Source organism: Treponema sp. C6A8, from assembly GCF_000619925.1.
Taxonomy (GTDB): Bacteria; Spirochaetota; Spirochaetia; order Treponematales; family Treponemataceae; genus Treponema_D.
Map to the genome: position 1 here is coordinate 115,344 of NZ_KK211042.1, position 80,955 is coordinate 196,298.

At 42.7% G+C, this 80,955-nt stretch carries 60 protein-coding genes, 1 other RNA gene and 1 riboswitch (1 of these 62 cut by a window edge); of the genes, 23 read left to right on the forward strand and 38 right to left on the reverse strand.

Translation table 11 applies throughout. The annotated features are described in order from the left end of the window. Nucleotides 1-2,892 carry the 5' portion of a 2-hydroxyacyl-CoA dehydratase gene (locus tag T530_RS0112475; protein WP_027729297.1) on the reverse strand. The gene continues 1,626 nt to the left of window position 1, outside the view, so only the first 2,892 of its 4,518 coding nucleotides appear in the window; it begins with the start codon at nt 2,890-2,892; its stop codon lies beyond the left edge, outside the window. Nucleotides 2,893-2,960: 68 nt separating this feature from the next. Here T530_RS0112475 and T530_RS0112480 point away from each other — a divergent pair, with 68 nt between their 5' ends. After that, a complete protein-coding gene (locus tag T530_RS0112480; protein WP_027729298.1) occupies nt 2,961-3,362 on the forward strand; it encodes an N-acetyltransferase in 402 nt (133 codons plus the stop codon). A gap of 68 nt (nt 3,363-3,430) precedes the next feature. Here the strand turns inward: T530_RS0112480 and T530_RS0112485 are convergent, their stop codons facing one another. Beyond that, nucleotides 3,431-4,054 (reverse strand): YitT family protein, encoded by a 624-nt coding sequence (locus tag T530_RS0112485; RefSeq protein ID WP_156011654.1) that lies wholly within the window; start codon nt 4,052-4,054, stop codon nt 3,431-3,433. 156 nt (nt 4,055-4,210) lie between these two features. Here T530_RS0112485 and ffs point away from each other — a divergent pair. Further along, nucleotides 4,211-4,309, forward strand: an RNA gene (ffs, locus tag T530_RS15055) — signal recognition particle sRNA small type. A gap of 310 nt (nt 4,310-4,619) precedes the next feature. Here ffs and gdhA read toward each other — a convergent pair. Then, nucleotides 4,620-5,978 (reverse strand): NADP-specific glutamate dehydrogenase, encoded by a 1,359-nt coding sequence (gene gdhA, locus T530_RS0112490; RefSeq protein WP_027729300.1) that lies wholly within the window; start codon nt 5,976-5,978, stop codon nt 4,620-4,622. A 220-nt stretch (nt 5,979-6,198) separates the two neighbouring features. Here gdhA and T530_RS0112495 point away from each other — a divergent pair, with 220 nt between their 5' ends. Further along, entirely contained in the window at nt 6,199-8,412 is a 2,214-nt protein-coding gene (locus tag T530_RS0112495) for a SpoIIE family protein phosphatase (RefSeq protein ID WP_156011656.1), read from the forward strand. A gap of 10 nt (nt 8,413-8,422) precedes the next feature. On the opposite strand, the gene T530_RS0112500 is transcribed toward T530_RS0112495, so the two are convergent. Together T530_RS0112500 and T530_RS0112505 are read right to left on the reverse strand one after the other, a co-directional pair. Then, nucleotides 8,423-9,631, reverse strand: a complete 1,209-nt coding sequence (locus T530_RS0112500; protein ID WP_027729302.1) for a maltose ABC transporter substrate-binding protein — start codon at nt 9,629-9,631, stop codon at nt 8,423-8,425. 29 nt (nt 9,632-9,660) lie between these two features. Next, a complete protein-coding gene (locus T530_RS0112505) occupies nt 9,661-11,742 on the reverse strand; it encodes a methyl-accepting chemotaxis protein (RefSeq protein ID WP_027729303.1) in 2,082 nt (693 codons plus the stop codon). A 166-nt stretch (nt 11,743-11,908) separates the two neighbouring features. On the opposite strand from T530_RS0112505, the gene T530_RS0112510 reads away from it, so the two are divergent. From T530_RS0112510 to T530_RS0112530, 5 genes are all read left to right on the forward strand, one after another. Next, the gene (locus T530_RS0112510; protein ID WP_027729304.1) at nt 11,909-12,931 is read left to right on the forward strand and encodes a LacI family DNA-binding transcriptional regulator; all 1,023 of its coding nucleotides are present in this window, start codon (nt 11,909-11,911) and stop codon (nt 12,929-12,931) included. 38 nt (nt 12,932-12,969) lie between these two features. Beyond that, entirely contained in the window at nt 12,970-14,571 is a 1,602-nt protein-coding gene (locus tag T530_RS0112515) for a xylulokinase (RefSeq protein WP_027729305.1), read from the forward strand. A gap of 227 nt (nt 14,572-14,798) precedes the next feature. After that, on the forward strand, nt 14,799-16,307 hold the full coding sequence (araA, locus tag T530_RS0112520; RefSeq protein WP_027729306.1) for an L-arabinose isomerase: 1,509 nt from the start codon (nt 14,799-14,801) through the stop codon (nt 16,305-16,307). A gap of 9 nt (nt 16,308-16,316) precedes the next feature. Next, complete coding sequence (gene araD, locus T530_RS0112525) at nt 16,317-17,042, forward strand: L-ribulose-5-phosphate 4-epimerase AraD (protein WP_027729307.1); 726 nt, start codon at nt 16,317-16,319, stop codon at nt 17,040-17,042. A 216-nt stretch (nt 17,043-17,258) separates the two neighbouring features. Further along, complete coding sequence (locus T530_RS0112530) at nt 17,259-18,248, forward strand: aldo/keto reductase (RefSeq protein WP_027729308.1); 990 nt, start codon at nt 17,259-17,261, stop codon at nt 18,246-18,248. A 163-nt stretch (nt 18,249-18,411) separates the two neighbouring features. Here T530_RS0112530 and T530_RS0112535 read toward each other — a convergent pair whose 3' ends face one another. Both T530_RS0112535 and T530_RS0112540 read right to left on the reverse strand, forming a co-directional pair. Continuing rightward, nucleotides 18,412-19,272 carry a DUF5718 family protein gene (locus T530_RS0112535; protein WP_027729309.1) on the reverse strand — a complete coding sequence of 287 codons (861 nt, stop codon included), beginning with the start codon at nt 19,270-19,272 and terminating at the stop codon, nt 18,412-18,414. Then, nucleotides 19,272-19,649 (reverse strand): hypothetical protein, encoded by a 378-nt coding sequence (locus T530_RS0112540; protein WP_038074723.1) that lies wholly within the window; start codon nt 19,647-19,649, stop codon nt 19,272-19,274. The genes T530_RS0112535 and T530_RS0112540 overlap by 1 nt, the downstream gene beginning before the upstream one ends. Before the next feature lie 129 nt (nt 19,650-19,778). Next, nucleotides 19,779-19,886, forward strand: a riboswitch (TPP riboswitch). Between the two features lie 50 nt (nt 19,887-19,936). On the opposite strand from T530_RS0112540, the gene T530_RS0112545 reads away from it, so the two are divergent. The 4 genes from T530_RS0112545 to T530_RS0112560 are packed head-to-tail and all read left to right on the forward strand — an operon-like array spanning nt 19,937 to nt 22,756. Continuing rightward, on the forward strand, nt 19,937-20,236 hold the full coding sequence (locus tag T530_RS0112545) for a thiamine-binding protein (RefSeq protein WP_027729311.1): 300 nt from the start codon (nt 19,937-19,939) through the stop codon (nt 20,234-20,236). Then, nucleotides 20,226-20,972, forward strand: coding sequence for an ABC transporter permease (locus T530_RS0112550; RefSeq protein WP_027729312.1), 747 nt, complete (start codon nt 20,226-20,228; stop codon nt 20,970-20,972). The genes T530_RS0112545 and T530_RS0112550 overlap by 11 nt, the downstream gene beginning before the upstream one ends. Continuing rightward, nucleotides 20,959-21,942, forward strand: coding sequence for an ABC transporter substrate-binding protein (locus tag T530_RS0112555; RefSeq protein ID WP_027729313.1), 984 nt, complete (start codon nt 20,959-20,961; stop codon nt 21,940-21,942). Before T530_RS0112550 ends, T530_RS0112555 begins: the two co-directional genes overlap by 14 nt. A gap of 58 nt (nt 21,943-22,000) precedes the next feature. Beyond that, nucleotides 22,001-22,756 (forward strand): ABC transporter ATP-binding protein, encoded by a 756-nt coding sequence (locus tag T530_RS0112560; RefSeq protein ID WP_027729314.1) that lies wholly within the window; start codon nt 22,001-22,003, stop codon nt 22,754-22,756. A 13-nt stretch (nt 22,757-22,769) separates the two neighbouring features. Here the strand turns inward: T530_RS0112560 and T530_RS0112565 are convergent, their stop codons facing one another. From T530_RS0112565 to fabF, 5 genes are all read right to left on the reverse strand, one after another. Then, nucleotides 22,770-24,164 (reverse strand): dihydroorotase, encoded by a 1,395-nt coding sequence (locus T530_RS0112565; RefSeq protein ID WP_027729315.1) that lies wholly within the window; start codon nt 24,162-24,164, stop codon nt 22,770-22,772. A gap of 206 nt (nt 24,165-24,370) precedes the next feature. Next, nucleotides 24,371-24,802, reverse strand: coding sequence for an aspartate carbamoyltransferase regulatory subunit (locus T530_RS0112570; RefSeq protein ID WP_027729316.1), 432 nt, complete (start codon nt 24,800-24,802; stop codon nt 24,371-24,373). A 19-nt stretch (nt 24,803-24,821) separates the two neighbouring features. Next, nucleotides 24,822-25,745, reverse strand: coding sequence for an aspartate carbamoyltransferase (pyrB, locus tag T530_RS0112575; protein WP_027729317.1), 924 nt, complete (start codon nt 25,743-25,745; stop codon nt 24,822-24,824). A gap of 258 nt (nt 25,746-26,003) precedes the next feature. Next, the gene (fabV, locus tag T530_RS0112580; protein ID WP_027729318.1) at nt 26,004-27,260 is read right to left on the reverse strand and encodes an enoyl-ACP reductase FabV; all 1,257 of its coding nucleotides are present in this window, start codon (nt 27,258-27,260) and stop codon (nt 26,004-26,006) included. Nucleotides 27,261-27,448: 188 nt separating this feature from the next. Next, the gene (gene fabF / locus T530_RS0112585; protein ID WP_027729319.1) at nt 27,449-28,705 is read right to left on the reverse strand and encodes a beta-ketoacyl-ACP synthase II; all 1,257 of its coding nucleotides are present in this window, start codon (nt 28,703-28,705) and stop codon (nt 27,449-27,451) included. Between the two features lie 154 nt (nt 28,706-28,859). On the opposite strand from fabF, the gene T530_RS0112590 reads away from it, so the two are divergent. Both T530_RS0112590 and T530_RS0112595 read left to right on the forward strand, forming a co-directional pair. Next, the gene (locus tag T530_RS0112590; protein WP_027729320.1) at nt 28,860-29,441 is read left to right on the forward strand and encodes an O-methyltransferase; all 582 of its coding nucleotides are present in this window, start codon (nt 28,860-28,862) and stop codon (nt 29,439-29,441) included. A 44-nt stretch (nt 29,442-29,485) separates the two neighbouring features. Then, nucleotides 29,486-30,166 carry a lysoplasmalogenase family protein gene (locus T530_RS0112595; protein ID WP_027729321.1) on the forward strand — a complete coding sequence of 227 codons (681 nt, stop codon included), beginning with the start codon at nt 29,486-29,488 and terminating at the stop codon, nt 30,164-30,166. 147 nt (nt 30,167-30,313) lie between these two features. Here T530_RS0112595 and T530_RS14405 read toward each other — a convergent pair whose 3' ends face one another. Together T530_RS14405 and T530_RS0112605 are read right to left on the reverse strand one after the other, a co-directional pair. Continuing rightward, nucleotides 30,314-31,246 carry an RluA family pseudouridine synthase gene (locus T530_RS14405; protein WP_081773745.1) on the reverse strand — a complete coding sequence of 311 codons (933 nt, stop codon included), beginning with the start codon at nt 31,244-31,246 and terminating at the stop codon, nt 30,314-30,316. A gap of 4 nt (nt 31,247-31,250) precedes the next feature. Next, a complete protein-coding gene (locus tag T530_RS0112605; RefSeq protein ID WP_027729322.1) occupies nt 31,251-32,708 on the reverse strand; it encodes a PLP-dependent aminotransferase family protein in 1,458 nt (485 codons plus the stop codon). Between the two features lie 109 nt (nt 32,709-32,817). Between T530_RS0112605 and T530_RS0112610 the strand changes: the two genes are divergently transcribed. Further along, on the forward strand, nt 32,818-33,963 hold the full coding sequence (locus T530_RS0112610) for a PucR family transcriptional regulator (protein WP_038074726.1): 1,146 nt from the start codon (nt 32,818-32,820) through the stop codon (nt 33,961-33,963). A gap of 94 nt (nt 33,964-34,057) precedes the next feature. Here the strand turns inward: T530_RS0112610 and T530_RS0112615 are convergent, their stop codons facing one another. The 9 genes from T530_RS0112615 to T530_RS0112655 all read right to left on the reverse strand — a co-directional run bounded on the left by T530_RS0112615 (nt 34,058) and on the right by T530_RS0112655 (nt 44,518). Further along, the gene (locus tag T530_RS0112615; protein ID WP_027729324.1) at nt 34,058-35,287 is read right to left on the reverse strand and encodes a Zn-dependent hydrolase; all 1,230 of its coding nucleotides are present in this window, start codon (nt 35,285-35,287) and stop codon (nt 34,058-34,060) included. A 14-nt stretch (nt 35,288-35,301) separates the two neighbouring features. Beyond that, nucleotides 35,302-36,852 carry an NAD-dependent dihydropyrimidine dehydrogenase subunit PreA gene (gene preA / locus T530_RS14410; RefSeq protein WP_051537988.1) on the reverse strand — a complete coding sequence of 517 codons (1,551 nt, stop codon included), beginning with the start codon at nt 36,850-36,852 and terminating at the stop codon, nt 35,302-35,304. 35 nt (nt 36,853-36,887) lie between these two features. After that, on the reverse strand, nt 36,888-38,258 hold the full coding sequence (gene hydA / locus T530_RS0112625) for a dihydropyrimidinase (protein ID WP_027729325.1): 1,371 nt from the start codon (nt 38,256-38,258) through the stop codon (nt 36,888-36,890). A gap of 70 nt (nt 38,259-38,328) precedes the next feature. After that, nucleotides 38,329-39,417, reverse strand: coding sequence for an ABC transporter substrate-binding protein (locus T530_RS0112630; protein ID WP_197018285.1), 1,089 nt, complete (start codon nt 39,415-39,417; stop codon nt 38,329-38,331). Between the two features lie 25 nt (nt 39,418-39,442). Beyond that, nucleotides 39,443-40,252 carry an ABC transporter permease gene (locus T530_RS0112635; RefSeq protein WP_027729327.1) on the reverse strand — a complete coding sequence of 270 codons (810 nt, stop codon included), beginning with the start codon at nt 40,250-40,252 and terminating at the stop codon, nt 39,443-39,445. Nucleotides 40,253-40,267: 15 nt separating this feature from the next. Continuing rightward, nucleotides 40,268-41,083 (reverse strand): ABC transporter permease, encoded by an 816-nt coding sequence (locus tag T530_RS0112640; protein ID WP_027729328.1) that lies wholly within the window; start codon nt 41,081-41,083, stop codon nt 40,268-40,270. Nucleotides 41,084-41,086: 3 nt separating this feature from the next. Then, nucleotides 41,087-41,902 (reverse strand): ABC transporter ATP-binding protein, encoded by an 816-nt coding sequence (locus tag T530_RS0112645; RefSeq protein ID WP_051537989.1) that lies wholly within the window; start codon nt 41,900-41,902, stop codon nt 41,087-41,089. Nucleotides 41,903-42,075: 173 nt separating this feature from the next. Continuing rightward, nucleotides 42,076-43,200 carry an iron-containing alcohol dehydrogenase gene (locus T530_RS0112650; protein ID WP_027729330.1) on the reverse strand — a complete coding sequence of 375 codons (1,125 nt, stop codon included), beginning with the start codon at nt 43,198-43,200 and terminating at the stop codon, nt 42,076-42,078. Further along, nucleotides 43,190-44,518, reverse strand: coding sequence for an aminotransferase class III-fold pyridoxal phosphate-dependent enzyme (locus tag T530_RS0112655; RefSeq protein WP_027729331.1), 1,329 nt, complete (start codon nt 44,516-44,518; stop codon nt 43,190-43,192). Before T530_RS0112655 ends, T530_RS0112650 begins: the two co-directional genes overlap by 11 nt. A gap of 299 nt (nt 44,519-44,817) precedes the next feature. On the opposite strand from T530_RS0112655, the gene T530_RS0112660 reads away from it, so the two are divergent. Further along, on the forward strand, nt 44,818-45,660 hold the full coding sequence (locus T530_RS0112660; RefSeq protein WP_027729332.1) for a pyridoxamine kinase: 843 nt from the start codon (nt 44,818-44,820) through the stop codon (nt 45,658-45,660). Nucleotides 45,661-45,735: 75 nt separating this feature from the next. Continuing rightward, a complete protein-coding gene (locus T530_RS0112665; RefSeq protein WP_027729333.1) occupies nt 45,736-46,458 on the forward strand; it encodes a DUF4469 domain-containing protein in 723 nt (240 codons plus the stop codon). Between the two features lie 211 nt (nt 46,459-46,669). Here T530_RS0112665 and T530_RS0112670 read toward each other — a convergent pair whose 3' ends face one another. From T530_RS0112670 to T530_RS14925, 8 genes are all read right to left on the reverse strand, one after another. Then, nucleotides 46,670-46,948, reverse strand: a complete 279-nt coding sequence (locus T530_RS0112670; protein WP_027729334.1) for a DUF4160 domain-containing protein — start codon at nt 46,946-46,948, stop codon at nt 46,670-46,672. Then, nucleotides 46,941-47,186 (reverse strand): hypothetical protein, encoded by a 246-nt coding sequence (locus T530_RS0112675; RefSeq protein WP_027729335.1) that lies wholly within the window; start codon nt 47,184-47,186, stop codon nt 46,941-46,943. The genes T530_RS0112670 and T530_RS0112675 overlap by 8 nt, the downstream gene beginning before the upstream one ends. Next, nucleotides 47,179-47,727 (reverse strand): hypothetical protein, encoded by a 549-nt coding sequence (locus T530_RS14920; RefSeq protein WP_027729336.1) that lies wholly within the window; start codon nt 47,725-47,727, stop codon nt 47,179-47,181. Before T530_RS14920 ends, T530_RS0112675 begins: the two co-directional genes overlap by 8 nt. A gap of 84 nt (nt 47,728-47,811) precedes the next feature. Beyond that, nucleotides 47,812-47,934, reverse strand: a complete 123-nt coding sequence (locus T530_RS15340; RefSeq protein WP_256380945.1) for a hypothetical protein — start codon at nt 47,932-47,934, stop codon at nt 47,812-47,814. 91 nt (nt 47,935-48,025) lie between these two features. Then, complete coding sequence (locus T530_RS0112685; protein ID WP_027729337.1) at nt 48,026-48,460, reverse strand: type II toxin-antitoxin system VapC family toxin; 435 nt, start codon at nt 48,458-48,460, stop codon at nt 48,026-48,028. 29 nt (nt 48,461-48,489) lie between these two features. Further along, on the reverse strand, nt 48,490-48,756 hold the full coding sequence (locus tag T530_RS15060) for a type II toxin-antitoxin system Phd/YefM family antitoxin (protein WP_081773747.1): 267 nt from the start codon (nt 48,754-48,756) through the stop codon (nt 48,490-48,492). A 171-nt stretch (nt 48,757-48,927) separates the two neighbouring features. Continuing rightward, nucleotides 48,928-49,569 (reverse strand): hypothetical protein, encoded by a 642-nt coding sequence (locus T530_RS0112695; protein ID WP_027729338.1) that lies wholly within the window; start codon nt 49,567-49,569, stop codon nt 48,928-48,930. A gap of 107 nt (nt 49,570-49,676) precedes the next feature. Then, nucleotides 49,677-51,875, reverse strand: coding sequence for a chitobiase/beta-hexosaminidase C-terminal domain-containing protein (locus tag T530_RS14925; RefSeq protein WP_051537990.1), 2,199 nt, complete (start codon nt 51,873-51,875; stop codon nt 49,677-49,679). A 666-nt stretch (nt 51,876-52,541) separates the two neighbouring features. On the opposite strand from T530_RS14925, the gene leuS reads away from it, so the two are divergent. Continuing rightward, nucleotides 52,542-55,094 (forward strand): leucine--tRNA ligase, encoded by a 2,553-nt coding sequence (leuS, locus tag T530_RS0112705; RefSeq protein WP_027729339.1) that lies wholly within the window; start codon nt 52,542-52,544, stop codon nt 55,092-55,094. Here leuS and T530_RS15065 read toward each other — a convergent pair whose 3' ends face one another. After that, nucleotides 55,095-58,235, reverse strand: coding sequence for an exo-beta-N-acetylmuramidase NamZ domain-containing protein (locus T530_RS15065; RefSeq protein WP_156011658.1), 3,141 nt, complete (start codon nt 58,233-58,235; stop codon nt 55,095-55,097). 69 nt (nt 58,236-58,304) lie between these two features. Between T530_RS15065 and T530_RS0112720 the strand changes: the two genes are divergently transcribed. Next, nucleotides 58,305-59,921, forward strand: a complete 1,617-nt coding sequence (locus T530_RS0112720) for a bifunctional UDP-sugar hydrolase/5'-nucleotidase (protein ID WP_027729340.1) — start codon at nt 58,305-58,307, stop codon at nt 59,919-59,921. Nucleotides 59,922-59,999: 78 nt separating this feature from the next. Here the strand turns inward: T530_RS0112720 and T530_RS0112725 are convergent, their stop codons facing one another. The 6 genes from T530_RS0112725 to T530_RS0112750 all read right to left on the reverse strand — a co-directional run bounded on the left by T530_RS0112725 (nt 60,000) and on the right by T530_RS0112750 (nt 68,510). After that, nucleotides 60,000-60,326 (reverse strand): STAS domain-containing protein, encoded by a 327-nt coding sequence (locus tag T530_RS0112725; RefSeq protein WP_027729341.1) that lies wholly within the window; start codon nt 60,324-60,326, stop codon nt 60,000-60,002. Nucleotides 60,327-60,341: 15 nt separating this feature from the next. Beyond that, on the reverse strand, nt 60,342-62,987 hold the full coding sequence (locus T530_RS14930) for a PP2C family protein-serine/threonine phosphatase (protein ID WP_051537991.1): 2,646 nt from the start codon (nt 62,985-62,987) through the stop codon (nt 60,342-60,344). Nucleotide 62,988: 1 nt separating this feature from the next. Beyond that, a complete protein-coding gene (locus T530_RS0112735; protein ID WP_027729342.1) occupies nt 62,989-64,383 on the reverse strand; it encodes a PP2C family protein-serine/threonine phosphatase in 1,395 nt (464 codons plus the stop codon). Between the two features lie 145 nt (nt 64,384-64,528). Then, nucleotides 64,529-65,668: a molecular chaperone DnaJ gene (dnaJ, locus tag T530_RS0112740; RefSeq protein WP_027729343.1), complete on the reverse strand. Its 1,140-nt coding sequence runs from the start codon at nt 65,666-65,668 to the stop codon at nt 64,529-64,531. Nucleotides 65,669-65,815: 147 nt separating this feature from the next. Continuing rightward, complete coding sequence (gene dnaK, locus T530_RS0112745) at nt 65,816-67,780, reverse strand: molecular chaperone DnaK (RefSeq protein ID WP_027729344.1); 1,965 nt, start codon at nt 67,778-67,780, stop codon at nt 65,816-65,818. 118 nt (nt 67,781-67,898) lie between these two features. After that, nucleotides 67,899-68,510, reverse strand: a complete 612-nt coding sequence (locus T530_RS0112750) for a nucleotide exchange factor GrpE (RefSeq protein WP_027729345.1) — start codon at nt 68,508-68,510, stop codon at nt 67,899-67,901. A 168-nt stretch (nt 68,511-68,678) separates the two neighbouring features. On the opposite strand from T530_RS0112750, the gene T530_RS0112755 reads away from it, so the two are divergent. Genes T530_RS0112755 through T530_RS0112770 form a run of 4 tightly spaced genes read left to right on the forward strand, consistent with a single transcriptional unit; the run spans nt 68,679 to nt 80,651 of the window. Then, nucleotides 68,679-70,829, forward strand: coding sequence for an adenylate/guanylate cyclase domain-containing protein (locus tag T530_RS0112755; protein WP_027729346.1), 2,151 nt, complete (start codon nt 68,679-68,681; stop codon nt 70,827-70,829). Then, nucleotides 70,795-73,605 (forward strand): FecR domain-containing protein, encoded by a 2,811-nt coding sequence (locus tag T530_RS0112760; protein WP_027729347.1) that lies wholly within the window; start codon nt 70,795-70,797, stop codon nt 73,603-73,605. Before T530_RS0112755 ends, T530_RS0112760 begins: the two co-directional genes overlap by 35 nt. Then, nucleotides 73,595-74,902 (forward strand): hypothetical protein, encoded by a 1,308-nt coding sequence (locus T530_RS15220; protein WP_027729348.1) that lies wholly within the window; start codon nt 73,595-73,597, stop codon nt 74,900-74,902. The genes T530_RS0112760 and T530_RS15220 overlap by 11 nt, the downstream gene beginning before the upstream one ends. A 10-nt stretch (nt 74,903-74,912) precedes the next feature. Further along, nucleotides 74,913-80,651, forward strand: coding sequence for a leucine-rich repeat protein (locus tag T530_RS0112770; protein ID WP_027729349.1), 5,739 nt, complete (start codon nt 74,913-74,915; stop codon nt 80,649-80,651). Nucleotides 80,652-80,955: the final 304 nt, after the last annotated feature.

The window sequence follows — 80,955 nt, forward strand, 5'->3', positions numbered from 1 at the left end:
ATGGTAAACCCACTGGTCAATAATGCGAAGCGGGCGTTCAATCTTTCCAAGGTGAGCTACAGAGTCTTCGGTAAGAACTGCAAGGCCAAGTCCGTTAATCAGTTCAGGAATTCCGTGGTTGATTTCCGGATCAAGATGATAAGGACGTCCCGAAAGTACAATACCGCTTCCGCCCTTTGTAATGATTTCTTCAAGGGCATCTTCACCGGCCTTGCGGACGTCAGCGCGGAATTTTTCCTGCTCTGCCCAGGCTTTTTCTACAGCATCATAAATTGCTTCGCGGGTAAGTTTCGGGAACTTAGGAAGCATTTCTTCACAAAGACGCTCCTGCAGGCGAGGTTTGTCGTAAATCGGAAGGAATGGATCCATATATAAAATAGAATCATCCTGGCGGAGTGCGTCTACGTTGTTGCGCAAAACTTCAGGATAGCTTGTTACAATCGGACAGTTATAGTGGTTTCCTGCCCCGGAATCTTCCTTAAGCTCATAAGGCGCACAAGGATAGAAAATAAACTTAATTCCCTGCTGCAAAAGGCTCTCTACGTGACCATGGCTGATTTTTCCAGGGTAACATACAGATTCAGAAGGGATAGTTTCAATTCCTTTTTCGTAAACCTTGCGGCTTGAACGCTGGCTCAAACGAACACGGAAGCCCAGTTCATTAAAGAAGGTAAACCACAAAGGATAGTTTTCATACATATTGAGGACGCGAGGAATACCTACATCGCCCATAGGAGCGTCTTCTGCCTTGCGTGGAACATAGCTGAAAAGACGCTTATATTTCCAGTCAAAAAGATTTGGAAGCGGACCCGCATCATCATCAAGCGATTTATTTTTATCACTTGCGGCAAGAACCTGAACGCCTTCAATTTCAGCACCCTTTTCGCAGCGGTTACCAGTAATGAAGGTTCGGGTAGCAGATTCAGTTTTGAAGGTATTAATTGTCAAAAGACAGTTGTTCTGACATTTTCCGCAGCGGCGGAGTTCCAGATCAACATGGAAGCTTTCCAAATCAGACAAAGTTGCAATATTAGAATGAACCTCGTGAACTGTATCTTCAGGCTCTCCAGGCTGAGGGGCAGTCAAATCGCGCCACTGGTCGTAGGCAATAAGAGCCGAACCGTAGGCACCCATCAAACCTGCAACATCAGGACGAAAAACATTTACGCCAGAAATATTTTCAAAGGCACGCAGAACGGCATCATTATTGAAGGTACCACCCTGAACTACAACCTTTGTTCCAATATCACTGGCCTTGCGCAGTTTAATTACCTTAAACAAGGCATTTTTGATTACAGAATAAGAAAGACCTGCCGAAATATCAGCAACAGAAGAACCTTCCTTCTGAGCCTGCTTTACGCGGCTGTTCATAAATACAGTACAGCGTGAGCCAAGGTCTACCGGCTTTTCTGCCATCAAAGCAATCTTACTGAAGTCCTTTACATCCATACCCATTGTGCGGGCAAAGTTATCAAGGAAGGAACCGCAGCCAGAAGAACAGGCCTCGTTCAGCTGAATGGAAGTAATGGCACCGTCTTTCATGCGGAGACACTTCATATCCTGACCGCCGATGTCCAGAAGGAACTCTACGCCAGGAACAAAGAAGTCAGCAGCGCGGAAGTGAGTGATTGTTTCAACCTCACCCGCATCAACATTAAAGGCCGACTGGAAAAGAACTTCGCCGTAGCCGGTAGAAACCGCACGACCAATATAAGCGTCAGCCGGCAGCTGGGCATACAATTCCTTCAAAACCTTAACGGCAAGCTCGACAGGATTTCCCTGATTGTGGGCATAAAAATCCCAGAGGATTGCCCCTTCCTGGTCAATCAAAACAGCCTTAGTAGTTGTAGAACCCGCATCAAGACCAAGGAAAACAGGCCCCTTTACAGATTTCAAATCCCCGCGCTTAGCCTTTTCCTGAGCATGGCGTTTTTTAAACTCTTCAAGCTCTGCTTCGTTCTTAAAAAGAGGTGGCAGACGCTGAACCTCGCTGAGCTCAGCACCAACAAGATTTTTCAGGCTCTCACGGAATTCTTTAATTGTCGGAAAGTGGAAGTTTTCAGCAGAATCGCCGGTAAACTTGCGCTCAGCACTAAAAGCAGAACCGCTGGCAACAAAAAGCTGCGAATCTTCCGGCACAATAATTTCATCTTCCTTAAGCTTAAGGGTTTCAATAAAGCGGTAGCGCAGCTGATCCATAAAGTGAAGAGGGCCTCCCAAAAAGGCAACGTGACCGCGAATCGGCTTACCGCAGGCAAGACCAGAAATTGTCTGGTTTACAACCGCCTGATAAATAGAAGCCGCAATATCTTCCTTGCGGGCACCTTCGTTAATCAAAGGCTGAATATCAGTTTTAGCAAATACACCACAGCGGGCCGCAATCGGATAAATCTGCTTAGCGTTTTTAGAAAGCTCGTTCAAACCGTTTGCATCAGTTTCCAGCAAAGCCGCCATCTGATCGATAAATGCACCCGTACCACCCGCACAGGTACCGTTCATTCGCTGCTCAACGCCGCCTTTAAAATATGTAATCTTAGCGTCTTCACCGCCTAGCTCGATTACAACATCAGTCTGAGGAATAATCTTCTTAACAGCAGTCGTAGCCGCAATAACTTCCTGAATAAAAGGAATGTTAAGCCAGTGGGAAACAGAAAGACCGCCGGAACCAGTAACCTTTACAGTAAGAGTCTGCTTGTCACCAGCAGGAAATTTCTTTTCTATATCGTCTAATGCCTGATTTACAACCTTAATAATTGTGCTTCGAATGTCTGCACGATGACGCTGATAGTCGCCATAGATGAGCTTATCATCGTGGTCAAGAATCGCTACTTTTACCGTAGTAGAACCGACATCAATACCCATACGCAATGGGATAATTTCTTCATTTGCCATAGTTTTCTATTTTAACGGTAAAAAGAAAAGGTTGCAACGGTGATTTTTTGCCTATAAAATAGAAGATAATGAATTTGAGTTATCGTATTCTTGACTGTGACATTTTTGAATCTTACATGGCTCTGGAAGGCTGGGATAACTTTCCCCTGCTTCAGTCCTACACTACTCAGGGCGAATTCCCCTTCCTGCTCAAAGACAATAAATATATGATTTTCGATTACACGCCATCTGGCGGTTTTTTGAAGGCAGTCTGCATCTATAAAATGATAGGAGACACCCTCATAATCGACTTTTTTGAAGTTAATAAAAATTACCGCCACCAGGGTTTAGGAACCCGCGCCATGGAACGCCTTATGCTTGAAACCGGCGCCAAAAAGGTCGTTCTTGAAGCAAAAGACACAAACGCGGCTATTTTCTGGAAATCACTTGGAATGAAGCGCGTCGACGAACAAACCTTCACCTTTGATTAAAGATGAAAGCTTATTGAAAAAGAATGAAGAACGCCTGACGGCTCCGGGGGGATCAGGCAGTCAGTCACTTACTCATCAAATCTTAAAACGTGAGCTCTCATCCACTTACCTACAATAGTTACGGCAGGGCCAATTGAAAGCGCCAGAATTATCGAACCAAGGAGAGAGCCCTGCATTCCCTTTGGATTAGAAAGGCTTGCGCAGACACCAATTGTAATTGCAAGCATATCATAACAGATGCGGATAATGAAAAACGGCACTTTAGAAATCCAGCCTGAAATAATCATAGGAATTGCGTCGTAAGGAGCAACACCAAGCTGGGCATTCATATAAGTTGCGGCAGTTACGACAAAAAAGAAAATCGCAAAGGCAAAAATTATAATGCGCCAGTTCATACTTTCAGCAAGCTGAAGAAAATCGTGCAGCCCTGCTCTTTTCCAGATTGCACAGAAAAAGTCAGCAATATAACCGATACAAATCCAGTTGAAAAAAGTTCCGAATCCGATAAGGTTTCTTGCAAAAATCAAACTTAGAATAAACATGACTGCATTGGCAATTACCTGCAGGTTTCCCAGGGTCAAACCGAATCTGCTTGCAACGTTGCGGTTCATAAAGCTGCAAGGGTCAGTTCCGAAATTTACTTCTATTAATAAAGAAAGAAATAAGCCCATTCCCAGAATTGAAATAATCATAATAGGAAATTTCACTGCAAAATGGGGTACAAAAAATTGTTTTTTCAGATTATTTAAGAGCATAGTTTCCTCAATAGTTCAAATGAATAAAGTTACAATAGCATATTTACTAAAAGATTAAAATCATTTAATATTCAGAAACGAGCCCTTTGATGAGTTCAGGTGCTATGCAAATCATCGCTGGAAAACCCCGCCAGAGGAGGAATCCAGCAACGGTATTCAGATGATGGTTGTGCCGTAGATTACCTGAACTCTTCAAAGGGCTTTTTATTTATTGCAGGACAATTTTACAAATATAAGCAAATGCTTTCGCGGAGGTCCGTAATTTGCACCGCTGCTTTGCGCTCGCCGCAAGCTGCGCTTGCTCTGTAGGCAAACTCCGCGTTGTATCCCCTTCATCGCGCAAAAACCTACGCAAATCACGAACCTGACGATAATAGAAAATGCGTTAAAAAAGGCAGTCCAGTGGACTGCCTTTTAGCATTTACTTACTAATGTCTCGCCCAGTTATACTGGGCGGTAACCCGAAAGGGTGGCAGGTGCGATCAGGCACCATAAATATAAATTAAACCAATCCCTGAGCTACCATTGCATTTGCCACCTTAACAAAACCTGCTATATTGGCTCCCGCAACATAATTTACCCAGTTGCCTTCTTTTGCACCGAATTTAACTGCTGTGTCGTAAGCGTTGTTGTGGATGTTAATCATGATGTCATGGAGTTTTTCATCAACTTCTTTTGCAGACCATGAAAGGCGCTCGCTGTTCTGAGACATTTCGAGACCAGATGTTGCAACACCACCGGCGTTAGAAGCTTTTCCTGGAGCATAAAGAATCTTAGCAGCAAGGAATTTGTTTACAGCGTCGATGTTAGAAGGCATGTTAGCACCTTCAGCAACAAGTTTTACGCCGTTATCAAGAAGCTTCTGTGCATCTTCGCCAAGAAGTTCGTTCTGTGTAGCACATGGGAATGCACAGTCACATTTAACTTCCCAAACTTTTTTGCCTTCAAAGTATTTAGCAGATGGGAACTGTTTAGCATATTCAGCAATGCGGCCGCGGCGAACTGTCTTGAGCTCTTTAACCCAGTCAAGTTTTTCCTGAGTAATACCGTCTGCATCGTAAATGTATCCGTTTGAGTCAGAAAGTGTAACAACTTTTGCACCAAGCTGAATAAGTTTTTCTGCAGCGTATTCTGCAACGTTACCTGAACCAGAAACAACACAAACCTTACCCTTGAAGTCGTCTCCAACTTTCTTGAGCATTTCCTGAGCAAAGTAGATAAGACCATAACCAGTAGCTTCTGTACGAATCAAAGAACCACCGAATGTAAGACCTTTACCTGTCAAAACTCCAGTATATTCATCGCGGATTCTCTTGTACTGTCCGAAGAGATATCCGATTTCGCGTCCGCCAACGTTTTTATCACCGGCTGGAACGTCTGTATCAGCTCCAATGTGGCGATAGAGTTCTGTCATAAATGACTGGCAGAAGCGCATAACTTCTTTGTCTGATTTTCCGTGAGGATCGAAGTCAGAACCACCTTTACCACCACCCATTGGGAGAGTTGTAAGAGAGTTTTTAAGAACCTGTTCAAAACCAAGGAACTTCAAAACTGAAAGGTTAACTTCTTTAGAGAAACGAAGACCTCCTTTGTAAGGACCAATTGCAGAGTTGAACTGAACACGGAAACCACGGTTTACATGATAGTTACCTGCATCATCCATCCAAGGTACTCTGAACTGAATTACGCGCTCTGGCTCAACAAGGCGTTCAAGAATTGCGTTTGGCTCAAGTTCTGGCATTTTTTCTACAACTGGATCAAGAGTTGTAAGAACTTCTTCTACAGCCTGCAAAAATTCAGGTTCGTTGGCATTCTTTGCTTTTACTTCTTCCCATACACGGTTTACGTAAGCATTTTTCATTTCGTTTTACTCCTCGGCAAATGTAAAAAGGGATGCATTCAGCAACAGCATTCTGCATATTTATACATTCCCGAATAATAAATATACCAAAATCAACTTTTTTTATAAAGTAATCAAGCAGAAAATTTTTAATAAAATTAAATATTTTTAGTAAGAATAAAGTGTTATATTTCAGCAGATTTATTTACCATTATAGAAATAACTGTGTTATAATTATATTGTGAATTTTAAATCACAGAAATTAAAAATACAGAAAATATCTCTCTTCCTCATTTTGAGCCTCTTTTTCACTTCATGCGGCCCGAAAATTCCCGGCGCAGAAAAAAAAATTGAAGTAGGAGACACTTTCTATTACTGGGAATCTACCGCTGAATCAAATCCCGGTGATGTAATGAAAAATCTTGATAAATTCAAAAAACTTGAAGATAAAACCGTCAATAATTTGCGTAATGTTCTTGGAAAAGGTGAACATTATGTCTGGGTAAAATTTGATTTTACAATTCCTGACTATTTCAGGGGTCAGCCTTTGATGCTCGTCATTCCACACATGAAGGTTGCAGAACAGCTCTGGCTCAACGGAATTTTTATTTCTCAGGCAGGAAACTTTCCTCCAAGAACCCAGTCTACATTATTTAAATCACACTTTTTCAGTTTCCCTATAAACCTTCTGAATAATGAACCGGGGGCAAAAAACACCGTTTTAATTAAGATTTTCTGTATGGGAAAAAGCGGAATTTCGAGTCATTCCTTTATTCTTCCGCCTCAATATGCCTTCGCCATGCAGGAAATCATTAATTTCCACCATACCCGAATTTACATGTTCCTGGTGGGAACCCTGATTTTTACCTTTGTTCTTTACATCTGCCTTTTCTTCAGTCTTCCAAAGTTCAAGGAATTCCGTGATTTTGCCCTGATGAACCTTTTTACAATTTTCTTCCTGATTCCTTTCTTTGCGACAGAGCTTCCTATTTATAACAGCGGAATAATTCCATTCCTTCTCTTTACAAAATTTACCTATTGTATTCCGGCCTTTTTCACAATTGCATTCGCTACTCATTTTGCCTTTAACTTTATGCATACTAAGCAGCCACTCTGGGTAAAAATCACACGAAGTTCTATCCTGCTGCTTCAGGTAATAATAACACTTGCGATGAAAACCTACGACGGCCTTGTTGACATGATGCCTGTCCTCTTCTCCCTGCTGATTGCTCAGGGTATGTTTGCCGTAGTTCTTGTTATCATAAACTTCAAAAAAAAGGAAAAACGCAAGCTTTCAATTTTATTTTCTCTGGGCTTCATACCTCTCGTCCTTACAGTGGCCCTGGATATTACAAGACGTCTTCATGACCACACTCAGACTTATACTTTCATATCCCTTTTCGGATGGCTTTTCTCCATCATCGCCTTTATCATCGTCCTCAGTGTCCGCTTCGCTAAAACCTACGCAAGCAACGAAAGACTTACAAATCATCTGCAGGATGAAGTTGAAAAACAGACCCGCGAAATTAAGAGTGCCAACAACGAGCTTTCGGTTTTGAATGAACAGCTTGAAAGGGAAAAATTGATTGCCGATATGGACTTGCAGATGGCGTCAATCGTTCAGCAGAGATTCTTCCCTCGTCCTAACAAGCATTTCCGCGGCTGGGAAATTTCTGTTTACTACTCGCCTCAGTCAAAAGTTTCGGGCGACCTTTACGACTACTACAATTACAATGAAATTCTGAACGGACTTTCCCTTTTTGATGTTTCGGGACATGGTATTTCTGCCAGCCTTATTACAATGCTTTCAAAGAGCATTATTTCCCACACCTTCCAGAAGGGCTACCGTAACAAGGAAAGCATGGAAGCAATTCTTTCGCGAATTAACAACACAATCCTTTATGAAAAGGGAAATATTGAAAATTACATGACGGGAATTCTCTGCCGCTTTGGGCCGCCGTCAAAAGACGGACGCTGCCATGTAGAAATTGGAAACGCAGGTCACCCTTACCCGCTTTTATACAGCGCCGGCAATGATGCAGTTACTCCAATCAGGGGAACTGACGGTAAAAAACATTACGGAGCTATCGGTATGAAGGGAATTGCCGTTGCTTTTGGAACTGCCGATTTTGAAATGGCGGAAGGTGACATTCTTATGTGCTACACCGACGGTCTTACAGAATCAACAGACAGAAAGCTGGATCAGTATGGAACTGACAGGATAAAGCGCGTCATTGCAGAAAACAATTCAAAATCTGCGGCTGAAATTCTAAGAAGAATTACAGAAGACTTCTACTATTTTACGGAAAACAAGCCGGTTGAAGATGACATTACAATCATCATTGCAAAGAGAACAAATCCAGATAACTACGTACCTGACGAAGAGCGCGAAGAAGAGGAAGTCCTGATCGAACCTGAAGAAGAGCTCGAAGAACTCCTCCCTTCTGAAAATTAGTTTCTAAAAATTAACCGCGAATCTTATTATTCAAGGCGTCTAACTCTGTCTGAACATCAGAGCCTTCCCAGATTGCCCGCAGAGCCGCTTCTGTTTCTGTCCAGAATTTACCCATTGCAGGAATTGACGGCATAGGAAAGGCATAGTCAAGCTGCTCAAGGAAGCCCGGCATATAAGGACTGCTGACCTTTGTATTTATGGCAGGCATCGCGCCTGTGAGGCTAAATCTTAACTGCTGCATTTCCGGAGTCAGCATAAAGGCTGCAAAATCTGCGGCTTCTTTTGGATGGCGTGATGCAGAAGTTACAAACATACCGCGGGTTCCGCTGAAGGATGCCGCAGGCTTACTTTCTCCAGGCAAAGCCGGGATGCAGGCAACGCCAAAATCAATTCCGGCTTTTTCAAAAGTATTTACGTTCCAAAGACCTGTAATATGCATTGCGGCATTTCCAGAAGAAAACATACCGTCGCAGGCAGAAGTACTGAGTTCAGCATTCTGAAGACCAAGGCTGGAACGCAAAGACTGGTAAAACTTAAGGCCTTTTACAGACGCCGGAGTATTCATATTCGGATTATTTGATTCAGTTCCGCTGTCACCATAAAGGCGGTTTCCGTTTGAAGTTGTAAAAAGAATTGAATAATATCCGTTTGTAACGTCCATTACAAAACCATACTGGCCCGGATGACTTGCATTAAACTTTTTTACCCAGGTCACAAGCTCTTCCCAGGTTTTAGGAACTTCACGCTCGCTGATAAGATGCTTATTATAGAAGAGAGCGTAAGTTTCAGCGCTGGCAGGATAACCGTACATGGTTCCGTTATAAGTAAGCGCCTTTGAACAGGCACCCAATACCTGTTTTGAAATATCCTTTGGATTTTCTGTAGGAAGGATAAGTTTCTGTGTAACAAGCTTTCCAAGATTATCATGAGGAGCTGCAATAATATCTGCCGCAACTCCGTTAGGAGAATCCTTTGTAAGTGCGTCAACTGTATTGTGAAGCTCAACGTTTATAAAATCTACAATTATATTCGGATGAAGTTCGGTATAAGCCTTTCCAGCCTGCTTTATAAATTCATCAATTCCGTTTTTTGATTCCCAGACGCGGATATGAATTTCCTTTTCGTTTTCTACAACCACTCCCGACTTCTGCTTTGAACAACCAGAAAAAGCTGCCGCAGCAAGAGCTAAAAATGCAAATCCAAATAATCTATGTTTCATTTTTCTACCTCTTAAAATCCCTGATAAAACTAAACCTGGAACTGGTCAACCTGACCACCGATTTCATCAATAGATTCTCCCATCTGTGAAGAAATCTCTGAAAGGGCATTTCCAGTCTGTCTGATTGTTTCAGCGCCGCTTTCCATTGTATCCATGCTCTGCTTAAGGTCCATTGTAGAAGCCTGAAGATTCTGAATTTCCTTAAGAATTGCGGAGTTTCCTTCCGACATTTCCTTTACGGCAGAAATTACAACCGAAGTAGAGTCGTTCATGCTGTTCAAAGAAAGATTGATTTTCTCTGAGTCCCTGTTCTGCTCGTCCATGGCAACAGAAATCTCCTGAACAAGATAATCTGTAGACTGGATTTCCTGACTTACATCCTTAAAGGCAATCCGCGATTCATTGGAAGCGGAAATAATTTCGCTGATAGATTCCTGAATATTTTTTAGCTGCTCACCGATTTCCTTTGACTGAGCCGTAGAAGTTTCTGAAAGCTTACGGATTTCGTCGGCAACAACACTGAAGCCCTTTCCAGCCTCGCCGGCATGAGCCGCTTCAATTGCCGCATTCATGGCAAGAAGGTTTGTCTGGCTGGCAATTTCACGAATAGTCTTGTTGGCATTTCCCAGCATCTTAGACTGGTCACCGACAATTTCAATCTTATTGCTTACGTCATCCTGCTTCTGAACACCGTTCTGAGCCTTAAGCTCAAGATTTTTGAAGGAATCAGCCATCTTGGCAACAGAGTTATTTACCTTTTCAATATTCATAATCATTGCAGAAACTGCCTGTCCCGCAACCTTTACGCTGGCACTCTGATTTTCAACCATACGCTCAAGGGATTCAATATTCGAGGCAATTTCATGAACGGCTGTCGCAGTCTGATCAACGCTGGCAAACTGCTGGGTAGTTCCGTCCCGGGTAGATTTGATATGCTGGAGAATATCTTCAATAGAAGAAAGTGTATTTTCCGTATCCTGCTTAAGAAGATTTCCGACCTCAAAAAGGGAATTTTTAGACTCCTTCATAACCTTCATAATAGTCTGAAGCTTTTCCGTAAAGGTGTTGAAGCCGTCCACAACCTCTGCGATTTCATATTCAGTCTTGATTTTAATTCGCTGGGTAAGGTCAGCTTTTCCAGAAGCAATTTCATTAATGCTTGCGCTCAGCTTTCTGAGAGGCTTGAGGCTGCGTGCAAGAAGAAGTCCGCTCAAAGAACCCAATATAATGGAAACAATTGTGATAAGCATCATCTGGAAAAGAACTGTATTCAAAACCGCAAGGGCCTGATGCTTATTCTGAATGATTCCCAGATGCCACTCACCATTATTAATGGTAACAAATGACAGATAATATTCTTTTCCATCCATAAAGAAGGTATCAAGTCCCGACTCTTCCTGAATCATCTTAATCTGAAGTTCACGGAACTGACCGAATTTTCCGTCCGGAGTGTAGGCAGCATCGTGGATATTATTTTCAAGCTGGGATTTTCCTTTATAATCTACGCCAGCCATTTTTTCACCTGCATCGTTGATGATGAAGATAAATCCGTCGTAATCCAAATCAATTGAAGAAGTAATTTTATTTGTGAAGGAAGCGTCTGCTACGCCAGAAAGAACTCCGACAATTCCACCCTCTTCATCACGCAAAGGGCTGCTGATAACAACAACCATCTTGTTGTAACGCTCGTCATAAACAAGATCAGAAATATTTGCAGTACCGCCAAGAGCAATTCCGTAATAAGAACGACCGCCAACCCAAATGTCCGCACCCTGAGTTGAGTGGGCCATACCGTTTACGTTTCCTACCTCAAAAGATTCAAAGCCGACACGTTTTGCCTCAGCCTGAAGAACAGGCCGCTGAATATCCCAGTCCATGCTTCGGATATCATTTCGCTGGGCAACAGCTTCAACCTCGCGGATATAGGCTTCAATAGAAAGTTCAATGAGTTTTCCCGCATCATCGCGGCATTTTGTCATTGTACTTACAACCTGCTTTGTCTGAACTCTGTACAAAAGCATAATTGAAAAACTTGTAAGCAGGATACAGATAAGTACTACAAGAAGGGCAATTCTAGAAACGATTTTAAAGGACAAGGTATTTGTCTTCATAAATATTACTCCTAGCAAAGATTATACGTTAGAATCTTCCTTGTTGAAAATAATTTCTTTAAAATATTACTAATTTTTATTTGACACAGTTGCATTCAGGGTGTATTCTAGAGACAAGGTTGCGTGTACGTACACGCAACTTACGGGTATTTTTGGGAGAATTTAAGTGACTGTAACTGAAATTGCAGAAATTGCAGGAGTTTCAACAGGAACTGTAGACCGGGTAATTCACAACAGAGGTCGTGTTTCTGAAGAAACAAGAGAAAAAATCAATAAAATTATCTCTGAAAACGGTTATTCTCCTGATCCTATTGCCAGATTTTTAAAGAAAAAGAGCGATTTTAAGATTGGAGTGCTTATTCCAACCATTTCTGAAGAGAGCGGCTACTGGAAATCTATCTATGACGGCATTTTAGATGCGTGCGTGAACGATTACGCAGCTTTCGGCTTCCAGATTGAACTTTTCGGCTTTAAACGCCCTGACGCAGCATCCCTTAAATCTCAGTTCAAGAAAATGATTAAGGCAGACTGCTCGGCTTACATCATCGCGCCAATCATGCAGGAGGAAATCATGTTCCTTCTGAGTCAGGAAAAACTTAAAGCTCCATACTGCTTTATTGACTCCCCTCTTCCAGGCGCCCTTCCAATTACAACTGTTGCCCAGAATCCTTTTAAGGCAGGCTTTATGGCAGGAAAACTCACCCGCCTTTGCTCAGCTAAAACAGGAACCTTTGCCGTAATCAAACCTTTCAGCGAAAGTTATAACCTGAATGAAAGAGCCCGCGGCTTTGCTTCATACTTTTTGCAGACAAAAGACTGTAAGGCAATTCAGAAGATTGCCCGCGGAAGCCGACAGGAAGAAATTGCAGACGCTGTAGTTCAGATTGTTAACGATTCAGAAGATTTACGGGGCATTTGCGTCGTAAACTCTGAAGTTCATTATGCAGGACAGAAAATTGAAGAACTGGGACTCAAGGACAAGATTGCAGTTGTTGGTTTTGACCTTGTAGACAGCAACATTGAAGCCCTGAAAAAAAACAGGGTAGATGCTCTCATTTCTCAGGATCCACGCGGACAGGGCGGACTTGTGATGAAGGAAATCTACAAAAATCTGGTACTGGAAAAAGACGTTGAAAAGGAAGTAAACATTCCGCTCAACGTGTTCTTTAAAGAAAATATTGATTTTTAGGCGCCGGAAGACGGCACTACAGGAGGAATAAAAAAATTATGACAAAAGAAGAAATTGCCAAGGAGATTTCCGGCGGTAATGCCGTTGTGGGAATTGAATTCGGTTCAACACGAATCAAGGCAGTGATGATTGACTCTGCCAACGAGCCGGTTGCGGGCGGTGCCTTTGACTGGGAAAACTCACTGGTTGACGGTGTGTGGACTTATTCACTTGAAGAAATTGCAAACGGACTTCAGACAAGCTTTGCAAACCTTAAGAAGGACGTTTCTGAAAAATACGGCGTAAAGCTTACAAAAATCAAGGCTCTTGGTATCAGTGCCATGATGCATGGTTACCTTGCTTTTGATAAAAACGATACTCTGCTTGTTCCATTCAGAACATGGCGCAACACAATTACAGGAGAAGCTTCATCAAAATTGACAGATGAATTCAACTACCCTGTTCCAGAGCGCTGGAGTATTTCTCACCTTTATCAGGCAATTTTAAATGGCGAAAAACACGTTGGCAATGTTGCATTCTTTACAACACTTGCAGGCTACGTTCACTATAAGCTTTCGGGCAAAAAAGTTCTTGGAATCGGTGACGCATCTGGTATGTTCCCGATCGATGAAAAAACAAAGAACTACGACAAAAAAATGCTTGGCCAGTTCGATGCCCTGATTGCAGAAAAAAAACTCGGCTGGAAGGTTGAAGACCTGCTGCCGGAGATTTTGCTTGCAGGACAGCCTGCCGGAACTTTAACTGCTGAAGGCGCAAAATTCCTTGACCCTACAGGTGAACTTGAAGCAGGAACTTTGCTCGCTCCACCGGAAGGAGATGCAGGAACCGGTATGGTTGCCACAAACAGCGTAACAAAACGAACAGGTAACGTAAGTGCCGGAACTTCTGTATTTGCAATGGTAGTTCTTGAGAAGGCTCTTTCTAAGGCTTACAAAGACTTAATCGACATCGTTACAACTCCGGACGGCTCTATGGCAGCTATGGCTCACGCAAACAACTGTACCGGCGAATATGACAAGTGGATTAAGCTTTTTGGAGAAGCAATTGCTGCAACAGGCGGAAACGTTTCTAAGCCTGTATTGTACGATACACTCCTTGGTCTTGCCCTTAAAGGCGACCCGGACTGCGGAGGAATCATTCCTTATAACTACATTTCCGGCGAATCAATGACCGGCTTTAAGGAAGGACGCACACTCGTAGTTCGTCAGCAGAAAAACAACTTCACTCTTGCAAACTTTATGCGCGCTCAGCTCTTTACAGCTCTTGGAGCCCTCCGCACAGGTATGAACATACTCTTTGATAAGGAAAATGTTGCAATCGACCGTCTTACAGGACACGGCGGATACTTCAAGACAGCAGGAGTCGGAATCAAAATCATGGCAGCCGCTATGCACACTCCGGTTTCTACAATGGAAACTGCCGGTGAAGGCGGACCTTGGGGTATGGCACTTCTTGCCGCTTATGCCGCAGATACAAAAGGCCAGAGCCTTGGCGACTACCTTGAAAAGAATGTATTCAAGACAGCAAAAATCACTACTATCGCACCGGAAAAGAGCGATGTAGAGGGCTTCAACAAGTTCTTTGAGAACTACACAAAAGCCTTGCCGGTTATGAAGGCAGCAGTAGAAAACGTAGACTAATGAATATTACAACCTGATTATAATCTTAAGAAAATTGGCTCCCGGTCGTGGAGTATGAGGCAAAACCGCGCAATAATGCGCTACACGTTTTTTGTGGTAAAGAAACTATAAAACAGGTCGCTTTCGCGACCATCACAAAAAAAGTGTTTTTGCCCCACACTCCACTCCCTCGCGCCAGTTTTACTTACAACTTTATAATGAGGTTACATTAATAGGAGTAATAAAAAATGGAAAACTTAGCAAACTATGAATTCTGGTTCATCACAGGAAGCCAGGACCTTTATGGAGAAGAAACTCTCAAACAGGTAGCAAAAAACTCTAAGGAAATTGTAGACCGCTTGAACAAGAGCAAGACTCTTCCTTGCGAACTGGTATGGAAGCCTACTCTTCTTACTCCGGAAGCAATTCATCAGACATTGGAACAGGCAAATGCTGACGACAAATGTGCCGGAATCATCTGCTGGATGCACACCTTCAGCCCGGCAAAAATGTGGATTGCGGGACTTTCTGCATACAAAAAGCCGCTTTTGCAGCTGAACACACAGTTCAACGAAGAAATTCCATATGCCACAATGGACATGGACTTTATGAACCTGAACCAGTCTGCCCACGGTGACCGCGAATTCGGCTTTATCACAAGCCGCATGGATTTGCCACGCAAGGTAATCGTAGGACACTGGTCACACGAAAGGACACAGAAACGCATTGCAGACTGGATGAGAATTGCCCGCGCCGTAGCAGACGGAAAAACTCTCCGCTGTCTCCGCTTTGGCGACAACATGCGCGAAGTTGCAGTTACAGACGGCGACAAAGTAGAAGCAATGATTAAATTCGGCTGGAGCGTTCCATATTATGGAATCGGTGATCTTGTTGCTTACATGAACGAAGTAAAGGACGGCGATGTAAACGCTCTCTTCGATGAATACAATCAGAAATATGAGATCGTTTACGGTTCAGACAAAGACTTCACAACAAAACAGATTAAAGAACAGGCAAAAATCGAAATTGCCCTCCGCCGCTTCCTCAAGGATAACAACGGTAAGGCACTCTGTACAAACTTCCAGGATTTGTGGGGCATGAAACAGCTTCCAGGTCTTGCAATCCAGAGACTTCTTGCTGACGGCTACGGCTTTGGTGCAGAAGGCGACTGGAAAACATCATGTCTTGTACGCACATTTAAGGTAATGACTGACGGTCTTGTAGTTCCTGGCTCAAAAGGTAACGCTTTTATGGAAGACTACACATACAACCTGGTTCCTGGCGAAGAGCTCAACATGGGATCACACATGCTGGAAGTTGACCCAGAAATTGCAGTTACAAAACCAAAAGTTGAAGTTCATGCACTTGGAATCGGTGGAAAAGAAGATCCTGCCCGCCTGGTATTCAACACAATCGAAGGACGCGGACTTGTTTCTGCCGTTGTTGACATGGGTAACCGCTTCCGCTGCGTAGTAAACGAAATCAACGTAGTACCACCAAAGGCTCCTCTTCCAAAACTTCCTGTTGCCCGCATGGTATGGCAGCCACTTCCTAGCCTTGAAACATCTGCAGAAGCATGGATTCTGGCAGGCGGCGGACACCACACAGCATTCTCTAACATCATTACACAGGAAATGATGCAGGACTGGGCAGAAATGGTTGGAATTGAGTGCGTTGTAATTGATGACGGAACAAAGATTCCTGCATTCCGCAACGAACTCAGATGGAACAAAGCTTACTGGGATTCAAAGAGATAGGAGATTTCTATGGCAAGCGAATATCAGGAATTAAAAGAATTAGCCTACGAAGGCAACATGCAGATTCCAGCCCAGCATCTGGCAATTTTTACATGGGGAAACGTTTCTGCAATCGACTGGGCAAAAGGCGTTTTTGCAATCAAACCGTCCGGAGTTCCATACCCGGAACTTACACCGGATTCAATGGTTGTACTTGATTTGAAGGGCAACCGTGTAGAAGGAATGCTCAACCCTTCCAGCGATACAAACACTCACCTCGTTCTCTACAACGAGTTTGCAATGAAGGACGGTGCAAAAATCGGCGGAATCATTCATACCCATTCCACCTATGCAACTTCATGGGCACAGGCTTTGCGCGAGGTTCCTCTTTTCGGAACTACTCACGCAGACCATATTCAGAAGGCAATTCCTTGCACACCGTATCTTTCAAAAGAGATGGTAGAAAACAACTATGAAACTGAAACAGGAAATTTGATTGTTAAATACTTCCACGAGAACAAAATCAATCCTGCAGAAGTAAACATGGTACTTGTTGGCGGTCACGGACCTTTTGCCTGGGGAGAAACTCCTGCAAAGGCTGTTTACAACGCCGCAGTTATGGAAGAAGTAAGCAAGATGGCCCTGCAGACCCTTATGATTAATCCGGATGCAAATCCTCTTCCAGACTACATCATCAACAAGCATTATATGCGAAAGCACGGCCCTAACGCTTACTACGGACAGGGCAACAAATAAAATTAATTACAATCAGGCGGTTATCTTTCCGCCTTGTAATATCCTCCAAGATTTTTACTCCGCCTTCACTTAACACAGCATGCAACCAGAAGGCGGAGTTTTTTATTTATAACTGCGCGTTTTTTACAGAATTAAAGATTACGTGCTAAAATAGTTGGCAGAGAGTAACTAGCCCCGCGGGCGCTAACAGACCCGCATACACAGGAGTATCAAACTATGTACAAAGCAGACGATAATCGTTATGGGACAATGCAGTATAACCGCTGCGGAAAGAGCGGGCTTTTGCTGCCGGCTGTATCCCTTGGATTCTGGCACAATTTTGGAAGTAAAGACGTTTACGACAATATGAAGGCTATGTGCTTTACAGCTTTTGATAACGGTATCACTCATTTTGACCTTGCAAACAACTACGGCCCTGAAGCTGGTAGTGCAGAAGAAAATGCAGGAAAAATCATCAATCAGGAAATGAAGGCTTACCGCGACCAGCTGATAATTTCTACAAAGGCCGGTTACTACATGTGGGAAGGTCCTTACGGTGAATGGGGCTCACGCAAATATCTGATTTCAAGCCTGAATCAGAGTCTTAAGCGCATGAACCTCGACTATGTTGATATTTTCTATCACCACCGTCCTGACGACAACACACCGATTGAAGAAACTATCTGCGCCCTGGACCAGATTGTAAGAAGCGGAAAAGCCCTTTACGTGGGACTTTCAAACTACAGCACAGAGCAGCTGAAAAAAGCCCTTCCTCTTTTACGCGAGCTTCACACTCCATTTATAATCAACCAGAACAAGTATTCAATTTTTGAACGCACTATCGAAGATAACGGCTTTAAGGATTACTGTGCAGAGCAGGGCTATGGAATTATTGCTTTCTCTCCACTGGCCCAGGGACTTCTGACAGACAAATATCTGAACGGAATCCCGGAAGACAGCCGCGTTAAACGTGACGGCCGCTTCCTTCACGAAGCTGATGTTGCGGCGCGACTTCCGCAGATTAAAGCCCTGAACGAAATCGCTGCTGCCCGCGGCCAGAGCCTTGCCCAGATGGCACTCAGCTGGGTTCTCCGCGACGGCAAGGTAACCAGCGTTCTGATTGGAGCTTCCCGCCCTGAACAGATTCTGGACAACATTAAGATTGTAGGAAAAACTGCATTCTCTGCGGAAGAACTGGCACAAATTGAGAAGATTTGTGGAAGATAGATTTTGAATTGTAAGGTAAAATGCGGAGCGTGGGTTCGTGATTTGCGTAGCTTTTTTCGCGATACGGACCGCACAACGCGGAAGGGTGCCTACAGAGCAAGCGCAGCTTGCGGCGAGCGAAAAGCTGCGGAGCAAATTACGGTTCCACGCAGGAGCATTTTTCTTACACTTCAACAGTTTGCACTAACGCGCTGATGTCTTCTGCTTTCAAATTATTTTCTTTTACACGCTGGGCAATTTCTTCCCCACTGTACTTATCTTCCGGATAGAGCACCACCACTGCCTTATCACCATTCTGCAAGAAATTATGCTCGCCGTAATCAGTGTAGCGGGTAGCGCCAATCGAAACTAAAATGCGCTCAGGGAAGCCGCATTTTGTAAGGTAAGCATTTACGTTTTCTGCCGGGCCTTCATCCTTCTGCTGATTCAAGCGGTCAATTATCCATGCGGTCAGTTTATTGTAGATGTAGCTGTAATCGCGGACTGCGCTGTCCTCACCATATGCAAAGGCCTGACCCTCGCGCACAAGAAAGCTTGCAATGCGGTAGCGGTTCAAAATGCCCGCAGCATCAAAACGGTCAACTTCAATTGTGTGGGAAGAAAATCCCTTAGACGCCCTGCCCCAGTTCTTTTTCAAGCTGATTTTTTTAGCGCCTTCTTTTCTTATTGAACAGTCGTTTGAAGCGCCAAAGGCCACAGGTGTCAATCCGACAACGCGTCCGGCCTTCCATTTTACATCACAGATAAGGGCACATTCAGGCTCAATCTGAAGCTTCTCTTCGCCGGCCGGGAAGATGATTTTCTCATCATCAAAAGGAAAATCGTGCAGAAACATTGGCACAGAAGCGTCATCAATTGCCATGCCGGGTGCAAGCGGAATATATGTAGGGAAGAGAGCCTTAGGCGCATTTACCTCGGCAGTTTTTACGTTTTCAAAATCTTTTGCTTCACCAGCCTGCTCAAGATGCCCCGTAAAATTGCCGGCAACACCGAAAGTTGGAATATTATGCAAATCGTAAGTCATTAGTCATCGTCTCCAAGCCAGGTTTTAAGAAGGTTTGCAACTGCATCAGGATTCTGCTTCATCATGCCAAGAACTTCCTGCTGCTTCTGCTGGTAAAAGTCCGGTTTAGGAGGAGGAAGAATTCCCTTGTAAGAACCGTAGTCCATAACTTCCTGCAAGACCTGAACTTCTCGCAGTGATTCAAAACGGCTCTTAGGATTATATTTTCCAAGCTTTTTAAATGCCTTGTTTATTGCTTTTTTTTCGCGGTCAGAAAGACCGATGCGTTCCAGTAAATCATCGCTGATTGCCATTCCAAGCTCGCCCAAAAGGATTGCAGTTTTTTCTGCCCCTGTCAGTTTAATATCCGGTTCTGCTGTTGCAATAAAGTTTTCCACTTTTTCCTCCCAGAACTTTATTTTACGATAAAAGCGCAAGTTTATAAAGTAGCAGAGCCCCCGCTTACCCGCGCCCCCCCCTATTGCGTCCCGCCTACCATTTCGCTAATATCATAAGCGTTAGTGCCAAAACACAACATTCGGGAGCTGGACGAGATCCGGCTGAGAGGGAACTTCCTGGTTCCGACCGTACCTGATCCGGATAATGCCGGCGTAGGAAAGCAGATTCACTTCTTTTTTTACCCCACCGCTCAGGAAAATAATCTATATTTTTGGAGTTTTCATTTATGGAAGCAAGTGTTGCTATTCAGGTTCTGCCAAAAGCAGAAAATGATGAAGAACTGTGCCGCATTGTAGACGAAGTTATTGCCTACATCAAAAGTACAGGGTTGAACTATTTTGTTGGGCCATGCGAAACAAGCATAGAAGGCGATTACGACAAGCTTATGGAAGTTGTAAAAAACTGCCAGCTGATTGCAATTAAGGCAGGAGCGCCGGAAGTAAGCGCCTATGTAAAAATCTCTTACCGACCAAAAGGCGAAGTTCTTACTATCGAAAAGAAAACAAAAAAATACCATGAAGCTTAAAGAAAGAGCCGCCCCCTTCGCGCTGATAGCATTAATACTTTTACTCTGGCAGATTTTGAGTCTTTCGGGTTTTATCCCGGCCTTCATGCTGCCTTCTCCCGTAAAAGTTGGCCGTGCCTTCTGCAGCGATTTTCTGCTTCTCATGTATCACCTCAAAATAACACTTGCAGAAGCAGCGTGCGGCATTTTTTTCAGCGTGGCCATTTCCTTATTCTTTGCTGTCTTTATGGACAGATTCAGCTTCGTTCACCGCGCTGTTTATCCGCTTCTTGTAATCAGCCAGACAATTCCGACAATTGCGCTGGCTCCGCTTTTAATTTTGTGGTTCGGCTACGGAATGCAGTCAAAAATTATTCTGATAGTAATTTCCTGCTTTTTCCCGCTGACAATCAGCCTGCTTACGGGTTTTGCCTCAGTCGATAAAGATGCAATCAACCTGCTTCGCAGCCTGGGCGCCACAAAAGCACAAATCATGCGCCACGCAAAAATACCTTCAAGCCTGCCCTACTTTTTTTCCGGTCTGAGGATTTCTGCTTCCTATTCGATTATCGGAGCGGTAATTTCAGAATGGCTTGGCGGCACACGGGGACTTGGCGTTTACATGACCCGGGTAAAAAAATCTTACGCCTATGACAAGCTTTTTGCGGTTATCTTTTTGATTTCTGCCCTCAGCCTTGTCCTGATAAAAATACTTTCTATTGTTGAAAAAAGGATGATTAAAAATGAAAAGAAATAAAATGATGATGACAGCACTTTCAGTGCTGGGTGCTGCAATCTTCTGGCTTAGCGGCTGCTCTAACACAAATACAAGAAAAATTACCTTCGCGCTGGACTGGACGCCAAACACCAATCACACAGGCCTCTACGTAGCCCGAGACAAGGGCTTTTTTGCAGAAGAAGGCCTTGAGGTAGAAATCGTTCAGCCTTCTGAAGACGGCGCCGAAGTTATGGTTGCAACAGGCCGCGCTCAGTTCGGAGTTGGTTTTCAGGATTCAATTGCGCCGGCCCTCTGTCAGGAAGAAGAAATTCCGGTAATTGCCGTTGCTGCCCTTTTACAGCACAACACCTCGGGCCTTATCTCCCTTAAAAAAGCAGGAATTGACCGTCCGGCTGCACTTGAAGGCAAAAAATACGCCACCTGGGAATCTCCTGTAGAACTTTCAACTGTTCAGCGGGTTATGGAAAACGACGGCGGAGACTTCTCCAAACTCCAGCTTATTCCTTCAACCGTTTACGATGTAGTTACCGCCCTCAACACAGAAATTGACTGCGTATGGATTTATTATGCCTGGGACGGAGTAAAGCTGGAACTCGACGGCTATGAAACAAACTACATTGATTTTGGAAAAATCGATCCTGTTTTTGATTACTACACACCAATCTTTATTTCGGGAACAGAGTTCTTGAAAAAAGAGCCTGCAACTGCCCGCCGCTTCCTTAAGGCACTTCGCAGAGGTTACGAGTATGCCATTGCCCACCCGGAAGAAGCCGCAGAAATCCTTTGCAAGGCAGCTCCTGAACTTGACCGCGACCTTGTATTTGCAAGCCAGAAATGGATCAATGATTACTACAAATCTGATGCAAAAAAATGGGGCTATATTGAACCTGAACGCTGGAACCGCTTTTTCCGCTGGCTGAACGACACAGGCCTTATGCCTGGAACTCTGCCTGAAAATAAAGGTTTCACAAATGAATATCTAAATTAAGAAAAAACAGCTTCCGGTCGACTCCCTAGCGCTGTTTTTTCAAATTGGAGTTACCAAATTGCAAACTCTTTCAGTTCAAGGCATTTATAAATCTTTCTCTAACCGGCAGGTGCTTAAAGACGTAAGTTTTTCCCTTAAAAAAGGCGAGTTCGTCAGCATTGTGGGAAAAAGCGGCAGCGGTAAATCTACGCTTTTTAATATAATTGCAGGCCTTGAAGCTCCTGACCAGGGACATGTAAGCCTGAAGGGAATAAAAATCACTCAGAAGGTCGGAAAAGTTAGCTACATGCTTCAAAAAGACCTTCTCTTTCCCTACTACACAGTTTTGGATAACGTAAGCCTGCCTTTAGTTATCAGCGGTGAGAAAAAAGAAACAGCACGGGAAAAAGCTTCATCCTTTTTTAAGGAATTCGACCTTGAGGGAACCCAAGCTCTCTACCCTGCCCAGCTTTCCGGCGGAATGAAGCAGAGGGCTGCCCTGCTCAGAACCTTTCTTTCTTCAAAAGAAGTGATGCTGCTGGACGAGCCTTTTTCTGCCCTGGATATGATTACAAAAAATCAGATGCATCAGTGGTATTTAGAAACAATGGAAAAACATCATCTTTCTACTCTTTTGATTACCCACGATATTGAAGAGGCAATCCTGCTTTCTGACCGTATCCTGATTTTGGAAAATGCCGCAGAGTCAGAAAAGACTAATCTTATAAAGGAAGTAAAAGTAATTCAGCCCCGCCCCCGCAGTCAGGAATTCATTTTTACAAAAGAATTTTCTGAACTTAAGCAGGTCTTGTGGCAGGCTGTTTTAGGCAATTAGCCTGAAAAGATTTTTAGATATTACAGCGTTTACCGGCAAGGAATAGCCCTTCTACCTTGCCAATTAATTCTTCACCTTCAAATGGACTTGCCTTTCCCTTGCTCTTAAAATTAGCAGCGCGAACCTTCCATCTTTTTTCAGGATCCAGAAGAGCAAAATCAGCATCATATCCTGGTTCAAGAAGACCTTTTTTGAGTTTAAGTATTCTTGCAGGGTTAGCGCTCATAAGCTGGGAAAGTTTCTGAGGTGTAAATCCGTATTCCTTTACAAGCACAGTGTTACATACGGCAAAGGCAGTTTCTGCTCCGGTAAATCCTGGTGAACCTGCAGCCTTATCATCAGCTGTATGAGGAGCGTGGTCTGTAGAAATTACGTCGGCAGTTCCGTCCCGCAGGGCTTCAATAAGGGCAAGGCGGTCTTCTTCATGGCGGAGAGGAGGATTTACAAGGGCACGAATCATAGGCTCTGTATCACCAGTAAGAGCCAGATGATGAGGTGTAACTTCGCAGGTTACCTTAACCTTTTCCTTTTTTGCAGCACGAACAATTTCAATAGAATTTTTTGTACTGCAGTGGGCAATGTGAACATGACAGCCCGCTCCCTTTGCCAGCAGAATATTGCGGTAAGTTGCAGAATCTTCTGCAATGGCAAGAAGGCTGTTGGCAGATGTAAGATTTGAATCAATTTCTGTAAATGTTTCAGGAGATATTTCTTTTTCGCTTTCTACAAAGTGCCCCCAGGCAGAAAGCCCGTACATCTTCATAATTTCAAGGGCAGCAGCACGGTAAGGTTTTGCCTTCAATGCAAGCTCAGGATCTTCGCTGTGGCAGCTTACAATAGCCCCCTTTTCTGCGGCAACCTTCATTGCATCAAGCATTACGGAAGCAGAAAGTACATCGTGACCGTCTTCTGTAATTACAGGAATGGTTCTGCAGTCAATTTCCTTTAAGTGTGATACGTCTTTTCCTTCAAAGTTCTTCGTAAGGCTTACAGTCTGATATACTTTTGTAAGACCAATCTGCTCAGCTTCTTTTTCAATCTGAAGGGCTAAGTCTGCGCTTGAAACCACAGGATTGGTATTTGGCATGGCAACGATTGTGCCGAAGCCGCCGGCAGCAGTTGCGTGGAGTCCGGAATTTAAATCTTCTTTCTGAGTCTGTCCCGGATAGCGCAGATGAACGTGCATATCAATAAATGCAGGAGTGATTACGAGACCTTTTGCGTCAAACAGTTCTACAGGGTCAGCGGAATCTGAAAAGATGCCGTCGGCAAGCTTAACGGCGCTTGCTTCGGTGCAGAAATCGCTTTTGCAAACAGAAAGGATTTTACCGTTGGAAATAAGAAGGGCACCGTAGGCGTCGGTATTTTCGTCCACTAAGCGTGCGTTGTAGATTACTAAGTTTGACATAAAGTTTCTTTCTCCTAAAGTGAAAGAAAAAGCTCCCGGTCGTGTAACGTGGTGCAAAACCGCGCAATAATGCGCTACACGCTGATTGTTGCAAAGAAACTATCGAATTGACCGCTTACGCGGTCACAACAATCAGAGTGTTTTTGCCCCACATTCCACTCCCTCCGCTTTATCCTTCCAATGTTACAAAACATTTTTATCTCTACTTATTTCTCGCCAGCTACATAAAGCGTATCGCAGTATTCGCACTTGTATACGCCCTTTTCACGGTCAGTCAGAATTAAAGTTGGTTTTACGTAATGCTCGGTCTGGGTAATACAGCGAGGGTTTCGGCAGTTGAATACACCCTGAACACGTCCAGGAAGTTCCATATTGATTTTGCGGACGATTTTTTCGTCTTCGATTACGTTTACGCAGATATGAGGATCAATAAAACCAAGAACCGAATAATCAATGTTGATGATGTTATCAATTTTAATGATGTCTTTTTTGCCTGATTTTTCTGAAGGCACGTTCTGAATAAGGCATGATGTAAAAGGCGCCTTGTCCAGACCCAGCCACTGGTAAATCTGCCAGCCGGCACCCGCACGAATATGATCAATTACAAGACCGTGTTTAATTGTATTTACATTTAACATTTTTTTCCTCCCCTATGCCTTAAAGCGTACCAGTCAATTTTGCAATAAGTGCCATTCGCGCATACATTCCGTATTTAACCTGCTTAAAGTAAGCGGCGCGAGGATCATTATCAACTTCCGGTGTAATTTCGTTTACGCGTGGAAGAGGATGAAGGATAATCATATTTTTGCGGGCAAGCTTCATGCGCTCTGTGTCCAGAATGTAGCTGTCCTTAAGGCGGATGTAATCCTGTTCGTTGAAGAAGCGCTCCTTCTGAACGCGGGTCATGTAAAGAATATCAAGCTGATCCATAACAGCATCAAGGCTTTCTACAATTTCGTATTTTACGCCTGCAGGTTCAAGAATGTTTTTAATCAGATAGTCAGGAACTGTAAGCTCCTTAGGACTGATGAAGATAAACTTGTTACCTTTATAATGACGCATTGCCTCTGCAAGGGAGTGAACTGTACGACCAAACTTGAGGTCGCCGCAGAAGCCGATTGTATGATTTTCAAGGCCGCCGGTAAGCTGACGGATTGTTACCAGGTCGGTAAGTGTCTGGGTAGGATGATAGTGGCCTCCGTCACCTGCATTGATGATTGGGACAGGGGAATACTTGCTTGCAAGCAGGGCCGCACCTTCTTTTGGAGAACGCATTGCAATTACGTCTACATAAGAAGAAACTACGCGGATTGTGTCAGCAAGAGTTTCGCCCTTTACCGAAGAAGTGTTGTCGGCATCGGAAAATCCCTCTACCGAACCGCCCAGTCGCAGCATAGCCGCCTCAAAGGAAAGCCTGGTTCTAGTGCTAGGCTCAAAAAAAAGTGTCGCAAGAATTTTCCCGCGACACACATCTTGAAATGATTTAGGGTCAACAATAATCTGTTCTGCTAAAGAACAAATTTCATCGATTTCTGATACAGTTAAATCATCAGGCTGGATTAAATGACGACCAGTTAGCATGGTTACACTCCGTAAGAATTTTTATCATTATAATAATTTTAGGAAAATGTAACAACAAGAAACAGGAACAGTTTTCAAATAAAAAAAAAGAAAATGCTCCCGCATGGAACCGTAATTTGCTCCGCTGCTTTGCACTCGCCGCAAGCTACGCTTGCTCTGTAGGCAAATTTACGCGTTGTATATCCCGCATCGTGCAAAAACCTGCGCAAATCACGAACCCATGCTACGCATTTTCTTTCTTACATATTGTCAGTTTTCTTAGTCAATTACATCCATTCTTGCTACATCTGCCGTATAGTCTACACCGGCTACGTCAAAGCCGTTTGTGGCGTAGAAGTCGTGTTTGTAGCCGTCAAGGTCACAGATTTCGGCAATGTTGTCGTTGTTTACCTTTGCCATCAGCTTATCAACCTCGGCCTGAACGTCAGGCTGCATTTCAAGGTCGTCAACGCGGATGCGGTTTTCTTCATCAACAGGAACTTTTCCTGCAGCGCTGTTTTCGCCGGTATAAAGGCGTTCAGCAAAAAGACGCTCCATCTGTTCAATACAGCCTTCGTGAGTTCCCTTAGCTTTCATAACCTTAAAGAGGATTGAAAGGTAGAGGGAAATAATAGGGATAACGGCAGAAGAACGTGTTACAAGTCCCTTGTTTACAGAAACGTAAGCGGCACCGCCAAGTTCCTTGCTCAATTTTTCGTTCAAAGTGTGAGCAGTAGCTTCAAGGTGCTTTTTAGCCTGACCGATTGTACCGTCGCGGTAGATTGCGTGGCTCAATTCAGGTCCGATATAAGAGTAAGCAACAGTGCGGCAGCCATCAGCCAAAACGCCTGCAGCGGCAAGCTGGTCAATCCAAAGCTGCCAGTCTTCACCACCCATTACCTTTACAGTGTTGGCGATTTCTTCTTCGTTAGCAGGTTCAGCAGCAGATTCCTTCAAAGTGTTTGTAAGAATGTCGATTCCGTTTCCTGCGTATGTTTTTCCAATTGGTTTGATAACTGATTTATAAAGAATGTGAGCACCAGTTTCGCTGTTTGGATCAATTTTATCAGGGTCAGAGCGAACAGGAGAAGCAAGAGAATAAACTACAAGGTCAAATTTCTTTCCTGCTTTTTTTGCTTCTTCAATAATCATTTTGCGAGTTTCGTGACTGAAAGCATCTGCAGAGAAAGTTTCTGTAAACAAACCTTCTTTCTTTGCTGCGCGGTCAAATGCCAGGTTGTTGTACCAGCCAGGAGTTCCGCCCTTAGTTTCTGTTCCGGCTTTTTCAAAAGAAACACCGATTGTGTCAGCGCCATATTCGAATGCTGCAGAAATGCGGCTGGCAAGTCCATAACCTGTAGAACAGCCCAAAACAAGAACAAATTTAGGACCATTTCCGCCCTCTTTCAAAGACTTTGTTCCGCGTTTTGCTTTCTGAGCCTTTACAAACTCAATCTGATTTTCAACTTCCTTTGCACATCCAATCGGGTGAGCGTTAAGACACATGTTCGAACGAACCATCGGTTTAATTACCATCTTTATCTCCTATATCAGTAAAATATTCTTTCCATAGATTCCAGGTTTTAGGTGTCAGGTTCCAGGTTCTAGGAAGGTGGGGGAAGTCTCCCCCTCGCTTCAACCGCCTTCGGCGTTTTTCGCTACCCCCTCTGCGGGCTCAAACGCCGCCCGCAACACCTGCTTACCTAGCACCTATAACCTAACACCTAGCACCTCTTAAAAATTACACATCCGTTATGACCGCCAAAACCTAATGAACAGCTGGCCGCAGCCTTTACTTCGCACTTTACGCCGCTTTTTGGAGTGTAGTCCAGGTCACAGCCGTGTTCCAGATCAGGGTTATCAAGATTTGCAGTAGGAGGAATAAAGTTTTCTTCCATAGCCTTAATACACATGATTGCTTCTATTGCACCAGCGCCACCAACCATGTGACCGGTTTCACTCTTTGTAGAACTGATATGCAGTTTTTTTGCATAATCACCGAAAACAGTCTTTACCATGGCAGTTTCTGCAGTATCGTTTGCGGCAGTAGAAGTTCCGTGAGCGTTGTAATACTGAACTTCTTCAGGTTTCATACCCGCATCTTCAAAGGCAAGCTTCATTGCCCTGACACCGCCTGCCCCATCAGGACAAGGCGCTGTAATATGATATGCGTCGCTTGAACAGCCGTAGCCTGCAAGTTCTGCAAGGATTTTTGCACCGCGGGCTTTTGCGTGCTCATACTCTTCAAGAACAAGAACAGCCGAACCTTCAGCCATAACAAAGCCGCTTCTGTCTTTATCAAAAGGACGGCTGGCAGCCTTTGGATTATCATTGAATTTTGTAGTCAAAGCAGAAAGAGCCTGGTAGCAGCCGATATTAAAACCGGTTACATTGGCATCAACACCACCAGCAAAGCAGACATCAAGACGACCTGCACGAATCAAATCAAGACCAACGCCAAGAGCATCTGTTCCGGAAGCACAGGCAGTAGAAACTGTGTAAGAAGGACCGTGAATCTGAAAGTGCATTGCAACCTGAGCGGCAGCCTCATTATTCAAAACAAGAGGAGCTGTAAGCGGCGGGATACGTGTTACACCGGCAGCGGGGTCATAATATTTTTTGTAGGCATTTTCCAAATCATCAGAAAGACCGATTCCAACACCAGTTACAATTCCAGCCTTTACGCCTTCAAGAGTCTGGGCATTAAAGCCAGCCTGATTGCCGGCTTCGATACTTGCTCCCAGAAGGAACTTAGAAAAACGTGACATTTTTCTTGCAAGCTTTTTGTCTACGCCATAATTTTCAAGAGAAAAATCTTTTACTTCGCCAGCAATCTGAACAAGATGATTAGAAGCATCAAAAAGAGTGATTTTATCAATTCCGCTTTCGCCGTTTTTTACTTTATTCCAGGTATCAGTAACGTTGTTTCCACAAGAAGAAACACATCCAATGCCAGTTACCACAACTCGAGTCCGAGCCATCATTCACCTCTATAAAAAAAGATAAAATATTTTATCACACTAGAATGATTTTTGAAATTAGTAAAATGATAATCATTTCGACAAAAAGTGTCAACTTTGTCATGTTAAAATGATGATAATAGAATAACCTTCATAAACACGTTAAAATACCCTCATGCAGCAAATCAATGAAATCAAAGACTTTGCAGACATGCACTCCGTTCCAATCATGAAGGACGAAGGAATCAGCTTTATCTGCGACTATATAAAAGAACATAATGTAAAACGTGTGCTGGAAATTGGCACGGCAATCGGTTTTTCTTCCATTAATTTTGCCCGAGCCGGAGAAGAAGTTTTTGTTTCTACTATTGAAATGGATTTGGAACGCTATCAGGCAGCGGTAAAAAATATTGCTGATAACGGACTTTCTGACCGCATCAACTGTTACCTTGGTGATGCCGGAACCTGGACACCCCCGCAGGGCGAAGTATACGACCTGATTTTCATTGACGGCCCTAAAGCCCAGTACATTAATCACTTTGAGAGATTTAAAGACTCCCTGGCACCGGACGGAGTTATCATCACAGATAACCTTTCCTTTCACGGCATGGTAGAAGATTTGAGCCTGACACATAACTACAGCACAATCAAAATGATGAGGAAAATCCGAAAGTTTATAAAATTCCTGCGGGAAAACAAAGAATTTTCTACCACTTTTTACGATTTAGGTGATAGAATTTCAGTATCTAAAAGATAGAACACCGCCAGGTCTGACCGGCGGGTTTAGACAGGAGGTACATTTTGAATATTCTAATTTGCATTGGTGCTGTAATTTCTTTTATTGCTTTCCGCGTATTTTATTTTCTGGGGCTCCCGCTTCCCGAAGTAATTGCAAAGGGCATTACAAGCGAGTTTTTTGTATTTTACGCCTTCTACTGCTTTTTTAACAACCAGAATAAAAGCATTGCCTTCACCCGCTACGGAATCAAAATGCTCTGCGGACTTTCCCTTGCCGTAGTTGCAGACATTGCAATCAACCTTCACATCCCTGCAGGAATTTCAATTTTCCTTGTAGTACAGCTTTTCTATATCATTGCATTCCAGGAATTCAAGCCATTTTCTTTTAAGAATTTTGCCCTGACTGTCGTAATGTCAATTGTATTTCTTGCGGGAGACCAGCTTTCACCTTTCTTCAACCTGAAAACCCTCTTCCTGCCGATTGCAATTTACACCTTCTTCCTTGCAGGTGCTGCCATTAAATCTCTTGATGCAATTCTTTTGCCAAATAAACGCGCCCGCATTGTTCCTGCAGCCTGTCTTATCTTCCTTGCTTCTGATTTTGTGCTTCAGTTTACCCTGGGAGACATCTGCGACCTGCCATTTGCTGCTGATCAGGTTGTGAATAACCTCTGCCATGTGCTTTATTATGCAGCCCAGTTTATGCTCGCTTACAGTTTAAGTGAAGATTTTATTGAAGAATAAAAAAATGCTTCCGCATGGAACCGTAATTTGCTCCGCCAGCTTTTCGCTCGCCGCAAGCTTCGCTTGCTCTGTAGGCTTTCTTCCGCGTTGTGTGCCCCGCATCGCGAAAAAAGCTTCGCAAATCACGAACCCCAGCTACGCATTTTTTTACTTTCCAAGTTTCAGTGCATCCGTGTGTAGTTTCCCCTTCCCGGCTTTCAGTCCATCTGCGTTCATCTGTGTCCCATCTGTGGCTAAAAATCTTTCCCACTCTTCCGGTTCTGCCACCTCAAATTTCAGATGCTCGTGCGTAAATGGATGATCGAATTCCAGCGTGCGGGCATGAAGGGCCAGCCGTCCGAATGGGTTCGTCTTTGCCCTGTAATTTTCATCTCCGGCAAGGGGATAGCCTTTACTTGCAAGATGAGCTCGTATCTGATTTTTGCGGCCTGTATCAAGGCTCAGTTCAAAAAGAGTATGAGTTTTTCCTCTTAAAATTACCTTATAGTGAGTGCGGGCAGTAATCGTTTTAAACTCTGCCTTTCCGCCACGTACAGTTAGATTTCTTTCATAAATCGACTGCTGGTCCCGGCTCTTGTTGTAGTGATTTTTTACCGCCTGCTTTGTCAGTTTTGAAAAACTCGGCTTGTCTCCCGGTTTTGGGACAAAGCCCACGTTATATGCATTATAGGCAAGCTCGTCATCAATAAGTCCGCTGTCCGGCAAAGGCTTTGGCGCGTTTCTTCCTGTCGGATTTTCTGCAACTGCCCGGTAAAGACGCTCTGTTACCATCTTATGCCAGCTGTCCATGATTTTTTTCTGCGCCGCCTCAGAAAGGGCAAACATCATTACGCCCGAAGTGTCGCGGTCAAGGCGGTGAACTGTAAAGGGTCTGTGATTTTTTGCCCAGGTCCCCTTCTTTCTCATAATCTGTTCAAGAACTGCAAGAGCCGTTTTTGCCTTGCTTCCCGGATATGGAACTGAAAGCATTCCGCTGGGTTTAAAAATTACCGCAATCCATTCATCTTCGTATAAAACTTCTATTCTTTCGTGCCCAAAGTCTGCCTTGTGGGCCTTTTTATATTCCGTACTGGCTTTCATGGCTTTATTGTAACGCTTTTTCCATGCGCTGAACAATCGCCGGGATTTTTTCTTTTTCCAGGGCAGAATAATTGATTACAAAGGTCTGGGAAGTGGAAGTACCTTCTTCCATCGCCGCTGCCCCCTCCCCGGCATCTTCGTAATAAAACTCCCTCAAAAGCGGCAGATTCAGTCCTTCTTTTGCAAAGGCAGCCTTCAAATCCCGGTCGCCAGCCCCGTCCCAACTCTTAAAGCTCAGCAGAAAGTGCAGTCCCGCTTCCTCTTCTGCAATCTCAATCAAATCCTTAAAGGCAGAATGAGAAAGAGCGTAAATAAAAGTGTTACGCAGATTGCGGTAATAGTTTTTCATTCTGATAAGGTGGTTGGCGTAAAAGCCGTCATTGATAAAATCTGCAAGGGTGTACTGCTCAAAGGCAGAAACCGGACAGGAATAAAAGCCCAGCTTTTTCTGAAAATCAGACGCAATGCCGGCAGGAAGAACCATATAGCTTATTCGGAAGGAAGGCGAAATCGTTTTGGAAAAGGTATTAACGTAAATAACCTTACCGCTGCTGTCTCCGCTAAAAAGTGTCGGAAGAGGCTTCCCGTTAAAACGGAACTCGCTGTCGTAATCATCTTCTATTATAAAGCGGTCGGGAGCCTCAGACGCCCACTGTAAAAGTTCAAGGCGGCGGCGGATTGGCATTACTCGGCCGGTCGGAAAGTGATGGGCCGGAGAAAGATGGATTATGTCGATTTGCTTTTGATTTAAAAGCGAAGTATCAAGCCCCTGAGAGTCGATGAGAACCGGTTTTACATCTGCCCCGTTGAGCTGAAAAACCGAGGCAACCTTGTGGTAACCGGGATTTTCCACACCGTAGATTTTATTCCGCCCGAAAAACTGAACCAGCATTGAATAAAGGGATTCTGTTCCCGCACCAATTACAATCTGCTCGGGCTGGATGCTCATATTTCTAAAGCCGCTTAAGTGACGGGCAATGGCGGCCCGAAGTTCGTAAACGCCGTTAACATCCTGGCGCTGCAAAAGCTTTTCATCACCGCTTTTGAGAACCCGCCTCATAACGTGGGCCCACTGGGAAAAGGGGAAGCGCTCCAGGTTTGGTGTGTTAGAGCGGAAGTCGAAGAAGAATTTTTTGCCGGCGCGGGCGGGCGGCGTCGCAAGCTTTATGCCGGCATTTGAGGGCGCGGTGGCGACGTAATCCCCCGGCGCACCGTCAGGTGCGATTTCAGTTACGAAAAATCCTTTTTTTTCAATCGAATATATATAGCCCTCGTCGATAAGCTGCTCGTAGGCATTCTGAACGGTAATGACGCTGACGCCAAGATGAGAGGCAAGAGCGCGTTTTGAGGGAAGCTTTTCATCGGCTTTAAGAAGGCCGGCAGAAATCTGACTGCGGATAGAAGAGGAAAGAAAATCACAGAGGCCGGCATCGCCGCGTTTGGAAAAATCAATGGTAATCACAATCTGATATTATCATTAAGATGAAAAAAATTTAATAATAAGCTAAAATCGTGGGCAGGAAAAAATCATGGCGCTCAGTGCTCAATACATTTACAATTATACGGTCAATATGTTCAGGCTTAAGCTCATAGCTGGAAAAGAAGGGCTTAATAAATATGTAAGCTGGATGTGCTACACAGAAGACCCTGACACCATTGAATTTATCAGGGGAAGCGAACTTGCAATTACAACGGGACTGAACGTTTTCCGCCACTCTCAGAATACAGATGACAAATCTAATGAATACATAACGGAATTTCTTTACAGAACGATTTCAGAACTTTCAAGCCGCAATGCTTCAGGCCTGATTGTAAACGTCGGAAAGTATATAGAAACAATTCCGGCTGCTATTATCGCCCTCTGCGACAGGCTGCAGTTTCCACTTTTTACAATGCCCTGGGAAATCCACACAATTGATTTGATGCAGGAAGTCTGTAATAAAATCGTAAACGATAATCAAAAGCATAAGACTCTTGAGCAGAGTTTTTACGATGCCATCTTCCGTCCCAAAAGCTTTGACGCAAGCTGCCTTGAGAATACTCCTTTTGCAAATACTCAGGTCTTTTCTATTATATTAATGGATATTCCTGATAATCTTTTTGAAAATGATTCTGACCAGATTGAACATTACATTGATTTTTCCTTCAATACAAAAATCGGTCTGAGTCCTATTGATTTCTGCTGGTTTATTTATAACGGGAAAGCAGTTTATATCCTTCATTGTGACGGCAGGGAAACAGCCTCCCTTATGCTTAGGGTTTCTAAAAAAGACAAATATTTTTCTAATTCCCGGATTGCAGTTTCTGCCGTATGCAGCTCTTACAAGGGGCTTGGGGCTGAATTCGAGCATGCGGATTTTGCCCTTAATTTCTTCAATAAAACAAAGGGAATCTGCGACTATAATTCTCTTGGCGTTTATAAGATTTTTGCAGAAGTAAAAGACAAGGCAATCCTGCAGAATTTTTACAATGAAGTTTTAGGAAAGCTTGATTCGCTTGGAAAAGCAAAACGGGATGATTATCTGGAAACTTTGAAGCTTTACGCTGATTTTGGCGGAAGGATTCAGAAAACTGCAGAAGAAAATGCGGCCCACCGCAATACAATTAATTACCGCATTCACAGGATATCTGAAATTCTGGGGCTCGATTTACAGGATTCCGAGAACATGTATCAGATTCAGACGGCGCTTCATATAAAAAATCTGCTTTCTGAATAAAAAAGGCAGCAGACTTCTGAACGCTTACTAAAACAGAAATCTGCCGCCCAAAAAACTGAGTGTAGGAGGTACTAATTTCCCGCTCAGTTTTTTTTTACTTTTTATCAATTTCAAGAATTGTATTCAAAAGCACATTTGCTCCCTTCCAGCAGTTTTCTACCGGAGTATACTCAAGTTCACAATGAGAGTGTCCGCCTTCGCTAGGAACAAAAATCATTGTTGTTGGAACGATGTCGCAAAGATACTGAGCATCGTGTCCTGGTCCTGAATACATTCTGAGAGAAGAATAGCCAAGTTCCTTTGCAGACTTTTCAACATCATCAATAAACTCAGGATAATACTGAACTGTCTTACGGCTCCATGCTTCTTCATAAGTCATTGTACAGCGGGCCCATTCTTTCGGCATTTTCTTGATGATATCAAGACACTGTTCAATAACTTTTGGATCCTGATGGCGGGCATCAAGAGTGAACTTGATTTCATCAGGAATGATTGTATGAATGTTAGGATGACAGCTGATTTTTCCTGTTGTATAAACAAGTTTTTTATCAAGCTTGTCAAACTCTGTATGAAGATACATAAGAGCCTGAGCTGCGGCATACAAGGCATCCTTTCTGTATGGCATAGGGAAAGTTCCGGCATGGTCAGCCTGTCCGCGGAAGGTGAACTCGTAGTTAATCATTCCGCAAACTCCTTCAACTACACCAATATCATATTTACCGTCTTCAAGAACCGGTCCCTGTTCAATATGAAGTTCAATAAGGCCTGTTGTTTTTTTAGGGTCTATTCGGTTTGCTTCGCTTCCTTCAAAGCCAGACTCTTTAAGTGCCTGGCCGAATGTGTAGCCCGGAATATCCTTTGCTTCAGAAGCAAGCATAGCAGCCTTGTCAAACTTTCCTGTTACTACGCCGGAACACATCATGGCAGGTTCAAAGCGGGCTCCTTCTTCGTTTGTCCATACAACAAGCTGAATCGGATGTTTATGAGGAATCTTCTGAGTAACGATTGTTTCAATTGCTTCCATTGCAGTCATTACACCAAGAATTCCGTCATAGTTACCGCCCTGGCGGACAGAGTCACAGTGGCTTCCGCTCATAATTACGCCGGCATTTGGGTCAGTTCCCGGCAGAGTGCAGTAAATGTCACCCATATCATCAGTCTTAAAATCAAGTCCCAGTTTTGTCATGCGGGCTTTAATTTCGTTACGGGCCTGAATTGCTTCCGGCGAAAGTGAAAAACGTGTAATTCCGCCGTGTCCGGTATCACCGAACTTTGAAAAAGTCTTGATTTTGTCTTCCATTCTTTTAATATCGCATGTGTACATATTTTCCCCCTTATTTATCTATTAATACTATCTTTATTATTTGAAACTGAAGTTCTGACACCCGGCACAATTGCTTTTGCAGGGCAGACCAGAAGACAGAGCTGACAACCGACGCAGTTTTTATTCAGAACAGGCTTACCGTTCTTTCCTAAATCAAGCGCCTGATGTCCGCCGTCATAGCATGAAGTTATGCACCTTCCGCAGCCGACGCATTTTTCGCGAAGAAACTTAGGAAACTGCTTTGTACGTCTGTCCAGAAAATCTGTAGAGACAATCTTTGGCAGAGCCTGCCCTACAATCTGCTGAACCGAATTATAGCCGTACTTAGCAAGATAGCGCTTCATGCCGTCTATCATGTCGTGAATGATTCCATAGCCGTACTGCATTACGGATGTTGTAACCTGAATTGTTCCACAGCCTAAAGTCATAAACTCGGCCGCATCACGCCAGGTCTCAATTCCGCCCATTCCGCTGATTGGAACCGCCATTGTTTCTATGCACTTTTTCATATCATTAATGAACCTGAGCGCAATAGGCTTTACAGCCTTTCCAGAATATCCCCCGACACTGGTGTAGTTTCCAACCTGAGGCTGAGACACAAAAGTATCAAGGTCTACGTTGACAATTGACTTGATTGTGTTGATTGCCGCAAGTCCGTCTGCACCGGCATTTACTGCCGCAATTGCAGGAATTTCCATATTGCCGACATTTGGCGTCATCTTGGCAAGTACAGGCAGTGTTGAACCTCTTTTTACAGCCTTTACATAGGCAGAAACAAGTTCCGGATTCTGTCCTACATCACTGCCAAGACCATGAGTAGCCATGTGAGGGCATGAAAAATTACATTCAATGATATCTGCTCCAGCCATCTGAACCTGACGGGCAAGGCTTTCCCATTCCCTTTCATTTCGTCCCATAATGCTTGCAATTATGACTTTTGTTGGATATTCACTTTTGAGACTTCTGATAAAACCAAGGTTTTCTTCAAGCGTATGGTCGCTTATCTGCTCAATGTTCTTAAATCCGACAAAACCGTCATCTTCCTTGCGGAGAGTTGCAAAGCGGGGCGAAACTTCTTCAGGAACAAAAGCACCGATTGTCTTAAAGGCAACTCCTGCCCAGCCTTCGTCAAAGGCTTTTGCAATCATTTCGTAATTGCTTGCTACGACTGACGAAGAAAGAAAGAATGGATTTTCACAACGTATGCCGCAGAAAAGGGTATCAAGATAAACTTCATCGTCAGGAAAGCTTACTACCCCATCTTTCAATTCCTCCGAATCTTCAGAAAGTGAAAGCAGGGCTGACACTGTCTTCTGTACTGGAACAGCATGTGTAATTTTTCCCTTTAAGCAGGCTTCTTCACATTCTTTTGCAGTACAGTCCAGACAGGATGTGTTTTTCTTTGCCTGAGAATAGGCACCGCAGGCATTTTCAAAACGAAGTGAATACAGGATTTTTGCTGCATCCACTCCTTTTTTACAGGCTGCAGTACAGTTTTTGCCGCTGCAAAGAAGGCATGATGAAGCTGATTCCTTTATAATCTGTGAAGCATATTGAAAATCCATACTGTCATTCTCCTATGTTGTAGTTTTTTTCCGCATTAGAATTTAACTGCTGCGCACTTTACGAATTTTCCTTCTCCAGGCTTTCCAACGTATTCTCCATTGTCATAAACAAGAGAACCGCGTACATAAGTCTGAACCGGATAACCGTGAACCTTTATTCCTTCCCAGATTGTGTGGTCGTAATCGGAATGCATGTTCTTTACGCTGATTGTAAAATCCTTTTTTGGATCATAAACAACGATGTCTGCGTCCTTTCCGATTGCAAGTGAACCTTTCTGTGTACATCCGAAAATCTTTGCAGGATTTTCGGCGCAAAGTTCAACCGCGCGTGAATAGGAAATCTTTCCCTCTGTGGCAGCGCCAAGCATATAAGGATAAAGGTTTTCTACTCCGGCACATCCGTTCGGAATCTTTGTAAAATCGTTTAAACCCCAGTCCTTTTCACTCTGCTGGAAAGGGCAGTGATCAGTTGCAACAGTATCGATTGCACCGTTTCTGATTGCCTGCCACAAAGCTTCGCGGCTTTCTTCGCCCTTCATTGGTGGCGAGCAGACAAAGTTACGTCCGTCAGGGCGCTTATAAACGTCGCAGGTAAACTCAAGATACTGAGGGCAGGTTTCTATAAAGATTTTTGCACCTTCCATTTTTGCCTTAACGGCAGCCTCAAGTCCTTCCTTATCTGACATGTGAACAATATAAAGCGGGGCATCAGCATTCTGAGCCCAGTGAACTGCGCGCTTGTCTGCTTCGGCAGCAACAAATTCAGGGCGGCTCATGTAGTGATACCAGGCATCCGTTTTTCCTTCTTTCAGATACTGGGCTACACGCAAATCAATCATGTCCGGGTTTTCTGCATGAAGATTGGTGATTGCCCCGACTTCCTTTGCCTTAAGAAGGATTTTTACAAAGGTTGCATCGTCAACCATCATTCCTTCTTTTTTATAGACAAAGAAGCACTTAAAGCTTGAAACACCATAATCAACAGCATCCTTAAACTCATCAAGAATTGCGCCGTCATTCAAATCGGTAATACAGCAGTGGAAGGCAAAATCACAGCAGGCTTCTTTTTCTGCAACCTTGCGCTTTGCATCTACAGTTTCTATGATGCCGTGCCCCTTACGCTGCATAGGATAATCAAAGACTGTTGTTACGCCACCGCAGGCAGCGGCTCTTGTTCCAGACTCATAACCGTCGGCAGAGACAGTTCCGCCAAAAGGCATTGCAAGATGGGTGTGAGCGTCAATTGCTCCTGGAAGAACAAGCTTTCCCGATACATCTACAACTTTTGCCTTATCATCTTTTAAGTCAGAAGCAATCGCAACTATTTTTCCGCCGGAAACGCCGATATCTGCCTTGAACATTTCCTTTGAAGTTACAATAGTTCCGTTTTTTATAATCAAATCCATAAAGCACTTCCCAATGGAGACCGTCAACCTCATTGCAGACGGTCTCCGGCTCCTTTTTTATTTTTTTTATTTAATCTTTATACTTGTAAACAAGTACCAGGCCTGATTTCTGATAAACCTGAGCAACTTCAAGCAAATCCATTCCGCCGGCATCTGCAACTGCAAGGTTTGTCAGCCAGGTTACACCAAAATCAACCTGACCTGTGTAAACAGCTGTTGTTTCTGCAATATCACCGCCGCCAGGAATGATAGTTACATCAAGACCAAGGTCCTTGTAGTAACCTTTATCAAGGGCAACGTAGTAACCCATAAACTGTGCCTGTGGAAGCCACTTAAGCTGAATTTTTACACTGCTCTTTTCAGGTTTTCCAAAATCACCTGCATTTGCTGCCTTAATAAAGCTGTCATCCATGATGTCTGCAAGAGTGAATGAAGCAAACTTTTCTGCGGCAGCTCCATCGCTAAGCTTTACATATTTTTTTGCTATATCCAGAGTCTGCTGCATTGCTTCCATATCAAAGGCACCGTAATCACTTACTTTTACACCCTTAGTATTTGTTTCGCAAAGCTTTTTAACTTCTTTTGCCATGTGAAGCTGGTGATCTGCCGAAACAGAAGAACCATACTTGTAGCAGATTTCTGCAGCTTCTTCAGGATTTGCGCAGGCAGCAGCCCATCCTTTCAAACTTGCAGCAAGGAAAGCCTTTACAGTATTTGGGTTTTCACTTGCAAATCTTTTTGTTGTAAAGATGTTGTCTTCCATCATTGCAACACCTTCGTCGTTCATATCGATTGTTCCGACTGAATCTCCGTATTTGTAACCGCCGTCATAGCTGTTCTGAACAAGTCCAAGTTCGTTATAGGTCATGGCAGAAGCAAGCGCGATTGTATTATCATCAAAACCATCCATATCAAATGCCTGACTCAGATAATTTGTAGGAAGATTATATTTTGCAAGCAGAGCGAGGATTTCATATTCATTTCCCAAGCCCCAGTTGCCCACTTTTCCTGCCTCAGCTGCCTCTTTAATAATAGTTGCTGAAGGAGTCCCCTTTTTCCATCCCACACTTTCGGCCGATTTTCCTTTACAACCGAATGCCACACATGAAAGCAGCGCTACTGCTCCTGTAAGGGTGATTTTTGTCAGATTCTTTTTCATTTCCATACCTCCAGAAATTAATTTTTTATTTTGAAGTCCTGTTCTTAAGAACAAGGCTTTCTGCCACAAGTAAGATTACATACATCACGATTCCTATAAGGCAGGCAACCACAATGTAAGACCAGGCCGTTGCGTACTGGGCAAGAACAATGTTCTCGCGGATTTGACGCCCAACCCCGATTATGTATTCCGCAAAGTATTCGCTGACCATTGCGCTTATTACGCAGCCCGGCACGCTGATGCGAAGGGCGGTAAAAATATAAGGCACGCAGTTAGGAAGCCTCAGCTTGAAAAACACAGTTGCAGGCCTTGCCGCATAAGATTTAAAGAGGTCCAGGCTGAAAGGCTTAAGCTCTGTAAATCCCCTGTAGGCATTGATTGCCATGCTGACTGTGCAGGTAATCATTACAACCAGCATTTTTGCCAGCATAGATCTTGTATTCGGGTCGGGACTGAAGTCCTTGGTCAGGTTATTGAAAATCGGCGCAATCGCAATAATCGGGATTGCATTAAAGGCTGTTGCCAGTGAAAGCCCACCCTTTCCCCAGTGAGAAAACATTGTTGCAATCATTGCAAGAAGAAATCCCAGCAGGGAACCTAAGACAAGTCCGCCAAGTGCCACAGTTACAGTCGCCCTTATATCACCTGCCATCTTTCCAAAGTTATCAAAGAGAATCTGCATGATTCTTGAAGGAAGAGGCAGGGTAAAAGTATCTGCCCCAAACCATCCGTGAATAATCTGGAACTGCCACAAAATCAGAATTAAAGCCCCGAAAAGGACAGGATACAAAACTGACTTAACAGTATTTGATTTTATTTTTCTTACTATCTTCATATTCCGCCTCGCATCCTATCTTCTTTTCTTTGAAACTCTTGCCCCCGGAACAAACAGTTTTTCCAGAAGCACCATCAGGTAAAAACTCATAATTCCAACAAAAGCACTGAAGAACACAATCTGCCAGAAAACATATATGCTCATTGCATGCTTTAATGACTGGCTCAGCATACAGCCAAGTCCGCCGCCCCCCTGCAGGGTATCTACCAGAATGGAAGCCGTAACAGCCATAGGAGCAGCAATCTTAAGCCCCGTAAAAAGGGATGGAATGCTTGCCGGAATCATAAGCTTCTGGTAAACCTCAAAGCTTCTTGCAGCATAGGAATAAAACAGTTCCAGTTTTTCCTTTTCTATTGCCTTTAGCCCCGCAAGTGTATTTACCGCTACCGGATAAAAGGTCAGGATTGCGGCAATTACAATTCGGCTTTTATTGATATCCTGTGTAATTGCAAGAACTACAGGCGCCATTCCCAAAATCGGAATCAACTGAATCAGCATCAGATATGGAAAGGCAATTTTTTCGATTGCCGCAAAGCGCCGCATCATAATTGCAAGCAGGTAACCGAACAAAGCCCCGAAAATAAATCCTATTAAAGCTCGTCCCAGGGTAATGCCTGCATTAAAAAGAACCAGCTGAAGGGCTGTCTGAGTTGCAGTCACCTTCTTAGTAGTAAAAACCGACTGAAGAATCTGCCATAAATGGGGAAGAACATTCTCAGGCGTTCTTTTTGTTCCGGCAATTACAAAGGCTCCAAGCTCCCAGACAATCATCAGTCCAAGCACCCATATAAAAGTTACAAACTTAGGACTTTTAAGAATCTTTTTAATCATCAGCTACACTCCTTCAAAGCCGCTTCTAACCTTTGCAACCAGTTCTGTAAAATGCTGGCTGTTCTTACACTCAAGACTTCTAGGACGAGGAATATCAATATCCACAACCGAAGTTATGCGTCCCGGGTGAGGTGAAAAAACAACTACCCTGTCGCTAAGGAAAACTGCTTCCTGAATGCTGTGCGTAACAAAGATGATTGTCTTATGTGTCTTACGCCAGATTCTAAGAAGGTCTTCGTGAAGGCGTTCCTTTGTAAACTCATCAAGAGCGCTGAAAGGTTCATCCATAAAAAGAACATGAGGGTCTAAAGCAAGGGCGCGGGCAATTCCGACACGCTGCTGCATACCACCCGAAAGCTCTCTTGGATAGTGATAGCCAAAATCCTGAAGTCCAACGATTTCAAGCATTTCGGTAACCTTCTTTGTTCGCTCAGGCTTTGGCATCTTCATCAGTTCAAGCGGAAGGCAGATGTTTCGTCTGATTGTACGCCAGTCCATAAGAACCGGACTCTGAAATACAATTCCGAATTCCTTTGCAACTCTGGCTTCCTGTGGAGTAAGACCGCCTACAAAAACCTTTCCCGAAGTTGAAGGAATAAGGCCTGAGATAACTCTAAGAAGAGTTGTCTTTCCACAGCCGGAAGGGCCTACAAGAGAAATAAACTCTCCGTTCTTAATATCAAGGTTTACGTTCTGAAGAGCTACCGTCTGATTTTTTTCATCAGTAGCTTTATAAACCACACTCAGATTCTGAACAGTAATTTTTACAGGTGCAGTTTTAGGGTCAAAAAATACCTCTTCCTTAACAGCAGCTTCCATTTTGTACCTCCAGTAAAAAAAAAAAGACGCAGAACCAGATTTTTTCTGATTCTGCGCCTTTGCAGTATTTCTTCTCTTTCTTTATGCCCTTAATATACGCACAAAAATACTTTATTAATATTGCCTAAATTACAAATTTTAAGATTTTTTTTGTGCATTAAGCACAAATTTTCTTATTTTTCCCTAAGAATTTTGTAAATCTTAAGGATATCTGCCTCCGAAACTTCCTTTCTTGTGTTGGAAGGACTGCCGGAAGCAAGAGCATCCTTTGCCATCTTTGGCGAAAACTCTTCAAACTTCTTAAGGTCGATTCCATATTGGCGAAGTGTCGGAATTTCAAGTTCTTTTGTAAGTCCTTCAAGGGCGCTGATAAAGTCCCCGGCCCCTATTCTACGAGCAATATCCGCAAAGCGGCTTTCAGCACCATCAAGAGCAAACTTAAGGCATTCGCAAATAAGCATTGCATTTGAAATTCCGTGCGGAACATGGAATAAAGCTCCGATCGGGCGGCTCATTCCGTGAACAATCGTCACACTGGAATTATTGATTGCAACGCCTGCCTCATAAGCTGCAATTGCAAGAGACTCGCGGGCAGCTATGTTATTACCGTCTTTTGCAGCAAGAGGCAGCATTTTGAAAATGCGTTCAATTGCATCAAGGCAGTAAAAATCAGTCAGCGGACTTGCCTTTTTTGAAGTATAGGCTTCTACCGCATGAGTAAGGGCATCCATACCGGTTGCAACTGTAATTCCACGCGGGGCAGAAAGCGTATAATTAAAATCCACAAGTGCCAGATCCGGTAAAAGATCATCGCCCTTCATCAAAAGCTTTGCATCAGTTTTTGTGTCGGTGTAAACAAAAAACTTTGTTGCTTCTGAACCGGTTCCGGCAGTTGTAGGAATGAGAACCAGCGGAGGAAAATCTCCCTTCATCTCCTTTCCTGCCCAGTCAATCAGCTCGCATTTGAGCACAGACATTGCAGCAACTGCCTTTGCAGTATCAAGCGGAGTTCCTCCACCAAGCCCGATTATAAAATCACACTTTTCACTTCTATAAACCTGAACCGCACTTATAATCATTTTGTCATCAGGCTCACCGGGTAAGTCATTAAAAACTGCAGATGCAATTCCTGCCCCTTCAAGTTTTTTCTGAATTTTCCCGGTAAGACCTGTTTTTGTGATTATCTTTCCGGTTACAATCAGAGCCTTTTTTCCCATCTCCCTGATATAAGGAATGGCTGAGTCAAAGGCCCCCTGCCCCATAATCGTGCGGCCTGGCATTGTAAAATTAAAAGCCAAGTTTTGCCTCCAGAAGAGAAAGAACTTCATCAAGTTTTGCCATTTCCTCATCAAGCTGAGCTTCTGTGATGATAAGAGGAGGGGCAACCATAATGCAGTTTTCATGGGTATAAGTTACAAACCCGCGGGCTTTAAGTTCCTTAGTTACAAAGCCCATAAGATTTTCAGGATCCCTTCCCCATGGAACAAGAGGTTCACGGCTAGCCTTATCTTTTACAAGTTCTACCGCGCTGAACAAACCGATATAGCGCACATCACCTACGCTCGGATGCTTAGCCTTTAAGCCTTCAAGAATTTCTCCCAGATGCTTTCCGACCTTCTGAACGTGACCTTCAATATCATTCTTAAGATAGAATTCCTGGCAGGCAACTCCGGCTGCGCAGGCAAGAGGATGTCCGGAATATGTCAGACCGCATGAAAGGTAATTATCATCAAAGAATGCGGCAATTTCATTTTTAACGATACAGCCTCCAAGAGGAATGTAGCCTGAGTTTACCCCCTTGGCAAAAGTGATGATATCAGGAACAACATCAAAGTTCATAAAGGCAAACATTTTTCCTGTTCGGTACCAGCCTGCCATTACTTCATCACAAATCATCATAATTCCGAATTCATCGCAAACGGCACGAACTCCCTTGAGGTAGCCCTTAGGAGGAATGATTACACCGTTTGAACCGGTAATTGTTTCGCACACAATTGCAGCCACACGGTCAGCGCCTTCGTAAATTACCTGATCCCTGAGCTGGCGGATATAGTATTGAGTTGCTTCTTCTTCAGATGCAAACTTAAGTTTTTCCTGATAGAGATAAGGATCAAAAAAGTGGATAAAGCCAGGAATTGCCGGTTCAAGCGCAAAGTGTCTAGGCTCACCAGTCAAGTTTCCTGCACCAAAGGTTGAACCGTGATATGAACGGTAACGGCTCATTACCTTAAAGCGGCCTGTATACATTCGCGCAATTTTGATTGCATTTTCGTTGGCATCGGCACCGCCGTTAGTAAAGAAAACTTTTCCAAAGCAGTCAGGCAATCTGTCTACAATTGATTTTGCAAGCTTTGCTCGAGGCTCAGATCCGAATGAGCCCTGAATATAGGCGTAAGAATCAAGCTGAGCTTTAATTGCCTCTGTCATTTCTTTATTTGCGTATCCGGCATTCATATTAACCTGCTCAGAAGACATATCCGCGTAACGTTTTCCGTCGGTATCGTAAATGTAAATTCCTTCGCAGCGAGCAACAGGAGTAGGATTAAGTCCACGCTGCTTGCTCCAACTCTGCAGAACATATTTTGTCTGCATTTCGCTAATTTCTTTTCCAGTCATATCTGCCTCCAAATCTTTTTTTTAATCTTGCTTTGTTTTATACCCGAACGATTTCCCCTTTCAACTGAAATAAAAAAATAATTTTACATTTTGAATAAATTTTTTGATGGCTTTGTGCAAGAAGAAAAGAATAATTGAAGAAATTTATGCAGATTGAACAAAATAAAGGGTATGCAGGCAAAACTGATAATTTGGGGAAATCCGTGACCGCAGCAATCTGATATTATACATTTACAAGCTTTTTGACTATATGAATAAGACCAGATTTTCTGTAATATGCCTGCAAAAAGGAGAAAAATATGGATAAAAAACTTTTGACAATTCAGGACATTTCCTGCGTGGGACAGTGCTCGCTTACAGTTGCCCTGCCAATCATTTCTGCCTGCGGAATTGAAACAGCAATTCTTCCCGGGGCCCTGCTTTCCAACCACACTGCGGCCGGCTATTCGGGATGGACTTTCAACGACCTTACGGACGAAATGCCAAAAATCCTTGAACGCTGGAATAAGGAAAATATAAGATTTGACGCCTTTTACACTGGCTACGTTACAAAAACTCAGATTGCCCACATCCTTCAGATTATGGATAAGGCAGCCCTTCCGGGAGCACTCCGCATTGTTGATCCGGCTATGGCTGATAACGGAAAGCTTTATGCGGGATTTGACGACAACTTCCCTCAGGAAATGGCAAAACTCTGTAAGGGTGCCGACTACATTCTTCCAAACCTGACAGAAGCAAGCTTCCTTTTGGGCATTCCTTACGCCGGCTCAGATTACGACCAGGCTTACATAGAAAAAATCAGCCGCGACCTTGCAAAGCTGGGCGCTAAAAATGTTGTGATTACAGGCGTTTCTTTTGAAAAAGGAAAGATTGGCGCTTCTGTTTACCACAGCGACTCAGACTCTTTTGAATATTACTTCAACGAAAAAATTGACGTTTCCTTCCACGGAACAGGCGACGTTTTCTCTTCAGCCTTTGCCGGCGCCCTGATGAGAGGAAAATCAGCCCTTCAGGCAGCCAAAATCGCCGCAGACTTTGTTGTAGATTCAATCAGGAAAACTCTGGACGACAAGACCGACCACTGGTACGGAGTTAAATTTGAAAAGGCAATCCCAGGACTGATTAAGGCGTTGGAAGAGTAAAATAAAACGGGGCTCAAAGGAGCCCCTGCCTCACATCTCTTGCCCATTCTTGCCTTCTTAACATATAATAACAATATGTTAAAAGTTTACACACAGGAAAATACCTTTACAAACCGTAAGAAACCTTATGTTTTCAAAAGTCAGAATGACATTACAGTAGACGAAGACGCTATTATCAGACAGATAGCTGATGCAAATACGACAATCACAGAAGCTGATGCTAGGGCAGTAATGAATGTTCTGGAAAGAGTATTTTGGAATAATATTAGAGATGGTAATGTTGTAAAACTTTTTATGGGAAGTTTCAGGGCAGGAGCCGCCGGAAGTGCAGAAACATCAAAAGAGATTTTTAAGCCAGTACCTGTAAACTATAAGAATGCACCTCAGCGGGATCACAAAATTTCTTTATTATTCAAAAGCGATATAAAAAAAGAAAAACTTTTGTGCGAAGACGTCAAATATGAACGTATAACAAATCATGGCATATGCAATCCCTACATTTCCTCTATCAGCGGTTACAGCAACAGAATAAACGGAGTTTTTTCACCAATGGAAATTGCCACAATTGACGGTAAGTTTATAAAAATTGACTGTAAGGATGATAATCAGGGTGTTTTTATAAGCGGCAAGGGAAAAACATATAAGCCGAATATTTTTATCAAAAATACAAGAACAATGCTTTCCTTTCAGCTTCCTGCAGAAATCGAAGAAGGCGAATACCTTGTAACAGTAAAAACAAACAGAAGAGGCCTTCTGCATGAGTCTAATACCTATAAGATTATTATAGAAAAGTCCTAAGAAAATAATGACTAAAGTATATAAAAAAAAGACCTTAGGTCAGTAAGAAAAACCTCTAAAGTCTTTGACAAAAGTTCTGAACCTGGTGGAGTTCCAACTTGAAACTGCACCAGATTCACTCTGAAACTCCACGAAGTTCACCCCGTCCCCCGTGCAGGTACAAAAGATTTATTATAGAGCTACAGGTGATTTATTATTCTCCTCCAAAGTTTTATCCTCTATAAAATCCTTCACTACTTAATGCAGCCCATTTTTTATACATTTCTTTGTAATTGTCTTTTATAAAAGCTTGGATTTTATTAATTTCTTTATCCGTAAGTACACCTCGTTTTTCTACGATTGTATCTCCATTTTCTTTTACAAAGAATTTTGCAGATGATTCTTCTGTCAGGGTAGAATCACTTGCATGAACATGAAAAGCTTCAACAATACATTTTGCAGTAAAGTACAAAAAGTATCCGCATATTTTGTATTGAAAATATTTAGGCATTATCCATCTCCAGATACTTTTTTGCATTTTTCAAATAATCTTTTGCGATAGAAAGTTCAATATCGTCCATACTGGTTTCAATCAGGCTTTCTCCATCAATAGATTTGTCATAAAAAAATACAGCGGCATGATTTTTTTCGTTTAGATTTACAACATCAATTTTGTCATCATGTTTTAAGAAAGCGAACCCATCAATTATCACATCTGCTTTATCTGCAATTTCATTTATATCACTCATATCGAATCTCCACTTTTTTTATAGGTTCAAGAAACTGCTTTGAATTAAAATGTAATTCATTAAGAACGTTTGTTATATCAACATACTCTTCTGTAATTCCTAATTTGTCATAATCAGCCATAACAACAAGATAGCCATTATCCCAATTTTCTATTGATTTATATTCTTTCAATTTTGAAGAAGTTCTGAATTTTAGAGTAACATCTCCAAACTTAAAAAACGAGAAAATTCCAGAATTGCTTAAATAGGCTGTAGAATTGTTCACCATACAGATATTATAGCGGATATTTGGACAGAAGAAAACGAATATTTTTAGACGGCAGCCGGCGGGAAGAACCATATAGCTTATTCGGAAGGAAGGCGAAATCGTTTTGGAAAAGGTATTAACGTAAATTACCTTACCGCTGCTGTCACCGCTAAAAAGTGTCGGCAGAGGCTTTCCGTTAAAACGGAACTCGCTGTCGTAATCATCTTCTATTCTAAAGCGGTCGGAAGCCTCAGACGCCCACTGTAAAAGTTCAAGGCGGAGGCGAATTGGCATTACTCGGCCGGTCGGAAAATGATGGGCCGGAGAAAGATGGATTATGTCGATTTGCTTTTGATTTAAAAGCGAAGTATCAAGCCCCTAAGAGTCGATTAAAACCGGCTTTACATCTGCCCCGTTGAGCTGAAAAACCGAGGCAACCTTGTGATAACCGGGATTTTCCACACCGTAGATTTTATTCCGCCCGAAAAACTGCACCAGCATTGAATAAAGGGATTCTGTTCCCGCACCAATTACAATCTGATATTATAGGTTTACAGGATTTTTGACTATATTCGTAACACCAGAGTTATTTTTAATTTGCATTATAAAACCAATCTTCCATATTTAAGAAAGCCATTTCTTTCATGACTTCAAAATCTGCTGTATTATGAGTAACCAGTATCATTCCATTTGAAATGGCTGTAGCTGCAATTTGAGAATCGTAAAAAGGAAGAGGCTTACCTTTTTTTTCTGCATCCGACTGCATTTCTCCACATATTCTTGCTGAAAATTTATCATAAGGAATGATTTCAACATTCTCTTCAAGATTTTTTATAAAACTTTGGATTATACTTTTTCTTCTTCCTTCCGGCATGCGCTTTAAACCACGGGTTAACTCTTGCCAAGTAACTGATGCAATTGCACAAAGATTTTTTCTTGCACTATAAAATGCAAGAACCTGATTATCTGGTCTTTCTTTTACGAATTCCGAAACTATATTTGTATCTAATAAATATGTTTTTTTCATAATTTTTCCCCTTTTGCAAAAGCAAGCAATTACGCCCAAGGATCTTTTGAATAATCAGGGTACTCGCGGGATGGTTTTACATCAAATTCTAAACCATATAGATCATCTTTATGTTCTTTACGCCATAAAGTAAGCCAATTTTCTGATTTACTTGATGAATCTGTATATTCTCCATAACTGACAATAACAGCAACAGGCTTGTCATAGCGGGTAAGCTCTACAACCTCGCCTTCTTCCGCCATTTTTACCAGGGCTGAAAAATTATTTCTGGCATCGTAAATAGATGTTCTGCACATAGACGCCTCCCAAATTCAATTTGTATATTTTTATTGTAACCTGAGAAAATATTCTGGTCAACATATTTTATTCTAGCCAACATTAAAAAGTAATTTTTCGACAAAAAAAAGGCGTTATAAAAACGCCTTATAAATTTATGTATATCAGATTTACTACTCCAAGTTTACTGATTATTTAATTTTTTTAGATGCTTTACAAGTTCTTATAAGCTGAACAGCACGAAGGAAGGCATCTGCTTCTGTAATTTTATTACCTACATCAAATAGAGGACTTAATATATTTTCAGCAAATTCATCATTTACAACACATTTTACAGAAAAATTTTTACCATCAAAGTATTCAGCAAAAAGATTATTTATATCATCTGCCGCTTTTCTTACAGGTTCCACATCACCGCCCTTAACAAAAGGACATGCAAACATTATTTCAAAAGATTCATAATCTGAAAAATATTGTAAGCAAGTAAGACAGAATCTAAATAGCTTTTTGAAAATTCTATCTTCGTTATCACCGTAACCAAGCCCATTATTATGAAAAGCCACATCGGCGATATACAGTTCTTTTCCCTTAAATCCTATTACATCAATTTCTGTTTCATTTAATATATTTTCAAGTGTTCGTTGTACACCGTTCTTGCTTGTGAAATTTTCTCTTACAGTTTCATTTTCACTATATAATTTGTCGTATATTTCTTTTACATTTGAGTTTTCTTCATACGCTTTGGAATTTGTCCAGTTTTGACAACAAATCGTACATTTTTTTATATATTTTAAATAACTCAGCAATACTGATTCACCAATATTATCAGTCATATTTTTACCTGCATTCTATAGATTTATATTTTCTTTAAATTATAACTGGATTCGCACTTCCGCGAATGCGGAAGTCGATAATAATTTCCTTATAGAACTAGCCAACGCTAGTTGGCGTTACGAACAACACGGAAACCGACGATGTCGCTGCGGTCGTCCGGGCTGTTGCTGGACCTGGTAGACACCTTGCAGTTAGAAGCATCATAGAACCAAGAGCCACAACGAATGACACGGCTAGAACCGGAAGCCGAGCCCGTAGCCGGCGTGTAGCTATATACAGAGTCATACCGCCAGTCATAACACCATTCGCAAACATTTCCGCTCATGTCGTAAATTTTAATTTCATCAGAAATCGGGCTCTTACCTTTTACTTCATGCGTTTTTGAACCGGAGTTTTCATAATACCAGGCAACATTATCTATAGTGTCACTTCCGGCATAAGTTGTCTGTGTAGCTGGTATTCCGTTGTTACCACCACGTGCAATGTACTCCCATTCTGCTTCTGTTGGTAAACGATAGCCGTCTGCCTCCGTGTTGTATGTAACAGCATTCCATGTGCTGTTTTTACTTGAAGGGCCACAATATTTTGTTACACCGCTACTTGCCTGACTAACTATATCCGGCCAGCTTGCAGGGTCAGTTTCATCATTTATTTTATATGCGGGTGTGAGCCCTTCGTCTATTGACCTTAAGTTACAGTAGACAATTGCATCATACCAGTTCACATTATATGCAGGAAAATTCTCGCCTAAACCACTTGATGAACGCGGCCTGTCAGAGCCGTATTTACAGTACTTTTCGTATTCAGACTGTGTAATTTCGTGGTCGCACACGTACATATCTGGAATTGTTACAGTTCTGTTATTTATGAATACTTTAGAATCTGCTACCTTACCGTTTACTGTTGCTCCTTTTATTTCCACAAATCCGTCCGGCATATTGCTTACAGAGCTTCCAACCGCAACTTTCCATTTTCTTGCAATACTCTCGTTTCCAAGAGAGTCTAGACTTACAAAATAGAAGGTATAATAAGAAGCCGATGAATTAATTCCGCTAAAAGTTTTTGTCTTTGTACCAGCGGCAACAGTAACAGAGTCGCTTCTTACACTATCGCCTGTTCCGTTGTTACTGGTGTAAGAAATAGACACATGGTCAAAATCGCCGTCAGAAGGATCTGTCCAGTTTAGAGTTATACTTCCGTTTGAATAGGTTCCACTTAACTTTTTTACTGTTTCAGGTGGAGTAAATTCAAACTGGTCAATTGTAATCTGCTCGGTTTCTTCACGACCAGCTTCATCAAGGACAGCTACTGTGTATGAGCCATTACCATCTTTTTCGTTTGAAGCATTAATTGCAAATGTACCGTTAGTTTTCACGATTGAAGTTACATCAGTTGCCCCTGTATCAGCCAGAAGAGTTTTTGCCACAAGTGAGCCATTCTTTTTATAAACAACTTTTTTTACATCGCTGGCAGAAGTTACAGCAACATTAACTGTGACAAAGGTATTTGTTTTGTTTCCTGTGTAGGCAGCTCCGTTTTTGTTTGTATTTGGAACGCTTGCAGAAAGGGCGATTGAAAGCGGGTTACCTGCTCCGCCTGCAGAAGCGGTAATTTTCTTAATTGTTACATTTGCAAGGCTTACAGGACTGTTTTCAATTCCTTCCTTAATTGCAATTGCTTTTACAAGTGTGCTTGCAGTTAATACAATCTGAGTAGTATATGGTGTGCTTTCTGCAGTTGGAATTGCACCGTTGGTAGTGTAATAAATTGCTGCTCCAGAAGTTCCGCAGGAAAGAGAAAGATTTACGCCGTCTTCTGTGTTGGTAACAGCAAAATCAGGAGCGGCAGCATAGTTTTTATCAACCTCTATTTTCTGGTATTCAATTGTAGTTTTAGTTTCTATCTTATTTACAACAGAATAAGATGCATAAGAAACTGGAGAATTTTCCATTCCGTCTTTTACAGCAATTGCCTGGAAACTTGTATCACTGGTAATCGAAATGGTTTCTGTGTATTTTGTACTTTCACTTGTTGGAACAGAGCCATCTGTTGTGTAATAAATTACAGCACCTTCTGTCTGGCAGGAAATTGTGATATTAACTTTTCCTTCATCGCTGGCAGCTGTAAAAAGTGGAGAAGCAACATAAGATGTTTCTTCTTTGATTACTTTTTCAACTATGCGGTCTACATACTCAATATCTGCTTCCGGCTTGCAGGAAGCAAAACTTAATATAAGTGCCGCACCAGAAATAAGTGCAGCGACTGTCTTGCCGAATTTAGTCCGACAACTCTCAAACTTTTTCATAAAAAAGCTCCTTTTAGATTTAAAATATAAAAAGCCCGAAAAATGCAGGTTTAAACTTCGCTTAAATCTGCATTTTTCGGGCCTGTTTTTTAACCAGTGGTAAATTTATTAGAGACAGTTATATCGTAATGATGTAATGATGTAATGATGTAATGATGTAATGATGTAATGATGTAATGATGTAATGATGTAATGATGTAATGATGTAATGATGTAATGATGTCGAACGGTATTTTTTAATATCATTATCTGTCTCGTAACTTTATTTAATATAAGAATATATTAATGTTTTTCTTAGATTTGTTCAAATGTAAATTGCCCCCCGGCGCGAACGTGGAGGGCCGCGAAGCGGGTGCGAAGCACCGAACGTAGTGGAGCCCGGAAGGCGAGTAGGTGTTGGAACTCGCCCCTAAATTCATTATAATTAATGAACTTTACTATTAATAAAAAGAGGCAAAAAATGTCTAAATACCCATTTGAGAATATTGAACCCAAGTGGCAAAAAGTCGCAAAAATTACATCCTTGTAATTTTTGCTAGCGAACTTTCTTGCGAAAGTTCGACATATTAATTCCAAAGATACAACACGGCATCCATGCCGTAAATTACAGGTGCCCAATATTTTTGCACTCTGTATAAAAATGTAATTAATTTTAGGAGCAAATAAATGTCTAAGTACCCGTTTGAAAACATTGAACCCAAGTGGCAAAAATATTGGGAATTGAACAAAACATTCCGTGCAAAGGAAGATTCTAAGATTCCGCCGGAGAAAAGAAAGTATATTCTGGATATGTTCCCTTATCCTAGTGCGGCAGGACTTCATGTAGGTCATCCTGAAGGCTACACAGCAACTGATATTTACTGCCGTTACCTTAGAATGAAGGGCTTTAATGTGCTTCACCCGATGGGATTTGACTCTTTTGGTCTGCCGGCAGAAAACTATGCCATTAAGACCGGTACCCACCCAAGTACAACTACTCACGCAAATATCGAAAAATTTACCCAGCAGATTAAGTCTCTGGGCTTCAGCTATGACTGGGACCGCGTAGTTTCTACCTGTGAGGCTGACTACTATCACTGGACTCAGTGGATTTTCCTTAAGCTTTATGAAAAGGGACTGGCTTACGAGGCTCAGACTCCAATCAACTGGTGTCCTAGCTGTCTGACTGGTCTTGCTAACGAGGAAGTAAAGGAAGGCCGCTGCGAACGTTGTGGCGCAATCGTTACTCACAAGACTATCCGCCAGTGGATTTTGAAAATTACTGAATATGCTGAGCGCCTGCTGGAAGACCTTGACGGTCTTGACTGGCCTGAAAGCGTAAAAATCATGCAGCGCAACTGGATTGGAAAATCTGAAGGTGCGGAAGTTACCTTTAACGTTGCAGACAAGGACGGAAAGGAAAGCGGCGAAAAGCTTACAGTTTATACAACCCGCTGTGATACTCTTTTTGGAGCAACTTATATGGTTGTTTCTCCTGAGCATCCTCTTATTGAAAAGCTTACAACCGCTGACCAGAAAAAGGCTGTTGAAGAATACCGCGAGCAGGCAGCTAAAAAATCTGACCTTGAACGCACTGACCTTGCAAAAGACAAGACTGGTGTATTCAGCGGAAGCTATGCCGTGAACCCTGTAAACGGAAAGCTCATTCCTATCTGGGTTGCTGACTACGTTTTGATTTCTTACGGAACCGGTGCAATTATGGCTGTTCCTGCACATGATACCCGAGACTGGGATTTTGCTAAGAAATTCAATCTTCCTATTATCGAAGTTCTTAAGAGCGAAGTTGATGTTCAGAAACAGGCTTGGACAGAAGACGGTATCCACGTTAATTCTGAATTCCTTAACGGACTCAACAAGGCTGATGCCATCGCAAAAATGCTTGAATGGCTGGCAGAAAAAGGCGTAGGAAAGAAGGCTGTAAACTACAAGCTGCGTGACTGGATTTTCAGCCGCCAGCGCTACTGGGGTGAGCCAATTCCTCTGGTACACTGTCCAACTTGCGGTACAGTTCCTGTTCCGGAAAACGAACTTCCTCTTACTCTTCCTAACGTAAAATCTTACCAGCCAACTGGTACTGGAGAATCACCTCTTGCAGGCATTGAAGAATGGGTAAACTGCAAGTGTCCTAAATGTGGTGGCGCTGCCCGCCGCGAAACAAACACCATGCCTCAGTGGGCAGGAAGCTGCTGGTACTATCTGCGCTACCTTGACCCGCAGAACAGTAAAGCTTTCTGTTCAAAAGAAGCAGAAAATTACTGGATGCCGGTTGATTTATATGTAGGTGGTGCTGAGCACGCGGTCTTGCACCTCCTCTACTCACGCTTCTGGCACAAGGTTCTTTACGACTGCGGTCTTGTTTCTACAAAAGAACCTTTCCAGCGCCTTGTAAACCAGGGTATGATTACTTCTTTTGCCTTCCAGCGCAAGAACAAAACTCTTGTTCCAACTGACGAAGTTGACCAGAAGGCAGACGGCACATATTTTGAAAAAGCAACAGGCGAACCTCTTGAGCAGATTGTTGCCAAGATGAGTAAGTCTCTTAAAAACGTTGTAAACCCTGATGATGAAATTAAGGCTTACGGCGCTGACTCAGTCCGTATGTACGAAATGTTCATGGGTCCTCTTACAATGAGTAAGCCTTGGTCTACTCAGGGAATTGTTGGTATTCACCGCTTCCTTGAAAAGGTTTGGGCAGTAAGCGAAAAGCCTTTGAATGACACCGATATTACAGGAAAACTTGAAGACAAGGCTCTTGTAGCACTGCGCAAGACTTTTGCCCAGACTGTAAAGAAGGTTTCTAACGATACAGATACTTTGAACTTCAATACTGCTATCAGCCAGATGATGATTTTCATCAACGAAGCAAGCAAGTTCGAAAGCCTTCCACGTGCAATGTGGTCTGACTTTGTAAAACTGATTGCTCCTTATGCCCCTCACCTTGGTGAAGAGCTCTGGGAAAAGCTTGGCAACAAGAACACAATCACTTACGAAAGCTGGCCGACCTTCAACGAAGACTTCTGTAAGGACGACACAAAGCAGATTGTTGTTATGATTAACGGCAAAAAACGCGACACCTTCGAGGCAGCCCCTGGCACCAGCCAGGACGACCTCAAAGCCGCAGCCCTTGCCCTTGAAGGCGTAAAGAAGTTTACAGACGGCCACGAGATTGTTAAGACAGTTGTTGTGCCGGATAAACTGGTGAACCTGGTTATAAAATAATTAACGGATACTTTCCAAAGCTTCATAAGCTTTCCAGTAAACGCCCGTCTTAGTTTCAGCACTTTGGCGGGCATTTTTTTTCATGTCGGAAAGGAGGGCTTTGTACTGGGCGTCGTTAGCGCCTTTTAAGCCCATCATAATTATCTGAGGAACAAAGCCGATCATTGAAGACTGGTAGGCGTTTCCTTCAAACTGATTGCTTAGTTCAAAGCCCCTTACCATCCTTGTGTTGATTTTGTTTGTAAGGTAGACAATTACAAGGTTTTCTTCAGGCTCAATAAAAACGAGAGTGCCCGTAAATCCCTGATGCCCGAAGGCTCTGCTTGAACATACTGTTCCAAACTGCTTAGGAGTCTGGAATTCTGCCTGGCGCCACCAGCCAAGACCGTAATCTGAATGGTTTGCCGTCTGAGGGCTTGTAAAAAGGTCAATTACATTGCGTGAGAAAAAGCGGTTCTGACCGTAGCCGCCTGTAAGCATAAGGCTTGCAAGACGAGCCAGATCCTTTGAACTGGAAAAAAGACCTGCGTGCCCTGAAAGTCCTGCCATAGAATAATATGCAATTCCATCGTGAACTTCGCCCTGCAGGGTTTCTGTCCTGATATTTGAAAACTTTATAAAGCCAGAGCAGGTGTTTCCGTTAGGCTCAGTTGCGGCGCAGTCAGTCTTTTTGTAACCGTGTTTCAGCGGATTAAAGCAGGTACGTGAAAGTCCTAAAGCATCCCAGAAATTATCCTTCAAAAACTCGTCAAAGCTCTGACCCGTAATTTTTTCAACAATAAAACATAAGAGAATGTAGTCAATATCGCTGTAACGCAGCTTGGTTCCCGGCTCATAAACCAGAGGCGAGCGGAAAATCTGCTTAAGGACATTCTGTCTTGTTTCTTCAGAGCCGTCACTACCGGCAAAAAGCAGGTTTCTTCCGGGCTCTGCATTAAGCTTATCCTGCTCAAGGTAATAAGAGTCGTTGTGATAAGGATAGCCCGCCGGAAAGCCTGCCGTATGCATCAGAAGGTCACGGACAGTAATTCTTCTCTTCCATTCCTTAATCTGCTCCAGAGGAAAGTCAGCGTGGATTTTTCTGTTCTGGTAATTAATTATAATTGTGTCATCAGCAAACTGGTCGCCGAAAATCTGGGTTAGTTTCATATCAAGCGGAAGCCTTTCCTCTTCCACCAGCAGCTGAACGGCATAGTTTCCGGCAAACATCTTGGTAACAGAAGCAAGGTCATACATAGTGTCCTGCTTTACAGGCTGGGCATTTACAGGTACGCCATCCTTACCGTAGGTCTGAATATTCCCCCACTCCTTCTGGTAAATATATCTCCCGTCTTTTACAACCGTAAGCTGGGCGCTGGTAAAGCCGTTCTTAATATCAGCAGAAATGATCTTATCAATTAATTTTACGGCAGAAGAAGGAATACCTGACTCAGAAAGCTTTCCTTCTTTCAGAACCGGGTAAGGAATGCAGACTCTAACCTTTGCTCCCTTACCTGCACTTTCAAAATCAGAAATCTGAATTGTATTGCTGCCGTTTTTTGTAAGGGCGGAAATATCTGCCTCATAGGAAGCCCCGCCTGCCAGCTTCATATTGACAAGATTGCTGTTTATAAAAAGTTTAAAAGTACAATCAGCATTCGGGCTAAAATAAATTACCCCCTGTCCTTTATAGCCCTGGAAAGTCAGAATATTGTTTGCAGAATAATTTTCCACGGAAATCCAGTCCGGGAAAGTAACGTCAGTCTGCCATCTTTTTTCAACTTCTTTTTCTGAATACAAAAGATATGGCTTTCGTGCCTTCTTAAACTCCTCTAAATCTTTTTGCCAGGCTTCCTTAATATCTTCGGGGTAAGTACCCTTCATCAGCTGGGTGCGGACAAAATCAGAACCGGTCAGTAAATCAATCCAGTAATAGCCCTTTGCATTAGGCTTTCCAAAAAAGGAAGGAGCCTGAAGCTTTCTTGCAGACCTGTAAGCCCGGCTCAGATAAGATAAATCACTGCCTTTTTCAAAAATCTTTGAGAGTGGCAGGGAACGTAAATCTTTTCCATAGCAGATTTCTTCCAGAAATGGTGGATTTTTTGCTCCGTCAATCGAATGAGGAATAAAGGAAAAATCCATCTTTTCATCATCCTTAAAGTAAGGACTTCCGTAAATCTCAAAAGGAGATTCAGTTCCCCGTCCAACCGAAACAATTGTATTTTCAAAATAACAGGTAGAAGCGTAGAGATAAACAGAACGCATAGTCCTGATATTTGGAGAAGGCCGTCTTATAAGACAGTATTTAGTCTGGTGAGTGTAGTTCTTGCAGGGAATTACAGTTAAATCACAGGGTTTCCAATCCTTATCAAGAAGTCTGGAACCGTTCAGCATGCGGGCAAGCTCGCCCAGAGTCATTCCGTGCACCGTAGGCATTGAAAGAAGGCCTACATTAGACTCAAAGGACTTCTGCAGAATACCGCCATCAACATAAAAGCCGTTTGGGTTTGGGCGGTCAAGAATAATCACTTTCTTTCCGTAAGAGGCGCAGGCCTTCATCAGATAATAAAGGGAAATATAATAGGTGTAGTAACGAAGTCCTACATCCTGAATATCAACTACAAGAGTATCAAAAAGGGCCATGTCGCTGGCAGGTGGCATTTTGTCCCCGCCGCCGTAATACAAAGAAAGAATAGGAACTCCTGTTTTTTCATCAACAGAGCTGTCTATGCTTGCTCCTGCATCTTCCGTACCGCGAAAGCCGTGCTCCGGGCAGAAAACTGCCGTAACATTCACGCCGCTTTCTACAAGAAAATCAAGAATATGAGGTCCGTAAGAGACTGGATTTCCCTCTGCATCAAGGCCGAAAGGAAGGTCAGCCGCTTCTTCACTGCTGCCGTAAAGCTCCTTTCCACCGTAAAGCTCCCGACCGTCCTGCAAAATTATTTTATCACCCATTATCCCGGAATGATTTGAAAAAAGGGCAACGCGTTTTCCCTCCAGCAAGGGCAGATATTTTTCGCTCTGCTCGTCGCCCAAAATGACGCGGGGAGAGTTTTCTATATATGATTTGTCGATTTTTTTGACTTTAATATTGGCACAGCTGCAGAAAGCCGCCGCATAAAACCAGATTGCTGCAAGTATAAAGTGACATTTTTTCATAGAAAAATTATACCACAGGAAACATAGATTAGGTATAATAATATTCATAATAACTGGAGGAATAACAGTATGAAAAAATCTAAGTTTATGACAGCCCTTCTGGCGGCTGCCTTTTTTACGATTTCTGCTTTTGCGGCAAATCCCGACAAAGACATCGTAATTTTGTACACAAATGATGTTCACTGCGGCGTTGATGACAGCATCGGCTATGCAGGACTTTCCCTCTACAAGCAGGAAATGAAAGAACTTACCCCTTACGTTACCCTTGTAGATGCCGGAGATGCCCTTCAGGGCGCTACAATCGGTTCATTTTCAAAAGGCGAATACATCGTTAACCTTATGAACGAAACAGGTTATGACCTTGCCATTCCTGGTAACCACGAATTTGATTACGGAATACCACAGTTAATGAAAATGTCAAAAAAGCTTAAATGCGGTTACATTTCCTGCAACTTCTTAAACAAAAAAGGCAAGGCTATTTTCCCGGCTTATAAAATCTTCTCTTATGGAGATACAAAAGTTGCCTTCGTTGGTGTAAGCACACCAGAAACATTAGTTGCCTCAAATCCGGTAACCTTCCAGGATAAAAAAGGAAATACAATTTATGATTTTGGCGGCGATAAGGGCGGCATGAAAATGGTTGAACTTACACAGGCCGCAATCGACGAAGCACGCAGCAAGGGCGCAGACTTTGTAATTCTCCTTGCCCACCTTGGAGAAAAAACTACAGTTTCTGACTGGAATTCCATGAACCTCATTGCAAGAATTTCTGGTGCAGATGCCCTGATTGACAGCCACAGCCACGAAATTACTCCTCTTCTTATGGCAGAGGATAAAGATGGAAAAGCAATACCAATCACACAGAGCGGAACAAAGCTTCTAAACATCGGTAAAGTAACAATTTCAACAGAAGGAAAAATTACTACAGAACTTGTTTCTCAGGTTCCGGCAAAAGACAGTGAAAGTAAAGATGCCAGAATCGCTGCAGAAATTGAAACAATTAAGGCTGATATTCATAGAAGCTTAAATAAAACAATAGGCTACATTGATTATGAACTTCCTGCCCTTGATGCAAATAAAAAATGGCTTACACGAAGCGGAGAGCTTCCTCTTGGTGATTTTATTACAGATGCTGGAAAAGCTATTTTCAAGGCAGATGTCGCTATAATTAACGGCGGCGGTATTCGCGGCGGAATTGATAAAGGTGATATAACTCTTTATGACATGCTCAGCGTTCATCCTTTTGGAAACTATATCTGCCTTTATGAAATTTCAGGCCAGTCTCTTCTTGATGAACTTGAATACGGTGCAAAAAAAGTTCCAGAAAACTTTGGTGGATTTTTACATGTTTCCGGCATTAGCTATAAAATTAATACGGCAATCCCAAGTTCTGTAGAAGTTAATGAAAAAGCCTGCTTTACAGGAAATGTAAACGGAGAATATCGTGTTCACGATGTTTATGTAAACGGCCAACCTTTGGACGTAAACAAAACTTACAGAATTGCAGGTCCTGACTTTGTAATAGCAAACCACGGAGACGGACATCTCTTTAAGGGGGCAAAACTTATAAATTCTGTTACCCCAATGGTAGACTGCGATGTTCTTACGGAATACGTAAAGAGCCTTGGCGGCAGCTTCCCAGAAAAATACAAGGAAGCCCAGAACCGCATTGTGATTGAAAAATAGATGCCGTGTCATTGCCGGACTTGATCCGGCAATCTATAAGAGATTATCGGGTCAAGCCCGATAATGACATACGATTTATTAGGTGGCCTCGGTAATCGAGTTTATGAGATGAAATTCATTCTTGAAGCCCGTGGCCGCCAGCGCCTTCTCCGCCTCGTTAGATAAAGACAAAAAATACAGCTTGTGACCGTACTCTTCAGCATCATTGAAGGCGGCCATCAAAAAGCCTACCCCTGAAGGATCCAGTTCAACCAGCTGAGACATATCAAGAACTATATTCTTAAAAATTACAGCTTCATAAAGAGTATTCTGAAATTCACCCATTGTATAAGCGTTCAAGGCGCCTTCCAGAATGTAAAGGTGATAGTTTGCACCGTCTTTTTCTGTAATAGCTAACTGATCCATTTACCTTTACCTCCCTTAAAGTCCAATATCACTTAAAAGCGAATCTAGTTCATCAAGCTCTGATGTATCAAAACCTTCCGGCGGAGCATCATGCTGAACGACAACTGCAGGCTTTTCTGGCTCTGGTGTCTGGGCATTTTCTGTCTGAACGTCAATCTGCTGGTCAGAAACATCTTCCGGAAGTTTTGCAGTCTGCTTTTCTGCAACCTGAGCGTCAAGCTGCTTCTGTTTTTCTTCAAACTGAGCTTCTGACATTTCGCGGGAGTTATCAATCTGGAAGAATGAAGGTGTTTCCTCTGACGCAGCTTCACTGCCGCCACTAACGGCAGCCTCACCCGCACCAGCGGCCCCAGCACCTTCTGCAGCACTTCCTTCAGCCCCAGCTTCTGCCACTTCTGCAGCAGCACTTTCAGCCTGAACAGCCGCCTGCGCTTCTGCCGCTGCCTTTTCTGCCTCGGCCTTAGCCGCAGCTTCTTCATCAACATATTTGGCAGCAGTTTCGTATTTCAAAATCAAGATACTAACGTCGTCTTCCATTTCCTTCTGCATGAACTTTTTAAGCGCATCAAAAGTAAACTGAGTCATTCGCTGTGCAGGATAAGTTGAGTTATCAATAAGCATGCGCTGAACACGCTCACGACCAAACTGCTCACCACGAAGCGAGTGAGACTGCAAAAGACCGTCTGTACAGGCAAGAAGAATATCACCGCGGTTAAGCTTTGTAGATTTAACCGAAATATAAGGAGAAATATCTTTTACGAATCCAAGAACGTGACCGCTACCCTGGATTTCAATAACGTTGTTGTAAACCTGAGTATAAGAGAAGAGGGCCGGAATACCGCAGTTGATGTAATACATTGTGTCAGTATCAAAATCAACAATCATAAATAGGCCGGCAAAAATTGTACCCTTACGAAGGCTGTTTCTTACGAACTCGTTGAGCTTAACAACAAGCTGCTTAAAGTTGTGGGTTTCTGCCAGGTAAGAACGGATGATGGACTTAAGGATGACCATACTCATAGAAGCCGCAATACCCTTACCGCTCAAGTCACCTACTACAAAGAGGTAGCGTTTGTCTGTCAAACGGATAACGTCGATAAACTCACCACCAATGTTATGAGAAGGAACCATCAGATAACCGATATCAACCTTAGGGTTCTTGATTGTATCGATGTTTTCCTGAATAGAAGTAATAATCTGAGAAGACATGCGGATTTCGCGGTTTACGACCGTCATGATATCCTTGTTCGCAATGTTACGCATGTAGTAACCGAATACGAAGAAGTTTGAATAGAGACGGCTGAAAATTACAGAATCGCGGGCTGTAAAGTGGTCACCACCAACCTTTTTACCAAGACAGATAAGACCAAAAATAGTATGACCTTCAGCAAGAATAATGAAGGCATCAGATTTGGTGTAGGCAAAGAGGTCATAAATCTCTTTTTTCATATCTGAAAGGAAGTGGTTATCCTCTACTTCCTCATAAGATACGACAGTCTTGTTTATGTTAAGAAGGTTTTCAAGAACCGGAGTATTTGCCAGCTGAATAGTATTGCGGACATTGGCAGTAGTATAGGCAATTCCCAAAGTGTTCATAGTATCAATGATGTAAACTGTCATTGAAGTATTTTCTACGTTCTTTTTGATTGCGTTGAACACCTTTGCGGCAATAAGGTCCATTTCAGTTTCTGCATAGTCAATTCCGGCAAGATCAGTTTCCAAAGAATCTTCATAGTCAGAAGTATAAATATGCCCCATAGAAGAAAGCTTATCATTAATGCGGAAAGAAACCAGAACCGCCAGAACAGAAACGATAAGGAAAGGAATAAGGAAGGCAGCTTCCGCATAAGAGTTCTGAGGACGGATAAAGATAAAGAGAACTCCGACAAAAGCAGCCGGCAAAATATATGTCAAAAGAATTCTGAGGAAGCCGACAAAAAGACCTCGCGCAGAAGGAACGTTCTTTTTATTAAGGGCGCTGGAAATAATTACAAACAAAAGAAGCGGAGGGAATTCGAACAAAAGTGTAATCTTAAGGTAGCGGGCAGCAAGGAACTGAATTGCAAGATATGCTCCCCACATAAGGATAATACCCTCACCTATTACCGAACAGCGGTAGCGGTGAAGCTGGTTAGTACCGTCTTCCTCTGCAACCTGAAGTCCCAGATAGCAGAAAACCGGGAATACGATTTTTGAAATTATAAATTGAAGACTGTACCATCTGATAGGGAAGAAATCTGAAGCCGGACGGTCAAAAAGATATGGTGAAATGATGCGCACACCATCTTCAAGACGAACTACAACATCGGATACCTTAAAGAGATTTATGTAAATGATAAAAAGGTAAAGAATCCAGCGGAAAATCTTTGCGTAAGTAGGTTCTCGGCGCTTTGTAAGGGCAAGCAGGCTGGAACTGAGCATTAAAATGCTTACGCTGTCCAGAATAAGTACAAGACGCATAAGCTGGGCTGTAAACTTTGCAAGCCAGAAATCTTTAAGAACAAGAATAATTGTAAAGAGGATTGCCTCTACAGTACACAAAAGCAGGGAAACAGAAATACCTGATGCATCATAAGATTCATCACGAATGCGTCTATCTACAATGTTTGCAATAAAGAAAAGCTGAACACATAAGAAAATATTAAGTAGAATATATACCATACTAATAACCTACCTTTGCAATCATCATTGTAATATCATCGTGAAGTTTCTTATCACCATTATATTTCATAACCAAATCTACAATATCATCGACCATTTTCTGAGGCTCTTTTGCTGCACCAGCCTGCAGGGTCTTCTTGAAAATATCAGTTTCACCAAGTTCAACACCGCTTTCATCCATAACTTCAGAAACACCGTCGGTAGCCATAAGGATTACGTCTCCGCGGAAGAGGCGTTTTTCTGCAACAGTAACATCACCCATATCAAGGATTCCGACAAGGCTGGCATTTGAAGTAAGAGGCTTTATGCGGTAACCGTTTGGAGAAGGAGAAAGAATAATAGGGTCAGACATGGAAGCATTGATGTAGCGGATTGTCATTCGCTCTGTATCAACAATTCCAAGGAACAATACAGTATATTTATCCTGAAGGTGCATTCCCTTAATAGCCTTATCAACCGAATGAATTACACCAACCAGGTCGTTTTTATCTTCAATAATCTGAACAGTGTTCATTACCAAACCCATAATCAGGGCGGCAGGAAGTCCCTTACCGGATACGTCTCCAAGCATCAGAAGGGTTCGGCTCTTATCAATTGGAAGAATTGAATAATAGTCACCGGAAACGTTTACCAGAGGGCGGTAATATGTAGCAATCTTAAGGTTCTGAATGCTTGGAATACGCTGAGGCAGGAAGGACTGCTGTGTAATAGCAAGCTGTTCCCATTCCTTTGTTGTATCAGAAATTTCAGAAAGAGTACCGATTGTGCGTGTTCGCGAAATAAAGCGCTTGTATTCCTCAAAAAGGCGGTCATAAACGTCAGTATCGAAAAGGCGGGTATATTTACAGAAAACAAATACGTGATTTTTCTGATAGCAGAGGAAGAATCCGCGGGCTTTTTTAAACTTAGAAGTAACACCAATATGATGATCAAAGAAATAAAAGCCGTCTTCCCAAGTTGCCGGGTAGTTCAGGTCGATAGTTCTATGAACAGTTTCAGAAGTAGAAATGCGGCTTGGACTGTTGTAAAGAACGTAATTTTTTTCTCGGTCAATTACGATTACAGAACAGTCACCTTTTTTTTCCAGAACTTCAGAAACATTGTTTACAAAGTCATCGCGTGAATAACTGAAACGAAGCTTATCGATAAATTCACTCAAAAGAGTTGTTTCACCAGATTCGATAGTATGCCTGCGGGCAAAATTCAAAAGATATTTGAGAGCCTTGTTTGCGCAGAAAATTACTGTAAGAAAAAGAATGGCAGTAATAAGAAAAATATAGATATTTGCATTATTTGAAAGAGTAAGCGGCGTTAAAAGAACTGAAAGAATGATAAAAAGAAGGGCCGAAAGTGTGTAAATGGCCGATAATATGATTTTTTTACATGTTCGATACATAAATAGCCTCTAGCATAGTTTAAACTATTTTATCATATTATCGGCGTTTTTGGAGAAAAAATTAATGTTATAAACGCTTGTAAAAATGTGTTAGTGCGGTTAACTTCATCTGGAAGTTGGTAACTTTCCTTTTTAACCGCACGCATTACTCTAATGAAGAAAGCTTCATCAACTGAGGTTCTTTTGGAGGATTTTCGAGGGCAAGATACTGAGAAAGCAAATCCTTCTGTTTTGTAGAAAGCTTTGTTGGAATCTGCACCATGATTTTTACGTACAAATCACCCTTGCGGCCAGTAGCTCCGGCTGGAACACCTTCACCCTTAATGCGAAGAAGCTTGCCGTTTGCAGTTCCGTCCGGCACTTTTATCGTAATCTTCTTACCATCAAGGCCAGTTATTGTAATTTCGCAGCCCAGCGCGGCCTGTACCATTGTAACAGGAACAGCGCAGTACAAATCCTGACCGTCGCGTTCAAAGAGTGGATGCTGCTCAACGTGAAGTACAACTACAAGGTCTCCTGCAGGACCGCCGTTTTCGCCAACGTCACCCATTCCGCGGATTACGATACGCTTTCCGTTATCAACACCGGCTGGGATTTTAAGAGACATTTCCTTGCTCTTTTCCTGAATACCAGTTCCGCGGCATTTTGGACAAGGCTTGTCGATTGTTGTACCCTTTCCGCGGCAGGTAGGACATGGCTGCTGAATTGTAAAGAAGCCGTTGCCCTGGCGAACCTGACCCACACCTCCACAGGTAGGACAAGTTTTTCTGCTTGAGCCGGCAGCGCCGCCACTTCCGTGACAGGCATCGCAGGCTTCGTTGTGCTTAAAGTGAATTGTTGCGCTTGTTCCGTAAACTGCGTCCTTGAACTGAATGTTCAAATCGTAGCGAAGGCTTGAACCTGCAGCAGGGCCCTGAGAACGTGATGAACGTCCGCCGCCAAAACCGCCTCCAAAGATACTGTCAAAAATATCTCCAAAGCCGCCGCCTGCTCCGCCGAACAAGTCGCTGAAATCGTGGAAGGCGTGAGAATATCCGCCTCCACCACCCTGACCCATTCCGTCAAGGCCGGCAAAACCGTACTGATCATAGATTGGACGCTTCTTTTCATCAGAAAGAACTTCGTAAGCTTCTGTTGCCTCGCGGAATTTTTCTTCCGCAGACTTATCTCCCGGATTTCTGTCCGGATGATATTTTACGGCGAGCTTGCGGTATGCCTTTTTGATGTCATCCTGAGTTGCGGATTTTTCTACGCCTAATACTTCATAATAATCACGTTTTGCCATATATGTTTCCTAAAAGCTTCTAAATAAAATGTAACCTAAAAAATGAAAAAATGCTTCCGCAGAGAACCTGATCTCCGCTCCGCATTTTTTCATAGTCAAATTAGTTACTTATAACTTCCGGGCAAATAACCTGCCCAAAAGTTCAGCTTACTTTTCGTCTTTAACCTCATACTCAACATCATCAGCGTTGCCTTTGTTAAAGCTGCTTGATGAAGAAGCACCAGCGTCGCCTGCATTTGCACCTGCACCAGCGTCAGCTCCTGGCTGAGCTCCAGTGGCTCCGGCTGCACCTGCGGCACCCTGCTGTTTATAAAGTTCTTCGGCAATCTTGTAAGAAGCCTGTTTCAAAGCTTCAGTCTTAGCCTTGATGTCTTCTACATTGTCAGACTGCAAAGCCTGGCGGAGAGCTGCGATAGCATCGTCAATCTTCTGCTTTTCAGCTGCATCAACCTTGTCGCCAAGATCTTTTACAGATTTTTCTGTAGCGTAAATCAAGCTGTCAGCTTCGTTTTTAGCATCAACGCTTTCACGGCGAGCCTTATCTGCAGCAGCATTAGCTTCTGCATCTTTTACCATCTTGTTAATTTCATCTTCGCTCAAACCAGAAGAAGAAGTAATCTGGATGTGCTGTTCCTTACCAGTTCCCAAATCTTTTGCAGATACGTGAACAATACCGTTTGCATCGATATCGAATGTAACTTCAATCTGTGGAACACCACGTGGAGCTGCTGGAATACCTACAAGGTCAAAGCGTCCGAGTGTACGGTTCTGGTCAGCCATTTCACGTTCACCCTGAAGTACGTGGATAGATACTGCAGTCTGTCCGTCAGCAGCAGTAGAGAATACCTGGCTCTTCTTTGTAGGAATTGTTGTGTTACGTGGAATAAGTTTTGTCATTACTCCACCCATTGTTTCAATACCAAGAGAAAGAGGAGTTACATCAAGAAGAAGAACGTCTTTTACGTCTCCGCCAAGTACACCACCCTGGATAGCTGCACCAACTGCAACTGCTTCATCAGGGTTAACTCCCTTAGAACCTTCCTTACCGAAAATTGATTTTACAATTTCCTGAACTTTAGGCATACGAGAAGAACCACCAACCAAAAGAACTTCGTCAATCTTGTCTGCTGTAATTCCAGCGTCAGCCATAGCCTTGCGGCAAGGTTCCTTAGTTCTTTCGAACAAATCTTCTGTCATCTGTTCAAACTGAGCGCGGCTCAAAGACTTCTGCAAGTGTTTTGGACCTGTTGCATCAGCTGTGATGAACGGAAGGTTGATATCTGTAGTTGTCTGGTTAGACAAGCTGATTTTTGCATTTTCAGCAGCTTCACGAAGACGCTGCATAGCCATAGGATCCTTAGAAAGGTCAATTCCTGTATCTTTCTTGAATTCGTCAACAAGCCAGTTGATGATTGCACGGTCCCAGTCATCACCACCAAGGTGTGTATCACCGTTAGTAGATTTAACTTCAAATACACCGTCACCAAGTTCAAGAATAGAAATATCGAATGTACCACCACCAAGGTCATAAACGGCGATTGTCTTTTCTTTATCAGAATCCTGTTTGAAACCAAAAGCAAGAGAAGCAGCTGTAGGTTCGTTGATGATACGTTTTACATCAAGACCAGCGATTTTACCTGCATCTTTTGTAGCCTGACGCTGAGCATCGTTGAAGTAAGCTGGAACTGTAATAACAGCTTCTGTAACTTCTGTTCCTAGGTAGTCCTCAGCAGTTTTCTTCATCTTCTGCAAAATGAAAGCAGAAATTTCCTGTGGAGAGTATTTTTTCTTAGCTCCGTTTTCGTCAACTTCAACACGGCAGTCTGCACCGTTGTCTACAACTGTATATGGAAGCTTTGTAGCTTCGCCCTGAAGTTCAGCAAAGCGGTGACCAATAAGACGTTTTACAGAATAAACAGTGTTCTTAGGGTTTGTAACCATCTGGTTCTTTGCAGGAAGACCTACAATACGTTCACCCTTAGAAGTAAAACCTACGATAGATGGAGTTGTACGTCCACCTTCTGAGTTCTGAATTACAACCGGTTCACCGTTTTCCATTACGGCAACACAAGAGTTTGTTGTTCCCAAGTCAATACCAATAATTTTTCCCATTTTATCTACCTCTTAATTATATACTCTAATATGCCAGGGTGGGGAAAGCCTTCCCCTCGCTTCAAACCTTCGGTTTTACGCTACCCCTTCTAGCGGGGACACCCCGCAACGCCCCGTCTTATGCCTTTGGTACCTTAACCATTACCTTAGCATGGCGGATAATTTTCTCTTTCAATTTGTAGCCCTTCAGATAAACCTGCATCAAAGTTTCCTTCTTTGCCTTTTCATCTTCAGTTCTGCCAATGGCTTCGTGCTCGTCAGGATTAAACTCATCGCCTTCTTTACCAAAGCTTACAAGACCGTATTTGTCTTCAAGCATTTTTACAAGACCCTTGTTAATCATCTTGATGCCGTCTACAACCGATTTAACATCCTTTGCAGTGGCAGCAGCGTCAATAGTGCGGTCAAAGTTATCAAGAGAATCCAGCAGGTCGCCAAGAAGATTAGCGTTTGCGTAATCAAAAGTTTCCTGCTTTTCTTTCATCATGCGCTTGCGGTAGTTATCAAAGTCAGCCGCACGGCGCAAAAGCTGGTCTTTAAGGTCAGCATTTTCTTTTTCAAGCTGCGCAATCTTTTCTTCCGGAGTAAGTTCCTTCTCCTCGCTCTTAGCAGCATCAGCAGAATCAGCTTTTTCTTCGCCTTCAGCGGCTTTAGTTTCAGTATTTTCAGCCTGATTTTCTGTCTTTTCTTTTGTCTGTTCAGTTTCTTCGTTCTGATTTTCTTCAGCCATTTCTAAACGTCCTGTATCTGTTTTATCACTCTTTAAATTACTAATTTCCAAGCATAAACGTCAATAAAATTCAAAAAAAATTTTACAAAAAAAAGAACCGTTATTGAAATAAAGATTTTCTTACTATAATATTAGTTAACTATAATAAAAAAAATATATCTAAAAACTATGAAAACAGAGAGTAAAGAAAAAAATTTTCCTATCGGCGTAAAACTTGCAATAATCATCGGTATTATTGTCCTGGCTTCACTTTCGAGCGTCACCTTCCTGAACAGTTACTTTGTTTCTCAAGATGTCCGCATCACTGCTGAAGAGAACAACCTTACAATCAACACGCGTTCCGCCCAGACTGTTCAGAATGAACTTTCATCTGTCCGCGCAAACGTCCTGCAGCTGCTTGATTTGATTAACGTTTCAAGCGGCGGTAAAAACTCAGCGCTGGCAAAACAGGCAGAAGCCTTCTTCTTTGAACGCAATCAGGATATTGCAGAAATCCTTCTTCTCTCTGCCCGCCCAGGCCGTCAGGATTTTCTTACTAACAATCAGCTTAAAAACATCAGATTTTTCAATTCCAACGAAATCGATTTCGCTGCAACAGACAACTTTTTAGCCCAGTCAGGCAGATACATTACAAGAACAATCAGCGGCGAAACAATTGCCTTGAACGCTTCTCCATTTTTCAAAAGCGGTATGCTGGCCCTTCTCCTTCCCTACCACGAAAGCGGACTTGAACAGGCCTTAATAATTCTCTTCAGTACAGAAAGCCTTTCAGATTTGCTTGGAACAGGAAGCACAAACCAGACCTTTATCATCAATGACAGCGACGACCTTCTCTGCCATGCAGAACTGGACAGAATCCTGAGCGGACAGAGCATGACAAATCATCCGCTTGTAGAAAAGATGCGCAATGAAAACCAGAACAACGAAGAAAGCCGTCAGGTAATTTTTGAGCAGACAGACGAAAACGGAAAGAAAAAGACCAGGCAGATTGGCGCCTTCCAGAAAATCGCCCTTGCAGATATCTGCGTAATTACGACAGTTCCACTTGATACAATTCTTGAAGGTGTACGCGCAACCCGCCGCAACAACCTTTATCTGATGGGAATCGTTCTTTTCATTTCCATCATCTTTATTTTGACCTTCGCCCGCTTTGCAATTTCCCGCCCGCTCCGCTTCCTTACAGCCTCTGCGGAAGAAATCAATCAGGGAAACTTTAATACTCCAATCATTTCTAAACTGAACACTAAACGCCGTGATGAAATCGGTGTTTTGAATAAATCAACTCAGGACGAACAGGAATTCCTGAATACCTTCGCCCGCTTTACAAACCGCGGTGTTGCAAAGGCAATCGCCAGAAAGGAAATCGACTTTGAGCCTCACCTTAAGGACGTAAGCATCTTCTTCAGCGATATCCGCGGCTTTACAGCCATTTCAGACGGCTTTAAAAACCGCTTTGGTGAAGAAAGCCCTCGCGAAATCATCGGCTTCTTGAACGACTACATGAGCCGCATGGTAAACTGCGTTACAATTTCTGGCGGTACAATCGATAAGTTTGAAGGTGACGCTATCATGGCGGTTTGGGGAATCCTTCGCGATGAAGATTTGAGCTTTGAACTTCTGCCGGATTCAGATCCGGACAAAAAGCAGAAGGAAGAAACTCACCTTAGCCACGTAAAACAGGATGCAATCAGCGCAATTACAGGTACAATCGCCATGCGCTACGCCCTCATGCAGTACAACAAGGATGCAGAAGCCTTTACAAAGGCCCATGAAGGCGAACCAAAGGCAAAATACAAGCCTCACATCAGAATCGGATGCGGTATCAACACCGGTCGCGCAACCTGCGGTATCATGGGTAGTGAAGACAAGATGGAATATACCGCCATCGGTGACAGCGTAAACTTTGCAAGCCGTACAGAAAGTTCCAACAAGCCTTGTGGAACTGATATTTTGATTACCCAGGACACCTACAACCTGCTTAAGATGGACTACATCAAGTGTGAAGAAAATAACTTCACCATTAAGCCGGAGTTTGCCGCAAGCGAAATCGTTGTAGAAATGATTCCTGTTGAGTTTGAAGTAAAAGGTAAAGGCGCACAGCACTTCTACGGTGTTGTTAATATGCCTGCTTTTAATATAGAAGAATTCTTTAAGAAAGGCGATGAAAACTTTGTTCTTGATGAAGACTGCGCCCGCTGCGTAGGAAAAACAGGTCCAAAAACATTGAATGAAGTACGCAATCTCTTGGGAATTCCAATTCCAGAATTTGGTTCGGTGAACTTGAATGAAGAAGAAAACAAGATTCAAGTTAAAAAATGATTTAGTCCTTCCATTCTGGATCGCCGTTTCACTTTGTCTTGTGTGCGCGGGAATAAACACACACCTTTTTTACAAAAGCTTCTTCCGCGCCCTAGAAAAGTTAAACGAAGAACCGATTGCTAAAATCACTTTTAAGTACAAGACAGCCCAGCGTAAATTTTTGGACCGCGTAATCTGGGACAGACTCCAGCAGAATTCTCCCGTATACAATGGAGATACCATCCATACGGCAGAACTTTCTGAAGCTACAATCTGGTTTGATGACGGAACTATTCTTGACCTTGCAGAAAACACAATGGCACAGGTCTTCAAGCATAATGACGGAACTTTGGGAACCGACCTTGCAAGCGGTAATGCAACCGTAGACTCTTCTGCAGAAGGTGCCGGCCTTACCCTTACAACCGCCAACGTAAACGTTGAAGTAAAAGCCGGAACCATTCTTTCTGCGGCAAAAACTGTAGAAGGCGAAAGCGTAAACCTCAGCGTTCAGAAAGGTCAGGCAACTCTTGAAGACGGAACTGCAATCACCACAGACAAGGCAGTTATGCTGACTACAAATGCCGGAGGAGCTGCAGCCGGGGCAGACGGCGCTACAGTTCTTGTGCAGAGCGGCTTTATTGTAAAAGAGCCTCAGGCAAATCAGAAATACCTCTACTACACAGCAGATAAAACTCCTGTAAACTTTAGCTGGGACACCTTTGGTGACGAAGAAAAAACTCAGAACATCAAGCTTACAGTTGCAAATGACAGAAACTTTACCCGCGGAGTACAGGAAGTTACAGCCCAGGGCTTGGATCACCTTTCAATGAATCTGGAAAAAGGCACTTATTACTGGCGCCTTGATGCAGGACAGGAAGGCGTTGCCGCTCAGACAGGCCGCATTCAGGTAATTCAGTCACTTACACCAAATCAGCTGGTACCGGCAGAAAATTACAGCTACCAGTACAGAAAAAAGACACCTTCTTTGCGCTTTATCTGGACAGAAGCAGATTCTGCGACAGCCTACAACTTTGCAATTTCACGCAGCCCGGATATGTCAAATCCGGTATTGCAGCAGAGAACATCGGCAAGCTCAATCATCATTTCTACTTTGGAAGAAGGCACTTACTGGTGGCAGGTTACTCCTTTCTATGTTGTAAACCGCACAGGACTTGCAAATCCTTCTGACGTAAAATCCTTCAGAATTGAAAAACGCGGACAGCTTACAAAGCCGGAGCCTCTTATGCCGGCAAAAGGCGACTTTATTGATAAGTCTGCCGGCCGCATAAACATTTCATGGAAGCCGGAACCTGAAGCCGTACAGTATAAAGTAACTCTTTCTCAGAATATTAATATGATTTCGCCAATAGTTATGAGAACTACAAGCGAAAACTTCATTACCCTTACAAAAGCAGAAGCTGCCCTCTTAAAAGATGCAGAATATTTCTGGACAGTAAGCCAGATTGATGCAGAAGGAAACGAATCAGAAAAATCTGATATTCAGTCATTCTACGCATTAAGCGGAAATATCGTTCAGAGAACTATCTTCCCGCCTGATGACTACACAATCTGGAATCCGCTTGTTGCAGATACCCGCTTTACATGGAAAACAAACCTGACTTTTGCTCAGTCTATTGAATTCTCACGCAACAAGGAATTTACAGACATTGCATTTGAAGCCAAAACACTCAACGCCGCTTACTCAGGAGTGGACCTTGAAGAAGGAACTTACTGGTGGCGCCTTAAGGCAGAAAACGGCAACTTCTACAGAACTTCTCCTGCCAAGAAGCTTACAATTGTGCCGGAACTTGATGCCCCTGTTCCACTCGACCCTACTCCGGAAAAACGCGCAGTTGTTCGTCCTAACCAGGAATACGAGTTCAAGTGGCAGCCTGTTGAAGAAGCAGAATACTACCGCCTTACAGTTTATAAGAGCGGAAAAGATACTCCTGTTTACGACCAGAACTTTATCAGCGAACCTTCAAACATGATTTTGATGGATGACCTTGAAGAAGGCTCTTACCGCTGGGAAGTCCGCGCCTACACTTATGAAACAGAAACAGCATCACGCCGAAGCGGTAAAATCGGCGCTTCAGACTTCCGTTTAAGAAAAATCCGCCCGGTAACTTTGACATCGCCGGAAAACAACAAGGTATTTGGCGGCTGGGAAGCAATTGAAAACCCGCCAGTCCTCATCTGGAAATCGCCGGAAGCATTCAGCCATGCTGAACTGCACCTGAAAAAAGTAAGCGGAATTGAAGCCGAAGAAAAGAACTTTGTTCAGAAGACAACTAAGCAGCAGCTTGGAAAACTTTCTTCGGGCGTTTACGAATGGACAGTAAATGCCACAACAGAAGATGAGCTTGATATTTCTGCCGCAGCACCTCACTACTTTACAGTAGAAGAGATTCCTCCATTTGCTGCCCCGACAAAGGCAGAAACAGCAGGCGGCACATATTTTGACGCCGCCTACCTGCGCCAGTCTCCTTTCATCGACTTTAACTGGTCAGCCGTACAGCGCGCCCAGGCTTACGTCCTTGAAATTACAGACAAAAAAGGCCATCTGCTTGCAAAAGAAGTTCTTGAAGGCAATTCAACAACAACTTGCCGCTACACAGACCTTGCAAAGCTTTCAAAAGGAAAGTTCAACTGGAAGCTTCGCGCTGTAATCATGAACGAAGAAACAAACGAGGTTCTTATTGACGGCGCTCCTGCAAGCGGATCCTTTGAAATTGACTTTACGATGAACAAGAACGGCGGAAAACGACGCAAAAACGGAGAACTCTATGGACAGTAATATTAATAGAAAAGTTCTTTGCGCCTCATTAATCATGCTCAGCCTCTGCGCAAGCGGCTGGGCAAAAAAGAAAAAGCAGCCTCAGATAATTGATATCCCCGTTCCTACAACAGATAACGCCCAGGACGCAACAGCTGAAGCAAACCAGATTCGTCAGCCTTTCAGCTGGGACAGCGCCGGAGACGTCCTTAAATACGAAATTACAATCGAGCAGTTCAGTATTATTCACAATAACTGGATAAAATATTATGAACACGAAACAAATGATGAAGAAACCCAGAACTGCATAATTTACATTGAACCAACCCTTCCTGTAGGTAAGTACCGTTCAACAATCAAGGTTTACAATATCCTTGGCATTCTTGAATCTTCACTTACTTCACAGGATGAATTCCTTGTACGCCAGGCTTACAAGCCGGAAGTTCGTAACGTCACCTACCCTCTTTACATGCGTTCGACAATCTATCTTGATGACCTTGATAATAACGGTGTCGTAGAAGTAGAAGGACGAAACCTCTTCAAGCTGCCGGAAACAAGCCACCCTATTCCAGACATTCAGGCAACAGAATACTATCTGGAAAGCAACAAGCGTAAAATCAAACCGGAATCAATCATCCAGCACGATGACCACAATAACAGAAAGGTCGTTCTCCAGTTTAATATGAAAGAACTGGACGTAGGAAAGTACCACCTTGTAGCAAAAGATGTCAGCGGACTTCATTCAGAAAACACAGGTTCAAGTGAATTCAGCATCAAGTTCAAAAAATGGGCAGATTTTGACGTAGAAGGCGGCTATGTACTTCCTGTCGTTCTTCACGACAGCACCTTCCAGGACTTTTTGGGACAGAACATATTCCCACTCAGTGCCCAGGCAAGAATGAGCTTTCTTCCATTCAAGCACAACTGGGGCTATATCGGAATGGGCTTACGCGCCAACGTAACTAAAATCGAATCAAAACAGGATACCTTCACCATTGACGGTAACCTTGGTATGGCTCACCTTCTGGCAATTTACCAGATTCCTATGTTCAAAAGACATGCATTTCTGGAAATCCACGCAGGCGCAGGCCTTACCTACTTTAATAACTTTAAATTCCATTTTTCAAACAACATAGACTCCGTTCCGTTAAATACAATCTCACTTTCTTATGTAGCAGGAGCGGCACTTCAGTTATATGTAATTCCAGGTATTAAACGCTTCTATTTTGAACTTAGCGGGGATTACTCATTAACAACTAACAAAGACATGACATTCGGAGTCGTGCTGCCGGCAATTGGTGCCGGATGGCAGTTCTAAGGAGATGAAAATGAAATTAAAAATACGGACATTTTTACTTTCTCTTCTATTAATAAGCGCCAGTTCCTGTGAATTTGACAGCTTACTTTCGCCGGATTGGGATCAGCCGGTAAAAAACTGGTTTGATGAATACACAAACACGGCCGCAATTGATAACTACCTTGTACAGGGAAACATTGTAAGTGAAACCACAAGCCCGCGTACAGTAGCTTCAGACAAAGACTGTACAATCGTTTTGAATCTTCGTAACCCTCAGGCCTACACACTTAAATTCAGCTACGCTTTTGAAAATGCCGAAGTAAGTGAAGCTGCAGGCACTATTTCCAATTCAGTTCGTTTTATTCAGTCCGCAGATAAAACAAAAGTTGATTTAATTTTCTCAGAAGAATTCCTTCAAAAAATTGATAATGATAATATAGGAACAAAAAATATTTCAGGTACAGTTTCAATTTACGAGCCAAACTCAGGCCGTAGCTTTGAACCTCACATCATACAGCTCAGAACAGACACACAGCCGCCTGAGCTGGTTTATCCATTATTCCAGAGAAGCGAATCTGGCGGCGGAACTTATATTGTTTGTTTCTACATGCCAAAAGTAAGCGGTACAGTTCACGAAAATGACCTTCATAAGTTATACATGAACGGCAGGTTGTATTACACATATAAACCTGCAGCAGGCGGAGCCGTTGCATCATTCTATGAAGATTCAGCATATGAAACTAAGAATATAACTGATTTTTCAAATTCAGTTATGCCGGTTTATCCTTTGGTTGATGAACCAAATGCCCTTACCTTCCCTACTACCGCACCGGAAGATGCCTACCTTCCTGTTTACATTGATACAGGCATTACTCCATCAGACCAGGAAACAACTTTCACCTTTGTTCTGGAAGATGATGCCGGCTTAAAGACGACAACAGTAATTTCAAACAAGGCAAAAAAACTCCAGCCGCCAACAATTAATGCAAGCGAAGGCTCTTATGCTGCAGATGAAGATACAGGTCTTCATACATTTACAATTACTCACAACGGATTAGCAACAGACAACAGCCCATGTGGCAGCGTAACTATAAATTACATTGTTAAAAAAGTCGGTGAAACTGAAATATTTAAAAATGGTTTTGGATCTGGTTCAGTTTCATTTAATCTTCCTAAGGGAACTTACGAAATTTCTGCAACAGCCAGCAAGAGCTATTACGCAACAAGCGAAGCCGCAAGTGTCAGCAATGTAAAAGTTACCCGGCAGGCATTCTTCTATGTTTCTCAGACAGGTAGTGATGATGAAACCCTGGCAACCGGCGCATATACAGCTCCATACAGAACAATCCAGCATGCGCTCAAAGCATTTACAGATGGAGATTATGATGCAGATTCTATTTGTGATGTTCGTGTACTTAGTGATTTAACAACACCTTCAGGCATGACCCCTGAAGCAACTAAACCTTTCATTCTCATTCCATCAAAAGCCTCTGCAACCGTAAAAATCAGAGGTTACGGTGGTGTACGCACAATTTATGCAGCTGGTTATCCTTATGAGAATTATATGTTAGCAGCAGATTCAGGCTCTTCAAAAGTAATTCTTGAAAACCTCAAATTTGATTCTAAGATAGACAGTTCAAAATCACTTAAAGGTATATATTTGTTGAACGGAAAGGAAAATGAAGCCACAAATTGTGAGTTCTATAATTCAAAGAACTGTGGAATTTATATCAGGACAGCAAAATTAAAGCTTACAAATTGTAAGATTTATGAAAACGGCGGAACCGAAGATACAAATCTAGGATACAACGGTGCTATTTATATTAATAGCGGTTCTGAACTTGAAATGACAGGCTGTTCTATTTACAGCAATAATGCACATAATTGTAATGGTGGTGCTATTTATAATAGTGGAAAACTCACACTTTCAAGCTGTACAATCACCGGTAACAAGTGCGGAGAAAAACTTGATACCGATGGTAACAGTGCTTACGATGGCGGTGCTGTTTATAATAATAATGATGCCACAGGCCTCTATATAACAGGCAAAAACCAGATTACCGGCAACTATTTTGCAGACGGTACAACGCCATCTAACATCTACCTTTCAGGAAACAGAAAAATTCAGGTAACAGGAAGCCTCGCAGGAAGCAAAATCGGTGTTTATAAATCGTCAGCACCAGAAGTAGGTTCGCCTAAAATATTTACAACAGGCTTTGCCGAAAACAACCCTAACCTTCTCCCAGGCGCTGTATTCACCTGCGATAACAACTACGGCGTTGCCCTTGAAGGCACCGAAGCCGCATTTGCCGTATCAAGCGGTTCAATGTACTCTGCAACGGATTATAAGTTTACGCTTACGGCATATGAAGCAGATAAAACAACAGCTCCTGAAGGTATGTATAAAGGCAAACCATTAGTACTGTATGTTGCACCAGCAGTAACAAGAAAAGAACCTGCCGGAGCTCCGACAACACTAACATACTACCCAGCAGACAGAAAACTTTACAACGGAACTGTATTAGAATCTGGTGAGAATAAGGTTACATGGTCGGCAGCACTTTATAATGGCGGAACACAAGTTGCAGGTTCTTCTACATCCGGTGGAATTAGCATAGGATACAACCTTTCATATATCACAATAACAATTCCAGCCCAGACTTATGAAGATACATACACTCTCAAAGTTACGGCAACTTACCTTGGCATACCACACGAAATAAGTATTAACCTTAAGTGCGACCGCAGCGCAGAATCTGCAGCAACTTATATTCTTGGACTTTCAAATGCCGGAACTTACGACATAGCTGTCGAAGGAGCCGTTGGCTCAGGCATAAACAGTACAGTAAATGGTATTTCGTCAGATGATGAAGGTCTTGCAAAAGTTGCAAAGGCAATAAGGAACCGCCCTGCTGATGTTTACATCAATCTTGATGCAAGCGCTACAACACAGGCAAGTTCAATTACAAGCTATAATTCTGGCGAATACTTTAAGAATTGTACACAGTTGAAATCAATCAAGCTTCCAGACTGGATGGAATATGTAATTCACGACCTCTTCAACGGCTGTACAAGTCTTGAAAGCGTAACACTCAGCCCGAATACCCAGTGGATTTGCGAAAACGCCTTTAAGGACTGCACAAAACTTGACTCAATCACAATTCCAGAAGGCATTACAGGCAGCGATTCACACGGAATCCAGGCCGGGGCATTTGTGGGCTGTACTTCACTTGCAGATATTTACTATGAAGGAACAATTGCCCAGTGGGAAGGCGTAAACTTAGGAAACAACTGGAATAAAGATGTTCCTGCAACTGTTGTTCACTGTATAGACGGAGACTCACCTATTAATACTCTTTTGGCTACTCCATTAACACTGGAAGCCATTGAAGCCGGAGCTGTAGTAACCTTCAGCAACAAGGCAAGTGGTCCTGTAACTTTCAAGGTAAACGGCGGAAGTGCTCAGACAATTGCAAGCGGAACAAGCGCAGAAATTACCCTTTCTGCCGTTGGTGATAAAGTCCAGTTCTTTGGCGATAACGCAACCTATACTGGCACTTCAAATTCTAACAGTAAAATTTCCTGTTCAAAAGAATGCTATGTATACGGCAATATTATGAGCCTTATAAATAGTACTGATTTTAAAAATGAAAAAACACTGACAGAAAGCTATACTTTTTATGAACTCTTTATGAATAATTCAAACATAAAGAACATGAACCTGCTGCTTCCAGCAACAACACTGACAGACTTTTGTTATTCTAGAATGTTCTGGGCCTGTACAAAACTTACATCTGCCCCAGAACTTCCTGCAACAAGTCTGACTAGATTTTGTTACGAGTCAATGTTCCAAAGCTGTAAATTTACAAAAGCACCTGAACTTCCGGCTACAAGTCTTGCAGAATCTTGTTATAGACAAATGTTTTACGACTGTACAAACCTTGAAGAAATACCTGCACTCCCGGCTACAAGTCTTGCAGAACTTTGTTATTTCAATATGTTTAATGGCTGTACAGGCCTTACAACAGCACCGGAACTCAAGGCTACAAGACTGGCGGAATCTTGTTGTAAAAGTATGTTTGAAGGATGTATAAACCTTACAAGAGCACCGGAACTCAAGGCTACAACGCTGGAAAAAACTTGTTATTCAGCTATGTTCTGGGGCTGTACAAGCCTTACTACAGCACCGGAACTGCCTGCTACTACTCTGGCAGAATCTTGTTATAACTCTATGTTCTATGGCTGTACAAGCCTTACAAATGCACCGGAACTTCCTGCTACTACTCTGACAAAATCTTGTTATGGATATATGTTCAATGGCTGTACAAGCCTTACAAATGCACCGGAACTGCCTGCTGCTACGCTGGCAGATTCTTGTTATCGACTAATGTTCGATGGCTGTACAAGCCTTACAAATGCACCGACACTTCCTGCTACTACGCTGGCATATTCTTGTTATTACTCAATGTTCAGTGACTGTACAAGCCTTACAACAGCACCGGAACTTCCTGCTACTACGCTGGCAGATTCTTGTTATTATGAAATGTTCTCTGGCTGTACAAGCCTTACAACAGCACCGGAACTGCCTGCTACTACTCTGGCAGATTATTGTTATCGACAAATGTTCAATGGATGTACAAGCCTTAACAGTGTAACCTGTCTTGCCACAAACATAAGTGCAACTGGCTGCACAAAAGACTGGCTTGAAGAGGTTGCCTCTACAGGTACCTTTACCAAGGCCGAAGGCATGGACGACTGGACAAGCGGTGCAAGCGGCATTCCAAGCGGCTGGACGGTAGCGGGGGAAGGCTCGGGAACAAATAACGTTTCAAGTGTAACTTCATCATTAAGCAGCATGACAACAAGCGGAAGTGTAAACATTGAAGGTACAATAACAGCAGATGATTTTACAAGCCTAAAAACTGCACTTGATGAACTAAAAACAAATAATTCTGACGTTCTTGTTGAACTTGATTTTTCAGAAGCTACATTTACAGAAATTCCTGAAAATGCTTTTGAAAATTGTTCTAATATTCAAACCATAAAATTGCCAGATGGTCTGACAACTATAGGAGAAGAAAGCTTAGGAGGAACAACAAATCTAGAAACAATTTATTTACCGGCATCATTGACAAGTATAGGAAATTTTAATTTCTATTCTCAAAGCGGCGATCATAATAAATTTACAGTATATTATTCAGGAACATTAGAACAGTGGCTGGGTATAGAAATGGAATGTTCCCCTTACACATATACTACCTCTGATGCCGATACAAAGCTGTATGTAAAAGAAAATGGAACAGACAAATTGATTGAAGGTGAGATTACTATTGATGGAAGTAAGGTTTCAAGAGTTGGTAATGGAGCATTCTATAGAAATAGAAAAATTACAAAGGTTACTATTACAGACGGTGTACGTGAAATTGGAGACAATGCTTTTGAAGGAACAAATCTTACAGAAATCACTCTTCCTTCAACTATGGACTCAATAGGTCAATTTGCATTTGAATACACCAAAATTGAAAGTATAACCATACCAGAAGGAATTACTATACTGAACGAAACATTCAGATGGTGTACTACATTGAAAAATATTTATTTACCAAATAGCTTGAGGGAAATAACATCTCAAACATTTGATAGTTATCTTGATTGGGAAACAGTAGAAGGTAATACAACCGGCTGGAAAAATACTTATACTAATGAAATTGTTGAACTTACAGCTGAATATTTACGAACTAATGGTGAAGATAGGTTTATAAAAGAATAATTTTTCTATATTCCCTGTGCTCAGTGCCTTCTGTGAGGAATTTAACCTCCTAAGAGGTTGCCACACGGATTGGAAATGACTAACGTCATTTCTTTTTTGAAGGTATTAAATTTAAATAAAAAATGATTTTGCGTTAGCAAAATGGTATTCTGCAGGAATAGAGATTCCGTTAGGAATTAGGATTCCGTAGGAATCTCCAATCCGTGTGACAAATTTCACCCGTAATCCGTGGAAATCCGCGTTTATCCGTGTCAAAAATTCCCCACACAAGGCAGTCCGCAAGGCCTGCCAACACTATCTGTGT

Coding starts and splice junctions, on each gene's coding strand:
- T530_RS15060 (WP_081773747.1), bottom strand. CDS start 48,756: ATGTGCAGAACATCTATTTACGATGCCAGAAATAATTTTTCAGCCCTG.
- T530_RS0112640 (WP_027729328.1), bottom strand. CDS start 41,083: ATGATTAAAAAGATTCTTAAAAGTCCTAAGTTTGTAACTTTTATATGG.
- T530_RS0112545 (WP_027729311.1), top strand. CDS start 19,937: ATGGAAGCAAGTGTTGCTATTCAGGTTCTGCCAAAAGCAGAAAATGAT.
- T530_RS0112670 (WP_027729334.1), bottom strand. CDS start 46,948: ATGCCTAAATATTTTCAATACAAAATATGCGGATACTTTTTGTACTTT.
- T530_RS0112660 (WP_027729332.1), top strand. CDS start 44,818: ATGGATAAAAAACTTTTGACAATTCAGGACATTTCCTGCGTGGGACAG.
- T530_RS0112720 (WP_027729340.1), top strand. CDS start 58,305: ATGAAAAAATCTAAGTTTATGACAGCCCTTCTGGCGGCTGCCTTTTTT.
- T530_RS14930 (WP_051537991.1), bottom strand. CDS start 62,987: ATGGTATATATTCTACTTAATATTTTCTTATGTGTTCAGCTTTTCTTT.
- T530_RS0112630 (WP_197018285.1), bottom strand. CDS start 39,417: ATGAAAAAGAATCTGACAAAAATCACCCTTACAGGAGCAGTAGCGCTG.
- T530_RS0112695 (WP_027729338.1), bottom strand. CDS start 49,569: ATGACTGATAATATTGGTGAATCAGTATTGCTGAGTTATTTAAAATAT.
- T530_RS0112615 (WP_027729324.1), bottom strand. CDS start 35,287: ATGTACACATGCGATATTAAAAGAATGGAAGACAAAATCAAGACTTTT.
- T530_RS0112555 (WP_027729313.1), top strand. CDS start 20,959: ATGAAAAGAAATAAAATGATGATGACAGCACTTTCAGTGCTGGGTGCT.
- T530_RS0112550 (WP_027729312.1), top strand. CDS start 20,226: ATGAAGCTTAAAGAAAGAGCCGCCCCCTTCGCGCTGATAGCATTAATA.
- T530_RS14925 (WP_051537990.1), bottom strand. CDS start 51,875: ATGAAAAAGTTTGAGAGTTGTCGGACTAAATTCGGCAAGACAGTCGCT.
- T530_RS0112500 (WP_027729302.1), bottom strand. CDS start 9,631: ATGAAACATAGATTATTTGGATTTGCATTTTTAGCTCTTGCTGCGGCA.
- T530_RS14405 (WP_081773745.1), bottom strand. CDS start 31,246: ATGAAAGCCAGTACGGAATATAAAAAGGCCCACAAGGCAGACTTTGGG.
- T530_RS0112570 (WP_027729316.1), bottom strand. CDS start 24,802: ATGTTAAATGTAAATACAATTAAACACGGTCTTGTAATTGATCATATT.
- T530_RS0112515 (WP_027729305.1), top strand. CDS start 12,970: ATGACAAAAGAAGAAATTGCCAAGGAGATTTCCGGCGGTAATGCCGTT.
- T530_RS0112675 (WP_027729335.1), bottom strand. CDS start 47,186: ATGAGTGATATAAATGAAATTGCAGATAAAGCAGATGTGATAATTGAT.
- araA (WP_027729306.1), top strand. CDS start 14,799: ATGGAAAACTTAGCAAACTATGAATTCTGGTTCATCACAGGAAGCCAG.
- T530_RS0112535 (WP_027729309.1), bottom strand. CDS start 19,272: ATGACTTACGATTTGCATAATATTCCAACTTTCGGTGTTGCCGGCAAT.
- T530_RS0112770 (WP_027729349.1), top strand. CDS start 74,913: ATGAAATTAAAAATACGGACATTTTTACTTTCTCTTCTATTAATAAGC.
- fabF (WP_027729319.1), bottom strand. CDS start 28,705: ATGGCTCGGACTCGAGTTGTGGTAACTGGCATTGGATGTGTTTCTTCT.
- araD (WP_027729307.1), top strand. CDS start 16,317: ATGGCAAGCGAATATCAGGAATTAAAAGAATTAGCCTACGAAGGCAAC.
- T530_RS0112485 (WP_156011654.1), bottom strand. CDS start 4,054: ATGATTATTTCAATTCTGGGAATGGGCTTATTTCTTTCTTTATTAATA.
- T530_RS0112755 (WP_027729346.1), top strand. CDS start 68,679: ATGAAAACAGAGAGTAAAGAAAAAAATTTTCCTATCGGCGTAAAACTT.
- preA (WP_051537988.1), bottom strand. CDS start 36,852: ATGGATTTTCAATATGCTTCACAGATTATAAAGGAATCAGCTTCATCA.
- gdhA (WP_027729300.1), bottom strand. CDS start 5,978: ATGAAAAATGCTTACGTAAACCGTGTATGGGAAGAAGTAAAAGCAAAG.
- T530_RS0112635 (WP_027729327.1), bottom strand. CDS start 40,252: ATGAAGATAGTAAGAAAAATAAAATCAAATACTGTTAAGTCAGTTTTG.
- T530_RS0112610 (WP_038074726.1), top strand. CDS start 32,818: ATGTTCAGGCTTAAGCTCATAGCTGGAAAAGAAGGGCTTAATAAATAT.
- leuS (WP_027729339.1), top strand. CDS start 52,542: ATGTCTAAGTACCCGTTTGAAAACATTGAACCCAAGTGGCAAAAATAT.
- T530_RS15065 (WP_156011658.1), bottom strand. CDS start 58,235: ATGAAAAAATGTCACTTTATACTTGCAGCAATCTGGTTTTATGCGGCG.
- dnaJ (WP_027729343.1), bottom strand. CDS start 65,668: ATGGCAAAACGTGATTATTATGAAGTATTAGGCGTAGAAAAATCCGCA.
- T530_RS0112685 (WP_027729337.1), bottom strand. CDS start 48,460: ATGAAAAAAACATATTTATTAGATACAAATATAGTTTCGGAATTCGTA.
- T530_RS15340 (WP_256380945.1), bottom strand. CDS start 47,934: ATGCTGGTGCAGTTTTTCGGGCGGAATAAAATCTACGGTGTGGAAAAT.
- T530_RS0112750 (WP_027729345.1), bottom strand. CDS start 68,510: ATGGCTGAAGAAAATCAGAACGAAGAAACTGAACAGACAAAAGAAAAG.
- T530_RS0112565 (WP_027729315.1), bottom strand. CDS start 24,164: ATGTCAAACTTAGTAATCTACAACGCACGCTTAGTGGACGAAAATACC.
- T530_RS14920 (WP_027729336.1), bottom strand. CDS start 47,727: ATGCCAATTCGCCTCCGCCTTGAACTTTTACAGTGGGCGTCTGAGGCT.
- dnaK (WP_027729344.1), bottom strand. CDS start 67,780: ATGGGAAAAATTATTGGTATTGACTTGGGAACAACAAACTCTTGTGTT.
- hydA (WP_027729325.1), bottom strand. CDS start 38,258: ATGGATTTGATTATAAAAAACGGAACTATTGTAACTTCAAAGGAAATG.
- T530_RS0112505 (WP_027729303.1), bottom strand. CDS start 11,742: ATGAAGACAAATACCTTGTCCTTTAAAATCGTTTCTAGAATTGCCCTT.
- pyrB (WP_027729317.1), bottom strand. CDS start 25,745: ATGCTAACTGGTCGTCATTTAATCCAGCCTGATGATTTAACTGTATCA.
- T530_RS0112480 (WP_027729298.1), top strand. CDS start 2,961: ATGAATTTGAGTTATCGTATTCTTGACTGTGACATTTTTGAATCTTAC.
- T530_RS15220 (WP_027729348.1), top strand. CDS start 73,595: ATGGACAGTAATATTAATAGAAAAGTTCTTTGCGCCTCATTAATCATG.
- T530_RS0112665 (WP_027729333.1), top strand. CDS start 45,736: ATGTTAAAAGTTTACACACAGGAAAATACCTTTACAAACCGTAAGAAA.
- T530_RS0112530 (WP_027729308.1), top strand. CDS start 17,259: ATGTACAAAGCAGACGATAATCGTTATGGGACAATGCAGTATAACCGC.
- fabV (WP_027729318.1), bottom strand. CDS start 27,260: ATGGTAATTAAACCGATGGTTCGTTCGAACATGTGTCTTAACGCTCAC.
- T530_RS0112735 (WP_027729342.1), bottom strand. CDS start 64,383: ATGTATCGAACATGTAAAAAAATCATATTATCGGCCATTTACACACTT.
- T530_RS0112725 (WP_027729341.1), bottom strand. CDS start 60,326: ATGGATCAGTTAGCTATTACAGAAAAAGACGGTGCAAACTATCACCTT.
- T530_RS0112760 (WP_027729347.1), top strand. CDS start 70,795: ATGAAGAAGAAAACAAGATTCAAGTTAAAAAATGATTTAGTCCTTCCA.
- T530_RS0112590 (WP_027729320.1), top strand. CDS start 28,860: ATGCAGCAAATCAATGAAATCAAAGACTTTGCAGACATGCACTCCGTT.
- T530_RS0112645 (WP_051537989.1), bottom strand. CDS start 41,902: ATGGAAGCTGCTGTTAAGGAAGAGGTATTTTTTGACCCTAAAACTGCA.
- T530_RS0112655 (WP_027729331.1), bottom strand. CDS start 44,518: ATGACTGGAAAAGAAATTAGCGAAATGCAGACAAAATATGTTCTGCAG.